Below are 88,930 nucleotides of genomic sequence, written 5' to 3' on the forward strand. Positions count from 1 at the left end.
GGTCGCCGCCCGCGACGACGCCCTTGAGGCCGAGCAGCGGCGGGACTCGCTGAACGCGAAGGCGGCGGCCCTGGAGGCCAACGCCGACGCGGACGAGGGTACGGAGGCCGCCGAGGCCTCGCGCGCCGCCGCGACCGACGCCCGGTCGGCCGCGAACACGGCGACCACGGCGGCCACCAACGCCCGCGCGTCGGCGAACGCGGCCACGGCCGCGGCCACCGACGCCCGCGAGGCGGCCACCAAGGCGCAGGGCTCCGCGTCCCGCGCGAAGGCGGCGGCCGACAGCGCCTGGGCGTCCTACTGGGTCGCGGCGGGTTCCGCCGCCGCGGCGCACGTCGCGGCGGCCGAGGCCATCGACGCCTCCGAGGCGGCGGCGGCCGATGCCAAGGGCGCCAAGGAGCAGTCGGAGAAGGCGTCCGCTGCGGCCAAGGTCGCCAAGACCGAGGCGGCAGCCGCCCGTTCCGAGGCCGCGCAGACCGCGGCCTGGGCGGCGACCACCGCGGGCAAGGCGCTCGCGGCGGTGCAGTCCTCGCTCGCGGCCCGTGACTCCGCGGCCGCGGTGAACAAGCCGGCGAACGAGGCGATCTCGCTCGGCGGCCCCTTCCAGGAGGTCGACAGCTCCGCCGCGTTCGCGGTGCTGACCGGCCAGCAGTCGCTGACGATCGCTCAGCAGCAGGCCGCCGCGGCGGCGGCCACGGCGAACCAGGCCGAAGGGTTCTCCGCCGAGGCGAAGGCCCTGGCCGAACAGGCCGCCGCGGACATGAAGCTCGCGGCGCAGGCCTCGGCGGCGGCCGCGGCCGACGCCTCCCGCGCCGCCAAGGCCTACCAGCGCGCCCAGGAATCGGCCGCCCAGGCCGCGAAGGACGCCAAGGAGGCCCAGGCGGCGGCGGGTCGTGCCGACGGCTACGCCATGGCGGCCGGCAACGACGCGTTGAAGGCGTCGTCGGCGGCGATGGACGCGCAGGCCGACGCCAACGCGGCGGCCGCCGCGGCGACCGAGGCGGAGAAGGACGCCGCCAACGCCCGTGCCGTGGCCACCAAGGCAGAGGAGGACGCCGCCAGCGCCCGTGCCACCGCCACCAAGGCGGAGGAGGACGCGACGGCGGCCGAGACGGCCGCGGCCAACGCCAGGGACGCGGCGGAGGAGGCCCAGGACGCTGCGGACCGCACCGAGAAGGGCGGCAGCAGCGAGCAGATCTCGCAGGGTGTCACCACCGGCATCAGCGATGTGTGGGCGGTTCTCGACCACATCGAGTACATCGGCGAGCCGAAGAACGTCAAGAAGGACAACTGCAACCCGATCATCCACATCGGGGACTGCAGGATCACGTCCGACGTCACGTACAAGTCGCACGTCGACGTGTACATGTGCATGGTGTCGTGGGAGTCGTACACGGACACGGGCAGCTGCCCGGCCGCGGAGACGTTCTACCTCGGCCCCGAGGTGACCGAGGCGGAGACGAAGACGCTCACGGTGACGCTGACGATGACCGAGTTCAACTCGGGCATCGATCCGGTCGACATCCTGCTCGGCGACTTCATCGGCTGCGCCAAGCTGATCACCCCGGGTGTGTCGGGCGGCAGTTGGGGCGACTGCGCCTGGGCGGCGAGCTGGTTCGTCGGCGGTGCCCTGTTCAAGGGGGCCAAGGCCGCGGTGATGGCGATGGACGCCGCCATCAAGACCGGCATTCGCTTCACCGAGGCGTGGGTGGCGCTGCGGGCCATCGGTCTGACCGAGGGCGCCATCGCCGGTATCGGTGCGAAGCTCATTCAGCGGCTGCAGAAGGCCTGCGAAAGGGTCGACAAGGTCACCCCGGCCTCCTTCTCCCTGGCCGCATTCTCCGCCTCCAGCGTCCCGCACAATCCGGGGTGCTGGGTCGAGCCCGGCGGTCCCGGCGTCTGGAACATCTCCAAGGAAGGCGGAAAGAGCGCCCGCGCCATTGCCTACGAGTTCCAGATCACCGGAGTTCCCGAAGGGTTCGGGTATCTCCTCAGGAACACGCCGAACCCCAAGGGGGTGCTGAAGCTCGACGGCTACAAGGACGGTGTTCTCCTTGAGGCCAAGGGGCCCGGCTACTCCAATATGATGAACTCCTACAAGCCGAAGGTGGTGGAGGAGGACTTCGTCAAGCAGGCGAGGTACCAGGTCGAGGCGGCGCCGAACACGCCCATCACCTGGCACATCGCCGAGGAGGACGTCTACCTGGAGGCCAAGCGGATCTTCGGCGCGACGGACGATCTCAAGCGGATCACCGTCGTCCACACGCCGCCGACCACTCCCTAGCCGGTGCGCCGGCGCCCCCGGATCCCCGGGGGCGCCGGCCCCGTGACCCTTCGTCTGGAGAGACGCGTGAGTTACGACATCTTCGTGATGCGCTTCGAAGGCGGTGAGACGGCTCCGCTGGACATGGCCGTCGCGTACGAGGTCCTCGACCCCTTCGCGGTGGCGCGGGAGGCGGACTTCCTGTCGGTGAGGACGACGGACGGCGAGGAGGCGGACGTGTACTTCAACCCCCCGGCCGGCATCACCCTCAACCGCTTCGGGGGCGGCGGGATCATGGACCTCCTGGCCGTCCTGCTGCGACGTCTGGACGCCGTGCTCGTCGCTCCGGGAGGGCCGGTCGTGGTGCCGCGCGCCGAGGTCGGTCGGCTGCTGCCGGATGCCCTGACGGACGGCTGCCCCGTGGTCGTCGCCGGCACCGGCGCGGAGATCGACCAGGCGATCAGAGCCGCCTGAACAGGCCTTACGCGAAGGGGGGCCTCCCCGGTGCACCCGCACCGGGGAGGCCCCCCTTCCGTGTCGTCGTCAGCCCGTCGCGTCCGCGATCCGCTCCAGCTGGGCCTTGATCACCGGCTCCGGGATCGCCGCCTTCTTCGGGTCCAGCATGTTCACCCCGTAGAACGCGGCGACGATGCCCCCGCTGCGGACGACCGTGTACGTCATCGGCACCTTCTGCTTGCCGATGTCGCCGGTGATCCGGTAGCCGACCGCCTCGTCGCCGAGCTTCGGCGCCGGGAGGCTCTCGACCCTGCCGTAGGTGAGGCCGAGGGTCTTGAAGCCCTTGGGGCAATCGGTGACGGCCGTGCGGAGTTCCTTCATGACCCGGGTGGCGTCGGCCTCCGAGTGCGAGGCGAGCCACATGGAGCCGACGGTCGCGTTGGTCGCCTCGCCGGGCTGGAGGGAGCGGTGGACCGTACTCACCGCGGGGAGGTGAGTGAACCCGCCGATGAGGCTGGCGAGGGGCTGACAGGCCTTCTGGTCGGCCTGCATGCCGCGGCCGGCCTCGACCTCCGCCTTGGCTATCTTCTTGGCGTCGAATCCGGCGGTCATTCCGGTGATGGCGACCTTTTCGAGGGCCTTCCCGTCGAATGCCCCGAGACGCTTCGCCTCGGCGGCCTCCTTTTCGTCGGCGCTCTGCGTCGCGCTCGCCTTCGGCTTTTCGGCGGGGGATTCCTTGGATTCGCCACTGCACGCGGTCGCCGCGAGCAGGGCCGGCAGTACGGCGAGGATCGGGAGGGCCCTGCGCAGCTTCATGTTCTTTTCTTTCCTGGCGCCTGTTTCACGTGCAGATCAAAACGAAATGATCTTACCGGCGGCAGGAGGGATTCCGCGTTACGGTTTGGCCTCGCCTCATGCCGTACCGGACATGTCCGTCAGTTCGGCGAGTTCGCGTTCCAGGTTCTCCCGCGCCTTCTCCTCCCAGACCGCCGCCCCGTAGGGCGTACGGAAAAGGCGGGGCAGTCCGAGGAGTTGGCGGAGGACGGCGGCGCGGCCCGTGCGGAAGGCGTCGTCGGGGACGAAGCCGTACTCCTCGCGGACCGCCGCCGTATACCCCCCGTACGTATCGGGACCTGTCGCCAGGATCGCGAGGTCCGCGTCGCAGAGGGTCTCGCCGTTCAGGTCGCCAGGGGCCGGGTCGTGAGTGATCGTCAGGCGGACCAGGCGGGCGACCTCCGCGACCTCGTGCGGGGTGAGTCCGGCCTCGGTGAGCGCCTTCTCGGCGAGGACGGCCGAGCGTTCCTCGTTCTCGGAGCGGTCGGGGCGGTAGACCGCGTCGTGGAACCAGGCGGCGAGCCGTACGAGCTCCAACTCCCCGCCCTCGCCGCCCTGATCGGCGAGTTCGTCGATGCGGGCGAGGACCGCCCGGAGGTGGTCGACCGTGTGGTAGCGGCGCTGCGGCTCGGCCCAGCGGGTCAGCAGGTTGCGGCCGTACGGGGTGGGGTCGGGGCCCTCCCGGCCGGCGCGGGCGGCGTGCAGGGTGGAGTTCCAGCGCTGGAGCAGCTCGGGGTGTTCCTCGGCGGTCATGAGGGCATTCTGCCCGGCGTGCGGGCCGGAAGGCTCGCTTCCCCCGCGTCCTCGGCAGCGCTTTCCCCTCACTCTTACATACCCCCCATGGGTATGCTACGGTGCTGCGCACAGGTACCCCCTAGGGGTATGCCCCGAGTCCCGGTCGGGACCGCTCGGGGGTCGCAGCGAGTGAAGGGTCAGGGCAATGTCAACCGTCAATCCCCGGCGCTGGTGGGCACTTGTCGTGCTCGCCGCCGCACAGTTCATGGTCATCATGGACACGTCGATCATCGGGGTCGCGCTCCCCGAGATGCAGAAGGACCTGGGCTTCTCGCAGAGCGAGCTCCAGTGGATCTTCAACGCCTACGTGATCGTCTTCGGCGGGCTCCTGCTCCTCGGCGGACGCCTCTCCGACCTCGTCGGAGCCCGCAAGATCTTCGTGGCCGGCTGGGTGGTCATGATCGCCGGCTCGGTCCTGGCCGCCGCCGCGCAGACCGCCTGGGTCGAGATCGCGGGCCGTGCCGTCCAGGGCGTCGGCGGTGCGCTCATCGCGCCCTCCGCCATGACCCTGCTGATGATCCTCTTCATGCACGACCCGAAGGAGCTCGGCAAGGCGATGGCGCTCTACGGCGCCGCCGCTCCGGCCGGCGGTACCGCGGGCGTCTTCCTCGGCGGTGTCTTCACCGAGTGGATGAGCTGGCAGTGGGTCTTCATCATCTACATCCCGATCGGCCTCGCGACCCTCGCCGCCACCAAGCTCCTCCCGAACGTCGAGTCCCGCCGCGGCTCCGTCGACATCCTCGGCGCCGTCGCCGTCACCGCCGGTCTCGCGCTCGCCGTCTTCGCCGTGGTCCGCGCCCCCGAGGTCGGCTGGGGCTCCACCGGCACGATCCTCCAGCTGGTCGGCGCCGCCGCCCTCCTGATCCTCTTCTTCGTGATCCAGAAGAGCATCAGCGAGCCGCTCATGCCGCTCAGCGTCTGGCGCGTGCCGCGCCTCGGCTCGGCCAACCTGGCCATGACGCTGCTCGGCGCCGCCTGGATCCCGATGTGGTACTTCCTCAACCTGTACCTCCAGCAGGTCCTGGGCTTCGGGGCCTTCGAGTCCGGTGCCGCCCTGCTCCCGATGACCGTGCTCCTCATGATCTTCATGACGGCCATCACGGCCCGGCTCATGATGAAGGTCGGTGCCAAGCCGCTCATCGCCGGCGGTCTGCTGGTCCTCGCCGCGGGTCTGGTCTGGCTCGCCGCCGTCCCGCCCACCGGCTCCTTCCTCGTCGACGTCCTCCCGGCCTCGCTGGTCGCCGCGCTCGGCATGTCCCTCGCCTACATCCCGACGATGATGACCGCCATGTCCGGCGCCCCGCAGGAGCAGGCCGGTCTCGCCTCCGGCATCGTCAACACCACCTACAACGTCGGCTCCGCGCTCGGTCTCGCCGCGCTGACCGCCGTCGCCATGTCCCAGGGCGCCGACCAGCTCGGCAACCTGCCGAAGCTGACGGACGGCTTCTCGTCCGCCTTCATCGGCGCCGCGATCATCGCCGCCGTCGGCGGTGTGATCACCCTCCTCGTCATGAAGAGCGACAAGACGGTCGCGGCCGCCGCCCCCGCGCCGCAGGGCGAGAAGGTCTCCGCCTGACCCCCGCCCCGAAGGGGCCGCCCGATGTCCACCCCCGGACGTCGGGCGGCCCCTTCGCGCATCCCGTTCCCGCGACCCGCGCAGCATCCGGAAAGGAACTTCCGTGGAACTCGGCACCCGCGCCGTCCATGTCGTCAACGAGCCGCTCCCGCCCGGCAGCCGGCCGCTCTCCGTGCCCCTCGTGCAGTCCTCCGCCTTCGCCTTCGAGTCCGCCGCCGAACTCGCCGACGCCATGGCAGGACCCGACGGGCCGTACGTCTACAGCCGCCGCGGCAACCCGACCGTACGGGCCCTGGAGCAGACCCTCGCCGGGCTCGAGGGCGGCGCAGGGGCCATCGCCTTCGCCTCCGGGATGGGCGCCGTCAGCGGGGTCCTGCTCGCCCTCCTGCGGCCCGGCGACCGCGTGGTGGCCCAGCGCTGCCTGTACGGCGGGACCCATTCCGTCCTCGCCGACCTGGCCGAGCGGTACGGGATCGAGGTCGTACGGATCTCCGGCGATGATCCGGCCGAGTTCGAGGCCGCCGCCACGCACCCCGCCGCCCGGCTGCTCGTCCTGGAGACCATCGCCAACCCCACCGGCCAGGTCCCCGACCTGCCGGGGCTGCTCGCCGCCGCCCGCGCCCTCGGGGTCACCGGCCTCGTCGACAACTCCCTCGCCTCGCCCGTCCTGTGCCGCCCCCTGGAGCACGGCGCCGACATCGTCGTCCACTCCACCACCAAGTACCTCTCCGGGCACTCGGACGTCCTCGGCGGCGCCGCCGTCTTCGCCGACGACGAGCTGCGCCGCCGGATCTGGCCCCGCACGGTCGAACTCGGCGCCTGCGCCGACCCGTTCGCCTCCTGGCTGACCCTGCGCGGGATACCCACCCTGCCGCTGCGGATGCGCGAGCACTGCGCCAACGCCGCCGTCCTCGCCGAGCGGCTCGCCGACCACCCCGGGGTCTCGGCGGTCCACTACCCCGGGCTCCCCGGCCACCCCTCGTACGAGCGCGCCCGCAAGGTGCTCGACGGCGGCGGCGGGCTGCTGTCGTTCGAGCTCGCGGGGGGCCGGGAGGCCGGTCGGGCCTTCATCGAGCGCGTACGGGTGGCCCGGCTCGCGCTCTCCCTCGGCGGCGTGGAGACCCTCGTGACCCATCCGGCGTCCACGTCCCACCGGGAGCTCGACGGGGCCGCCCTGGAGGCCGCCGGGATAGCCCCGGGGCTCGTACGGATGTCGGTCGGCATCGAGGACGCGGAAGACCTGTGGGCCGACGTCGAACGGGCCCTCGAACAGCATCTCTTGAGTGCTTCTTTTGGGTTGACAAAATAAATGACTGATTCGTAGATTGGTGTGTGCCAGGGAAAGACCACTCCTAGGTCAAGGGGGGCGCACGATGCGCTACTTCGAGGACTTCCGGCCCGGCGACGTCCACGAGCTGGGCGCCGTCACCGTCACGGCGGAGGAGGTGCTGGAGTTCGGCAGGCGCTTCGATCCGCAGCCCTTCCACACGGACCCCGAGCGCGCGGAGCAGTCGCAGTTCCGCGGACTGATCGCGAGCGGATTCCACACCCAGGCGATGTTCATGCGCCGCTACGTCGACGGACTGCTCGCCTACAGCGCCTGTATGGGCTCGCCCGGCATCGACGAGGTCCGCTACCTGCGGCCCGTCCGCCCGGGCGACGTCCTCACCGCGCGCGTCGAGATCCTCGGTTCCACCCCGTCGCCGTTCAATCCCGCCACCGGCACCGTCAAACCGCGGTGCACCCTGGTGGCCTCCGACGGGACGGCCGTGTTCAGCATGATCCTGCACAGCATCTTCCGCCGGCGCCCCGCCGACTCCGAGGCCGACCATCTGTCGTCGATGCCCGCGGCCGAGGACCCCGTCGCCTGTGGGCGACCGGCCAAGACCTGTGTCCCGGTCATGAGCGCCTGACGAACCGTCCTTCGTCGGGCTCCTGAACACGGCCGTCCGTACATCCGGACCCGTCCGAAGCCCCGTACACCCGGACCCGTCCGTACATCCGGACCTGTCCGAAGCCCCGTACACCCGGACCCGTCCGTACATCCGGACCTGTCCGAAGCCCCGTACATCCACCGAAGTGAAGGGGGACCTCCTGTGGAGGCCGTATCCCGCACCGCCCAGTGGACCGCCGCCGCGCGCGCCCTGGAGACCGAGCGCGAGGACCGGCTGTTCGCCGATCCCTACGCGCGCACCGTCGCCGACCAGATCGGCTTCGAACTGCTCGAGCGCTACGCGGGCGGCGGCACCGTGCCGTTCCTCGCCATCCGCACCACCTACCTCGACCGCGCCATCGTCCGGGCGGTGGAGGAGCGGGGCATCCGCCAGGTCGTCTTCCTCGCCGCCGGCATGGACACCCGCTTCTTCCGACTGCCCTGGCCCGACGGCGTCACCGTCTACGAGCTCGACCGCCCGGCCCTCCTGGAGGCCAAGGCCGAGATGCTGGCGAAGGAGCCGAAGCCGGCCGGCCGCGACCGGATCACCGTCCCCGTCGACCTCACCCAGGACTGGACCGGCCCCCTCAAGGAGGCGGGCTGGAAGAGCGAGGAGCCCGTCCTGTGGGTGGTGGAGGGCCTGCTGTTCTTCCTCCCGGAGCAGGCCGTACGGACCCTCATATCGACGCTCTCCGCGCACGCCGCCCCCGGCTCCGTGCTGCTCGGCGACGTCATCTCCAAGGCCGCCCTGGAGAACCCGCTCGCCCGCGGGTTCATGAAGGCCCTGGACGAGGACGGCAACCCGTGGCTCTTCGGCACCGAGGAGCCCGAGGCGCTGCTCGCCGACTGCGGCTGGGCCGTACGCGAGGTCAGGCAGCCCGGCGAGGCCGGCGCCGACTTCGGACGCTGGCCCTACCCGGTGCCGGCCCGCTCGGTCCCGCGGGTGCCCCGCTCCTTCCTGTTCTCGTGCGACCTGCCGGGCGCGAACGGCTACGAGGAGGTGGCCGCGTGAGCGCCCACGACTTCCACCAGAGGGTCATCACCGACGCCGGAGCGGCCGTCCGCGGTCTGACCGTCTCCCTCGGGCAGCGCCTCGGTCTCTACCGGGCGCTGGCCGAGCGGGGCCCGCTCACCTCCGCCGCGCTCGCGGAGGCGACCGGCACCGACGAGCGGTACATCGAGGAGTGGCTGCACGCCCAGCTCTCCGCCGGGTACGTCGAGCGGCACCCCAGCTCCCTCACGTACACGCTCCCCGCCGACCACGTCGAGGTGCTCGCGGACCCGAAGGCCGTCACGTACGCCGCCGGGTTCTTCACCGCCCTCAAGGCGCTGTACGCCACGGAGGACCTGCTCGTGGAGGCGTACCGCACCGGTGACGGTGTCGGCTGGGCCGAGCACGACGCGGCCCTCGACACCGGCATGGGCTCCTTCTTCCAGCCGACGTACGAGCACAAGCTCGTCGCCGACTGGCTGCCCGCCCTCGACCAGGTCACCGGCAAGCTCGCCGGCGGCGGCACCGTCGCCGACGTGGGCTGCGGCGTCGGCCACACCACGCTGCTCATCGCGAAGGCCTTCCCGAACGCCACCGTGCACGGCTTCGACTACTCGGAGGAGGCCATCTCGATCGCCCGGGAGCTCGCCGAGGAGGCCGGTCTCTCCGAGCGCGTCGTCTTCGAGGTCGCGTCGGCCGACGACTACCCGGGCTCCGGCTACGACCTGGTCTGCTTCTTCAACGCCCTGCACGACATGGGCGACCCGGTCGCCGCCGCCCAGCACGTCCACAAGTCCCTGGACGCGGACGGTACGTGGATGCTCGTCGAGTCGAACGTCTCCCCGCAGGACATCGACGCGCAGACGCCCGCCGCCCGCATGTTCATGGCCCTGTCCGCCGTCATGTGCCTGCCCGTCGCGGTCGCCCAGCGCGGCCCGCACGCGCTCGGCAACCACTCCGGCGAGAAGGCCTTCCGGGCCATCGCGGAGGAGGCCGGCTTCACCCGCTGGCGGCGTGCCACCGAGACCCCGGTGAACGCGGTCTACGAAGTCCGGCCCTGAACCCCCGAAGCCTGGAGGAACCATCATGGGCGCCACCGCCCCCCTGCCCGTCACCGACCGGTTCATGGAGGTCCTCGAGCGGCTCAGCGAGCGCTCCGTCGAGGACTACTACAACCCGTACCAGACCTTCCAGTGGCCCGAGACGCTGGAGGAGAACCGCTTCTGGATGACCCCGGAGCTGCTCACCGTCTACGGCACCCGGCACTACGACGCCCTCGACGAGGAAACGCTTCAGCGCCTGTCGAAGTGGGAGTCGATCAACTTCTACAGCCTCAACGTGCACGGCATCCGCGAGCTCCTCATCGAGGTCGTCGGCCGCATCCACATGCCCGGCTTCGAGGTGCCCTCGGACTTCTTCCACCACTTCATCGGTGAGGAGAACGAACACATGTGGTTCTTCTCCGAGTTCTGCCGCCGCTACGGCCACAAGATCTACGGCTCCACCGCCATGCGCGCCGACGCCGCCTGGGAGCCCGAGGTCGAGAACTTCCTCGTCTTCACCCGCATCCTCTTCTTCGAGGAGCTCGTCGACCACTACAACTCCCGGATGGCGAAGGACGCTTCGCTCTGCCACACCATCCGCGAGGTCAACCGCATCCACCACCAGGACGAGTCCCGCCACATCGCCTTCGGGCGGGAGCTGGTGTCCCTCCTGTACGGCCGGATGTGCCAGGCGGTGAGTGCCGAGCGGGTCCGCGAGGTGGAGGCGTACCTCAAGCGGTACGTCGTCTACAGCGTCAACTCCCTCTACAACCCCCACGTGTACCGCGACGCCGGCATCCCCGACCCGCTGGCCCTGCGCAACGCGCTGGTCGCCGACGAGAGCCGCCGCCCCCACGAGCGCAAGGCGATCCGCAAGCCGCTCGCCTTCTTCCTGAAGACCGGGATCTTCTCCGACGACACCCTGCCCGTCGTCTGAGCGACGCCCTCACCCGAGAGGTGCACCGACCATGACCGTGACGACCCCCGGAACCGTCGGGGACACGAGGGGCCTTCCCTCGCTCGGACCGGAGGGGACCCGCCTGCTGCGGCTCCTCGACGACACCTTCGAGAACTGGGGTGTGACCGCGGGCGCCCGCCCGATGACCATGCCCCCGCTCCTGCCGGCCGCCGACCTGGCGAAGCTGGACTACTACGACAACTTCCCGCACCAGGCCGTCCTCGCCGCCCCGCTCGACCTGGAGGGGCGCCTCACCACCCCCTTCGACGGCGAGCACGGGCAGTGGCCCGCCGCCGCCCTCGAACCGGCCGGCCTCGGACTGCCCTCGGCGTCCTGCTATGCCGTCTACCTCGACCACCAGGGCACCCGGGTCGCCGACGACACCCTCGTCACGATCTGCTCCTGGTGCTTCCGCAAGGAGACCCACTACGAGGGCATGCGGCGCCAACTCGGGTTCCGCATGAGGGAGATCGTCGCCATCGGCGCGCGCGAGCACGCCGAGACGCACCTCGCCGACTTCACCACCCGGATCCGGTCCTTCGCCGCGGCGCTCGACCTGCCGCTGCGCAGGGAGGCCGCCTGCGACCCCTTCTTCGACAAGGGCGGGTCCAAGGCGCTCCTCCAGCGGCTCACCCCGGTGAAGTACGAGTTCCTGTACGAGGACCTGGCGATCGCCTCGGTCAACACGCACCGGAACTTCTTCGGCGACCGCTGCGACATCACCCTGGAGTCGACCGGCGGACCGGCCTTCACCAGCTGTGTCGCCTTCGGCCTCGAACGCTGGTTGTCCGCGCTGACCCGCCGCCACGGCGGCTGGCAGGCGGCGACCGAGGCGGTGCTCGACGCGAACGCCCGCATGCGGGCCGGTGCGAGTGGCGCGGCCGGGCCGGTGATCTGACGTGCCGGCCCGTCCCGCCGCCCCGCCGGCGGGCGGCCTGGGGTGGGCGAACCTCGGCATGGACATCGTGTCCGTCAACCGTGTCCGCAGGCTCCTCGCCCAGTACGGGGAGCGGTTCTTCGAGCGGATGCTCACCCCCGGCGAGCTCGCCGACTGCCGTACCTCCTCCGGGCTCGACGTACTGAGCCTGTGCGGGCGGATCGCGGCCAAGGAAGCGGCCTTCAAGACCTTACGCGTCAGGGGCAGGTTCCTGCCCTGGCCGGACATCGTGGTGCGGCGTTCCGAGGGCGGCTGGCCGCTCGTGGAACTGCACCGGGCGGCCGCCGAGATGGCCGCGGAGTCCGGCATCACCGAGATCACCGTGTCCATCAGCCACGACGTGGACTACGCGGTGGCGGTGGCCGCACCGATCATCGCGCCCGCCACACCCATCCATTAGCAGCTTAAGGAGAGCAACCATGGCCGACGGCCTGCAGACGGTGAAGAACTGGATCCTCGAGCGTCACCCCGAGCGCGACGACATCGCGTCCGACCTGGACCTGATCGAGAACCGGCTCATCGACTCGCTGTCCTTCGTCGAGTTCGTCTTCCTCCTGGAGCAGGAGAGCGGCACGGCGATCCAGATGGAGACCCTCGAGGTCGAGTCCATCCGCACCCTCGGTGCCATCGAGCAGCACTTCTTCAAGACCCCGGTGGAGGCCCAGGCATGAGCCGCCGCCTCTTCACCTCGGAGTCGGTGACCGAGGGACACCCCGACAAGATCGCCGACCGGATCAGCGACACCATCCTCGACGCGCTGCTCGCCGAGGACCCGTCCTCGCGGGTCGCGGTGGAGACCCTGATCACCACGGGTCTCGTGCACATCGCCGGCGAGGTGACCACGACGGCGTACGCGCCGATAGCGAAGCTGGTGCGCGAGGCCGTCCTCGACATCGGCTACGACTCCTCCGCGAAGGGCTTCGACGGCGCCTCCTGCGGCGTCTCGGTGTCCATCGGCGCCCAGTCGCCGGACATCGCGCAGGGCGTGGACACGGCGTACGAGTCCCGGGTGGAAGGCGCCGGGGACGAACTGGCGGCGCAGGGAGCCGGCGACCAGGGCCTGATGTTCGGCTACGCCTGCGACGACACGGCCGAGCTGATGCCGCTGCCGATCGCGCTCGCCCACCGGCTCTCCCGCCGCCTCACCGAGGTCCGCAAGAACGGCACCGTGCCCTACCTGCGCCCGGACGGGAAGACCCAGGTCACCATCGAGTACGACGGGGACCGCCCGGTCCGCCTCGACACGGTCGTCGTCTCCTCGCAGCACGCGGCCGACATCTCCGTCGAGGGCCTGCTCACCCCGGACGTGCGCGAGTACGTCGTCGAGCACGTCCTCAAGGAGCTGGTCGAGGAGGGCGTCAGCCTGGAGTCCGACGGCTACCGCCTCCTGGTCAACCCGACCGGGCGCTTCGAGGTCGGCGGCCCGATGGGCGACGCCGGACTCACCGGCCGGAAGATCATCATCGACACGTACGGCGGGATGGCCCGGCACGGCGGCGGCGCCTTCTCCGGCAAGGACCCGTCGAAGGTCGACAGGTCGGCGGCGTACGCGATGCGCTGGGTCGCGAAGAACGTCGTCGCGGCCGGCCTCGCCCGCCGCTGCGAGGTACAGGTGGCGTACGCCATCGGCAAGGCCGAGCCGGTCGGTCTCTTCGTGGAGACCTTCGGCACGGGCACCCTGCCGGACGAGCGGATCCAGGAGGCCGTCAGCGCGGTCTTCGACCTGCGGCCCGCGGCGATCATCCGCGACCTGGACCTCAAGCGGCCGATCTACGCGAAGACGGCGGCCTACGGCCACTTCGGGCGCGAGCTCCCGGAGTTCACCTGGGAGCGCACGGACCGCGTGGAGGCCCTGAAGAAGGCGGCTCATCCGGGACAGGAGGGCTGAGGGCCATGCGTATCGCTGTCACGGGATCCATCGCGACCGACCATCTGATGACCTTCCCCGGCTGGTTCAGCGAGCAGCTGCTCGCCGACCGGCTCGACCGGGTCTCCCTGTCGTTCCTCGCCGACAACCTGGAGGTCAGGCGTGGCGGAGTGGCAGCGAACATCGCCTTCGGACTCGGTGTCCTCGGCCTCCGCCCCGCCCTCGTGGGCGCGGTCGGCGCCGACTTCGAGCCGTACCGGGTCTGGCTGAAGGACCACGGTGTGGACACCGACTCGGTGCGCGTCAGCGAGTCGCTCCACACCGCCCGGTTCGTCTGTACGACCGACCGGGCCCAGAACCAGATCGCCACCTTCTACGCGGGGGCGATGGCCGAGGCGCGCGAGATCGACCTGCGGGAGGTCGTGGCGCGCACCGGCCGACTGGAGCTGGTCCTGGTCTCCCCGGACGACCCCGAGGCCATGCTGCGGCACACCCGCACCTGCCGTGACCTGGGGATTCCCTTCGCCGCCGATCCGTCGCAGCAGCTGGCGCGGCTCGACGGCGGGCAGGTGCGGGAGCTGGTGGACGGGGCGCGGTTCCTGTTCACCAACGAGTACGAGACGGCGCTCCTCCTGGAGAAGGCCGGCTGGACCGAGGCGGACGTGCTGCGCCGGGTCGGCACCTGGGTCACCACCCACGGCGAGGCCGGCGTCCGCATCCGGGGCGAGGGCCGCGAGCCGCTCGCCGTGCCGGCCGTGGAGGTCGCGGCGGTCGTCGACCCGACCGGGGTCGGGGACGCCTTCCGGTCCGGTTTCCTCGCCGGCCGGCTCTGGGGCGTCCCGGAGCGGTGCGCGGCGCAGCTGGGCTGCGCGGTGGCCGCGACCGTCCTCGACTACGTGGGGACGCAGGAGTACCGCCTGCACCGGGAATCGCTCCTGGACCGGATCAGGACGACGTACGGCGTCGGGTGCACCGCCACGCTCGTCACCCATCTGAGGGGGCTCACGTGACCGTCGTACGGAGCTCCCTGCGGGAGGAGTTCGCGAAGCGGGTCGTGGTGGCCGACGGGGCGATGGGCACGATGCTCCAGGCCGCCGACCCGACGATGGACGACTTCCAGAACCTCGAAGGCTGCAACGAGATCCTCAACCTCACGCGCCCCGACATCGTCGCCTCCGTCCACGACGCCTACTTCTCGGTGGGCGTGGACTGCGTCGAGACCAACACCTTCGGGGCGAACCTGGCCGCGCTCGCCGAGTACGGCATCGAGCACCAGGTGTACGAGCTGTCCGAGGCCGGCGCCCGGATCGCCCGCGCCGCGGCGGACGCGCACACCGCCGCCGACGGGCGCCCCCGCTGGGTCCTCGGCTCCATGGGCCCCGGTACGAAGCTGCCGACCCTGGGCCACGTCACGTACGAGCCGCTGCGCGAGGCCTTCCGGCAGAACGCGGAGGGCCTGATCCGGGGCGGCGCGGACGCCCTGCTCATCGAGACCTCGCAGGACCTCCTCCAGACGAAGGCGGCCGTCATCGGCGCCCGCCGGGCCCTGGACTGGGTGGGCGTGGACCTGCCGGTCATCGTGCAGGTCACCGTGGAGACGACGGGCACGATGCTGCTCGGCTCCGAGATCGGTGCGGCGCTGACCGCCCTGGAGCCGCTCGGCATCGACATGATCGGTCTGAACTGCGCCACGGGCCCGGCCGAGATGGCCGAGCACCTGCGGCACCTGTCCCGGCACGCCCGTATCCCGATCTCGGTCATGCCCAACGCCGGCCTGCCCGTCCTCACCTCCGACGGCGCCCACTACCCGCTGTCGCCGGCCGAACTGGCCGACGCGCAGGAGGCGTTCGTCCGCGACTACGGTCCCGCGCTGGTCGGCGGCTGCTGCGGTACGACCCCGGAGCACCTGCGGGAGATCGTGGAGCGGGTGCGGGGCGCGGCCGTCCTCGACCGCCGGCCCGAACCGGAGCCGGGCGCGTCCTCGCTCTACAGCCATGTGCCGTTCCGCCAGGACACCGCGTACATGGCGATCGGCGAGCGCACCAACGCCAACGGCTCGAAGAAGTTCCGTGACGCGATGCTCGACGGCCGCTGGGACGACTGTGTCGAGATGGCGCGGGACCAGATCCGCGAGGGCGCGCACATGCTCGACCTGTGCGTGGACTACGTGGGCCGCGACGGCACCGCGGACATGGCGGAGCTGGCCGGCCGGTTCGCGACGGCCTCGACGCTGCCGATCGTCCTCGACTCGACGGAGACCGGGGTGCTGCGGGCAGGCCTGGAGAAGCTCGGCGGCCGGGCGGTCGTCAACTCCGTCAACTACGAGGACGGCGACGGCCCCGAGTCACGGTTCGCGCAGGTCACGACCCTGGCGAAGGAGCACGGCGCGGCCCTCATGGCGCTGACCATCGACGAGGAGGGCCAGGCCCGCAGCGTCGCGCACAAGGTGGCCGTCGCCGAGCGGCTCATCGAGGACCTGACGGTGAACTGGGGGATCAGGGAGTCGGACATCCTGATCGACACCCTCACGTTCACCATCTGCACCGGTCAGGAGGAGTCCCGCAGGGACGGCATCCACACGATCGAGGCGATCAGGGAGCTCAAGCGGCTCCACCCGGACGTGCAGACCACCCTCGGTCTGTCCAACATCTCGTTCGGCCTGAACCCGGCCGCGCGGATCGTCCTCAACTCGGTCTTCCTCGACGAGTGCGTGAAGGCGGGCCTGGACTCGGCGATCGTCCACGCGTCGAAGATCCTGCCGATCGCCCGCCTGGAGCCGGAGCAGGTGGAGGTCGCGCTCGACCTGATCCACGACCGCCGCCGGGACGGTTATGACCCGCTCCAGCGCTTTCTGCAGATGTTCGAGGGCGCGACGGCGAAGTCCCTGAAGGCCGGCAAGACCGAGGAACTCCTCGCCCTGCCCCTCGAAGAGCGCCTCAAGCGGCGGATCATCGACGGCGAGAAGAACGGCCTGGAGGCCGACCTCGACGAGGCCCTGACCTCCCGTCCGGCGCTGGAGATCGTCAACGAGATCCTGCTCGACGGCATGAAGACGGTCGGCGAGCTGTTCGGCTCGGGCCAGATGCAGCTGCCGTTCGTGCTCCAGTCCGCCGAGGTCATGAAGACCGCGGTGGCCCATCTCGAACCGCACATGGAGAAGACGGACGCCGACGGAAAGGGCACCATCGTCCTCGCCACCGTCCGCGGCGACGTCCACGACATCGGCAAGAACCTCGTCGACATCATCCTCTCCAACAACGGCTACAACGTCGTCAACATCGGCATCAAGCAGCCCGTCTCCGCGATCCTGGAAGCCGCCGAGGAGCACCGGGCAGACGTCATCGGCATGTCCGGCCTCCTCGTGAAATCCACCGTGATCATGAAGGAGAACCTCCAGGAGCTGAACGGCCGCGGTCTGGCCGAGCGCTTCCCCGTGATCCTCGGCGGCGCCGCCCTCACCAGGGCCTACGTCGAACAGGACCTCCACGAGATCTACCAGGGCGAGGTCCGCTACGCCCGCGACGCCTTCGAGGGCCTGCGTCTCATGGACGCGCTCATGGGCGTCAAGCGCGGCGTCCCCGGAGCCGTACTCCCCCCGCTCAAGCAGCGCCGCGTGCCGAAACGCGAGACCCCGCTGCTCGCGGCCGAGGCCCGGGAGCCCGAGCCGGCCGGCCGCTCCGACGTCGCCGCCGACAACTCCGTACCCGAGCCCCCCTTCCTCGGGACCAGGGTCGTCAAGGGCATCCAGCTCGCCGAGTACGCCTCCTGGCTCGACGAGACCGCCCTCTTCAAGGGCCAGTGGGGCCTCAAGGACACCGAGACCGTCGAGACGGAGGGCCGGCCGCGGCTGCGCGCCTGGCTCGACCGCCTCCAGACGGACCACCTCCTCGAAGCAGCCGTCGTCTACGGCTGGTTCCCCTGTGTGTCCAAGGGCGACGACCTGATCGTCCTGGACGAGGACGGAGGCGAGCGGACCCGCTTCTCCTTCCCCCGCCAGCAGCGGGGCCGCCGCCTCTGCCTGGCCGACTTCCACCGTGCGGAGGACTCCGGCGAGATCGACGCCGTCGCGATGCAGGTGGTCACCGTCGGCTCCCGGATCGGCGAGGAGACGGCGAAGCTCTTCGCCGCCGACGCCTACCGGGACTACCTCGAACTCCACGGCCTCTCCGTCCAGTTGGCGGAGGCCCTGGCCGAGTACTGGCACGCGCGGGTACGCGCCGAGTGGGGCATCGCGGGCTCCTCGGAGCCCGCGTCCCTGGACGGCATGCTCCGCACCGAGTACCAGGGCTGCCGCTACTCGCTCGGCTACCCGGCCTGCCCCGACCTGGAGGACCGGGCGAAGATCGCCGCGCTCCTGCGCCCGGAGCGGATCGGGGTGGAGCTGTCGGAGGAGTACCAGCTGCACCCCGAGCAGTCGACGGACGCGATCGTCGTCCACCACCCGGAGGCGAGCTACTTCAACGCGGGAGGCCGCAGATGAGCCCCACGTACTCGTTCGAGTTCTTCCCGCCGAAGAGCGAGCGCGGCGAACGGACGCTGTGGGAGGCGATCCGCCGGGTCGAGGCCCTGTCCCCTGACTTCGTCTCGGTGACGTACGGCGCCGGCGGCTCGTCCCGCGACCGGACCATCGAGGTGACCAAGCGGATCGCGACCGAGACGACCCTGCGACCCGTCGCCCATCTGACGGCCGTCGGACACTCGGTCGCCGAACTCCGGGCGATCATCGGTGCCTACGCGGACGCCGGGGTACGGGACGTCCTGGTCCTGCGCGGAGACCCGCCCGGCGACCCGCGCGGTCCGTGGACACCGCACCCGCGGGGATTCACGTACGCCCATGAACTGGTCGAACTGGTGCGGTCGTTGGGCGACTTCCGGATCGGCGTGGCGGCCTTCCCCGAGGGCCACCCGAGGTCGGCGCGTCCGGCCGACGACCTGGCGCACTTCGTGGCCAAGTGCCGGGCGGGCGCCGACTACGCCATCACGCAGATGTTCTTCGACCCGGAGGACTATCTGCGGCTGCGGGACCGGGTCGCGGCCGCCGGCTGCGACACCCCGATCATCCCGGAGATCATGCCGGCCACCGACGTACGCCAGATCCGGCGCTTCGCGGAGCTCAGCGACGCCGCGTTCCCCGAGGACCTGGCGCACCGCCTGGAGGCGGCGAAGGACGACCCGGCGGCGGCGTACCGCATCGGCGTCGAGCACGCGACGCGGATGGGCCTGCGGCTGCTCGACGAGGGTGCGCCGGGCCTGCACTACATCACGCTGAACAAGTCGACGGCGGCCCTGGAAATCCACCGAACCATCATGAGCGCGAGGAGCGTTGTCCATGTCTGACACTTTCACGGACCACAAGGTCGCCGACATCTCCCTGGCCGCCTTCGGCCGCAAGGAGATCACGCTCGCCGAGCACGAGATGCCGGGCCTGATGTCCATCCGCCGGGAGCACGCGGAGACGCAGCCCCTGGCGGGGGCGCGGATCACCGGCTCCCTCCACATGACCGTACAGACGGCCGTCCTGATCGAGACCCTCGTCGCGCTCGGCGCCGAGGTCCGCTGGGTGTCCTGCAACATCTACTCGACACAGGACCACGCGGCCGCCGCGATCGCCGCCGCCGGCATCCCGGTCTTCGCCTGGAAGGGCGAGACCCTGGAGGAGTACTGGTGGTGCACGGAGCAGGCGCTGACCTGGCCGGACGCCGACGGCGGGGCCTCGTACGCCGGGCCGAACATGATCCTCGACGACGGCGGTGACGCCACGGTCCTGGTCCACCTGGGCGTCGAGTACCAGAAGACCGGCAGGCTTCCCGAGGCCGCCAACGAGGAACTGGCCGTCATGCGCGCCCTGTTGGAGAACAGTGCACTCGACTGGTCGACCATCGCCACCGGCATCCGCGGTGTGACGGAGGAGACCACGACGGGCGTGCACCGCCTGTACGAGATGCACCGCGAGGGCGCGCTCCTCTTCCCCGCGATCAACGTGAACGACGCCGTGACGAAGTCGAAGTTCGACAACAAGTACGGCTGCCGGCACTCGCTCATCGACGGCATCAACCGCGCGACGGACGTCCTCATCGGCGGCAAGACGGCGGTGGTCTGCGGCTACGGCGACGTCGGCAAGGGCTCGGCGGAGTCGCTGCGCGGCCAGGGCGCCCGGGTGATCGTCACCGAGATCGACCCGATCTGCGCGCTCCAGGCGGCGATGGACGGCTACCAGGTCGCCACCCTGGAGGACGTCGTGGAGACGGCCGACATCTTCATCACGACCACCGGCAACAAGGACATCATCATGGCGTCCGACATCGCCCGCATGAAGCACCAGGCGATCGTCGGCAACATCGGCCACTTCGACAACGAGATCGACATGGCCGGCCTGGCGAAGATCCCCGGAATCGTGAAGGACGAGGTCAAACCGCAGGTCCACACCTGGACCTTCGAGGACGGCAAGGTCGTCATCGTCCTGTCGGAGGGCCGTCTGCTGAACCTCGGCAACGCGACCGGCCACCCGTCCTTCGTGATGTCGAACTCCTTCGCCGACCAGACCCTCGCGCAGATCGAACTCTTCACGAAGACGTCCGACTACCCCGTCGGCGTGTACACCCTCCCCAAGCACCTGGACGAGAAGGTCGCGCGCCTGCACCTGGACGCGCTCGGCGTGCGCCTGACGACGCTCCGCCCTGAGCAGGCGTCGTACCTCGGGGTCCCGGTGGAGGGCCCGTACAAGCCGGACCACTACCGCTACTGATGATGTGTACGAACGATGACGGGCGCGACCCGTGGCTCCCGGACCGCCTCCTCAGGACGGAACGGGACCTGCTGATGCCGCTCCTGCGCCGGACACCCGAGGAGGCGTACGAGCTCCGCACCGCGTGCCCCGGGTGGACGGCGAGGCAGGTCCTCGCCCATTGCGGCGCGGCCCTGGTCAGGATCGTCGAGGACCGCCTGGAGGAGGGCGTGTTCCTGCCCGAGGCGAACGCCTGCGACGTCGCCGAGCGCGAGGACTGGCCGCTGGGCCGCATCCTCGACGAACTGGAACGCGGCCTGACGGAGGCGGGCCCGGTGATCGCCGGACGCGAGGACGGCCGGCTCGACGCGGTGGCGCTCGGCGAATGGGTCCACGCGGGCGACGTCCGGGAGGCCTTCGGCGAACCGGGCGCGTACTGCGGCAAGGCGCTGGAGCTGGCGCTCCCGCTCCTGACCGTGACGAGCCGCACACGCGAAACCCCACGCCTGATGGGAGTCCTGGACGACGGCACGACGTCCCGGGTCTCCCTGGGCAACGAGATAGAGGGCCGCCCTCCGGCCACCTTCAAGGGCGACGCGTCGACCCTGATCCGCATCTACGCGGGCCGCCCGCTGGTGCGCACCCGCTACGAACTCAGGGGCGCGACAGAACAGGAACTCCTGATCTACCGCTGACCCCCACCACCCACCACGCGTGCCCACATCCCGCGCGCCGCTCGCGCCGTGTGGGCGATCGTCCCGCAGGGCGGGACGGGTGGGCACACGGGACGGCGCGCTCCGGCGGCGCGTCCGCCCCTTGTGCCCTGGCCCGCACCCGACTGTGCACCGCACATGGGGTGCGGGTTCAGGCGCGGAAGCCTAGGCCCACAACGGGGCGCGGGTGGCACACAGAAGGGATCACCATGCGCACGCTCGACCGTCTCCTCTACGCCGAGACCCTGCACCACCCCGACGCCACCGCCGTGGCATACGAGCACGAGACCCTCACCTTCCGGGAGCTCTCGGAGGGCGCCCTGGTCCTCGCCCAGTACCTCCGCTCCCTGGGAGCGGCCGCGGACACCCGGGTCGGTATCCACACCGATCCGTCCCTCGAACTGGTCACGGCGACCTGGGGCACCGTCTGCTCCGGCGCCGCCTACGTCCCCCTCTCCCCGGAGTACCCCGAAGAACGCGTCCGCTACATGATCGAGGACAGCGCCGCCCGCATCGTCGTCACCCAGGAGCACCTCCGCGCCCGGGTCACCGACCTCGCCCCGCCCGGCACGACCGTCGTCACCCTCGCCGACGCCGTCCAGCACGCCTGGCGCACCGCGGGTGAGGTGCCGGAGCCGTACGACATCCGGGAGACGGACCTCGCGTACGTCATCTACACCTCGGGCTCCACGGGCAAGCCGAAGGGCGTCATGGTCGAGCACCGCTCGATCGCGGCCCAGATGCGCTGGATGGCGGCGGAACACCGCCTCGCCCCGGGCGCGGTCGTCCTCCAGAAGACCCCGATGAGCTTCGACGCGGCGCAGTGGGAGATCCTCGCCCCGGCCGTCGGCGCCCGCGTCGCCGTGGGCCCCCCGGGCGTCTACCGCGACCCCGAGGCCCTCGTCGACACGGTCCGCACCCACGGCGCGACGATGCTCCAGGGCGTCCCCACCCTCCTCCAGGCCCTCGTGGACACCGAGCGCCTCGCCACCTGCACGACCCTGCGCCGGGTGTACTCGGGCGGCGAGATCCTCTCCCGCAACCTCGCGGCGCAGCTCCTCGCCGAGCTCCCGTCCGCCGAGCTGATCAACCTCTACGGCCCCACCGAGTGCACGATCAACGCCTCCTCGCACATGGTCGACCGCGCCACCGTCACCGATCCGGCCGCCCCCACCGCGATACCGATCGGCAGACCGGCGTACGGGACGACCTTCCACATACGCGACGGCGAGCTGTGCATAGGCGGGGTCCAGGTGGCGCGGGGGTACCTGGACCGCCCCGAGCTCACGGCGGAGCGTTTCCTCACCACCGACGGCGGCGAGCGCCTCTACCGCACCGGTGACCTGGCCCACTGGAACGAGGACGGCACCGTCCAGTTCGCCGGTCGCGCCGACAACCAGATCAAGCTCCGCGGCTTCCGTGTCGAGCTGGACGAGATCGCGCTGGCGATCGAGAACCACGACTGGGTGAGGAACGCGGCGGTCATCGTCAAGGACGAGCCCCGTACGGGCTTCCAGAACCTCGTCGCCTGCGTCGAGCTGTCGCCCAAGGAAGCCGCCCTGATGGACCAGGGCAACCACGGCGCCCACCACCAGTCCAAGGAGTCGAAGCTCCAGGTCAAGGCGCAGCTGTCGAACGCCGGCAGCCGACCCGACGCCGACCTGGCCGGCCGCCCCACCGTCGTGCTCCCCGGCAGCACCCCCACGGACCGGATGCGCCGCACGGTCTTCGCCCGCAAGACGTACCGCTTCTACGAGGGCGGGGAGGTCACCCGCGCGGACGTCCTGGCGGCCCTGGCCCGCCGCCCGGAGGGCATCGGTTCGCGGGCGGTCGGCAGTCTGACGGCGGCGGACCTGGGCGAGATCCTGCGCTGGTTCGGCCAGTTCACGAGCGAGGAGCGACTGCTCCCGAAGTACGGCTACGCGTCACCGGGCGCGCTGTACGCGACTCAGCTGTACGTGGAGGTGCGCGGCATCGCGGGCCTGGAACCGGGCACGTACTACTACCACCCGGTCCGCCACCAGCTGTACCTGACGGAGGCGGGAACGCCCGGGAGCGGGAGCGACCCGATCCTCAGGCTGGACTTCCGCGGACGGCGCGCGGCGATCGAACCGGTCTACAGGAACAACATCCAGGAGGTCCTGGAGATCGAGACGGGCCACATGGTGGGCCTGTTCGAGGAGATCCTGCCGGGCCACGGCCTGGACATCAGGCCGCGCGAGGACGGCACCTGGGAGGTGATCCCGTACGACGAGGAGTCGCGTACGCCCCCGGAGATCGACGTCTACGTCCAGGCGCACGGAACCGGGGTGACCGGCCTTCCCGAGGCCCAGTACGCGTACGAGAACGATGACTTACGGCAGATCTCCGCCGCGCTGATCGAGAAGAGGCACGTGATCGCGATCAACCAGGCGGTGTACGAGCGGGCCCGTCTCGGCATCACGGTGATCAGCCGGACCCCCCACTCCGGCCGCGCGTACGTCGACCTGGGCAGGGCCCTCCAGCGGCTCCAACTCGGCGACCACGGACTCGGGTTCATGTCCTCCGGCTACAGCTCGAAGTCCGGCCACCCGCTTCCCGCGGCCCGCCGGGCGGACGAGATCCTGACGGCGGCGGGCCGCCCGACCGGCCCCTCGTACTTCTTCGTGGGCGGCCGGGTCGGCGAGGAGCAGCGGCTGAGCGAGGGCATGCACGAGGACACCGTCCACATGAAGGGCCCGGCGGAGATGATCCGCGACGATCTGGCCCACCACCTGCCGGACTACATGATCCCGAACCGGGTGGTCGTCCTGGACCGGCTGCCGCTGTCGGCGAACGGCAAGGTGGACACGAAGGCGCTGGCCGACCTGGCCGTGGTCAACGCCGGCCTGCACGGTCGCCCCCACGTCCTGCCGCGCACCCGCACGGAGGGCCGCCTCGCGGAGATCTGGGCGACGGCGCTGAAGTACGAGGACGTCGAGGCGGTCTCGGTCCTGGACGACTTCTTCGAGTCGGGCGGCAACTCGCTCGTCGCCGTCGCGCTGGTCACGAGGATCAACCGCGAGTTCGGCGCACGGCTCCCGCTGCAGATCCTCTTCGACCGCCCCACGATCGAGAAGCTCGCCCACCGGCTGGACGGCGCGGCCGCGACCCCCGCCTCCCGTCTGGTCCGGCTCCACGCGGCGGGCGCACGGCCGCCGGTCTACTGCTGGCCGGGTCTCGGCGGCTACACGATGAACCTGCGGCACCTGGCGGAGGAGATCGGCATCGACCGCCCGTTCTACGGGGTGCAGGCGTACGGCATCAACCGGGGCGAGGAGCCGTACGCGACGATCCGCGAGATGGCGGCGGCGGACGTGGAGGCGATACGGCGCCGCCGGCCGGCGGGCCCGTACACGCTGTGGGGCTACTCGTTCGGTGCGAGGGTCGCCTTCGAGTCGGCGCATCTCCTGGAGGCGGCTGGGGAGCAGGTGGAGAACCTGTTCCTGATCGCGCCGGGTTCGCCGAAGGTCCGCTCGTCGGAGACGGGGGGAGCGAACTACGGGAACCCGGCGTTCGTGACGATCCTGTACTCGGTGTTCGCGGGCACGATCGACCCGACGGTGAGGGCGGACGACCGGGAGGGCTTCGTGAAGCTGGTGGCGACCGACTTCCCGGCCCTGGACCCGGATCTGATCGGCCGGATCGTGGCGATCGTGGAGGAGACGTTCGAGTTCACGTACACCTTCCGCGAACTGGCGGAACGTCAAGTGTCGTGCCCGGTCACGCTCTTCAAGGCGGCGGGCGACGACTACTCGTTCCTGGAGCACGCGGAGGGCTGGTCGACGCGCCCGCCGACGGTGGTGGAGCTGGACGCGGACCACTACAGCCTGCTGCGGCAGCCGGATCTGAACGAACTGATCAAGAAGATCAGGTACCGGCTGGGGCAGTAGGAACGCCGAGACGCTCTCGGGTCCCGTCGAGCCGCGAAGGCGGCCGCGGGGCCCGTGGTCAGCTCGTGAGGGTGCGGGTGAGGAGGGGCAGCAGACGGTCCCAGTGGCGCTGCGTCCCGTCCGGGCTGTAGGCGCTCGTGTCGGCCATGGTGAAGCCGTGCTCGGTGCCGGGGTAGATCTCGTTGCCGTGGCGGACGCCGGCGGCTTCCAGCACCTCGTTGAGCCGGCCGAACTCCTCGGGCGTCATGTCGCCCTCGGCGATCCCGAAGTGCACCTCGGCGGTCACCTTCGGGGCGAGGAGGTGCGGACTGTCGGCCTCGTCCGTGATCAGGGCGCCGGGGTGGAAACCGGCGACGGCGGCGACCCGGTCGGGATGGGCCGCGGCGGTACGCATCGCCAGAACGCCGCCCAGGCAGTACCCGACGACGGCGACGGGCCCGTCGCCGACCTCGGGCCGGTCGGTGAGGAAGGAGAGGTAGGCGTCGGCGTCGATCAGGACGCGCTCGGTGGTGTGCGCGAGGTAGAACGGCATGAGCTGCTCGAAGAGCGCGGGCCGCTCCTCCTCCCCGATGTGCTCGGGAAGCTCGATGAGGGGCGCCGGCCCCTCCCGGTAGTAGACGTGGGGCACAAGCACGAAGTACCCGTGCCCGGCGAGCTCGCGCGCCATCTCCTCCAGCCGCGGCCGCGGCCCGAACACATCCATGTAGAGCAGCACGCCCGGGTGCTGCCGACCGTCGTCGGGGAAGGCGGCGAAGGCGTCGGCCTGGCCGTCGGGGGTGGGTATCCGCAGTGTCGTGGTGGCCATGGGAACGACCGTAACAGTCATGATCACCGGCCTCTTATTGGTTTGCCGTCGGCGAGTCGGGTCGGGTAGGAAGCTCGCATGCTTAGGGGTAGCAAGGTCGGGCTCAGGGCTCGACACGAGGAAGACATCCCGATCCTGCGGGCCGAGCTCTACGACGACGTGGTCAACTCCTCGCGTGCCGAAGCCGGGCCGTGGCGGCCGGTCACGCCCGGTTCGAAGGACCCGCGGCTCGTCGTGGACGACACGGCGGAGGGCCATGTCCCGTTCTCCGTGATCGAGTTGGAGGGCGGCACCCTGATCGGTGGCGCCAACCTGTGGGGCATCGACAGCCACAACCGGGCCGCGCACATCGGGTTGGGGCTGCTGCCGTCCGCCCGCGGCAAGGGCTACGGCACCGACGTGGTCGCGACGCTGTGCCACTACGGCTTCGTCGTGCGCAGCCTCCAGCGGCTGCAGATCGAGACGCTGGCGGACAACACCGCGATGCTCCGCTCCGCCGAGAGCAACGGCTTCGTCCGCGAGGGTGTGCTGCGCTCCTCGGCCTGGGTGATGGGCGAGTTCCTCGACGAGGTCATCCTCGGACTCCTCGTCCAGGAGTGGAAGCCGAACGCGGGCGTCTAGACGCCGTCTTGGCGGCAGTACGGGGGAGCCGGCTGCCGCCCCGGACGGAACGGCCGAGAGGGACCGCCCGTCAGCGGATCCACCGTTCCAGCCGGTCGGTTCACCACGCCGCTATCACCGGCGCCCCCGGATCGTGCTGCCGCCAGGCCTCGTTGAGCCGCGCGAGCCGGTCCGCGGTCGCGATGCCGTGCAGGGACGTGACCCTGCCGTCGCCGACCGCGAACGCCACCGCGCCCACGACCCGGCCGTCGACCACGGCGAGCACCGCCGGGGCGCCGTTGACCACCGCGATGTGCATCGAGGGCGTGCCGCCGGCCAGTCGCCGCTTCGCCGGCGTGGGCCTGAAGCCGGCCCGCGCGTAGGCGGCGACCCGCTCGCGCGTCGTGACCCGCAGCAGCCGCCTGGCCAGTCCGGCGCCGTCCGAGACCGCCGTCACGTCATCGGTGAGCAGTGCCACCAGCCGTTCGGTGCGCCCCGACACGGCGGCGGCCAGGAACTCCTCGACGACCCGGCGCGCGGACGCGGGGTCGGCCTGGACGCCACCGCGGCGGCGCTCGGCGGCGACCCGGGTCCGGGCCCGGTGGACGTGCTGCTGGCTCGCGGACTCGGTGATGTCGAGGATCCCGGCGATCTCGGCGTGGCCGTACGAGAAGGCCTCGCGCAGGACGTAGACGGCCCGCTCGACCGGCGAGAGGCGCTCCAGGAGGGTCAGTACGGCCAGCGACACCGATTCGCGCTGCTCGAAGGTGTCGGCGGGGCCGAGCATCGGGTCGCCTTCGAGGAGCGGCTCGGGCAGCCAGGCGCCGGCCGCGCGCTCGTGGCGCGCGTGCGCCGAACGGAGCCGGTCGAGGCAGAGGTTGGTGAGGACCTTGGTCAGCCACGCCTCCGGGACGTCGATCCGCTCGTGGTCCGCGGCCTGCCAGCGCAGGAAGGTGTCCTGTACGGCGTCCTCGGCGTCGGCGGCCGAGCCCAGCAGGCGGTACGCGAGCGAGGCCAGCCGGCCACGGCCGGCCTCGAACCGATCGACGGCTGCGCTGTCCATGCGGAACACCCTAGGGGGTGACCTTCACGTCGGTCCTCGCGTCGGTCCTCGCGTCGGTCCTCGCGTCGGTCCTCGCGTCGGTCCTCGCGCCGGTCCTCACGTCGGTCCTCGCGCCGCTCCGGTCGGGCATCGGCGCGGTGGTCAGGCGGCGCCTGCGCTTCGGCATGCCGGAGGTCGGGTGGGCGATGTTCCACCCGGCCCCCGCGAGCACGCCCGCCTTGAGCCGCGCGGCGGTCCGGCCGCCCAGGTACCAGGCCTTCGGCCGGACGTCCCCGCCCACCATCTGGAAGATGGCGTCCCGCCGTCCGAGGCTGATGTGGTTGCCGTAGTACTTCAGTCCGGTGGTCGGGACCTCGCCGCCCGTCAGGCGCGCGATGATCGCGGCGGTCGCCTGCATGGTGGTGAAGCCGGCCGAGGCGCAGGACATCGGCAGCGGCAGGCCGTTGTCGCCGATCGCGTGGGCGGAGTCACCGGCGGCGTAGACGTCCGGATGCGAGACCGAGCGCATGGTGCGGTCGACGACGATCCGGCCGGTCTCGGCGACCTCCAGACCGGCGGCGGCCGCGAGGGGGTGCACGGCGAACCCGGCCGACCACACGGTCACGTCCGCCGGGAGGGGCGTACCGCCGGCGGCGATCGCCCGGGTCGGCTCGACGGCCTCGACTTCGGTGTGCTCGTGGACGGTGATGCCGAGGCGGTCGAAGGCCTGGCGCAGGTGCCGGCGGGCCTTCGGGGAGAGCCAGGCGCCCAGCTCGCCGCGGGCGGCGAGGGCGATCGTGAGGTCGGGCCGGGACTCGGCGAGCTCGGTGGCGGTCTCGATGCCGGTCAGCCCCTCGCCGACGACCAGCACGGTGCCGCCCGCGCCGAGGGCGGCGAGGCGCTCGCGCAGCCGCAGCGCGGAGGAACGGCCGGCCACGTCGAAGGCGTACTCGGCCGCGCCGGGGACGCCGTGGTGGGCCACGGAGCTGCCGAGGGCGTAGAGAAGGGTGTCGTACGCGAGCTCTTCGGTGCCGGTGCCGGTGCCGGTGCCGGTGCCGGTGCCGGTCTCGGTCTCGGTGCCGCTGCCGTCCTCGCCGGTCGTGGCGGCTGCCGGGGTCACGGCGACCGTCCTGCGCTCCGGGTCGATGCCGGTGACGTGGGCCAGGCGTACCCGCACCCCGGTGCCCGCGAAGACGTCGGTGAGCTTGCGGACCGCGAGGTCCCGGCCGCTCGCGAGCTGGTGGAGCCGCATCCGCTCGACGAAGTCGGGGGCGGCGTTGACGACGGTGATCTCGGTGTCGGCGGGGGAGAGCCGGCGCGCCAGGTTTCCGGCGGCGTAGGCCCCGGCGTATCCGGCGCCGAGTACGACGATGCGGTGCTTCATGGCGATGCTCCTGTCTCGTTCGGGCGCCCCTTGAACGAGACGGAGCATCGATTGCTGACAGGAAGGAGATGTGACGCCGGTCACGCCGGTGCGTGCCTGTCGTGGGCCGCGTTCCGGGCGATTGACATCGGTGCCGCGTCAATCGTCGCGATCTTGGTGTTGGCTCTCGCTCGCCGGGTGATGCGAGGCTCCCGGCATGGACATCTTCAAGACGGACAACGGCCTGGCCCAGGGCTTTCGGGCTTCCGCCGACGTCGTCGCCGCGCTCGGGATCCCGTACGCCGCCCCGCCCTTCGGCGCCGACCGGTTCCGCGCGCCACGCCCGGCACCCGCGTGGAGCGGAGTGCGGGACTGTACGAAGTTCGGTCCGATCGCGCCGCAGTCGGCAGAGCTCCCGGGGGCGCCCGTCTGGTCCCCCGGTGACGAGGACATCCTCACCCTCAACATCTGGACCCCCGCCTCGGCCCCCGCCCCCGCCCCCGCCTCGACCCCCGCACTCGCCCCTGACGGCGGCCGACTCCCCGTCCTGGTCTGGATCCACGGCGGTGCGTACACCTTCGGCTCCTCGGCGCAGCCCGACTTCGACGGCACCGTGCTCGCCCGCGCCGGTCTGGTCGTGGTCACCCTCAACCACCGCATCGGCTTCGAGGGCTTCGGCCACGTCCCGGGCGGTGCGGCGGGCGGCCACCCGGACAACCGGGGTCTGCTCGACCAGGTCGAGGCGCTGCGGTGGGTCCGCGAGAACATCGCCGTCTTCGGCGGCGACCCCGGCAACGTCACGATCGCCGGCCAGTCCTCCGGCGCCGCGTCCGTCGCCTGTCTGATGGTGATGGACCGCGCCCGCGGACTGTTCCGCCGTGCGATCGCCCACAGCCCCGCCAGCCCCTGCTACCCGCCCGAGATCGCCGAGGCGACCACCCGCGAGATCGCCGCGGCCGCGGGCTGCCCCGCCACGCCCGAGGGCCTGACCTCCATGACTCCGCAGGCCCTGGTCGCCGCCACCGACCAGGTGGTCGACGACTACCGCCGGGACCCCGCCTCCGGCTCCCGCCACTACGACCCCTCGCTCTACGCCCCGGTCCTCGACGGCGACGTCCTCCCCACCGACCCCCTCGAAGGGATGTCCGCCGGCGCGGCCCGGGGAGTGGACCTGCTGGTCTGCCACACCACCGAGGAGTACTGGCTGCTCGACGCCGTCGGCAGCTGCGCGAAGGTCACCACCGACGAACAACTCGCCCTCTTCGCGCAGGACTTCGGCCTCCCCGACGGTCTCGTCGCCGGCTATCGCGCCGCGATGCCCGATGCCCCCGTGTCCGATGTCCACCTCGCCGTCTTCAGCGACCTGCTGTTCGGCGAGTACAGCAACCGGCTCGCCGAGGCGCACGCCCGGGCGGGCGGCCGGACGTTCCTCTCGCGCTTCGACCGTCGGCGCACCGGGCCCGACGGGACCGTGCGGGCCTGGCACTGCGCGGACATCCCCTTCGCCTTCGGCACCCTGGACGACGAGGCCGTGGCCTTCCTCGTCGGGGGTACGCCCACCCCTGCCGACCACGAGCTGTCGCGCCGCATGGTGCGCGCCTGGGCCGACTTCGCCGCCGACGGGAACCCCGGCTGGCCGTCGCTCGACGGCAACTCGACGTCGCAGGCCAGGATGTGGGTCGCCGACGGCGATGCGACGGACGGTCGGAGGGCCTCTCTCCGCGCTCCGTGGGCCGGGGCCGACTTCCCGGTCCTGCGTCCGTGACCCGGAGAGCTACCCCGAGATCGTGATCAGGGGTCCGGCCGGGGACGGGTCAGGGGCCGGTCGGGGTCCGGTCGGGGTGATCACCGATGGGCTACGAGCCCTGTGCGCAGCAGAGTCGGGGGTGTCAGAACGACTCGTCCCCACCGCCCCGGAGCACCCCATGCGCCTTCGCCTCGTCGCCACCAGCCTCGCCCTGGCCACCGCCGTCACCGCTGTCGCGGCCGTCACCGCCGGGTCCGCCGGTGCCGCTCAGCCGGGCGCCGGTGCCACGCACACCACCAGTGCCCCGGCAGCGGCGCCGAAGGGCACCGCCGCCCTGAACCCCGCCCTCCAGGAGGTCATGGGCCGCCTGCCCGACCTCGTCGTCGCGGGCGCGCTCGTCAGACGGGACGGAACGGGGGCCGCCGTCGGCCCGGTCACCGCCGACGCGCATTTCCGGATCGGCAGTGTCACCAAGACGTTCACCAACACCGTCGTGCTCCAACTCGTCGCCGAGCGCCGGATCGCACTCGACGCACCCGCGCGGCGGTACGTCCCCGAGCTGCTCCCCGAGGCGTACGACCCGGTCACCGTCCGCCAGCTCCTCGACCACACGAGCGGGCTGCCCATGCCCGCCCCGACTCCGGGGCCGAAGGACGGGCCGGGATGGCAGTTCGACTCCGTGCAGCCCGCGGACTCGTTGCGCGAGTCGTTCGCCGCGGCGGCGGCCGGGACCCAGCCGCCGCCCGCGCCCGGCTCCGAGCAGCAGTACAACGGGCTCAACTCCCTCGTCCTCGGTCTGCTCGTCGAGAAGGTCACCGGCCGTTCCTTCGCCGACGAGCTGGAGCGGCGGATCATCCGGCCTCTCCACCTCCGCCACACCAGCCTGCCCGCCGCCGACGACCTGGGCATCCCCTCGCCCCACGCGACGGTGTACGTCGCCGGGCACGACGTCACGGAGCAGAGCCCCTACCCGTGGGCGGAGGGCGGCATGATCTCCGACGCCGCCGACCTGGACCGGTTCTTCACCGCGCTGTTCCGGGGCCGTCTGCTCCCGCCCGCCCAGCAGAAGCTGGTCTTCGACGTGCCGCAGGTGAAGAGCGCCGCCGGCAACACGAACTGCTTCGGCGGACCGGCCTGCTTCAGCGTCGGCGGCCTCATGAGCCACCGGCTCGCCGACCAGGAGGTCGTCTGGGGCAAGACGGGGTCCCGGCCGGGCTGGGACAACGGCTTCTTCGCCACCAAGGACCTCCGGCACCGTGTCGCGTACTCGCTGAACTCGACGGGGGCGGCCAGTCCTCTCAAGCACATCCAGCAGGTGGTCGGCGCGGCGCTCGTCGACTGACCCCGGCCACGACCGTCCCGGATCAGGTGGACCGGGCGGTGGCGAACGGGCCGTCCAACGCCGCCCACTGCAGCAGCAGGATGGTCTTGCCGTCGGCGATCCGGCCGTCGCGGACCATCGCGAGGGCGTCGGTGAAGGGCAGTTCGAGGACCTCGATGTCCTCGCCGTCCTCCTCCAGGCCGCCGCCGCTCCCGGTGCGGTCGGCCGGGGTGTAGGGGGCGGCGAAGAAGTGGAGGCGCTCGGTGACGGACCCGGGGCTCATGTACGCGTCGAGGACGTGGGTGAGGGGGCCGAGGGTCACGCCGAGCTCCTCGGCGCTCTCGCGGCGGACCGCGGTCAGCGGGTCGTCGGCGTCGAGCAGTCCCGCCGCGGCCTCGACGAGCATGCCGTCGGGATGGTCGTTGACGTAGGCCGGGTAGCGGAACTGCCGGGTGAGCAGGACGGTGCGGCGTTCGGTGTCGTACGGCAGGACGACGGCGCCGTTCCCCCGGTCGTACGTCTCGCGCTGCTCGGTGACCCAACGCCCGTCGCGACGGCGGTAGTCGAAGGTGGTCCGCCGCAGGACGTGCCAGCCCCGGGAGGTGAGCTCGACGTCGCGGATCACGACACCGGGGTTCCGGTCGAGGTCGCGCCCGGCGCGGTCGAGGCGGGTCCGGCCCCGGTGATCGGGGACGTCGACGCCGGGCAGCTGCTCGCGGGGCAGTCGGCCGTCGGCCGGCCGCTCGTCGGGCAGTCGGCCGTCGGCCGGCCGCTCGTCGGCCCGCCCCGGCGCGCGGCCGGTGCTCACGCGTCACCCCGCACCGTACGGCCGGGGATCTCGGTCACGTCGTAGTAGACCGGCAGGCCGCGGCGGCGGGCGGTGGCGACGTCCTGGTCGGCGCCGGTGGAGTCGCCGGGCAGCCGAAGTACGGCGTCGCAGTGGGCGAGCAGGCGGTCGGCGGCCGGGTACAGCACCTGCTCGGCGAGGGGGTCCGTGGGGCCCGCGCCGGCCGAGTGCAGGACGGGCAGGGCGATCCACTCCCCGATCACGGGGAGATGGCCCGCGGCGAAGACCGGCCACGCCGCGGCTTCGAGGCGGGCGAGGTTGGCGGCCATGGCCTCCGGGTCGCCGTCGGTGCCGGAGCGGTAGGGCCCGGCGATGAGGATGAGCATGGGCTTGTCGAGCGTCTGCTTGGCGTCCATGGCGCGCTACGATACATGCAGAAACGTGCAAGAACAGGAGAGAATACGGATGCTGGCTGCCGAGCGGCGTGACCACCTGCTGGAACTGCTCGCCCGCGAGGGCAAGATCGTCGCCAAGGACGTCGCCGCCGAACTGGGCATCTCCGAGGACAGCGTGCGGCGCGACCTGCGCGATCTCGCGAGCGAGGGACTGTGCCAGCGGGTGTACGGCGGGGCGCTGCCCGTGTCGCCGGCCGTGGCGGACTACGGGGCCCGGCAGTCCGTCGCCCCGGACGGCAAGCGGAAGGTCGCCGTGGTGGCCGCCGGTCTCGTACGGCCGGGCGGCGCGGTGATCCTCGACGGCGGCACCACCGCGCTCGCCGTCGTCCACGCCCTTCCGCAGGACCTGGCCTGCACCGTGATCACCCACAGTCCGACGATCGCCGCCGCCCTGATCGACCACCCGCGGGTGGAGGTCTTCCTCATCGGCGGCCGCGTCTACAAGCACTCCGCGGTCGCCTGCGGCGCCGCCGCCGTCGAGGCCGCGCAGAACGTCTCCGCCGACCTCTGCTTCCTCGGCGTCACCGGCGTGCACCCCGACGCGGGACTGACCACCGGCGACGCGGAGGAGGCCGCGATGAAGCGCGCCCTCGCGGCGCGGGCCGCGGACACGTACGTGCTCGCGTCCTCCGAGAAGGTCGGCACCGCCTCGCGCTTCCGGGTCCTGCCGTGGGGTGGGATCAGCGGACTGATCACCGACGCGGACCCCCGCGACCCGGTGATCGAGCAGCTCACGACGAGGGGCGTCGAGATCCTCCCCGCCGGCTGACGGGCCGGGGCCGGCGTCGTCGCTCGTTCGGGGTGCGCTGCCGTGCGGGGTGTCCTGCCCGCTGGTGTGCTGGTCGGGATTCCCCGCACCCGCGCCCGAATCCCCCACGTACAGGAGCAGCGCATGGCTGTCATCGTCACCGTCGAGATCCCCGGCGGCACGCAGGAGCAGTACGAGGAGACCACCCGGCTCCTCGAGGCCACCGACTGGTTTCCGCCGCAGGGGTTCCTCGCGCACGCCGCCGGGCCCGACGGGAGCGGGGGATGGCGGGTCGTCGACTTCTGGGACTCCGAGGACGCCTTCCTCGCCTTCGTGGAGAAGGCCCGGCCGATCTTCGACCGGGGCGGCGTCCGGACGATCCTGCCCACGGTGCAGGAGGCCGTGAACGTCATCCTGAAGTGACCGGGCGGGTACGGGAGGGGCGGGAGGGCCGAAAACCCTTTGCGGGACGGGCCGGTGGCCGTCAGGCTTCTCCGCCATGACCAGTCATCCCTCCCGTCCTTCCGACGCGGCCCGTCCTGCCCGCCCGGTCGCGGACCTGTTCTCCGTCGACGGGCGCCTCAAGGCGATCCCGCGCAGGCCGGCCCGCCGTGAGGCCCTCCTCGCGCATCTCACCGAGAGCCTCTTCGCTCCCGACCGGGACTACCGCGAGCCCGAGGTCAACCAGGCCCTGCTCACCGTCCACGAGGACTTCTCCGCCCTGCGTCGGTATCTCGTGATCGGCGGCTTCCTCGCCCGGACCAAGGACGGCTCGGCGTACCGCCGACAGCAGCAGCCCGGCTCCCCCGGAGGCGCGATCCCCGCCGTCGCGTGACCGCCGCGGTGATGGCCGGCCTGCTCGCCGGCTACGGCATCGCGATCCCGGTCGGCGCGGTCGGGGCGTACCTGGTGGCCGTGACGGCCCGTACCGGCTGGCGTACGGGCGCGGGCGCGGCGCTCGGGGTCGCCACGGCGGACGGCGTGTACGCCGTGCTCGCGGTGGCGGGCGGCTCGGCGCTCGTTCCCCTGCTGACGCCCGTGATGACCCCGCTGCGGTGGGCCTCGGCCGTGGTGCTCGTGGTGCTCGCGCTGCGGGCGGCGTACGTGGCCCTCTCCACGTACCGGACGGGCGGGCTCGCCTCCCGCGACGACGGGACGGACCTCGGCCCGGGTCGCGCGTACCTCACCTTCCTGGGGATCACGATCCTCAACCCGATGACGGTGATCTACTTCGCCGCGCTCATCCTGGCGACGGGCCCCTCGGCGCCCGCGACCCTCCCCGACCGGACGGCCTTCGTCCTCGCGGCCCTGGTCGCCTCGGCGAGCTGGCAGCTGCTCCTCGCGCTGGGCGGGACGCTGCTCGGCCGGACCCTGACGGGGGCCCGGGGCCGGCTGACCACGGTGCTCGCGTCGAGCACGCTGATCGTCGTCCTGGCGGTACGGCTCGTGGCGCGCTCCTGAGCGATCGCGCGAGTGAGCGTGCGAGCGCCGGCGCATGCGCACGAGTCGAGTCGAGTCGCGGCTTGACTCTCAGGTGACCGGAGACGGCACAGTCTCTTCTCGTGGACAGGACGAACCTGCTGCCGATCGGGCAGTTCGCGCAGGCCAGTGGCCTTTCGGTGACGGCGCTGCGGCACTACGACGCGAGCGGTGTGCTCACACCGGCCTTCGTCGATCCGGCCAGCGGCTACCGCTACTTCCGGCGGGACCAGCTCCGCAGCGCGCAGCTCGTACGCGCGCTGCGGCAGCTGGACATGCCGATCGAACGGGTACGGGAGCTGCTCGCGAGCGGCGCGGGCGGTACGGGAAGCGCGGACGGCACCGAGGCCGGTGCCGCGGCCGGTACCGAGGACCGTGGCGCTGCCACCGCCGAGCTGGCCTCGGCACTGCGCGCCCAGATCGAGGCGGCCGAGCGGAAGCTCGACGTCCAGCGGTCCGTCGTCCACAGCCTGTTGACGAGACCGACCGAAGGAGCCGAGATGAACCGCCGCGTCACCCTCCGCCAGGGCACCCCCGAACGCGTCCTCGTGCGCGGCGCGACGGTGAACCACCACGGCCTGGACCCGTTCCTGCGCACCGCGTACGAGGAGATGTACGCGGTCGCGGGCCGGGGGCCGCTCACCTTCACCGGGCCCGCGTTCGTCCGGTACCACGGGCTCTGCGACGAGGAGAACGAGACGCTGGTCGAGGCGTGCCTGCCGTTCTGGGAGTCGGGCGCGCAGCCGGGGGAGTTGGGCGAGGGGATGTCCGTACGGGACGACCCGGAGTGCACGTACGCCTGCATGGTGCTGGAGGGCGGGGCGACCGCCTTCCCCGCGGTCCTCACCGCGTACGACACCGTGGCGAACTGGATCGCCGAGCACGGCTTCGCCTTCGCGGGCCCGGTCCGCACCACGTTCCTCCGCTGGACCGGCGCACCGGACCACCCGGACAACCGCCTGGAAATAGCCTGGCCGGTGACGGACCCGTCCACCGAGCTGCCCGCCTGACCGATCGGCGGTCCGGTCGGTGGTCCGGTCGGCGGGCCGTGTCCGGAACCGGCTTACCCTTCCCGGGGATCGGCGGCGAATCTCCTCCGCCGACCGTCCGTAATTCGGGGGGAAACATGACAGGGCGGGTACTCGGCGCCGGTCTGCGGCAGCGGCATCTAGCCATGATCGCGCTGGGCGGTGCGATCGGCGCCGGGCTCTTCGTCGGTTCGGGGTTCGGGATCGCCGCCGCCGGGCCCGGCATCCTCGTCTCGTACGTGTGCGCCGGCGCCCTGACCGTCCTGGTGATGCGGATGCTCGGCGAGATGTCGGCGGCCCACCCGGTCACCGGCTCGTTCGCCGAGCACGCCCGCCGGGCCTTCGGGCCGTGGGCCGGGCTGCTCACCGGGTGGATGTACTGGGCGCTCCTCGTCGTGAGCGTCGCCGCCGAGGCCGTCGGGGCCGCGCACATCGTCGGCGGCTGGGTGCCGGCCGTGCCCGGCTGGGTGTGGGTGGCCGTCTTCATAAGCGTCTTCACCGCGAGCAACCTGGCGGGCGTACGGAACTTCGGCGAGCTGGAGTTCTGGTTCGCCGGCCTCAAGATCGCCGCGATCGTCGGCTTCCTCGTGCTCGGAGCCGTCGTCCTCGCCGGCCTGCTGCCCGGTCATCCGTCCCCCGGCACCGCCCATCTCACGGGCGACGGCGGGTTCCTGCCGCACGGCTGGCACGGCGTCGCCGTCGGCATGGTGGCGGCCGTCTTCGCGTTCGGCGGCCTGGAGACGGTCACCATCGCCGCGGCCGAGTGCGACGACCCGGTCCGGGCCGTCCGCAACGGCGTTCGGGCCGTCATGTGGCGGGTCGCGGTCTGCTACCTCGGCTCGATGGCCGTCATCGTCACCCTCGTCCCGTGGAACGCCCCGGGCGTGGTCGAGGGCCCGTACGCCGCCGTGGTCGCGAGCACCGGTGTCCCCGGCGCCGCCGACCTGATGAAGGCGGTCGTCCTCGTCGCGCTCCTGTCGGCGATGAACGCCAACATCTACGGCTCCTCACGCATGCTGTTCGCCCTGGTCGGACGTGGTGACGCACCCCGCGCCCTCGGCCGGGTGAGCACCGGCGCCGGTGTCCCGTACGCGGCCGTCCTCGCCTCCGCCGCGTTCGGCTTCGCCTCGGTCGTCCTCAGCCTGCTCTGGCCGCGTACGGTCTTCCCGTTCCTGCTCAACTCCATCGGCGCCGCGATCCTGCTGGTCTGGGCCCTGATCGCCGCCTCCCACCTGCGCCTGCACGGCCCCTCCGGACGCGCCGTGCTCGCGCTCGCGGGGATCGGCGGGGTGCTGCTCTTCATGCTGGGCGACCCGACGAGCCGCACCCAGCTCCTCACGACGGGGGGCTGGGCGGCGGCGCTGCTGGTGTGGGCGTGGTCGAGGAGGCGCGTCAGGGACGGCCGGCGTACCGGGCCAGGAACAGATCCACTCCCGAGCCGATCACCCGCGTCAGCTCCGCGTCGCTGATCTCGGCGTCGGGCGAGAAGGTACGGACGAGCTGCGGCACCCCCACCGTGGCCGCGACCAACTGCTGCACGGCGAGCGCCGGATCGGGCGCGTCGAGGGTGCCGCGGGCGTTGAGCTCGGTGAAGGCCTCGACGAGCGGGCCGTTGTTCATGTCATAGCTGACCCGGTACCAGAGCTGCCCGAGCTGCGGGAAGCGGTCTATCTCGCCGATCACCAGCCGGCGCAGCGACATGATGTCGGGGCGCAGCAGGATGCGGGCCCAGTCGGTGGTGAGCCGGACGAGGGCGGCGCGCAGGTCGGGGGCGTCGGCGAGGGTGGAGTTGGAGGGCTCCAGATCCGCGTACGTCTTCGGGAGCACGCCGCCGATGACGGCGAGGAACAGCCGCTCCTTGCTGCCGAAGTGCTTGTAGATCGTCGCCTTGGAGACGCCCGAGCCGCGGGTGATCGCGTCCATCGAGGCCGCGGAGTAACCCTCGGCGAGGAACTCGGCGAGGGCGGCGTCGATGATCGCCTGACGCTTGCGCGAGGCGGCGTCGGCGGGGTCCGGGATGATCGGGATGCCGTACTCGTCGGTCGCGTCGTCCTGGATCTCGGCTCCGGCTCCCATGGGTGTTCCTTAGCTGTGGTGGCGGGACCGTCAGTATATGAACTGAACGGTTTGGTCTGTAAAGCGCGCCGCCAGGGCCGGTCCGGCCGCGACGCCGATCAGGAAGGCCAGGTTGAACAGGCCGATGGCGAGGCCGTGCCGGGCAGCCGGCAGCCCGTCGGTCGCGGCACCCGTGAGCAGCCCCTGAGCTCCGGCCGTGACCAGCGCGCTCGTCCCCGAGGCGCACAGGACGACCGCCGGCCAGGGCGCGGCCACCGCGAGGACGGCCGCGGCGAGCGACCCGAGGGCGAGGACGGCGCGGACGCGGCGGGGCCCGAGCGCCGGGGCCGCGCGGACCAGCGGCCAGGACAGCAGGGCCCCGGCGAGCGCGGCCGACGAGGCGACGGCCCCGGTCTCCACGGAACTCCAGCCGGTGAGCGCGGCGACGCGACGCGGAGCCGCGTACAGGAGACCGAAGTTGACGGTGGCGACGGCGAGCATGAGTCCGGCGGCGCTACGGAAGGCCGGGGCGCGGAGGATGTCGAGGGGGAGGGCGGACCGGCGTCCCTCTGTACCGGTACCGGTACCGGTACCGGCACGGGCTCGGGCTCGGTCTTCGCCCGTCCCGCCACCCGCCGACCTCCGCGCAGGCAGCACGACGAGCAGGCTCAGGAGCGGAAGCACCAGGGCCCCGCGCCAGCCGACCACCCCCGCCAGGGCCGCCCCGGCGAACAGGCCCACCGTGCCGCCGGCCGCGCTGCCGATCGCGACCACGCCGGCGGTGCGGCCCGAGCGGTCGCGGCCGGCGATCTGGAAGGCCGCGACGTTGAGTCCGGCCGCGCCCGCCGCCTCGAGCACGCGCCCGGCGACGGCCAGGGGCAGGCCCGGGGCGAGGAGGACGAGGGCCGCGCCGAGGGCCACGAGGGCGGCGCCCGCCCCGATGACCCCGGCGGGGCCGCGCCGCGGCCCGGCGACGGCGGAGAGCAGCGGGGTGCCGGCCGCCATGCCGAGCCCGAAGGCCGTCATCAGCCAGGCGGCCGACGCGGGGGAGACGGCCAGCTCACGGGCGGCCTCCGGGAGGGCGAGGCTCGGCCCCGACACCCCCATCGCAGCGGGCGCGGCGAGAGCGGCCAGCAGGAGGCCGGTCCGGGTCCGCGTCCGGGGCCGAGTCGGGGTCCGAGAACGGGTCCGCGTCCGAGTCCGGGGCCGAGTCGGGGTCCGAGAACGGGTCCGCGTCCGAGTCCGGGGCCGAGTCGGGGTCCGCGTCCGGGTCCTGGCCGGGCTCGCGGCCGTCTGGCCGCGCCCGGAGTCCTGGTCGGTACTGGTGGTGGCCATGGAGGGAATGAACTACACCATCCAGTTCAGTGTCAAGACTGAACCGTTCCGTTGACAGACTGAACCGATCGGTTTAGCTTTCTGGTCGTCGGGCCGCGGCAGCAGCCGGCCGGCCGGATCCATTCACTGACACACAGGGGGCATTCCATGACCGAGTCCAAGATCTTCGCCATCTCCGGCTCGCTCCGCGCCGACTCGCACAACACCCAACTGCTGCGCGCCGCCCAGAAGTTCAACCCCGGCGGTCTGGAGATCGAGATCTACGAGGGCCTGCGTGACATCCCGCCGTACGACTTCGACATCGACACCCCCGACCGCCGCCCCGCCGCCGTCGAGGAGCTCCGCCGCCGGGTGACGGAGGCGGACGGCGTGCTCATCGCCACCCCGGAGTTCAACTACTCCATCCCCGGCGTCCTCAAGAACGCGATCGACTGGCTCAGCACCGACTGGACCCGTACCGAGGGCGTGCCCCTGCGCCGCAAGCCCGCCGCGATCCTCGGTGCCGGACCGGGCGCGTTCGGCACGGTCCGCGCGCAGCTGGCGCTCCGGCAGATCTTCGTCTGCGTCGACGCCGATGTCGTCGCGAAGCCCGAGGTGCACGTCTTCCAGTCGAACGACCGCTTCGACGCCGACGGCAACCTCGTCGACGAGGCGACGATCGGACTCGTGCAGGGACTGCTGACCGCACTCAAGGACAAGATCGACGCGACGGCCTGAGCGGGCCCGGAACCGGCGCCGACGTCGAGGCCGACACCGCCACGGCTCCCGCGACCGCGACCGTGACCGCGAGGGCCGCGCCCGCCGCGAGCACGCCCCGGCGCGAGCGCCAGGAGAGCACCGACCAGCACGACTGGGCGGAGAGCAGGGAACCGACGCTCGCCCAGGAGCCCACGGAGCCGGCCGACATCGCGGAACCGACGGAGCCGACGGACAGGAACGACCCGACCGAGCCGATCGAGAGCGTCGATCCGACCGAGGCGACGGACAGGAACGAGTCCCGCGACCAGAGCGACAGCGACGAACCGTGGCGAGAGGTCATACCTCGATCGTAGGGTCGTTCCGGGGAGTGTGCGCGGGAGATGCGTGGGCGCGTAAGAGCGGCCCTAACCCGCGCAGGCCGGCAGGAACTCCAGGCCCTCCGGGGCCCCGAAGCGCACCACCGCGAGGTACGCCTCCGGGTAGTCGCAGCCGACGTCCGTCCACTGGAGCGCGAAGACCGTCCAGACGACGAACACGGCAAGGAGGAACCAACGCCAGCCCTTTGACATGCGCGCCACATACCCGCCGGTCACCCGGAGGAACCGCTTCCCTCGGCTGCCGTCGGGGCCGGGTCTCCCGCACGGGGGAGGGGAGACCCGGCCCCGCGCCGGACCGCGGGACGCCCGACCGCCGCCCTCAGTCCAGCTGCGCCATGCGCTGCCTGTTGCCGTCGTCCGTGTCCTGCTGGCTGCTCGACACCAGCAGGATCGCGTCGGGCAGCGCACCGCTCAGGTGGTGGCCGATGGCGGCGGTGGCCGTGCTGAGCCGGTCGAGGACCAGGTCGACGACCTGGGCCAGGTCGGTGGCGAGGGAGCCGCTGCTCTTGACGGTGCCGTGGTCGCCGACCGCCGCGTTCAGCTTGGCGGTGGTTTCTCCCCGGACCTTGAGGCCGACCTCGGCGATCTTGCCGGCCGCGAGCCGGTGTTCCTCGTGATTCACGCGTAGGAAGCCACCGATCGCTCGGCCGGGGGCCGCGCCGCCCGTGGCGCCGGCACCGATGCCGCTGCCGACCCCCTTCTCGGCCCCGCTCCCCGCTTGGTCGAAGGCGTCCTTCCAGCGGGACCCGCCACCACCCCCGGACGTGCCCGCGAGATCGGCCGGGACATTCTCCAGGGCGATCACGGACGGGTCCTTGAGTACGGATTGGAGTGACGTCCAGAGGTTCTCGACGACCGATCGGTACGTGGAGTCGGTCGCCTGCGCCGTCTTCGCGTTCGCCTGCGCGACCGCCGCCGGGGCGGCCGGGCTGCCGGCTGCCTGGGCCAACGCGAAGGTCTCTTGTGCGGCCATCCGGGCGGCCACCGACACGATGGACGACTTGAGTTCGGCGATCACGGTCGGCAGCGGGCTCACTGCCGATGCCAGCACTCGGGCCGCTCCGGCGATGGGGGTCATGTCCTGCCCCTTGATCCGATCCCAGTGCTCCTTCAGCGCGTTCATCGCCTCGCCTTCCCCGGAGGAGAGCAGGCGCTGCATGTGCTGGTTGGCGGCCCAGGTGTCGTCGTCGACGAGCTCGGCGAATGCCTGCAGGCCGGCCGCGAGCAGCGCGTATCCGTCCTCGTCGACCTCCGGCCAGGAAAGGTCGTACTTCTGGATCGCGGCCCACGCGACGCTGCCGACCTCTGCCGCCATGTCCTCAACTCCACCTCGTCGCATGCGTGTTGGTCGCGCGCGCCCCCACTTCGAGCGTCACGGTCTCACGCGCCCCGAGTGGCCACAAGGCCGACCGGCGCCGTCCCGCACCGCCCCGCGCTCAGTCGATGTGCACGATCTGGAACGCCTCCGCCATCCGCCCCGCCGGCAGCCCGCCCGCCGTCGCGTGTTCGCCGAGCCAGGTGCGCAGGAGGCCTGCGAGGTCGTCGAAGTGGGCCGTCTGGGAGGTGTGGATGCGCAGTGCCTCGACCTTGCGGTCGAAGACCGGGGTGACGTCCACGTACTGGTTCGGGGTGGGGCCGGTCATCAGCCACAGTTCATGGACGATCCACGGCTCCAGGCCCTCCTCCTTCAGCAGCGAGGGGTGGGCGAAGGGGTTGCGCGCCTCGGGGTAGACCGCGCGCAGACAGGCGTCGCCGACGGCCCGGTGGTCGGGGTGGAGGTCGGCGACCCGCGCCCAGTTGATCTCGGGGGAGGGGATGATCGCGCGCTGCGGCCGCACCTCCCTTATCACCCGGCACAGGTCGCGGCGGAGTTCCACGGAGGCCTCCACGAAGCTGTCGGGGTAGCCGAGGAAGCGGACGTCCGCGACGCCGCTGAGCTTGGCGGAGTGGACCTGTTCGGCGCGGCGCAGATCCGCCATCGCCTGGCGGGGGAGCATGTCGTCGTATCCGCCGGCGCCGCCGTCCGTGACGATGCAGTACGTGACGCGGGTGCCGCGCTCGATCCACTGCATGACGGTGCCGCTGACGCAGAACTCGATGTCGTCGGGGTGCGCGGCCACGACGAGCAGCGATTCGGGCGCGGCGCGAGCGGTGTGGTCGTAGTCCTCCATGTCCCTCATGTGGCCAGCCTGTTGGGGCGGCGGGGGCGTCGCAAGGCCAAGCCGTGGCGTGAACAGGACATGGCACTTACGCGCCATTCAAAAACTTGGTAGATTCAAATCATTGGGTTGTACGGGTGAGTGATGTGCTTGGAGGGTGACCGCTGTGTGCAGGATTCTCGGCTCCTTCGCCGCCGGAGCGGCGGCCCACGCCGACCGCCCCGACCCGGCGCAACTCGCCGCCGTGTCGGCCCGCCAGCGCCACGGCGGACCCGACGAGCACGCCGTGCTCACCGGACCCGGCTGGTCCCTCGGCTGCGACCGGCTCGCCGTCACCGACCCCTGCGGCGGGCAGCAGCCCTACCGGCTGCCGCACCTCCCCGGCGTCCTCGCCGTCCTCAACGGCGAGATCTACAACCACGCCGAACTGCGCCGCACCCTCGCCGCCCGCGGCCACCGGTTCCCCGACCACTGCGACGGGACGCTGCTGCCCGCGCTCTACGCCGAGTACGGGCCCGCGTTCGCCGAACACCTCGACGGCATGTTCGCCGTCGCGATCCTCGACCTGCGCCCCGGAAGCACCCGACTCGTCCTCGCCGTCGACGACATGGGCATGAAGCCGATCCATCTCCACCACGACCCGTACGACGGCTCCACCCGGTTCGCCTCCGAGATCCCCGCACTCCTCGCCTTCGAAGGGGTGCGCATCTCCCCGCGCGAGGACTCCCTCGACACGGTCCTCGCCACCCGTACGTCCTTCTCCACGCACACCGCGCTCGACGGCGTCAGCGTCCTGCCGCCCGGGGCCACCGCCTTCGTACGGCCCGGTGCCGCGCCCGTCGTCCGCCGCCGGGGGCCGCACCGGATCACACCCGCCGGCGACACCCAGGACGTCCTGCGGCACGAGGTGCGGCGGCTCGCCGAGGCCGAGGTGCCCGTCTGCGCCATCACCAGCGGCGGGCTCGACTCCGGGCTCGTCACCGCGCTCGCCGCCGAACACGCCCGCGAGACCGACGCGCCGCCGCTGCACACCTTCCACCTCACCTACCGGGGGCGCTGGCCCGACTCCGAGGCGGCGTACGCCCGTTCCGTCGCGCGCCGGACCCGGACCGTGCACCACGAGGTCGCCGTCGATCCCGACGAGATCGGCTCCCTCCTCACCCGGACCGTCCGCCACCTCGGCCAGCCCAACGCCGACCCCATCACCCTCTCCACGTACGCGCTGTTCCGCGCCGTCCGCGAGAGCGGCTTCACCGTCGCGCTCACCGGCGACGGCGCCGACGAACTCTTCGGCGGGTACGACCGGATGCGGGCGGCGCTCGCGGCGCCGGCGGGCACGGACTGGGCGGGGACGTACGCGGACGCGCTCTCGGCGGCGCCGCGGCTGCTCCGCGAGCACCTGTACACCGCCAACTACCGTGCGCACATCGCCGATCAGGGGTCCGCGGCCGATCGCATCGAGCAGGAGCTGCGCTCGGCCGAGGCGGTCGGCGAGGACCGGCTCACCGCGATGACGGCCTTCGAGACGCGCTGGCGGCTGCCCGCGTACCACCTGCGGCGCGTGGACCACCTGTCGATGGCGTGGGCGGTCGAGGCGCGGATGCCGTTCTGCCAGCCGGCGGTGGTGACGCACGCGCGCGGCCTGCCGACGGCGGCGCGGACGGGGAAGCGGGCGCTGTACGAGGCGGGGGCGGAGCTGCTCCCCTCGGCGGTCCTGCGCCGCCCCAAACAACCCTTCACCCTGCCGCTCTCGGCGATGCTCGCACCGGGCAGCCCGCTCCTGGAGACGGTCCGGGAACTGCTGTCACCGGCCCGCCTGGTCCTGGGCGGCAAGGTCCGCGCGGACCGCGTGCAGAAACTCCTGACCCGCCACCAGGAACGCCCCTCGCACCACGACGCCCAGGCGCTCTGGGCCCTGGCGGTCCACGAACTGTGGTCGGAGGTGGTCCAGGGCATGCGCATCCCCACCGGCTGTGCGGCCTGACCCTCCGGGACCTCCCCGTCCCGAACCCGCCCCGTCATCCCCGCCTCTCGCCACCCCCGCGCCCGCGCCCGCAGGCCCGGCTCTTGGCGCACCCGCACCCGCGCCCGCGCCCGCCGCGCCGACCGGCGGCGCCCCGCTTCCGGTGCGGGTTCAGGCACAAGGAGCGGAGGCACCCGCAAGGGCGCCGTCCGTTGTGCCCACCCGTTCCGCCCCAGCGGAACGATTGCCCACAACGGGGGCGGGCGGTGGCGCCGGCGTCGTGCGGCCCACAACGGGGGCGGGGGGTGGCGCCGGCGGCGTGCGGCCCACAACGGGGGCGGGGGGTGGCGCCGGCGTCGTGCGGCCCACAACGGGGGCGGGGGGTGGCGCCGGCGGCGTGCGGCCCACAACGGGGACGGGCGGTGGCGCCGGCGGCGTGCGGCCCACAACGGGGGCGGGGGGTGGCGCCTGCGGCGTGCGGCCCGCAACAGGGACGGGCGGTGGTGCCGGCGGCGTGGGGTCCGCGACAGGCGCGGCGCGCGGGGCCCGCACCGCAAAGGCCACGACCGCCTTCCTCGTCCGCGCTCACGACGCCCCCGGCCCCACCCTCGTCCTCCGCCTCGACCACCTCCCCCTCGGGGCGCTCGCGCTCGGTGGGGAGTTGGCCGGGTTGCGTCAGGCGCTCGCCGGCACACCCTACGCCGGGATCGGCAAGATCGCGCTGTACGGGTCCGCAGGCGGCGACCGGCTCGACTACCGATTCGTCCAGGCCCTCCCCGACGGCGGTTTCGACTTCCGTGCCGGCTGCGGGCACTCCCTCCTCGCCTGTGTCGTCGCCGACGGACGCCCCGGGCCCGTCACCGTCCGCGCCGTGACCACCGGCGACACCGTCCTGTGCGAGCACGAGCGCGAGCCGGACGAGGGCGCGTACACCCTCAGCTTCCTCCGCGCCCCCACCGCCCCCGGCACCTTCCCCACCGGCCACCCCGTCGACGTCCTCGACGGCATCCCCGTGTCGCTCGTCCGGTACGGCAATCCGTACGTCTTCGTCGATGTCCGGCACCTTCCCGAGGAGAAGCTCCGGGAGCGGCTCGAAGGGCTCCGCGCCCACGCCGCCCGGCTCCTCGGTCATCCGCCCCACTCCGCCCTCCCCAAGATCGCCGCGTTCACCGCAGGACCCGGCGGGATCGCCGTCCGGGCGCTCACCGTCGGCGGCTGGCACCCCCGGCTCGCGCTCACCGGCGCCGCCGCCCTGGCCGCCGCCGGTGCGCTCGACGGGACCGTCGTTCCGCCCGTGGACGGCGAGGTCCGTACCCCGGGCGGTACCGTCACCGTCTCCACCGGGCCCGACCGCGTCCGCGTCCACCACAAGCGCGCCGAGCTGCTCGAAAGGCTCGTGCTGCCGTGGCGTATCCACGCAACGGCGTGAACGCGCACCCCTCTCACCAGGCCCGGAGTCCGCTTCCTCTGCCACGCTGAAATGGACCGGCAATCGGTATCGGTATCCGTTCCGTGGGGAGAGCAGGCGCACATGAAATTCGAGAATCTGCGTGTCGTCGTGACCGGAGCGTCCCGCTATTTCGGTCGCGCGCTCGCCGTCGGATTCGCGCATCTCGGCGCCGAGGTCTATGTCTCGGCGCGGACCGTCGAGGCCGCCGAACGCACCCGCACCGAAGTCATGGGCTCGGCCCGTGACCGTATCCACGCCTTCGGCTGCGACCTCAGCAGGCCCGCCGAGATCCGGGAGTTCGCCGCCCGGGTCGGCGAACGCACCGACCGGGTCGACCTGTTGGTCAACAACGGCGCCCGCTGGCTCGACGGCATGGACCTGGAGGCGGCCAGCGACGCCGAGATCGTCGAGACGATCGAGTCGACGGCCGGCGGCACGGTCCTCATGGTGAAGCACTTCCTGCCCCTGCTGCGCGGCTCGCTGCGGCCCGACATCGTCAACATGGTCGCCGTCCGCGACGCCGAGGGCGCCTCCGCCGCGGCCGCCGGCGCCGCCCACGAGGCCTTCTGGGCGGCGAAGAGCGCCCAGGCCGGATTCGCCGACATCCTCTCGCGCCGCCTCCGCCCCTCCGGCGTCCGGGTGTTCTCCCTCTTCCCGCCGGACTTCTCGACCTCCGACCCGCGCTTCGCGGAATGGGACGGCTCGAATCCGGACGGAATCGCACCCGACGAGAAACTGACGACACAGGCGCTCTTCGAATGCATCGTCTACGCGGTCGAGCAGCCCCGCGACTGCTTCATCCGCTCCTTCCACTTCGAGCCCCGCTGACCCCGCCACCCCTTCGAGCCCGAGCCCGCTGACCCGCCCTGCGCCGACAGCGCTCCGCCGCACGCGACCGCTGAAGCCCACCGCACCACAGCGTCAAGGAGGTCCCATGAGCACCCCTGTCTGGATCACCGCGACCCCTCCCGCCACCCACGGCGAACTCCACATCGGCCACCTCGCCGGGCCGTACGTCGCCGCCGACGTCCTCACCCGCTATCTGCGGGCCGAGGGCGAGGCCGTCCGGTTCACCACCGGGACCGCCGACCACGCCAGCTCCGTCGAGGTCCGGGCGCTGCGCCACAACCGCAAGCCCGAGGAGGTCGCGGAGGGCTACCGGGCCGCGATCACCGCGGACTGGCTGCGGTCGGGCGTGGAGTTCGACCACATCGTGCGTCCGCGCCGCGACAAGGGATACGGACGCTGGGTGCAGGACCTCTTCGGGCGGCTCTTCGCGCAGGGCGTCATCGCCCCGCGCACCCGCCTCCTGCCGTACTGCGAGCCGTGCGACCGCTGGCTGTACGGGGCGCACGCCACCGGCACCTGCCCGCACTGCGGCGCGGTCAGCGACGGCGGCATGTGCCACGAGTGCGCGCGGCCGAACGACGGCGGCGACCTCATCGGCGCCCGCTGCGCGCTCTGCGACACCCCGGCGGTGGCCCGCCGCTGCCGCCGGCTCTACGTACCCCTGGAGCCGTTCCGGGAGACGCTCGCCGACTACTGGGCGACGGCCGGGCTGCCGCCGCGGCTGGCCGCGCTCTGCGAGTCGCTCGTCGAGGACGGGCTGCCGGACATCGCGGTCGGCCACCCCGCCGAGTGGGGCCTCCAGGTGCCCGTCGAGGGCTTCCCCGACCACCGGATCGACGGCTGCTTCGAGGCGGCCGCGATGCACCTCTTCGGCTACGACGTGAAGGGCCCGCTGCCCCGCCGCGCGATCCACTTCTGCGGTTTCGGGCACGCCTTCTGCCACGCCGTGCTGCTGCCGGTGCTGCTCCTCGCGCAGGACATCAAGCTGCCGCAGGACTTCAACGTCAACGAGTCGTACGTCATCGAGGAGGGCGTCCAGGAGGGCAACGTCTGGGCGCTCGACCTGCTCACCGAGTACGGCTCCGACACCCTGCGCCGTCATGTCCTCCAGGCCCGCCCGCTGGGCCGCCGCACCGTCTTCCACCGGGAGCGCCTCGCCACCGCCCGCCGCGAGCTGGACGAGAACTGGAACAGCTGGCTGTCCCGGCTCTTCGCCGCCGTACGGGAGGAGTGCGGCGGCCTCGCCCCGCAGGCGCTGCCCGGCGGCACCGGCTGGGAGATCCTGGAGCGGCGGCTGCACCGGGGCGTCGACGATCTGCGTGAGGCGTACGGCCCCGATGCCTTCGACCCGCGCCGGGCGGTCGCCGTCCTGGACGAGATGGTCCGCTCGGCCGCCGACTTCGGTCACGTCAACGCCCACGAACGCTGCCGGCCAAGCACCTCCTGCCGTCATCTCCCGGCGCTCGCCGCCCAGTTGGCGGTGGCCTCGGCCCTGTCGGCGTGGTCGCGGCCGGTGATGCCGGAGGGTGCGGACCGGCTGGCGGCGGCGCTCCAGGCGGCGCCGGGCCGCCCGGTCGACTGGCACGCCCTGACGGCGCCCCTCCCGGGGACCCGGCTGGCACCGCCGTCGGGTCCGGTCTTCGGCTTCTGACCCCGCCTCTTACTACTAAGCAACTAAGTAGTCCAGTACCTCGGCAACTCAGCAACCCGGCACCTCCGTGTCCGATCCCCCACCCTGCCGCGTGACCGTGCGCGCGAGCGACGCGCAGGGGCACGTGGCTTCCCTCCCCTCAGGAGCCCCTCGTGTCCCTGCGCGTCGCCATGCTCAGCGTCCACACCTCCCCGCTCCACCAGCCCGGGACGGGGGACGCCGGCGGCATGAACGTCTACATGGTCGAGCTCTCCCGCGCCCTGGCCGAACAGGGCGTGGAGGTCGATCTGTTCACCCGCTGCCGGGGCGAGGGCCTGCCCCCGCTCGTCGAGCTCGCCCCCGGGGTGCGGGTCCGGCATCTGCACGCGGGGCCGCGCCGGGCGCTGCCCAAGGAGGCCATGCCCGATCTGGTGGTGCCGTTCTCGCTGGCCCTGCTCAAGGAGGAGCGGCGGTACGACCTGGTCCACTCGCACTACTGGCTCTCCGGGCAGGCGGGCCGGATCGCCTCGGTGGGCTGGCGGATCCCGCTGGTGCACACCGCGCACACCCTGGCCCGGGTGAAGAACGCCTCGCTGGCGGATGGTGACGCCCCCGAGCCGGAGCTGCGGGTCAGGGGCGAGCACCAGGTGGCGGGCGCCGCCGACCGGCTGATCGCGAACACGGCGGACGAGGCGGAGGCGCTGCGGTCGCTGTACGGGGCGGCGGGGGAGCGGACCGAGGTGGTGCGTCCGGGGGTCGATCTGCGGACCTTCCACCCGGGGGACGGGCGGGCGGCGGCGCGGGCCAGGCTCGGGCTGCCGGCCGAGGCGTTCGTGCCGCTGTACGCGGGCCGCATACAGCCGTTGAAGGGTCCGGACGTGCTCGTACGGGCGGTCGCCGAGCTGCTGCGGGAGTCCCCGGACCTGCGCCGCCGGCTCCTGGTGCCGGTGGTCGGCGGGCATTCGGGCGCGACCCGCGAGGGGTCGGCGTGGCAGCTCGCCGCGGATCTGGGGGTGACGGATGTGCTGCGGTCCTGCCCGCCCGTACCGCAGGCGCGGCTCGCGGACTGGTACCGGGCGGCGGACGTCCTGGTGGTGCCCTCGCGCAGCGAGTCCTTCGGTCTGGTGGCCCTGGAGGCGCAGGCCTGTGGGACTCCGGTGCTCGCGGCCGCGGTGGGCGGGCTGCCGACGGCGGTGTGGGACGGGGTGACGGGGTTGCTGGTGCAGGGTCACGACCCGGCGGAGTACGCGCGCCGGCTGGGTTGGCTCGCGGTGCACCCGGAGGTGGTGGCGACGATGGGGGAGGCGGCGGTGCGGCATGCGCACGGGATGAGCTGGCGGGCGTCGGCCGCGCGCACCGTCGAGGTGTACCGGGAGGCGCTGGCGGAGACGCGCCGGCCGGTGTTCCCGGGCGGGGAGCGGGTGGTGGGGCAGGGGCGGCGGCACGCCCCTGCCCCGACGGCCCCTCTCTCCTGGAGGAACGAGAAGGCCGTAGCACAAGTCTAGCATCTCTTTTGGTTCGACCAAAGATATGGAGAGCTCCGGATGCGCCAATTCCGTTGTGTGGATGGCGGATTGACGCATCCACGCCATGGCGAGTCCACGCAGAGACGAGCTATGGATTCGATTCGAGGGCCGGGACAGAATGGAGATGTCTTCAGGGAACGCCCGGCGGCACGGGCCCCCGGAAGGCGGAATTCACATTCCAAGTCCTGGAGGAATCATGTCCGTTGCGCAGAACGCCGGAATCCGCAAGGCCGTCCGTCAGCTCCTGGTCGCGGTGGCCGCCTGTACCGCCGTCGCGGGCGGCGCCACCTTCGCCGTCGGCTCCGACATCGACCACCCGGTCACCCCGCAGACCGTCGCCGGCGTCGCCGAGGACAACGGCTGGCCGGTCGTTCCGCCGAAGCCGACCCCGACCAACTGACGTCACCCCTTGGGGAATTCACCCGTACATATTCTTGCGCCGCCGGGCCCCGCAATCGCTGCCACGATTGCGGGGCCCCGGTATTTCCGCCGCCTGGTTCACGACGTGCCCCTGCGCGTAATTCCGCGCCCGTGCTCGTAGCCGTAGCCGTACGTCCGCCAATTCCCCCATTCCGGCGGTCAGTCCAGCCAGCCGAGCCGCACCGCCCGCGCCCCCGCCTCGAAGCGGCTCGTCGCGCCCAGCTCCTGCATCAGCTCCGAGATCATCCGGCTGACCGTCCGCAGCGACACCCCGAGCGTGCGCGCGATCCGCTCGTCCTTCATCCCCGAGGCGAGCATGTGCAGCGCCGCCCGCTGCTGCTCCGAAAGGCCGTCGCCGCCCGCCTCCGCCGTCGCCTCGTTGCCGTACGGCGTCGCCGTGTGCCAGCAGTGCTCGTACAGGCTCAGATACGGCCGCACGAGCGCGCTGCCCCGCGCCAGGATCGCGCCCTCGCCCGGCTCCTCGGGCCGGATCGGCACCAGGGCGAACTGCTGGTCGGCGATGATCAGGTTCATCGGGACGACGGGGGCCAGGCGGATCTCCACACCCAGCTCCGCCCGCTGCCCCAGGAACTTCTCCATGTGCGGGTCCGTGGCCTCCTGGCGGCCGTAGATGGCCCGCACCCGCACCCCGTTGGCGATCTGCCGCCGGTCCCGGTCGAGCATCCGGTCCGGGTTCTGCCGCCCCGGCATCCCCGGGTGCAGCGCCGCCGAACTCTCCTGCATCACATCGGTGATGTCCTCGATGGCCTGCTGGATCCTGCGGTAGTCGGTCAGCGCCTCGACGTGCGCCTCCGCCTTCGTCAGCGCCTCGGCCCGCAGATAGGAACCCGCGAGGATCTCCAGCGTGCTGTACGCCTCGTCCGCCTCCGCCAGGTGCTCCCGCAGCCGCTCACGCTCCCGCTCCAGGAGCCGGAGCAGCGCGATCTCCGGGTCGATCGCCGCCACCGTGTCCGTCTCGGAACGCCAACTGCCGTCCTGCACGGCCGTGATGGTGGCATGCGCCTGGCCCGTCGGCACGATCAGGCCCAGGGTGAGGAGTTCGCCGCGACATCGCTCGTACTCCTCCGGCGCGAGCCCGAGTTCCCTGCGGACCTCCTCGAAGTCCGAGACGCCCCGACGGCGCAGCTCCTGGTACACGGCAAGCAGGACCTCGGTCGTGCCGTCCCCGATGCCGTCGCCCGCAGTGACCATGGCGAAGTGACCCCCTCATCCTCCGAGTCGCCCCGCCCTCACCTTGTCATACGGCTCGGCGGGAGTCCGTCCTGCAATGCCCGTACCCGTACCTGCACCTACCGTCTCGCACCGGAACTCCTCGTACTAGGCCCCCTGTTCGGACCCCTCGCCGTCGAGCAGGCCGAGCCGCGCCGCCTTCACCCCGGCCTCGAAGCGGCTCGCCGCGCCCAGTTCCTGCATGACCTCCGAGAGCAGCCGGCTGACGGTCCTGAGCGACACCCCGAGACTCCGCGCGATCTGCTCGTCCTTGATGCCCGAGGCCAGCATGTGCAGCGCGGCCCGCTGCTGGTCGGACAGTCCGTCGCCGTCACCGCCGCTCCCGCCGGGCTCCTCGCCGTACCGGGAGGCCGCCTGCCAGCAGTACTCGTACAGGGCGAGGTAGGAGCGGACGAGGCCGGGGCCGCGGGCCAGGATCGTGGGCGAGTCCAGGTCGTGCGGGTCCGTCGGCAGCAGGGCGAAGTTCTCGTCGGCGAGGACCATGTTCATCGGGACGACGGGCGAGAGCCGCAGCTCGACGCCGAGCGCGGCCCGGTCGGCCAGGTGCTGCGTCATCTCGGGCACGGTGCCGACCCGCCGGCTGTACATGGCGCGGACCCGTACCCCGCGGGCGGCCCGGCAGCGGTCCCGGTCCAGCTCGGCGGCCATGTCCTCACGGCGTACGGACCCGGTGTGCATGACGTGGACGGCGGTGCGGACGGACTCGGTGAGTTCGGTCAGCTCGCGCAGCACCCGCTGCGGGTCGGTGACGATCTCCACCTCGACCTCGGAGCGGGGCGTGGCCCCGGCGCGCAGGAACGGTCCGGCGAGGGATTCGAGGGCGGTGTGCGCGCGGCTGGTCGCGGCGAGGCGCTCCTGGAGCCGGTCACGCTCCCGGCGGAGCAGCCGCAGCAGGGCGACGTCGGGGTCGACGACGGTCCGGTCGCCGGAGCGGTCCGAGGTGGTGAGTCCTAAGGAGGCGAGTTCCTCGCGACATCGCTCCCGCTCCTCGGCGGAGAGCTGGAGGCCGTCCGCCGCCTGGTCGAAGGTGGTGCCGGGGCGGGTGCGGAGCTCCTGGTAGACGGCGAGAGCCTGCTCGCTGCCCGCGCGGGACACGGCGGCGTTTCTGGACACGGCGCAGCAGACTCCCCTCGGATCCACGCGGATCCTGTTGAATCGCCCCGCTAGACCCTGCCACAAAATCGAACGACACGCACGGAGTTGACCACCGGCGCGCGTCCGGCGACCGGCGACCCGCCCGGTGCCGGCCACCGCCCCGACCGGCGATCCGCGTACGGACCGCCTGCCGCTCCCGTGCACCCGGCTGCGGCTCAGGCGGCGGGGGCGCTCGCCCGGCAGTCGGGGCACAGGCCCTTGAAGACGACCTCCGCGTCGTCCACGCGCCACTCCGGAAGGGCGCCCTCGGGCGCCTCCGGCGCGGCCGCCGCGACGTTCTCCACGCGGCCGCACACGGTGCACAGCGCGTGCTGGTGCGCGGGACCCGAGATCTCGAAGACCGCGGGCAGGCCGGGCCGGTCGAACTTGCTGACCAGGCCCGTCTCCTGGAAGTGCCGCAGCATCTCGTACACGGCCTGGCTGGTCAGCGTGCCGAGCCGCTCGCGGGCGGTCGTGGTGATCGCCTCGACGTCGAGATGGCCGCCGGCGGCGAGCACCGTGAGCACCTCCAGGCGCGGGCCCGTGACCCGAAGCCCGACGTCGCGCAGGCGCTGGATCACCGCCTCGCGGCCCGTCAGCTCTTCCACGACTGCCATCTTCTCCGCCCGCCCGCCCGCCATCTGGTCGGCTCAAACTTTTGTGGGCATCGTACCTCTTGCTCGTCAACCTCGTCAGGGCTCTTCGTTCGTCCGTTCAGCCGTCCGTCCGTTCAGCCTTCGCCGTTCCGCCGTCCGCCGGTCAGCTTCCGCCGTCCTGCTCGTGTGCCGGTCAGTCGTCCGTCCGGCACACGAGCAGGACGGACTCGGTCCGCTCGTCGATGCGGTGCCGCCGCCGGCCCTCGATGTGCAGGCCCGCCGAGTGCAGTTCCGCCGCGAGCCGCTCGGGGTCGACGATCCACTTGTCGGTGGTCAGCACGACCCGCTCGGTGGACAGCTTCCCGGTCCTCGCCGCGTAGTACGTGATCCGCTCGCTCATCGACGGCAGGTCGAAGACCTGCCGGGCCACCACCCACTCGTCGATGCCGTCGAAGCGGGGCACCTGGAACGCCCAGGTCCGCTGCGGCTCCGCGACCAGCCCCGGCAGCTGGTGCGCCGTGTAGTCGAGGGCGAGCGCCCCGCCCGTCTGCAGATGGGACGCCACCTCCCGCAGCAGCTCGGGCCGCCGTGCCGGGGGTACGGCGGTGACCATCGCGCCCGCGAGCAGCGCGAGCCGGTAGCTGCCGGCGAGCCGCAGCTCGGTGAGGTCCGTCCGGTGGGTGACGACGAGACCGGCCACCTGCGGACCGATCCGGCGGGCCCAGCCGTCGAGGCGCTCGAGGGCCGAGGCGTCCCGGTCCACGGCTTCCACGGCGAAGCCGTGCCGGGCGAACGGGACGGCGAGCCGCCCGGCGCCGGAGCCGAGGTCCAGAACGGGTCCGCCGGTGGAGCGGGCGAGGCTGAGGTACCGGACGATGTCCGCGCTGTGCGGGCCGAGCAGGGCGTCGTGCAGCCAGACGGAGTTCTCGTCGGCGGGGGAGACGGATTCGAGCCCGGGCAGGGTGTCCGAGGTGACCCGGACGCCGGCCCCGGGGGCGGGCTCCGGCTCCCGGCCGTATCGGGACGGCAGGACCGGAGCGAACGCTGCGGGCCCGATGGGCAGGGAAGTGCCGCTCGGTGTGTGCATCGCTCCTCCAGGGGCTCGCTCGGTCCATGCCGTCCGGACGAGGTACCCGTGCCGCCGGGGCCCGCGTCGCTGGACCCATCCTGACCTGGGGGAGGAACCCCGATCCACCGGATCGGGCTGCGTGAACACGCGATGGCGTGGATCTGCCACGCCCGGGAGTGCGGCTGTCGCTACAGCGTTCTGCTCCAGCGTCTGGCGGAGAGGGCGGCGAAGCCCAGGTGGGTGTAGAAGGGCAGGGCCGGGTCCGCCTCCGCGGGGAGCTCCACCCGCTGGTCCCCTGCCCCGAAGTTCCGCATCCGGTCCGTGGCCGCCGCCAGCAGGGCCGTACCCACACCCCGGCGACGGGAGCCGGACGCCACCGCGAGGGCGTAGACCTCGCCCTCGCCCGGCACCGGGACACCGCCCGCGGCGACACCCACGACCGCGCCCTCCGTGTCGGTCGCGACGAGCCAGCCGAGCCAGCCGGGCGCGCCGCCGGGAATTTCAATTTCCGCGCGTATGCGGGGGAGTGCGCATTGTGCGGAGATCAGTCGCCGCATCGGGATTTCGTCCAGGATTCCCGCGTAGCTGCTCCGAATGACGTCGGCGAGCAGCCTGGATATCGTCGTCGCATCGCCGGCCGCGGCCGTCCGAACGCCAGCCAGCTGCATCGGTTTTGTACCCTTCGACGTGCCGAGCCCGAGCCCCAACATACCCACAATAGCGGGGAATTCAGTTGTTCGTGACCGATGCGAAATCTACGAATTCGCTTAGTAAATAGCGCGGTTCGGCAGGTCGGACGTACTGATCGGACGTACTGAAGCGAGTCGATTAACCGGGGAAGGAACAGCAGGCGACGATCAAGGGCGTCATCGCGAGACCCGCGGCCGCGATGGTCATCAGACCGCGCAGGACGGGATGCCCGGCGCTGTGCGGGGTGAGGATGCGCCGCATCCGCAGCGCCGCCGACGGCCCGCCCGCCGCGAACGCGGACCGCGGCGCCCGTCCCGACGCGAGCGCGTACAGCGCCGTGGCCAGCGCGTCCCGCGTGCACCGGCGCAACGCCCGGTCGTCCGCCGCCATTTCGAGCAGCAGCCGTACGGAGCCCTCCCCGTGCCGGGCGAGCGGCAGGCGCGAGAACACGGCCGCGAACGCCTCCGCCGCGGCGACGAGCAGATGGTGCCGCCCCGCGATGTGGGCCCGCTCGTGCGCGAGCGCCGCCGCGAGCTGGGCGGGGGTGAGGGCGTCCACCGCGCCCGAGGAGACGACGACCCGGCGCGAGCGGCCCGGCAGGCAGTACACGGCGGGGCGCTCGTCGTCGAGGACGGTGGCCCGCAGCGCGGGGTCGTACCGTCCGACGAGCCGCAGCACCCCCGCGTGCCGCACCCGCATCCGGCGGGCCCTGACCAGCCGGCGGACGAACGCGGCGGCGGGCATCGAGAGCACGGCGAGGGAGAGCGTGAAGGCGAACCGCTCGCGCCCGTCGAGGCCCAGGAGCTGCTCGACCGTGGGCGGTTGGAACGCGAACATCATGTCCGCGAGACGGTGGCTGCCGGCGCTCGACAGGACCAGCTGGGCCGCCAGCAGGGCGGTCGCGGCGGCGAAGGCGGCGCCGCACGCGGCCCACACGCCGAGGGCGAGCCGGGGCGCCTGCTGGGCCCAGCGCGCCCGGACGAGCAGCCAGGGGACGAGGAAGCCGGTGAGGACGACGAGGCCGAGCGGGACGAGGACGTGATGGTTCACGTTCACGCGCCGCTCCCGCCGCCGAGGTGCGGGTCGTGGTCGCCGCGGGCGGCGCGGAGGGCCGCGTCGAGGGCGTCCATGTCCTCGTCCGAGATGACCTCGACGAACCGGAGGAGGGCGGCCGGGCGGTCCTGGCTGTCTCCGAGCGCGTCCCGCATCAGACCGGCGGTGTACTCCTCGCGGCTGCGGACGGGCTCGTACAGCCAGGCCCGGCCGGCCTTCTCGCGGCGGAGCCAGCCCTTGCGGTGCAGGATGTCCGCGACGGTCATGACGGTCGTGTAGGCGACCCGTCGGCCGCGGTTGATGTCGTCGACGATCTCGCGGACCGTGGCGGGCCGCTGCCAGGCCCACAGTCGGTCCATGATCTCGGCCTCCAGCTCTCCCAGCCGGCGCACGTGCATCCCCTCCCCCTACGGGCGGCTCATCGTACGGGCCGGTCCCCTCGCTCAGGTATACCCCCCAGGGGTACGCTGGCAGGATGTCGACCCTCCTGAAGATCCCTACGCGGAACCGCCCCTGCGTGAAGGTCTGCGGCTCCGGTCTGCCCGGAACGGTGGAGCTGGTGCTCCTCCGGCAGCTGCTCGGCCTCTGCCTCCGGCTGAGTCTCACGCTGTCCGCCGACTGTCCCTCACGCAAGGGCGGTTGATACCGCCTAGTCCGTCATGTCACCCGGTCACGTCCGGATCAGCCGGGCGATCGCCTTCGACGCCTCGCCCACCTTCACCTTCGCCTGGTCCCCGCCCTGTGCGATGGCCTCCGTGACGCAGCAGCTCAGGTGCTCGTCGAGCAGGGCCACCGCGCAGGACTGGAGGGCCGCGTTGATCGCGGAGACCTGGGTGAGGACGTCGATGCAGTAGACGTCCTCGTCGACCATCCGCTGCACCCCCCTGACCTGGCCCTCGATCCGGCGCAGGCGTCTGATGATGTCTTCCTTGTGCTGTCCGTAACCGGCCATGGCAGTCTCCCCGTCACCTCGCTAGTCGGCGTCACATCACTTGTCGGCGGCCTGGAAGCCCCGCAGGCGGAGGCTGTTGCCGACCACGAAGACCGAGGAGAAGGCCATGGCCGCGCCCGCGATCATCGGGTTGAGCAGTCCGGCCGCGGCGAGCGGCAGGGCCGCCACGTTGTAGGCGAAGGCCCAGAAGAGGTTCGAGCGGATCGTGCCGAGCGTCTTGCGGGAGAGCCGGATCGCGTCGGCCGCGGCCCGCAGGTCTCCCCGTACGAGGGTCAGGTCGCCGGCCTCGATGGCGGCGTCCGTCCCGGTGCCCATGGCCAGACCGAGGTCGGCCTGGGCGAGGGCGGCCGCGTCGTTGACGCCGTCGCCGACCATGGCGACCGAACGGCCCTCCGCCTGGAGCCTCTTGACGACGTCGACCTTGTCCTGCGGCATGACCTCGGCGATGACCTCGTCGATGCCGACCTCGGCGGCGACGGCCTCGGCGACCGCCTTGTTGTCACCGGTGAGCAGGATCGGGGTGAGGCCGAGGGCGCGCAGCCGCCGGATGGCCTCGGGGCTGGTCTCCTTGACGGCGTCGGCGACTTCCAGGACCGCGCGGGCCTCGCCGTCCCAGGCCACCGCGATCGCGGTCCTGCCGGCCTTCTCGGCCGTGTCCTTGGCGGCCTTGAGATCCGCCGGGAGGGCCATGGCCCACTCTTCGAGGAGCTTCTCGCGGCCGACGAGGACGGCGTGGCCGTCGACGACGCCCTGGACGCCGAGTCCGGGGATGTTGGCGAAGTCCTCGGGGGTGGGCAGGGTGCCGACCTTGGCGGCGGCGCCGGTGGCGACGGCCTGGGCGATCGGGTGCTCGGAGGCGTGCTCCAGGGCGCCCGCGAGGCGCAGGACGTCCATCTCGCCGACACCACCGCCGCCCCCGGCGGTGTGGACCTTGAGGAGGGTCATCCGGCCGGTGGTGACGGTGCCGGTCTTGTCGAGGACGATCGTGTCGACCTTGCGGGTGGTCTCCAGGACCTCGGGTCCCTTGATGAGGATGCCGAGCTGCGCGCCGCGGCCGGTGCCGACCATGAGGGCGGTCGGGGTGGCCAGGCCGAGGGCGCAGGGGCAGGCGATGATCAGGACGGCGACGGCGGCGGTGAAGGCCGCGGTCAGTCCCTGTCCCGTGCCCAGCCAGAAGCCGAGGGTGCCGAGCGCGAGCGCGATGACGATGGGGACGAAGACGGCCGAGATCCGGTCGGCGAGGCGCTGGGCGGCGGCCTTGCCGTTCTGCGCGTCCTCGACGAGCTTGGCCATCCGGGCGAGCTGGGTGTCGGCGCCGACGCGGGTGGCCTCGACGACGAGACGGCCGCCGGCGTTCAGGGTGGCGCCGGTGACGGAGTCGCCGACGGAGACCTCGACCGGGACGGACTCGCCGGTGAGCATGGAGGCGTCGACGGCGGATGAGCCCTCGACGACGGTGCCGTCGGTGGCGATCTTCTCGCCGGGGCGGACCAGGAAGCGGTCGCCGACCTGGAGTTCGGCGGTGGGTACGGTGACCTCGCGGCCGCCGCGCAGGACGGTGACCTCCTTGGCGCCCAGCTGCATCAGCGCCTTGAGCGCGGCGCCCGCCTTGCGCTTCGACCGGGCCTCGAAGTAGCGGCCGGCGAGGATGAAGGCGGTGACGCCGGCGGCGGCCTCCAGGTAGATGTTCCCGGCGCCGTCGGTGCGGGCGATCGTGAACTCGAACGGGTGGGTCATCCCCGGCGTGCCGGCGGTCCCGAAGAACAGCGCCCACAGGGACCACAGGAAGGCGGCGATCGTGCCGACCGAGATCAGCGTGTCCATGGTGGCGGCGCCGTGCCTGGCGTTCGTCCAGGCGGCGCGGTGGAACGGCCAGGCGGCGTAGACGACGACCGGCGCGGCGAGCGTGAGGCTCAGCCACTGCCAGTACTCGATCTGGAGCGCCGGGACCATCGCCATGGCGATGACGGGCACGGCGAGGGCGACGGCGGTGATCAGCCGCTGCTTGAGGGGCCGCAGCTCCTCGTCGGCCCTCTCCTCGTCGGAGGGGCCGTCGGGGGCGCCGGGGGTCTCGGACCGCGGGGGCGCGGGCTCGGCCGCGGTGTAGCCGGTGGCCTCGACGGTGGCGATGAGGTCGGCGACGTCGATGTCGGCGTCGAAGGTGACCTTCGCCTTCTCGGTGGCGTAGTTGACGGTGGCCTCGACCCCGTCCATCCGGTTGAGCTTCTTCTCGATGCGGGCCGCACACGAGGCGCAGGTCATGCCGCCGATGGCGAGCTCGACCTGGGCGGTGCCCGGTGTCGTCGTTGTCATGACTGTTCCTGCTCCTCTTTTTCGGGGCTCGGTTCTCCCCCTCGCTTCGCCGGGGGGACCCCCACCGGGGCGCTGGAGCCGGGCTCACGGACCCGACCGTGCTCGCCTCCCTCGTTCCTCGGGAGGCTCCGCGCGCTCGGGTCCGTTCCCCCGGCGCGCCCCTTCGGCTCGCTCGCCGGCCCCGGGGGTGGAGGCGCTGGTAGGCGGTGCGGCGGATTTCGAGCCCGGCGGCCGAGGGGGCTGTCGGTCAGGCGCGGCCGGTGAGCTCGTAGCCCGCGTCGTCGACCGCCGCGGTGATCGCCGCGTCGTCGGGCTCGCCGCCGGTGGTCACGGTGACGAGGCCGCCGTCGACGTCGACGTCGACGGAGATGACGCCGTCGAGCGCGCTGACGGACTTGGTGATCGCGGTCTTGCAGTGGCCGCAGGTCATGCCGGAGACGGCGTAGACGGTGACGGTGCTGTCGGCGACCGCGACGGCGGTGGCCTCCGTGGTGGTCGAGCAGCTGTTGTCGGGGGTGCAGCAGGAGCCCATGGCTTCTCCTCGGTCGGTTCCGGTGCGGGATACCCTCGGGGGGTATCGGCTTCGATTCCATGTATACCCCCCTCCCGTATCTGACGCAAGCAGTTCCCCGACTTGACTTGATACCCCCCAGGGGTATGGTGAAGTGCATTGAACGGCTACCGACGCCGCCACCGCCCACGTACGGGAGAGCAGCCATGAACACCGGAGTGAAGATCACTGCCTATGCCGCCGCACTCGCCGCGACCTTCGGGGCCGCATACGGGTTGGGCACGGGCGTCGGCCCCGTCGAGGAGCCGAAGAAGGCCGGGCACGGGGAGCACGCGGCCGCGCCCGCGCCGTCGAAGAGTGCGGCGGCGGACGGCCACGCCGGGCACGAGGAGGGCGCCCCCGCGAGCGACCCCGGCACCGCCGCCGCGAACACCCCCGGCGGCCTCCAGGTCTCCGAGGGCGGCTACACCCTGGCCATGGAGACCCCCGTCACCGCCGCGGGCAGGAGCACCCTGAAGTTCTCCGTCAAGGACTCGGCCGGCAGGAAGGTCACCGCGTTCACCACCGAGCACGGCAAGGAGCTGCACTTCATCGTCGCCTCGCGCGACCTCAACACCTTCCGCCATCTGCACCCCGTGAAGGCGGCCGACGGCACCTGGTCGGTGACCGCGGACCTGCCCCGCGCCGGCGGCTACAAGGCCTTCGCCGACTTCAAGCCCGCCGCGCCCGGCGCCCGGGGCATCACGCTCGGCGCCGACCTCTCCGTACCGGGGGCGTACGCGCCGAAGCCGCTGCCCGCCGTCGCCCCGACCGCCACCGTCGACGGCTACCAGGTTCGCCTCGGCGGCACCCTGAACCCCGGCAAGGCCGGCGAGCTCCGGCTCACCGTCACCAAGGCCGGAAAGCCGGTCACCGACCTGGAGCCGTACCTCGGGGCGTACGGACACCTCGTCGCCCTGCGCGACGGCGACCTCGCCTACCTCCACGTGCACCCGAACGAGGGCGGCCCCGGCCCGGACGTCTCCTTCACGGCGACGGCGCCCAGCGCGGGCACGTACCGCCTGTTCCTCGACTTCCAGCACGGGGGCAAGGTGCGGACGGCGGCCTTCACGGTGACGGCGGGCGGGGCCGGGGCCGGGTCCACGGCGGGTGGCAAGGCACCCGTCCCCGCAGCCGGTGAGGCCACGCACGATGCGGGAGGCCACGCGCACGGCTAGGCTGGTCATTGGACTAGACCTGTAGAGATGCATTCGTGGAGGAATGGGCTCGATGAGCAACCGTGCAGTCCTTGAGGTGATCGCCCTCGACGAGGGAGACGCGGTCGCTGCCCAGACCGGTGGAGCCGACAGGCTCGAACTCGTCACCGACATGGCGGCGGACGGACTCACCCCGTCCCGGACCGGCTTCGCCGCCATCCGCGCCGCCGTCGACATCCCGCTGCGCGTGATGCTCCGCCTCGCCGACGGCTTCGCGGCCGGCGGTCCCGAGGGCGTCGACGCCCTGGTCGCCCGGGCCCTCGAACTGCGCGAGGCGGGCGCAGACGAGTTCGTCCTCGGCTTCCTCACCCCCGACGGCGAGCCCGACCTCGTGGCCGTCGAGCGCCTCATCGCCGTCCTCGACGGCTGCCGCTGGACCTTCCACCGGGCGATCGACCGCACCGCCGACCGCGACGGACTGCGCAAGCGCCTCGCCGACCTGCCCGGCCTCGACACCTACCTGACGGCAGGCGCCGCCACCGGCGTCGACGACGGCCTGGCCACCCTCAAGGCCGAGGCCGCCCGCGCGGGCGAGCCCGGCTACGAGGCCCGGATCCTCGTCGGCGGCGGCCTCCGCCTCGACCACCTCCCCGAACTGCGCGCGGCGGGCCTCGACGCCTTCCACATCGGCGGCGCGGCCCGCCCCCAGGGCTGGGCGGCCCCGGTCTCGGCGGACGCGGTACGGACGTGGCGCGAGGCGCTGGACGCGTAGGGGTTCCGGCGGCGCGACCGGAGCGACCCCCCCCCGCCGGGGAGGCCGGAGCACTCACGGCCGTCAGGGAGGCCGGAGCGACACCGCCGGGGAGGCCGGAGTCCTGCCCGCCCGGGAAAACGCCTGGCCCCGGGCATGGTCCGGTCGTTAGCCTCCCCGGCATGGCAGCCACCACCCCCACGCACCCCGACGAGCCGCCCGCCGTCGACACCGAGCTCGTCGCACGGCTCGTCGCCGGGCGGTTCCCCGAGTGGGCCGGCCTCCCGGTCAGGGCCGTACGGTCGGCCGGCACGGACAACGTCATGTTCCGGCTCGGCGACGACCTCGTCGTACGGCTGCCCCGGGTCCCGTACGCCGCGCGCCACGTCGAGAAGGAACAGCGCTGGCTGCCCCTGCTCGCCCCGCACCTGCCGCTGGACGTCCCGGTCCCGGTGGGGCGGGCCGGGGCGAGCGCGGAGTTCCCGTGGCCCTGGTCGGTCTACCGCTGGCTCGACGGCGACGACACGTACGACGTCCCGCTCACCGACCTCGCCCACGCGGCCGTCGCGCTGGGCCGCTTCGGCGCCGCCCTGCGCGACGTCGACGCGAGCGGCGGGCCCGCGTCCTTCCGGGGCGGTCACGTCACCAGCTGGGAGGAAGGCCATCTGCCGGGCGTGATCCGCGACTTCGGCGCCGAGGGCCTGATCGACGCGGACCTTGCCACCGCCTCCTGGGAGGCCGTCCTGCGGCTCCCGCAGTGGGACGGCGCGCCCGTCTGGGTCCACGGCGACCTGCTGCCGGGCAATCTGCTCGGCCGCGAGGGCCGCCTGAGCGCCGTCATCGACTTCGGCGGCGTCGGTACGGGCGACCCGGCCTGCGACACGATGCCCGCCTGGACCCTGTTCTCCGCCGACACCCGCCCGCTCTTCCGCGACGCGGCCCGCGTCGACGACGCGACCTGGGCGCGGGGACGCGGCTGGGCCCTGGCCTGGGGCCTGGTCACCGAGCACTACTACCGGGAGAAGAACCCGGTGCTCGCGGCGGTCGCCCGCCGCACCCGCACCGAGGCGCTCGCGGAGTACGCGGAGTCGACCACCCCCTAGCGGACGACGTCGAAGACGTTCTTCTGGATGCCGTTGGAGTACGCCTCGTACTCGACGAGCTTCAGCTTCTGCGTGTCCTTGTCCGTCTCGCTGAACAGCCGCTTCCCCGCGCCGAGCAGCAGCGGGAAGACGAGCAGGTGGTACCGGTCGATCAGGCCGGCGTCCGAGAGCGCACGGCCCAGCGAAGCGCTGCCGTGCATGATGATCGGGCGGCCCTCGGTCTCCTTCAGCGCGGCGACCTCGTCGAGCGAGCGCAGGATCGTGGTCTCGCCCCAGTTGTCGACCAGGTCGTCCTCGGTGAGGGTCGTGGACACGACGTACTTCGGCATCGCCTTGTAGCCGGCGAAGTCCTCCATGTCGGGCCACACGGCGCTGAAGGCCTCGTAGCTGGCCCGGCCGAGCAGCATCGCGCCGGCCTCCCCCTGCTCCCGGCCCTTGAGCGCGTACGCCTCCGGAACGAACTCCACGTCCTTGAAGGTCCAGCCCGAGTTCCGGTAGCCGGGCTCGCCGCCGGGGGCCTCCACGACACCGTCGAGCGAGACGAAGACGGAGCTGATCAGGGTGCGCATCTGGGGTCTCCCGTGGGGTTCATGACGGCCGCTCAGCCCTGGCGCTCAGCAGCGAATACAACCTATAGACCGGCGCTCCCGAAGAAACTCATCGGCCGCCGCCCGGTTCGTCCGCGTCGCCCTCCGGAGCGGCGACGGGCGGCGACGGGCGGCGACGGGCGGCGCGCCGAGTCGGCTCACACCTGCGCCAACTGCTCCGGAATCGGGGCGGAGTGAAGGACGGTCAGCCCGGACACGGCACGGGTCAGCGCCACGTACAGCCGGCGCAGACCGGTCCGCTCGTCCGGCTCGCCGTCGACGACGGCCGCGGGCTCGTCCAGGACCACGTAGTCGTACTCCAGGCCCTTCGCGAGCGAGGCCGGGACCAGCGTCAGCCGGGACTCGGCCGTGGTCTCCTCACCGGGGGAGAGGTACGCGAGCCCGGCGGCCGTCAGCGCCTCCGCGAGCGGGGCGATCCGCGCGTCGGCGGCGATCAGCCCGATGGAGCCGTCGTGGCCCAGCGCCTCGACGCAGGCCGCGACGACGTCCTGGTCGAGCGCGTCCGTGTGCCGCACGTCCAGCGAACCCGGATTCTCACGCACCGACTCCACGGCCGCGAGCCCCGGCGACATGTGCGGAAGGAGCCGCGAGGCGTACGCGATGACCTCACGCGGCACACGGAAACCGGCGGTCAGCTCCTCCACCACGGCCTCCGGCTTCCCCAGGTGTCCGAGGGCCTCCGCCCAGCTCGCGGTCGCCCATGGCGTCGTGCCCTGCGCGAGGTCGCCGAGGATGGTCGCCGAGCCGGTCGTGCAGCGCCGTCCCACCGCCCGGTACTGCATCGGGGACAGGTCCTGCGCCTCGTCGAGGACGACGTGGCCGAGCGAGTGCGTCCGCTCCACCAGGTCCCGCGCCTCGTCGATGAGGACCGCGTCCGCCGCCGACCACTTCGCCGTCTTCACGCTCCGGGCGGGCTTCGCCCAGAGCAGCAGCTTCTGCTCGTCCTCGGTGAACAGCCCCTGGGCGTGCTCCGCCAGGAACTCCGCGTCGCCGAGCAGCCGGAGCACCAGCTTCGCGGGCTCCACCAGCGGCCAGCACTCCTTCACGACGGCCTTCACGGCCGTGTTGCGCGCGACGGCGTTCTGCACCCGGTCGTCGGGCGCCTCACCGGCCTCCTCCATCCGCACCAGGACCGAGTGCGCGATGCGCTGCGGCAGCGCCTCGCGGGCGGCCCCGTACCGGATGTCGCGGTCCAGCAACTCCCGGACGATCTCCTCCAGTTCGTACGCGGGCACCCGCCAGCGGCGCGACCCGCGCACCACCATGAGGGACTCCTTGGGCAGCGCCACGTGCGCACGCACCGCGCGCCGCAGCAGCTCCGCCATCCGGGCGTCGCCCTTGACGACGGCGGTGGCGGCCTCGTCCGTGCCCCGCACCTCGACCTGCCCGCCGACGAGATCGTCGACGGTGGCCTGCTTGACCTCCAACTCGCCCAGTGCGGGGAGGACTTGCTCGATGTAGTGCAGGAAGGACCGGTTGGGCCCGATGACCAGCGTCCCGGTCCGGGCCAGCCGCTCCCGGTGCGCGTACAGCAGATAGGCGACACGGTGCAGACCGACGGCGGTCTTACCGGTCCCGGGCCCTCCCTGCACGCACACGGTCCCGGAGAGATCGGACCGGACGATCCCGTCCTGCTCGGGCTGGATGGTCGCGACGATGTCCCGCATGGGGCCGACGCGGGGCCGCTCGATCTCGGCCTGGAGCAGCCGGCTGGTCTGTTCGAGCTCCTCGGGGTCGGAGAGGTGCTCGTCCTCGTACGCGGTGAGCTCGCCGCCCGTGTAGCCGAAGCGCCGGCGCAGCCCGACGTCCTGCGGGTCCTTCTTCGATGCCTGGTAGTACGGCTGTGAGACCGGCGCACGCCAGTCGATCACCATCGGGTCGCCGTCGGCGTCGTGCACGTGGCGCCGCCCGATGTAGAAGCGCTGCCCCTCCTGCGTGGTGTGCAGGTAGTCGAGCCGCCCGAAGAACAGCGGGGTGTGGGACAGATCCGCGAGTGCCTTGATCCGGTCCTCGATCTGCCGCCCGAGCACCAGCGAGTTCACCCAGTTCGCGGTGACGTCCTTGATGTCGAGCGCCTCCACGTCCTCGCGCATCGCGCGCAGGGCGGCGCGGGAGGAGGTCAGATGGGCACGCTCACGCGCGAGGGGATCGTCGGACACGGGCACGGCGGAGCCTCCGGGGAGAAGTACGCGGACACGTCGAGGTGGCCGCCGGTTACCGACCGGGCGGCGGCTCTCCACGGAGGGAGGCGGGGAAGCTGGCGAGTGTAACTCCTGAGCGGGGCCGGGGGCGAACGGTTTCCCCCCTCTCCACCCCGTAGGGGACGGGGTCCGTCTCACGTCGGACACCGCCCCCGGCCCGGTTCACCCCCCAGGCCGATGTGTCATGAATGTCCGAATTCCATCATGGAGACATGACCGCGACGACCTTCACCCTCGTGACCAGCGTGACCCGCCCGCGGGTCCGCCCCCTCGACACGGCCCTGCGCGCGATACGCGCCTTCGGCGGCGCCGCGGCCGGCGTCGTCCTCCTGGGCGACTACGGGCCGCCGGAGGCCGGCATCAGGAACCCGCGCCCTGAGTACGCCCCCGGCCCCGACTGAGTACGAGAACGTCTGCCGCGGCGGGACGGCCCCTGATGTGATCGACCCATGACGACGCCGCCGACCGACCTCACCGACCGCCCCCACGCCACCGACCCCAACGCCCCGAGCCCCGGCGCCCTGCGCGTCGTCGCCGGCTGTGGATTCCTCCTGCTGGCGGCATGCTTCGTCGCCACCGTCGTGGTGGTGCTCGGCGACGCCGTCGAGGGGGACGGCGCCGCCAAGGGGTTCGTCACGGCGGCGTTCTGGACCCTGTTCCTGGGAGCCCTCACGGGAGTGGCGGCCCTGATCGCGCCCCGCAAGGGCCTGGTGATCGCCGAGTACGCCCTGGCGGTGACGGCCCCCGTGCTGGCGCTCATGGACTAGGGGGCGTCCGGCGGATCATGACCGGGGCCGCGCAGGCCCCAGCCGACCGCTCCACGGGACCGCTCCACGGGATCGCTCTACGGCGCGAGCAGCTCGTCCGCGTCGACGATCCGGTACGCGTACCCCTGCTCGGCGAGGAACCGCTGCCGGTGGGCGGCGAAGTCCTGGTCGATGGTGTCGCGGGCGACCACCGAGTAGAAGTGCGCCTGGTGGCCGTCGGCCTTCGGCCGGAGTACCCGGCCGAGGCGCTGTGCCTCCTCCTGGCGGGAGCCGAACGTGCCGGACACCTGGATGGCGACGGTCGCCTCGGGCAGGTCGATGGAGAAGTTCGCGACCTTCGACACGACGAGCACGCTGATCTCGCCGGTCCGGAAGGCGTCGAAGAGCTTCTCGCGCTGGGCGTTCGGGGTCTCGCCCTTGATGACGGGCGCGTCCAGGTGCTCGCCGAGCTCGTCGAGCTGGTCGATGTACTGCCCGATGACGAGGATCTGCTGCCCCTCGAACTTCTTCACGAGGGCCTCGGTCACCTTCCGCTTCGTCGCGGTCGTGGCGCAGAAGCGGTACTTCTCCTCGGCCTCGGCGGTGGCGTAGGCGAGCCGCTCGGAGTCGGTCAGGTTCACGCGGACCTCGACGCAGTCGGCCGGCGCGATGTAGCCCTGCGCCTCGATCTCCTTCCAGGGCGCGTCGAACCGCTTGGGCCCGATGAGCGAGAAGACGTCGGACTCGCGGCCGTCCTCGCGGACGAGGGTGGCGGTGAGCCCGAGACGGCGGCGGGCCTGCAGATCGGCGGTGAACTTGAAGACGGGCGCGGGAAGCAGGTGCACCTCGTCGTAGACGATCAGACCCCAGTCCCGGGAGTCGAACAGCTCCAGGTGGGGGTAGATCCCCTTCCGCTTGGTGGTGAGCACCTGGTACGTGGCGATGGTGACCGGCCGGATCTCCTTCTTCGTACCGCTGTACTCGCCGATCTCGTCCTCGGTGAGCGAGGTCCGCTTGACCAGCTCGTGCTTCCACTGGCGGGCGGAGACGGTGTTGGTGACGAGAATGAGCGTGGTCGCCTTGGCCTGAGCCATCGCACCGGCCCCGACCAGCGTCTTTCCGGCACCGCAGGGCAGGACGACGACGCCGGACCCACCGTGCCAGAAGCCCTCGACGGCCTGCTTCTGATACGGCCGCAGGGCCCATCCGTCCTCGGCGAGGTCGATCCGGTGGGCCTCGCCGTCGACGTACCCGGCGAGGTCCTCGGCGGGCCATCCCAGCTTCAGCAGCGTCTGCTTGATCTGCCCGCGCTCGGAGGGGTGCACGACGACGGTGTCGGGGTCGATCCGCTCGCCGACGAGCGGCTGCACCTTCCGCGACCGCAGGATCTCCTCGAGCACGGGCCGGTCGGTGCTGGTCAGCACGAGCCCGTGCGTCGGATGCTTGGACAGCGTGAGACGCCCGTAGCGGGCCATGGTCTCGGCGATGTCGACGAGCAGCGCGTGCGGGACGGGATAGCGCGAGTACTCGACGAGCGCGTCGACGACCTGCTCGGCGTCGTGGCCTGCGGCCCGCGCGTTCCACAGCCCGAGCGGCGTCAGCCGGTACGTGTGAATGTGCTCGGGCGCCCGCTCCAGCTCGGCGAACGGCGCGATGGCCCGCCGACAGGCATCGGCGAGCTCGTGGTCGACCTCCAGAAGCAGCGTCTTGTCACTCTGGACGATGAGCGGTCCGTTCACGTACGTACATCCCTTCGCACGGGCCAAACATCCAGTGTGCCTGACGCCCGGCGGTCGCCGGTGGGGCCTGCCACACTGAAGGCGACCGGTTCCACGAGAGGGAGGTGGCGAGGTGAGCGTCGCGCACGATCCGCACTACGGGCCCTGGACCACTGAACTGGAGCCCGTCCCGACGCTGGTCGTCTGCGAGCTGCAGGACGGCCGCTACGTGGAGCGGACCGTCGCCGAGGCGGGGCGGACGACACTCGTCGAGAAGCCGTTCCCGCTGGAGGTCGACCCCGCGGCTCTCGTCAGCCCGAGGACCTGAGACCCGTCCTCCGGATCGGTCCGGCCTCGCGGGACCGATCCTGAGGGCACGCCCTACACCTGGTCGTCCGCCAGTTCCGCCACGCCCGTGATCCGGTGCAGCGGGTAGGTGCGGACCTCGTCCGCCGTGTGGTCGTAGGCCGTCACGAAGCCGCCCTCCACCCGCACCGGGGCGATCACCCGCTGGCTCGCGCCGCCCTCCGCGTTCACGTAACCGATCCAGACCGCCGAGCCCGTCATCGCCGCCGCCTGGACCGTCGCCAGGGTCTCCGCCGCCGATGTGCGCGGCAGGGCGCCCGCCGCCGTCGGGGCCGCCGGTTCCTTGCGGACCGCCGTCGCCGCCCGGTCGCCCGCGCGGATCGCCCTGACCGCCGCGCCGAGCAGCGTCGTGTCGGGGGCCGGCGGGCCGTCCGGCACCGGCACCGGGGCCGTACGCGCGCCCGTGCGGTACGCGTCCGCCCGCGTGATCAGGACGTCGCCCGTCGTCGACTCGGCCGCCGGCGCGTACCCCATCGACCGCAGCCCGTCGAGCAGCGACGTCGGGTCCGTCTGCGCCGCGAGGACCGTCGGCGCGAGGCGGCGCAGGCCGAGGGACGACGAGCGGCGGTCCGCCAGGATCTCGCCCAGCACCGTGTCGTCGTCGCAGCGCACGTACGCCGACGCCGCCCCGACCCGCAGATGGCCGTGGCGTCTCGCCACGTCGTCGATCAGATACGCGAGCGGCTGCGGGACCGGCGTCCGGGAGTGCGACTTGAGGAACTCGTGCAGGTCAGTGGCGGTCTGCCCGGAGTCGAGCGCGCGCCGTACGGACCCGGGCGTGAACCGGTAGACCGTCGCTCCACCCTTCGATTCCACGTCCGCGAGCACCGCGAGCGCATCGGCCAGCGGCCGGCTCAGCGGCCCCGGCGCCACCGCCGTCAGGTCCGCCTGGAGGAGTACGTGGTCGACGGCCTCCGGCAGGAGCGGGGCCAGGAGCGTCGCCGCCCGCCCCGCCGCCACCGACAGTTCCACGCCCCCGCCCAGCGCCCCGGCGGACGCCGCCTCCGCCAGCGGAAGGTTCAGCAGCGCACGGGCCGGCCCCGACAGGGCACCCCGCCCCGTAAGGCCGAGGAGCTCCGCCTCCGCCAGCGCCCAGCGGGCCAGCCGCGACCGCAGGTCGCCGCTCTCCTCCGCTGCGGACGCCCCGCGGAGCGGCCGCTCCCACCGCAGCCGCGCGAACAGCGACTCCGGCTCCGCCGACGAACCCGGCGGCAGCGTCGCGAGCAGCCCGAGCACCCGGTGCCGGACCTCCGGCGCGGGCGACCGGTCCAGATCCGGGCCGAGCACCGACAGCGTCCGGCCCTTCGTGTCCTGACCGCCGGCCAGACCCGGCGTACGGGTCGCCGTCAGCCACGGCGTGACGAGCAGCGCCCAGCGTTCCGCCGGCGGCAGATCGAGCCAGTCGTCGTACGCGGGCGTCGGCGCGTACCGCTCGTCCGCCTCACCGTCCGACGCGAGCAGCCCCGCCCCGTAACAGAGCTCCAGCCAGAACGCCGCCGTCTCCTCCGAGACGTCGAGCGCCACCGCAGTCCGCTTGAGATCCCGCACGGACAGACCGCCCGCCCGCAGCACCGGCGGCCCGCCCCGGTCCCAGGACTTCAGCAGCTCCTCGACCGTCGCGAGCGCCAGCTGCGCCTGCCCGGCCGCCGCACTGTCCACCACCTGTGGGCGGTACTCCCGCAACACCCCCGGCACCGGCGCCAGCGGCTCCGGCGCCCGGTGCGCCCGCCCGCCCCGCAGATGCAGCGCCACCTCACGCGGCAGCACCATCGTCCGCGCCGACACGGGAAGCAGCAGGCCGTGGTCGCGCAGCCACTGCACCGGAGCCGCCGGCTTCGCCGTCACCTCGCCGTACGGCGGACCCCACACCAGCCGGTCGAGCACGGACAACGCGTCCGGCGACGCCGTGTCGAGCAGCGAGCCCATCCGGTCCCGGTCCGTGAACAGCCCCGTCAGCGCCGCCACCGCCGACACCGGATCGTGCGTCGTCGGCAGCCCCGCCGCCGCGATGATCTCCTGCACCCGGCCCGGCGACATCCCCGACGTCGCCTCCGCGACCGTCGGCCCGAGACCCGTCGGCGACGGATGCTGCGCCGACGGCGCGAGCAGCTCCCGCGCCGTCCGCACCAGCCGCAGCCGGTCGTCCTCGCCCCACACGAGCGCCTGCTCGCGCAGCAGCGCCACCGCGCCCGGCAGCGCCGCCTCGATCTCCGCATCACCCTCGTCGCCGGTGAGCAGAGCCAGGAGTACGGGGTACGGCGCCGGGTCCTGAGCCACCGCGAGCGCTTCGGCCGTCTGGAGGGCGAACCGGTCGAGCCGCTCCAGGGCCCGCACCACCGAACCCCGCGTCCCGGCGCGCGTCGCCAGCTGCGTCAGATCGTTCGGCACGGGACTCAACAGATCGGGCCGGGCCCGCAACAGCGTGGCGAGCCCCTCGTCGCCCCGCGCGCGCAGCGCCTCAGCGAGTGTGCGGGGCGCCGCGGCGACGCCAGTTACCTCGGGCACGTGCGCCTCCCGGTCGAGCTCACCGATCCCCATCCGCACCACGTTAGCCGCTGCGCAGGCGCTAACGTCGGGCCGTACCGGGCGAACCGGCTGTGGAGGGGCATCGTGGGGATCGAGAGCGACCAGTTGGTCTACGACTATCTGAGCCGGGTCGGCGATCTGGCCCAGCAGCGCCAGCTGCCGGCGAGCGACCGGATGCGGCTGGTGTCCACCCTCCGCAACGAGATCGACCGCCGTCGCGCCACGCACGGCGAGGAGAGCCCGGCGGCGGTACGGGGCATCCTCGGCGCGCTGGGAACCCCGGACGAGGTGGTGGAACGGGCGGAGGGCCCGGGCGCGGCGCCGCCGTCGACGACGGCACCGACAGCGGCGAAGAAGCCGGTGAGGAAGCCGGTGAGCAAGCCCGTGCCGAAGCCTCGCGCGGCGGAGCGGACGGAGAAGCGCGAGGGCAAGCGCGAGGGCAAGCGCCTCGGGTGGGTGCCGGGCAGCCGCCGGTCCCGCGAGGGAGCGGCCCCGCCGGCGGGGCCGAAGCCGACTCCGGCCCCGGACGCCACGGTCACCGCCACCACCGGCACCACCGACACCCTGGGCCTCGCCAGAGCCGGTGCCGACACGGACTGGTGGCAGGCCGACGCCGCCGACGGCCTCCCCGGCTTCGTGGGCGGGGTCGAGCGACCGGACCTCTTCAAGGAACCCGTCGCCGAGGACGACGAGGACGACGACGAGGGCGAGGACCGGGAGGGCGCCGACGACGAACCGGACCCGTCTCCCGGGAAGCGCCGCCGCCTCGCCCGTATCCTCCTCCGCCGCAAGCGGTCGGCCCCCGAGGCCGAGCCGGACGCCGACGTGGACGCGGAGCCCGAGGCGGCCCCGGCCTCCCGTCTCCGCCTCGCCAGCCCCTTCGTCCTGCTCGCCGCGCTCCTCCTGCTCGGCGGCGCGCTCTTCGGCTCACTCGTCGCCCTGGCCGCCGGATGGCTCATCGCGTACGCCTCCCGCCGGCTGACCCCCGGCGAGGTCAAGGGCGCCGTCCTGGTGATCCCGGGCCTCGCCGCCGCGTCCGGCACGGCCTGGCTGTGGGGCCGCGTGGAGGGCCGCTGGGGCGAGCCGGTGGCCGCGGGCGGCGAGGCGATGGGCGCGGCGGTCTCGGAGACCTGGCCCTGGGTCCTCCGGGGCGCGGCGGTCGCGTCGGCCCTGTTCCTGCTGTGGCGCGCCCGGAGGCACTGAGGAAGAAGGCACGGAGGGGCGGAGGCACTGAGGAACGGGAGGCACGGAGGGGCGGAGGCACTGAGGGGATGGGCTCGGCCCACCCCTCAAGAGCCCCCGCCGGCCCCCCGCCCGGCCCGGTGACTCACCCCGCAGAAACCTCCGCGTCCACGTCCGCATCCGCATGCCACGGCGCCCCCGGCACCACCAGCGGCGACCCCGTCACCGGGTCCGGGACCACCACCGACGCAAGCCCGAAGACGTCCCGTACGAGCTCCTCCGTCACGATCTCCCCCGGCGGCCCCTCCGCCACCACCCGGCCCGCCTTCATGGCGATCAGATGGTCGGCGTACCGGGCCGCCTGGTTCAGGTCGTGGAGGACGAGGACGACCGTGCGGCCGCGCAGCCGGTTGAGGCGGCGGACCAGGTCGAGGACCTCCACCTGATGGGAGATGTCCAGGTAGGTGGTGGGCTCGTCGAGGAGCAGCAGGTCCGTCTCCTGGGCGAGGGCCATCGCGATCCACACCCGCTGCCGCTGCCCGCCCGACAGCTCGTCCACGGACCGGTCGGCGAGCGCGGCCACGTCCGTGCGGTCCATCGCCTCGACGACCGCCCGCTCGTCCTCCTCCGACCACTGCTTCCACCAGGCCTGGTGCGGCTGGCGGCCGCGCGAGACCAGGTCGGCGACGGTGATCGCCTCCGGCGCGACCGGCGTCTGCGGGAGCAGCCCGATCGAGCGGGCGATCCGCTTCGTCGGGAGCTTCGCCAGCTCCTCCCCGTCGAGGAGGACCGCGCCGCCCGCCGGCCTGAGGAGCCGGCCGAGCGCCCGGAGGGTGGTCGACTTGCCGCAGGCGTTGGGACCGACGATCACGGTCACCTTGCCGTCGGGGATCGCCAGGTCCAGCTCGTGGACGACGGTGCGGTCCTCGTAGGCGAGCGTCAGCTCGCGCGCGGTCAGCCTGCTCACGCCTTGCCTCCTGCGGATGCTGCGGTACGGCTCCGGACGATGAGCCAGATCAGATACGGGGCGCCGACGGCCGCCGTGAGGACGCCCACCGGAAGTTCGACGGGCGACAGGATCCGCCGGCCGAGCAGGTCGGCGAGGACGACGACCGCGGCGCCGGTCAGGGCCGAGGCGAGCAGCGGGATCTGCGCGGTACGGGTCATGCGGCGGGCGATCTGCGGCGCGAGCAGCGCCACGAAGTCGACCGGGCCCGCGACGCCCGTCGCCACGGACGCGAGCACGACCCCCACCGCGACGAGCCCGAGCCGGACCCGCCCGAGGCGTACGCCGAGCGCCGTCGCCGTGTCGTCGTCGAGGGAGACGGTCCGCTGCGCGCGGGCCGCCCACAGCACGGCGGGCAGCATGAGCAGCAGCGTCCAGCGGATCGGCGCGGACTCGTCCCAGCCGCGCCCGTTGAGCGAGCCCGTCATCCAGATCTGGGCCTGCTGGGCGACGAGGAAGTCGCCCTTGGTCATGAAGAGGGTGGTGAGCGACCGCAGCGCGATCGCGAACCCGATGCCGATGAGGACGAACCGCGTCGCGTGCAGCCCGCCGCGCCACGCGAACACGTACACGAGCGCCGCGGCGACGACACCGCCGGCGATCGAGAGGTACGGCAGCACGGTGTACGAGCTGAGCCCGAAGGTCATCGCGGCGACGGTGACCGCCCCCGCGCCCTGGCTGATGCCGATGATGTCGGGGCTGGCCAGCGGGTTGCGGGCCACGGTCTGGATCAGCGCGCCCGCGACCCCGAACGCCGCGCCGACGGCGAGGGCGACGACGAGCCGCGGCTCCCGCAGCTCCGCCACGACGAACGTCGAAGGCGACGACTCCCCGAGGAGGATGCGTACGACCTCGGAGGGGGCGACGAACCGCTCACCGACGCAGAGGTACGCGACGGAGGCCGCGGCCAGGAGCAGCAGCAGGCCCACGGTGACGAAGGCGGACCGCCGGTGCACCAGGAACGAGGCGCCGCCGGCGCGCACGAGCCCGTACCCGGCGGGCCGCAGCGTGCCCTTCGCGGGCCGGACGGGGGAGAGGGCGCTCATGCCGCCACCGCCTTCCGCCGGACGAGCGTCACCAGGAACGGCACCCCGATCAGCGCCGTCATCACCCCGGCCGGCACCTCGCCCGGCGGGAACACGATCCGCCCGGCGACGTCCGCCACAAGGAGCATCACCGGTCCGATGACCGCGGCCATCGGCAGCACCCACCGGTGGTCGGAGCCGACGACGGCCCGCGCGATGTGCGGGACGGCGAGGCCGACGAACGCGACCGGCCCGGCGGCGGCGACCGCCGCGCCGGTGAGGACGGTCGCGCCGATCCCGCCGACGATCCGCACGGTCGCGACCCGCTGCCCGAGCCCCTTGGCGACGTCCTCGCCGAGCGCGAGCGCGTCGAGCCCGCGCGCCACGGAGACGACGAGGAGCGCGCCGAGCAGCAGGAAGGGCCAGATCTGGCCGACCATCTGGGCGTCGCGCCCGTCGAGGGAGCCGATCTGCCAGAACCGGAACTCGTCGAGCGCGGAGGCCTTGGTGGTGAGGATGCCGGTGGTGACGGAGAGCAGCAGCGCGTTGATCGCGGCCCCGCCGAGCGCCAGCTTCACCGGCGTCGCCCCGCCGCGCCCGCTGGACGCGATGGCGTGGACGGCGACCGCGGCGAGCGCGGCGCCGACGAAGGCGAACCACACGTATCCGGTGAGCGAGTGCACCCCGAAGAAGGCGATCGCGAGGACGACGCCGACCGAGGAGCCCTGGCTGATGCCGAGGATGCCGGGGTCGGCGATCGGGTTGCGGGTGATGCCCTGCAGGGCGGTACCGGCGAGCGCGAGCGCCGCGCCGACCATCAGGCCGATGAGGGTCCTCGGCACCCGGAGCTGCCGTACGACCTCGGCGTCGGGACTCGTACCGCCGTGCAGGAGGGCGTCGAACACCGTGGAAGGGGCGATGGCCCGGGCACCGACGGCGAGGCTCAGGAGCACGGCGAGGAGCAGGGCGACGAGAGCCGCCGAGGTCGCGAGGACCCGTCTGGAACGGAAAGCGGCTGGCATCAGGACCCATCGGGTGGTGCGGGGATCGGGCGGTGCGGGTTTGGTAAGGCTTGGCTCAGTGTAAGCAGCAGCCATATTCGAACACCCGGGCCGTAGGTCCCCCGGAAGGGTCCCCGAGAATGGCGGTATGACGACCTCCACGGACAAGGCTTCCGCCCCGCTCACCGTCGGCTTCGACCTCGACCTGACGCTGATCGACACCCGCCCCGGCATCAAGGCCGCCTGGGAGGCGTTCTCGGCCGAGTCCGGCGTCCCCGTCGACGCGGACCTCGTCGTCAACCGCCTCGGCCCGCCCCTGGAGCACGAGATGGCCCACTGGGTCCCCGCGGACCAGGTCACCGAGATGGTGGCCCGCTACCGCGCGCTCTACCCGGCGTACGCGATCGAGCCCTCGGCACCGATGCCGGGCGCGAGGGACGCGCTCCAGGCCGTACGCGAAGCGGGCGGCCGCACCATCGTCGTCACCGCGAAGAACGGCCCGCACGCCGAGCTGCACCTCGCGCACCTCGGCATCGAGCCCGACGCGCTCGTCGGCGGCCTGTGGGCCGAGGGCAAGGCCGAGGCGCTGCGCGCCCACGGCGCCCAGGTGTACGTCGGCGACCACATCGGCGACGTCCGCGGCGCCGCCACGGCCGGCGCCCTCTCGGTGGCCGTCGCCACCGGCCCCTGCGCCCCCGAGGAACTGGCGGAGGCCGGCGCCGACGTCGTCCTCACCGACCTGACGGACTTCCGCGCCTGGTGGCAGGGGTACCTGGCCTGAACGGGGGCGCTATCCGGCCTGAACCGGCGTGGCCGCACCCTCCCGCGCCTGCCGCCGCTGAGCCGCGATCGAGCGCAGCACCCCGGCTGCGGCGACGGCGAATCCGACGCCCATGAGCATGGAGACGGTGTACGCGACCGTGGGGAACGGGTCCGTACCCAGGAACAGCGGAGCCACGGTGACCAGCGTCGCCACCGCGCCGATGGCGAAGAGGATGACACCGGCCTTGACGAGCCCGTCACCCGGAGCGCTGTCGTTCGCCTGTGCGGCAGAAGTGTTCAACGGTGGCTCTTTTCCGCGTAATGCTGCGTATGCGTATGAGGGTGTGATGCGGGCGTCGCTGCGTTGGTGGTTGGCGAGAAGACTGTAGCGATTAGGTGTTCAAAGTAGGAACACGTGACCTTTTCCGGCATGGTTCGTTGACCTCTACGGCTGACGCATTTTTGGGTCGGGGGAGGCAGGATGGGGTCGGTTTCGGGTCTGCGCGTGCCTGCTGCGCCGTTCGTCGTGCCTGGTCCCACCGGTGTCACCGTGCGGGACCGGTTGAAGGATCTCGCAGACCGGGATGCAGAGGTCCTGCGTCTGGTGGGCGCGCATCTGGGTGCGCTGGCCTCGCGGGACCTGAAGGCGCGTTGCGCGAATGGCCTGGGGCATTCCGCCCGGTCGTGGGCGGGACGCAAGCGAGTGCTGACGCCGGAGTCGTCGTCGCGGTGGGCGGGTGCGGTGACGAAGGCATCTCATGATCAGTGGGCGCTCGGGCGGCGTTGTCAGGCGGCGCATGTCCAGGAGCTTGAGGCGGGGATGCGAATGCTCCGGCACCGGCTGTCGCTGCCTGTGAGGGCCAAGGGCAGCAAGCGGGCGCCGGGTGGCTACCGGTCGCGGCGGGAGTGGCATGCGAAGTCCCGGCGACTGGCTCTGTTGGAAGCCCGGCATGCCGCTGCTGTGGCGGACTGGCGGGCAGGACGTGTGCGGGTGGTCCGAGGCGGAAGGCGCCTGCTGAATACCCGCCATCACCTCGCTGATGCCCAGCTCACCGAGGCCGAGTGGCGGGAGCGGTGGGAGGCGGAGCGCTGCTTCCTTTCGGCGGACGGGGAGTCGGGGAAGCGGTACGGCAACGAGACCATCCGCGTCACCCCCGACGGCGAGGTCAGTATCAAGCTTCCCGCGCCGCTGGCTGGGCTGGCGAACGCCCCGCACGGCCGGTACGCCCTCTCCTCACGGGTGCGGTTCGCGCACCGGGGCAGCGAGTGGGCCGATCGTGTGGAGACGAACCGGGCGATCGCGTACCGCATCCATCACGACCCGACGCGGGGCCGCTGGTACCTGACTGCCTCATGGCAGATTTCACTCACCCCGACGGTTCCGTTGGAGGTGGCGCTCGCCCAGGGGGTGATCGGTGTCGACACCAACGCCGACCACCTCGCCGCCTGGCGCCTCGACGCCCACGGCAACCCCGTCGGAAACCCACGCCGTTTCTTCTACGACCTGTCAGGCGCCGCCGATCACTGTGACGCGCAGGTCCGCCACGCCCTGTCCCGGCTGCTGAACTGGGCCAAGACGTGCGGCGTGGCCGCGATCGCGGTGGAAGACCTGAACTTCCAGGCGGAGAAGACCAGGGAGAAACACGGCCGCAAGCGACGGTTCCGGCAGCTGATCTCCGGCATGCCCACCGGCAAGCTCCGCGCCCGACTCGCTTCCATGGCAGACCGGACCGGCATCAGTGTCATTGCTGTTGACCCCGCCTACACCAGCAAGTGGGGCGCCCAACACTGGCAGAAACCGCTCACCAGCACCACTCGCAGATCCACTCGCCACGATGCTGCCGCCGTGGCGATCGGAAGACGCGCCCAAGGACACCCGATCCGGCGACGGACGGCACCGCCCCCGCAGCACCAGAGTGATGCTGCGGGGCATCGGACCGCCCAGGCCCGACCGGATGCTCTCGGGCGTGAGGGACCCCGCCCCCGCGTTCCCGGACCACGCACACGATGCGTGCCGCCCGGACGCGAAGCGAAAGCGGGCGACCAGCGTGCCCAACACCGTTCGGGATACGCGGCCGAGCTCGAGATCTGGCAACAGGACTCACTCCCGCTCAGCCTTCAGGAATGGTTTCACTACGCATCCGGCTAGGGTGGCCCGATCACCCGGCTAGCGGGTCTGGCGCGATGCGCGTATTCCGCGTTCCTCCCGCCCCGATCACACAACCGGCCATGTCGGGCACTCCTGGTGACAGACATGGATGGAGTGGCTTGACGGGGGGTACAGAGCCGGGGAGGCTTCCAGGCGACACGGCAGGCACGAGCAAGCGCTAGATAGCCTGACCTGCGAAGACAGTGGTTTGGCTAACTGGTGGAATGGGGTGCGTGCTTTGCCTACCGGCAAGGTCAAATGGTTCAACAGCGAGAAGGGCTTCGGCTTTCTCTCCCGCGACGACGGCGGCGACGTCTTCGTCCACTCGTCGGTGCTCCCTGCCGGAGTCGACGCACTGAAGCCGGGGCAGCGGGTCGAGTTCGGGGTCGTCGCAGGCCAGCGCGGCGACCAGGCACTGTCCGTCACGATCCTCGACCCGACGCCTTCCGTCGCCGCGGCACAGCGCCGTAAGCCCGACGAACTGGCGTCCATCGTGCAGGACCTGACGACGCTCCTGGAGAACATCACGCCGATGCTGGAGCGCGGCCGCTACCCCGACAAGACGCAGGGCGCCAAGATCGCGGGCCTGCTGCGCGCGGTCGCGGACCAGCTGGACGTCTGAGTTCCTTTGGCCGCCCTCGCACTGCTTCGCAGGCTTCGGGCGGCTGCCGGACTCCGTCCGGCGGTCCCGGGCTACGGGAAGGCGAGCGCGTCCGGGCCGAGGGGCGGTACGAGTCCCTCGGCCGCGGCGCGGGTGAGCAGCCCGCGGACCGCCGCGTACCCGTGCTCGCCGAGGTCGGCCGTGAACTCGTTCACGTAGAGCCCGATGTGCTGGTCGGCGACCTTCGGGTCCATCTCCTGCGCGTGCTCCATGACGTACGGGCGGGAGGCCGCCGGGTCGTCCCAGGCCATCCGCACCGACGTACGGGCCGAGTCGGCGAGCCGCCGCAGGGTCTCCGCACCGAGGGAGCGGCGGGCGACGATCGCGCCGAGCGGGATCGGCAGACCGGTCGTGGACTCCCAGTGCTCGCCCATGTCGGCGAGGCAGTGCAGCCCGTAGTTCTTGTACGTGAAGCGGGCCTCGTGGATGACGAGCCCGGCGTCGACCTTGCCGTCGCGCACGGCGGGCATGATCTCGTGGAACGGCATCACGACGACGTTCCCGACCCCGCCCGGCACCTTCTCGGCCGCCCAGAGCCGGAACAGCAGATACGCGGTGGAGCGCTCGCTCGGCACCGCGACCGTCTTCCCGGCGAGATCCGCGCCGGTCGCGTCCTCCCGGGTGAGGACGAGCGGCCCGCAGCCGCGGCCGAGGGCGCCGCCGCAGGGCAGCAGCGCGTACTCGTCGAGGATCCAGGGCAGCACGGCGTACGACACCTTGAGGACGTCGTGGCCGTCGGTGCCGCTCTCGGCCCAGCCGTTGGTGACGTCGATGTCGGCGAAGGTGACGTCGAGCCGCGGGGCGTCCGGGACGCGGCCGTGGGCCCAGGCGTCGAAGACGAAGGTGTCGTTCGGGCAGGGCGAGTAGGCGATCTTCAGCTTGGTCACGACGGCTCCAGCTCCAGGAAGACGGTCTTGCTGAGCAGCTCGGACGTGCGCCGGAGCGCGTGCAGGGCCTCGCCGATGCGCCAGGCCGCGCGGTCACGGGGGCCGACGGCGTTCGACACGGCCCGGATCTCGACCACGGGCACGCCGTACGCGGCGGCGGCCTCGGCGACGCCGAAGCCCTCCATCGCCTCGGCGGCGGCTCCGGGATGGCGTCCGGCCAGTTCGGCGGCGCGGTCGGCGGTGCCGGTGACGGTGGAGACGGTGAGCACGGGCCCGACGGTGTGCGGCCGGCCGGCCGCGTCCAGGGCGGCGGCGATCCGGCCGGTCAGGGCCTCCGGCACGGGGTGGAGGGACCGCCCGAAGCCGAGCTCGTCGACGGTGAGGTACCCGTCGGGGGTCTGGGCGCCGAGGTCGGCGGCGACGACGGCCGACGAGACGACGACGGACCCGAGGGGTGCGAGGGGCTGGAACCCGCCGGCGATCCCGGCGGAGACGACGAGGCCGTAGGGGGTGTCGGTGCCGGTGAGCGCCGCGTACGCCAGCGCGGTCCCGGTCGAGGCGGCGACGGCGGCGGGTCCGACCCCGCCGACGAGGACGTCGATCAGTACGCGATCGTCCGGCGCGTTCGTGTGCCGACGCAGGACGAGCCCCCCCGGCAGCGGGAGCAGCTCGGGGGCGCCGGGGCCGAGGCCGGCGGAGACGGAGTCCGCCTCCGCCGCAACGGCCGTCACGATCAGGATCCGGTGGACCACCGGAGGATCAGGATTCCTTCTTCAGCTGGAAGTGCCAGATACCGGTCAGCTTCTTGCCGGTGTTCTCGACGATGGTCACCTGGGTGTTGTCGGTGGCCTCGCCGGTCTGGCTGGAGAAGAAGGCGCTGGCCGGAATGGTCCGGTACGTCTTCTTGTACGGCTCGGGCTCGGCCTGCTGGCCGCCGAGGAAGATGGTCCAGCCGTTGTCCGCGATCTCGGGGTCGACCCCGAAGCGGATCTTGTCGTCCATCGCCACGGTGATGGACTTCTCGGCCTTCTTGTTGAGGCACTGCTGGATCTGCGACTCCTTGATGGCGTCGCCGTCGTTGTAGCAGGCGGCCTCGGAGTGGATCGAGTCGGACCCGACCGTGACGGTCGCGATCGGAGTCGGCTTGTCGCAGGCGGAGAGAACGAGGAGCCCGGCGGAGACGGCCCCGAGGGCGACGGCGGCCCGGCGGCGCGAGCCGGAGAAGAACGCAACGGTCATGAGCCGAAGGCTATCGGGCCGCCGCGCCCGCGCCACGCGGGGGTACGGCGTGCCGCTGTCCGGTACCGGAACGAGGGCGGCGAACGAGCGCGCAGGTGAGCGGGGACGAAGCGGCGCGGGAGCGGTCGGTGCACGCGATCCCTACGCCACCCGCGTCTTCGACCGCCCCTTCGGTCCCGGCCGCCGCCGGGCCTCCGCGAGCAGCCCCCGTACGGCGAGGAGCGCGCCCGTGGCCAGGATTCCGGCCGCGACGGCCATGCCCAGGGTTCCGTTCAGAGGCAGGGCGATGCCGATCCCGCCGCCCACCACCCACGCCATCTGCAGCGCCGTCTCGGAGCGTGCGAACGCAGACGTCCGTACGACCTCCGGCACGTCCCGCTGGATCAGCGCGTCCAGGGACAGCTTCGACAGGGCCTGGGTGAGGCCCGCGACCGCGCCCAGGACGGCCACCATCAGCCCGCCGAAGAAGATCGCCGTACAGATCGCCGTGGCGCAGACCACGCTGATCATCGTGGCGATGATCACTTCCGGCCCGTGCCCCCGGTCCCGCAGGAGCGAGCCCATCGCCGTACCGCAGGCGTTGCCCACGCCCGCCGCCACGCCCACGATCCCCAGCGAGACGGCGGCGCTCTGCCCCGACAGCGGATGTTCGCGCAGCAGGAACGCGAGGAAGAAGATCAGGAAACCCGACAGCATCCGCTGCGCCGCGTTCGCCTGCAGACCATGGAGGACCGAGGGCCCCACCGTCCGCAGGCTCGGCTTCCGCTCGCCGTGCGTCAGCAGATGCGCCCGCCGCTCACCCTTGGCCGAGTCCACCTTGGGCGGCATCCGCAGCGCCCAGAACGTCCCGAGGAGGAACAGCGCGCACGCGCCGTACAGCGGATAGCGGGGCCCGAGCACCTGGAGCCCCGCGCCGATGGGCGCGGCGATACCGGTCGCGAGCAGCCCGGCCAGGGTGACCCGGGAGTTCGCCTTCACCAGCGAGAAGTTCGGTGGCAGGAGCCGGGGCACGACGGCACTGCGCACCACCCCGTACGCCTTCGAGGCCACCAGGACCCCGAGCGCCGCCGGGTACATCTCGATGCCGCCGGTGGCGACCGCCGCCGACATCATGATCGCGAGGACCGCCCGGGTCAGCATCGCGCCGGCCATCGCGGCGCGCCGCCCGTGCGGGATGCGGTCGAGGAGCGGGCCGATCACCGGGGCGAGCAGGGTGAAGGGGGCCATGGTGACGGCGAGGTACAGGGCGACGCGGCCGCGGGCCTCGTCGGTGGGGACGGAGAAGAAGACGGTGGAGGCGAGGGCGACGGTGATCATGACGTCGCCGGCGCCGTTCACCGCGTGCAGCTCGATCAGTTTCCCGAGCCCCGACTCGCCCGCGCCGTGGGCGTGGGTGGCCTTGCGGATGCCCTTCGCGGTCCCCGTGAAGGGCAGGTGCAGGGCGCGGCCGACCTTCCGGCCCGCTCGGCGGAGCGGCCCGGCATGATCTTCGGATCGTGCGGGGGACCGTGCGGCTGCCACTCCGTCATAGTGCCCCACCGGCGCGCCGGACGAACCGTGGCGCGGCGGTGGAGGGCCACTTCGGACGATGTCGCCGGCCGCATCGGAGGGGGTCGGAGCGGTGCGTGAGTCGCTCTCGGACCCTCCCGTTCACCCCCGGGACAGCGCTCCGACCGCTCCCCGGGCGTCCGCGATCCGGGCCACTTGGGGCGGGCAGGTGGGCTGAGGCCCGGGAACGGGGTAGCGTGCGTAGCGCGTCACCGGCGGAAGCTCTCGGCCGCGCGCCTCTTCGGCATCCCGCAGAATGGATGGCGATAGGTGTGCCCGAGACACGCGAGACAGGTCGGGTGCGCGGACGTCGATGCGGCCCACAGGTCCGCTCCGCCCGCCGCCCGTGGCTTCGCTCCCGCCCCTCGGCCGGCGCACCCGTGAGACGGCGTAGGAGAGAAGCGAGACCTGTGAGTGCTGCGACGACGCGAAGCGGTACCCCGCGTACCCCGCGAGCCACGCGTATCCCCGACCGCCTGTGTGCCGAGGCCGTAGAACTCGCGCGGGAGGCCGCCGAGGAGGCGGCCGCCCCCGGGATCGTCGGCGCACATGTCGAAGTGGTCGCCGAGGGTGACCGGGTCGTCACCCACTACTTCGAGTCCAAGGAGCCCGGCTACCGGGGCTGGCGCTGGGCGGTGACGGTCACGCGGGCCTCCCGCGCCAAGAACGTCACGCTTGACGAAACCGTCCTGCTGCCTGGCTCCGACGCGCTCCTCGCCCCCGAGTGGGTGCCATGGAGCGAGCGGCTGCGGCCCGGCGACATGGGCCCCGGCGACCTGCTGCCGACCGAGGCGGACGACCTGCGCCTGGAGCCCGGCTACTCGGGCGAGGACGCGCCGCCGCCGAACTCCGTGGTGTCGGAGGAGCTGGCGGACCACCTCGACGTCGAGGACGCCGAGATCGTCGCCCGTACCCCTTCGCGGGGCGCGATCGCCGCGGTCGCCGAGGAGCTCGGCATGCGCCGGGCCAGGGTCCTCTCCCGGTACGGGCTCCACCTGGCCGCGGACCGCTGGGAGGAGTCCTTCGGCGCCCGCACCCCGATGGCCCAGGCGGCTCCGGCCACCTGTGAGTCCTGTGCGTTCCTGGTGCCGCTGGCGGGCTCCCTGAAGCAGACGTTCGGCATCTGCGCCAACGAGTTCGCCCCGGCCGACGGGCGGGTCGTGTCCCTCTCGTACGGCTGCGGGGGCCACTCGGAGGCCGCGATCATGCCGAAGCCGCCGCGGCCCGCGCCGCCGGTCCTGGACTCGATGGGCGCGGACGCGTTCCCCCTCCGCCCGGCAAAGGACTCCGGCTCGACGACGGAACCGGACGCGATGTCGGAAGACCTGGGCCACTCGTAACCCCGGGGGCCACGCGGCCCGGGGCTTGGCGAGGGCGGCGCTGCCCGGGCCCGGTATGACCGCCCCCAACCGGGCGGCCCCGCCACCCGAACCCCACGACCGCCCGGGGGCCGCGCCCCCGGGGGGGCCCACCCGTACGGGATGCAGCGGACCCACCCCCGGCGGCCTGCCGCGCGGGTGGGGCGGTCCTGCGCGGCGGCGCACCTCGCCGAGCTTCGCCCACCCCGTCCCCTGCCGGACCCGCGCCCCGCTGGGCGATGCCCTCCCGCCACCCGCCGTGTGGGCTGCGCCCGCACCCTCGCCGCCCCGCCGTGCGGGCAATCGTCCCGCTGGGGCGGGACGGGTGGGCACACGGGACGGCGCCCTCTGGCGGCGCCTCCGCCCCTTGTGCCTGAACCCGCACCACTGGCTCGATGCACAAGGGGTGCGGGTCAGGGCTCGGAAGCCTGGGCCCTGGCACGGGGCGCCGCCCGGGAGCGTACGCGCGGCCCCGGCGGGACGACAGCCCGCAACGAGGAGCGACCCCGACGGCGGCGCGCGAGCCCAGCCCACCCCGATGCACCCTGGACGTAAGGACACGCCCCCGCACGCCCCCGCCCCCAACCGCGCCCCGGCAAAAGCCCCGCCCCCGAGCGCGGTACCTTCGGGCCCCGGGTCCAAAGGCTCACACCCTGGCCCCCCGGCCCGGGTCCCCGCACCATCACCGCCCCGCAGAGTGGAGTCAGACGTGAGCGTCAGCGTCCGGACGACGACCGACGGAACCGATCCCTTCGGCACCGCCCGGCTGCGGCGGGGTGTGCTCGACGCCTGGGGCGCGTCCCCCGCCCGGTTCCGGGAGGACGCCAACGCCGAGGAGGACCTCGCCCTCGGCGGCTACCGCGACCGCCTCGTCGTGGAACTCGCCCAGAACGCCGCCGACGCCGCCCACCGCGCCGGCGTCCCCGGCCGCCTCAGGCTCACCCTGCACCCCGCGGACCACGAGGGCCCCGCCCTCCTCGCCGCCGCCAACACCGGCGCCCCGCTGGACGCCACCGGCGTCGAGTCCCTGTCGACCCTCCGCGCCTCCGCCAAGCGCGAGCAGCAGACCCACGGCGCGGTCGGCAGGTTCGGCGTCGGTTTCGCCGCCGTCCTCGCCGTCACCGACGAGCCCGCCGTCCTCGGCCGCCACGGCGGCGTCCGCTGGTCCCTCGCCGAGGCCCGCGAACTCGCCGCCGATTCCGCCCGGTACAGCCCCGGCCTCGGCGACGAACTGCGCCGCCGCGACGGCCACGTACCCCTCCTCCGGCTCCCGCTGCCCGCCGAGGGCACCGCCCCCGACGGCTACGACACCGTCGTCGTCCTCCCGCTCCGCGACACCGCCGCCCGTGACCTCGCCGAGCGGCTCCTCGCCTCCGTCGACGACGCCCTCCTCCTCACCCTTCCGGGGCTCGCGGAGATCGTCGTGGAGACCCCGGAAGGGGTACGGACCCTCCGCCGCTCCGAGGACGACGGATACGTACAGATCGTCGACTCCGCCACCGGCACCCACCGCTGGCGGACCGTCTCCCACGGCGGGCCCCTCGACGCCGAACTCCTCAAGGACCGACCGGTCGAGGAGCGCCTGCGCCCCCACTGGTCCGTCACCTGGGCCGTACCCGTGGACCCGGAGGGAGCCCCGCGCTACCCCCGTACGACCCCGGTCGTGCACGCCCCCACACCCACCGACGAACCCCTCGGCATCCCCGCGCTCCTCATCGCCTCCCTGCCCCTGGACACCGCGCGGCGGCACCCCGCGCCCGGCCGGCTCACCGACTTCCTGGTGCAGCGCGCGGCCGACGCGTACGCCGAACTCCTCGCCGAGTGGCAGCCGGTGACGACCGCCACGCTCGACCTCGTCCCCGGCCCGCTCGGCAAGGGCCCCCTCGACGGGGCCCTGCGCGAGGCGATCCTGGACCGGCTGCCGAGGGTCGCGTTCCTGGCGCCCGCCGCCCCCACCGAGGAACTCCCCGCACTCCGCCCGATCGAGGCCGAGGTCGCGGAGGGCGCGGGCGCCGACACGGTCGAGGTCCTCGCCGAAGTGTTCCCGACCCTGCTCCCCGCCGGCCTGGAGCGCCGCCCGGAACTCCGGACCCTCGGCGTCGGCCGCGTACCCCTGACCGAGGCGATCGACCGCCTCGCCGGCGTGGACCGCCCCCCGACGTGGTGGTGGCGCCTGTACGACTCCCTCGCCGGCGTCGACCCGGACCGCCTGTCCGGCCTCCCGGTGCCGCTCGCGGAGGCCGCCGAAGGGGCCCGTATCCGTACGGCGATCGGCCCCCGCCAGGTCCTCCTGCCCCAGGACAGGACCCCCGCCGAGCTGACCCGGCTCGGCCTGAAGGTCGCCCACCCCGAGGCCGCCCACCCGCTCCTGGAGAAGCTGGGCGCCCTGCCCGCCACGCCCCGCGCGGTCCTGACGACCCCACAGGTACGGGCGGCGGTCGCGGCCTCCCTCGACGCGGGCGAGATCTGGGACGAGGACGCGGACACCCTGGACGCGGACGAACTCGTCGAGACCGTCCTCGCCCTGGTCCGGGACGCGGAACTCGACCCGGGCGACGAGCCCTGGCTGGGCGCACTGGCGCTGCCCGACGAGGACGGCGAACTCTCCCCGGCGGGCGAGCTGGTGATGCCGGGCTCGGCGTTCGCCGCCGTCATGCGCGAGGACGAACTGGCCTACGTCGACGGCGAACTGGCCGCCCGCTGGGGCGAACAGCCCCTCGCCGCCTGTGGAGTGCTGGCCGCCTTCGCCCTGGTCCGCGCCACCGACCTCCTCCTCGACCCGGACGAGGTCGAGCCGCGCGAGGGCGACTACCCGGAGCCGGACGACGCGGGGCTCCTGGACGCGGTCGACGTGTGGTGCGAGGACGTCCTGGACCGGCTGCCGGAGACGCCGGTGCCGCCGGTGGCGACGGAGATCGTGGCCGTACGGGACCTGGACCTGGTCGACGACGACGCCTGGCCGCAGGCGCTGGCCCTCCTGGCGCAGCCCCCTCTCCGCGACGCCCTCACCCAGCCCGTACGGATCCTGCTGCCGGACGGCACGACGGAGACGGTCCGCTCGTACACGGCGTGGTGGCTCCGCGACCACCCGGTCCTGGACGGCCGCCGCCCGGCGGGCCTGCGGGCGGCGGGCACGGACCCGCTCCTGATCGGTCTGTACGACTCCGCCGACGCGACCGGCTTCGAGGACGAGCAGGTCCTGAGGGCGCTGGGAGTCCGCACGTCGGTGGCGGCGCTGCTCGACGAGCCGGGCGGGGCGGCGGAACTCCTGACACGCCTCGCGGACCCCTCGCGAGAGGTCACGGACGCCCAACTCCACGCGCTGTACACGGCCCTCGCGGACCTCGACCCGGAGCAGGTGACGCTGCCGGACGAGCTGCGCGCGGTGGTGGACGGCGAGGTGGTCGTGGTGGACGCGGCGGAGGCGATGGTGGCGGACGCGCCGGACCTGCTGCCGCTGACGGGCGGGGTGCCGCTGCTGCCGGTGTCGCCGGCGCGGGCGGCGGACCTGGCGGAGCTGTTCCAGGTGAGGCGGCTGAGCGAGGCGGTGGAGGCGGAGGTGGTGACGGTGGGCGAGGAGCACGAGGTGCCGGACTCGGTCCGGACCCTCCTGGGCCCGACGACCCCCACGACGTACATCGAGCACGAGGAACTCCGCGCGGCGGACACGGAACTCGACTGGCGCCGCACGGCGGACGGCGTGGTGCACGCCTCGACCCTGGAGGGCGTGGCGGCGGGCCTGGCCTGGTCGGCGGGCCAGTGGCCGCGCCGCTTCGAGGTGGCGGCCCTGCTGGAGGACCCGTCGAGGACGGCGGAACTGGCGAGGGACCGCTGGTTCGACTGAGACCGGCGGAGGGCGGGGTCGGCGTCGCGGGCGGGGTCAGCGGAGGGCGGGGTCGGCGAGGTCGAGGGTGAGCAGATTGCGCCAGTCGTTGGTGAAGACGGCCAGGGTGCCGTCGTGGCGCACGCCGAGGAACGGATTGGAGCTCTCCATGAGGGCGACCCACCGCAAGGAGCGGTCGCCGTCGAGACGGGCGAGGTGACCGACGTTGCCCATCCCGCCGCCTCCGCCGAGAACCCACCCCGACCCGTCGGGCAAGGGACTCTCGAACCAGACGTCCACCTCGCAAATGCCGTACTCCGCGACGACCTCGGCCACGTCGAAGGGCTCACCGACCCGGAAGGGAATCGGCTGCCCGGCGTCGGGGTGATACGCGCCGGGCCCGTCGACGCACAACTCCCAGCCGGCGCCGTCCGCCCGGTAGAGCCCGTCGCAGTACGGCACCTCGCCACGATTCCAGAGCTGCTCGACGATTCGCATGGGCCCAGGGTGCCGGACGGAGCCTGGGGTGATCCGACTTTGCGGGGCTCGGGTGCGGCCGCCCTCTTTCCGAGTGTGGCGTCCTCCACCGCCGGGTCAAGGGCGCTCCTGCGTCGCGTCGGCTTCGCCGATGGGCTGCGCCCACCCTTGACCCGGCGGCGGAGGCCG

82 protein-coding genes and 1 pseudogene (1 of these 83 running past the window's edge) are annotated in these 88,930 nt (G+C 72.6%); 47 read left to right on the forward strand and 36 right to left on the reverse strand.

The window, feature by feature from the left end:
- Together E0F75_RS33275 and E0F75_RS33280 are read left to right on the forward strand one after the other, a co-directional pair.
- Positions 1-2,284: the 3' portion of a Tox-REase-5 domain-containing protein gene (locus E0F75_RS33275; RefSeq protein WP_229314688.1), read on the forward strand. The gene continues 5,066 nt to the left of window position 1, outside the view; the window shows 2,284 of its 7,350 coding nt (coding positions 5,067-7,350); the start codon falls outside the window, past its left edge; its stop codon occupies positions 2,282-2,284.
- Positions 2,285-2,350: 66 nt separating this feature from the next.
- Complete coding sequence (locus E0F75_RS33280; RefSeq protein ID WP_229314689.1) at positions 2,351-2,737, forward strand: hypothetical protein; 387 nt, start codon at positions 2,351-2,353, stop codon at positions 2,735-2,737.
- Positions 2,738-2,806: 69 nt separating this feature from the next.
- Here the strand turns inward: E0F75_RS33280 and E0F75_RS33285 are convergent, their stop codons facing one another.
- A complete protein-coding gene (locus E0F75_RS33285; RefSeq protein WP_229314690.1) occupies positions 2,807-3,535 on the reverse strand; it encodes a hypothetical protein in 729 nt (242 codons plus the stop codon).
- 96 nt (positions 3,536-3,631) lie between these two features.
- The gene (locus tag E0F75_RS33290; RefSeq protein WP_229314691.1) at positions 3,632-4,306 is read right to left on the reverse strand and encodes a hypothetical protein; all 675 of its coding nucleotides are present in this window, start codon (positions 4,304-4,306) and stop codon (positions 3,632-3,634) included.
- A 187-nt stretch (positions 4,307-4,493) separates the two neighbouring features.
- Here E0F75_RS33290 and E0F75_RS33295 point away from each other — a divergent pair, with 187 nt between their 5' ends.
- The 16 genes from E0F75_RS33295 to E0F75_RS33370 all read left to right on the forward strand — a co-directional run bounded on the left by E0F75_RS33295 (position 4,494) and on the right by E0F75_RS33370 (position 25,001).
- Positions 4,494-5,924: an MFS transporter gene (locus tag E0F75_RS33295; RefSeq protein ID WP_229314692.1), complete on the forward strand. Its 1,431-nt coding sequence runs from the start codon at positions 4,494-4,496 to the stop codon at positions 5,922-5,924.
- 103 nt (positions 5,925-6,027) lie between these two features.
- Positions 6,028-7,233 (forward strand): PLP-dependent aspartate aminotransferase family protein, encoded by a 1,206-nt coding sequence (locus tag E0F75_RS33300; RefSeq protein WP_229314693.1) that lies wholly within the window; start codon positions 6,028-6,030, stop codon positions 7,231-7,233.
- Between the two features lie 64 nt (positions 7,234-7,297).
- Positions 7,298-7,837 (forward strand): MaoC family dehydratase, encoded by a 540-nt coding sequence (locus tag E0F75_RS33305; protein ID WP_229314694.1) that lies wholly within the window; start codon positions 7,298-7,300, stop codon positions 7,835-7,837.
- 183 nt (positions 7,838-8,020) lie between these two features.
- Entirely contained in the window at positions 8,021-8,869 is an 849-nt protein-coding gene (locus E0F75_RS33310; protein WP_229314695.1) for an SAM-dependent methyltransferase, read from the forward strand.
- Positions 8,866-9,909, forward strand: coding sequence for a class I SAM-dependent methyltransferase (locus E0F75_RS33315; protein WP_229314696.1), 1,044 nt, complete (start codon positions 8,866-8,868; stop codon positions 9,907-9,909). Before E0F75_RS33310 ends, E0F75_RS33315 begins: the two co-directional genes overlap by 4 nt.
- A gap of 25 nt (positions 9,910-9,934) precedes the next feature.
- Positions 9,935-10,828 carry a diiron oxygenase gene (locus E0F75_RS33320; protein WP_229314697.1) on the forward strand — a complete coding sequence of 298 codons (894 nt, stop codon included), beginning with the start codon at positions 9,935-9,937 and terminating at the stop codon, positions 10,826-10,828.
- 31 nt (positions 10,829-10,859) lie between these two features.
- Positions 10,860-11,747: a hypothetical protein gene (locus tag E0F75_RS33325; RefSeq protein WP_229314698.1), complete on the forward strand. Its 888-nt coding sequence runs from the start codon at positions 10,860-10,862 to the stop codon at positions 11,745-11,747.
- A gap of 1 nt (position 11,748) precedes the next feature.
- Positions 11,749-12,186 carry a holo-ACP synthase gene (acpS, locus tag E0F75_RS33330; protein ID WP_051820623.1) on the forward strand — a complete coding sequence of 146 codons (438 nt, stop codon included), beginning with the start codon at positions 11,749-11,751 and terminating at the stop codon, positions 12,184-12,186.
- A 19-nt stretch (positions 12,187-12,205) separates the two neighbouring features.
- Positions 12,206-12,457 (forward strand): phosphopantetheine-binding protein, encoded by a 252-nt coding sequence (locus E0F75_RS33335; RefSeq protein WP_030322008.1) that lies wholly within the window; start codon positions 12,206-12,208, stop codon positions 12,455-12,457.
- Positions 12,454-13,674, forward strand: a complete 1,221-nt coding sequence (gene metK / locus E0F75_RS33340; RefSeq protein WP_229314699.1) for a methionine adenosyltransferase — start codon at positions 12,454-12,456, stop codon at positions 13,672-13,674. Before E0F75_RS33335 ends, metK begins: the two co-directional genes overlap by 4 nt.
- A gap of 5 nt (positions 13,675-13,679) precedes the next feature.
- A complete protein-coding gene (locus E0F75_RS33345) occupies positions 13,680-14,663 on the forward strand; it encodes a carbohydrate kinase family protein (protein WP_229314700.1) in 984 nt (327 codons plus the stop codon).
- Positions 14,660-18,133, forward strand: a complete 3,474-nt coding sequence (gene metH / locus E0F75_RS33350) for a methionine synthase (RefSeq protein WP_308189625.1) — start codon at positions 14,660-14,662, stop codon at positions 18,131-18,133. The genes E0F75_RS33345 and metH overlap by 4 nt, the downstream gene beginning before the upstream one ends.
- Entirely contained in the window at positions 18,130-18,990 is an 861-nt protein-coding gene (metF, locus tag E0F75_RS33355; RefSeq protein ID WP_229314701.1) for a methylenetetrahydrofolate reductase [NAD(P)H], read from the forward strand. Before metH ends, metF begins: the two co-directional genes overlap by 4 nt.
- The gene (ahcY, locus tag E0F75_RS33360) at positions 18,983-20,398 is read left to right on the forward strand and encodes an adenosylhomocysteinase (RefSeq protein WP_229314702.1); all 1,416 of its coding nucleotides are present in this window, start codon (positions 18,983-18,985) and stop codon (positions 20,396-20,398) included. The genes metF and ahcY overlap by 8 nt, the downstream gene beginning before the upstream one ends.
- Before the next feature lie 2 nt (positions 20,399-20,400).
- Positions 20,401-21,072, forward strand: coding sequence for a maleylpyruvate isomerase family mycothiol-dependent enzyme (locus tag E0F75_RS33365; RefSeq protein WP_229314703.1), 672 nt, complete (start codon positions 20,401-20,403; stop codon positions 21,070-21,072).
- A gap of 227 nt (positions 21,073-21,299) precedes the next feature.
- Complete coding sequence (locus E0F75_RS33370) at positions 21,300-25,001, forward strand: amino acid adenylation domain-containing protein (RefSeq protein ID WP_229314704.1); 3,702 nt, start codon at positions 21,300-21,302, stop codon at positions 24,999-25,001.
- A gap of 58 nt (positions 25,002-25,059) precedes the next feature.
- Here E0F75_RS33370 and E0F75_RS33375 read toward each other — a convergent pair whose 3' ends face one another.
- Positions 25,060-25,806 (reverse strand): dienelactone hydrolase family protein, encoded by a 747-nt coding sequence (locus E0F75_RS33375; RefSeq protein WP_229314705.1) that lies wholly within the window; start codon positions 25,804-25,806, stop codon positions 25,060-25,062.
- A 78-nt stretch (positions 25,807-25,884) separates the two neighbouring features.
- Between E0F75_RS33375 and E0F75_RS33380 the strand changes: the two genes are divergently transcribed.
- Complete coding sequence (locus E0F75_RS33380; protein WP_229314706.1) at positions 25,885-26,427, forward strand: GNAT family N-acetyltransferase; 543 nt, start codon at positions 25,885-25,887, stop codon at positions 26,425-26,427.
- Positions 26,428-26,527: 100 nt separating this feature from the next.
- Here E0F75_RS33380 and E0F75_RS33385 read toward each other — a convergent pair whose 3' ends face one another.
- Together E0F75_RS33385 and E0F75_RS33390 are read right to left on the reverse strand one after the other, a co-directional pair.
- Entirely contained in the window at positions 26,528-27,469 is a 942-nt protein-coding gene (locus E0F75_RS33385; protein WP_229314707.1) for a sigma-70 family RNA polymerase sigma factor, read from the reverse strand.
- Between the two features lie 10 nt (positions 27,470-27,479).
- Complete coding sequence (locus E0F75_RS33390) at positions 27,480-28,832, reverse strand: NAD(P)/FAD-dependent oxidoreductase (RefSeq protein ID WP_229314708.1); 1,353 nt, start codon at positions 28,830-28,832, stop codon at positions 27,480-27,482.
- Positions 28,833-29,028: 196 nt separating this feature from the next.
- Between E0F75_RS33390 and E0F75_RS33395 the strand changes: the two genes are divergently transcribed.
- Positions 29,029-30,576 carry a carboxylesterase/lipase family protein gene (locus E0F75_RS33395; protein WP_229314709.1) on the forward strand — a complete coding sequence of 516 codons (1,548 nt, stop codon included), beginning with the start codon at positions 29,029-29,031 and terminating at the stop codon, positions 30,574-30,576.
- Positions 30,577-30,736: 160 nt separating this feature from the next.
- Positions 30,737-31,900, forward strand: a complete 1,164-nt coding sequence (locus tag E0F75_RS33400) for a serine hydrolase (RefSeq protein WP_267499863.1) — start codon at positions 30,737-30,739, stop codon at positions 31,898-31,900.
- 22 nt (positions 31,901-31,922) lie between these two features.
- Here the strand turns inward: E0F75_RS33400 and E0F75_RS33405 are convergent, their stop codons facing one another.
- Together E0F75_RS33405 and E0F75_RS33410 are read right to left on the reverse strand one after the other, a co-directional pair.
- Complete coding sequence (locus E0F75_RS33405; protein WP_374115477.1) at positions 31,923-32,603, reverse strand: NUDIX domain-containing protein; 681 nt, start codon at positions 32,601-32,603, stop codon at positions 31,923-31,925.
- 80 nt (positions 32,604-32,683) lie between these two features.
- Positions 32,684-33,052, reverse strand: a complete 369-nt coding sequence (locus E0F75_RS33410) for a DUF4406 domain-containing protein (protein WP_374115478.1) — start codon at positions 33,050-33,052, stop codon at positions 32,684-32,686.
- 79 nt (positions 33,053-33,131) lie between these two features.
- Here E0F75_RS33410 and E0F75_RS33415 point away from each other — a divergent pair, with 79 nt between their 5' ends.
- The 6 genes from E0F75_RS33415 to E0F75_RS33440 all read left to right on the forward strand — a co-directional run bounded on the left by E0F75_RS33415 (position 33,132) and on the right by E0F75_RS33440 (position 37,845).
- Complete coding sequence (locus E0F75_RS33415; RefSeq protein WP_229314712.1) at positions 33,132-33,890, forward strand: DeoR/GlpR family DNA-binding transcription regulator; 759 nt, start codon at positions 33,132-33,134, stop codon at positions 33,888-33,890.
- Between the two features lie 123 nt (positions 33,891-34,013).
- Complete coding sequence (locus tag E0F75_RS33420) at positions 34,014-34,292, forward strand: antibiotic biosynthesis monooxygenase (protein ID WP_229314713.1); 279 nt, start codon at positions 34,014-34,016, stop codon at positions 34,290-34,292.
- A 76-nt stretch (positions 34,293-34,368) separates the two neighbouring features.
- Complete coding sequence (locus E0F75_RS33425) at positions 34,369-34,704, forward strand: DUF2087 domain-containing protein (RefSeq protein ID WP_229314714.1); 336 nt, start codon at positions 34,369-34,371, stop codon at positions 34,702-34,704.
- On the forward strand, positions 34,701-35,330 hold the full coding sequence (locus E0F75_RS33430; protein WP_229314715.1) for a LysE family transporter: 630 nt from the start codon (positions 34,701-34,703) through the stop codon (positions 35,328-35,330). The genes E0F75_RS33425 and E0F75_RS33430 overlap by 4 nt, the downstream gene beginning before the upstream one ends.
- Positions 35,331-35,431: 101 nt before the next feature.
- Positions 35,432-36,358, forward strand: a complete 927-nt coding sequence (locus E0F75_RS33435) for a MerR family transcriptional regulator (RefSeq protein ID WP_229314716.1) — start codon at positions 35,432-35,434, stop codon at positions 36,356-36,358.
- 116 nt (positions 36,359-36,474) lie between these two features.
- The gene (locus E0F75_RS33440; RefSeq protein WP_229314717.1) at positions 36,475-37,845 is read left to right on the forward strand and encodes an amino acid permease; all 1,371 of its coding nucleotides are present in this window, start codon (positions 36,475-36,477) and stop codon (positions 37,843-37,845) included.
- Here the strand turns inward: E0F75_RS33440 and E0F75_RS33445 are convergent.
- A complete protein-coding gene (locus E0F75_RS33445) occupies positions 37,769-38,452 on the reverse strand; it encodes a TetR/AcrR family transcriptional regulator (RefSeq protein WP_229314718.1) in 684 nt (227 codons plus the stop codon). The two genes, E0F75_RS33440 and E0F75_RS33445, sit on opposite strands and share 77 nt — an antisense overlap.
- 30 nt (positions 38,453-38,482) lie before the next feature.
- The gene (locus tag E0F75_RS33450) at positions 38,483-39,766 is read right to left on the reverse strand and encodes an MFS transporter (protein WP_267499864.1); all 1,284 of its coding nucleotides are present in this window, start codon (positions 39,764-39,766) and stop codon (positions 38,483-38,485) included.
- A 147-nt stretch (positions 39,767-39,913) separates the two neighbouring features.
- Between E0F75_RS33450 and E0F75_RS33455 the strand changes: the two genes are divergently transcribed.
- The gene (locus tag E0F75_RS33455; RefSeq protein ID WP_229314720.1) at positions 39,914-40,483 is read left to right on the forward strand and encodes an NADPH-dependent FMN reductase; all 570 of its coding nucleotides are present in this window, start codon (positions 39,914-39,916) and stop codon (positions 40,481-40,483) included.
- On the opposite strand, the gene E0F75_RS33460 is transcribed toward E0F75_RS33455, so the two are convergent.
- The 4 genes from E0F75_RS33460 to E0F75_RS33475 form a co-directional block, all read right to left on the reverse strand.
- Positions 40,455-40,805 carry a hypothetical protein gene (locus E0F75_RS33460; protein ID WP_229314721.1) on the reverse strand — a complete coding sequence of 117 codons (351 nt, stop codon included), beginning with the start codon at positions 40,803-40,805 and terminating at the stop codon, positions 40,455-40,457. The two genes, E0F75_RS33455 and E0F75_RS33460, sit on opposite strands and share 29 nt — an antisense overlap.
- A 64-nt stretch (positions 40,806-40,869) precedes the next feature.
- Positions 40,870-41,034, reverse strand: a complete 165-nt coding sequence (locus E0F75_RS33465) for a hypothetical protein (protein WP_229314722.1) — start codon at positions 41,032-41,034, stop codon at positions 40,870-40,872.
- A 127-nt stretch (positions 41,035-41,161) separates the two neighbouring features.
- Positions 41,162-42,157: a hypothetical protein gene (locus E0F75_RS33470; RefSeq protein ID WP_229314723.1), complete on the reverse strand. Its 996-nt coding sequence runs from the start codon at positions 42,155-42,157 to the stop codon at positions 41,162-41,164.
- A 121-nt stretch (positions 42,158-42,278) separates the two neighbouring features.
- Complete coding sequence (locus tag E0F75_RS33475; RefSeq protein WP_229314724.1) at positions 42,279-43,022, reverse strand: PIG-L deacetylase family protein; 744 nt, start codon at positions 43,020-43,022, stop codon at positions 42,279-42,281.
- Positions 43,023-43,167: 145 nt separating this feature from the next.
- Here E0F75_RS33475 and asnB point away from each other — a divergent pair, with 145 nt between their 5' ends.
- The 6 genes from asnB to E0F75_RS33505 all read left to right on the forward strand — a co-directional run bounded on the left by asnB (position 43,168) and on the right by E0F75_RS33505 (position 50,819).
- On the forward strand, positions 43,168-44,985 hold the full coding sequence (gene asnB / locus E0F75_RS33480) for an asparagine synthase (glutamine-hydrolyzing) (protein WP_229314725.1): 1,818 nt from the start codon (positions 43,168-43,170) through the stop codon (positions 44,983-44,985).
- A 493-nt stretch (positions 44,986-45,478) separates the two neighbouring features.
- On the forward strand, positions 45,479-46,393 hold the full coding sequence (locus tag E0F75_RS33485; protein WP_229314726.1) for a 2-methylaconitate cis-trans isomerase PrpF family protein: 915 nt from the start codon (positions 45,479-45,481) through the stop codon (positions 46,391-46,393).
- Positions 46,394-46,495: 102 nt separating this feature from the next.
- Positions 46,496-47,242, forward strand: coding sequence for an SDR family oxidoreductase (locus tag E0F75_RS33490; RefSeq protein WP_229314727.1), 747 nt, complete (start codon positions 46,496-46,498; stop codon positions 47,240-47,242).
- Positions 47,243-47,348: 106 nt separating this feature from the next.
- Entirely contained in the window at positions 47,349-48,914 is a 1,566-nt protein-coding gene (locus E0F75_RS33495) for a class I tRNA ligase family protein (RefSeq protein ID WP_229314728.1), read from the forward strand.
- A gap of 170 nt (positions 48,915-49,084) precedes the next feature.
- Complete coding sequence (mshA, locus tag E0F75_RS33500) at positions 49,085-50,398, forward strand: D-inositol-3-phosphate glycosyltransferase (RefSeq protein ID WP_229314768.1); 1,314 nt, start codon at positions 49,085-49,087, stop codon at positions 50,396-50,398.
- A gap of 217 nt (positions 50,399-50,615) precedes the next feature.
- On the forward strand, positions 50,616-50,819 hold the full coding sequence (locus E0F75_RS33505) for a hypothetical protein (protein ID WP_229314729.1): 204 nt from the start codon (positions 50,616-50,618) through the stop codon (positions 50,817-50,819).
- A 179-nt stretch (positions 50,820-50,998) separates the two neighbouring features.
- Here E0F75_RS33505 and E0F75_RS33510 read toward each other — a convergent pair whose 3' ends face one another.
- From E0F75_RS33510 to E0F75_RS33540, 7 genes are all read right to left on the reverse strand, one after another.
- Positions 50,999-52,051, reverse strand: a complete 1,053-nt coding sequence (locus E0F75_RS33510) for a helix-turn-helix transcriptional regulator (protein WP_229314730.1) — start codon at positions 52,049-52,051, stop codon at positions 50,999-51,001.
- A 126-nt stretch (positions 52,052-52,177) separates the two neighbouring features.
- Positions 52,178-53,203 carry a helix-turn-helix domain-containing protein gene (locus E0F75_RS40480; RefSeq protein ID WP_229314731.1) on the reverse strand — a complete coding sequence of 342 codons (1,026 nt, stop codon included), beginning with the start codon at positions 53,201-53,203 and terminating at the stop codon, positions 52,178-52,180.
- Positions 53,204-53,400: 197 nt separating this feature from the next.
- Positions 53,401-53,832: a Fur family transcriptional regulator gene (locus tag E0F75_RS33520; RefSeq protein ID WP_229314732.1), complete on the reverse strand. Its 432-nt coding sequence runs from the start codon at positions 53,830-53,832 to the stop codon at positions 53,401-53,403.
- A 181-nt stretch (positions 53,833-54,013) separates the two neighbouring features.
- Complete coding sequence (locus E0F75_RS33525) at positions 54,014-54,907, reverse strand: cyclopropane-fatty-acyl-phospholipid synthase family protein (protein WP_229314733.1); 894 nt, start codon at positions 54,905-54,907, stop codon at positions 54,014-54,016.
- Positions 54,908-55,077: 170 nt separating this feature from the next.
- The gene (locus E0F75_RS33530) at positions 55,078-55,557 is read right to left on the reverse strand and encodes a GNAT family N-acetyltransferase (RefSeq protein ID WP_229314734.1); all 480 of its coding nucleotides are present in this window, start codon (positions 55,555-55,557) and stop codon (positions 55,078-55,080) included.
- A gap of 160 nt (positions 55,558-55,717) precedes the next feature.
- Positions 55,718-56,635, reverse strand: a complete 918-nt coding sequence (locus tag E0F75_RS33535; protein WP_229314735.1) for a M56 family metallopeptidase — start codon at positions 56,633-56,635, stop codon at positions 55,718-55,720.
- Complete coding sequence (locus E0F75_RS33540; protein ID WP_055598815.1) at positions 56,632-57,024, reverse strand: BlaI/MecI/CopY family transcriptional regulator; 393 nt, start codon at positions 57,022-57,024, stop codon at positions 56,632-56,634. Before E0F75_RS33540 ends, E0F75_RS33535 begins: the two co-directional genes overlap by 4 nt.
- Before the next feature lie 83 nt (positions 57,025-57,107).
- Between E0F75_RS33540 and E0F75_RS33545 the strand changes: the two genes are divergently transcribed.
- Positions 57,108-57,275 carry a hypothetical protein gene (locus E0F75_RS33545; RefSeq protein ID WP_229314736.1) on the forward strand — a complete coding sequence of 56 codons (168 nt, stop codon included), beginning with the start codon at positions 57,108-57,110 and terminating at the stop codon, positions 57,273-57,275.
- Between the two features lie 27 nt (positions 57,276-57,302).
- Here the strand turns inward: E0F75_RS33545 and E0F75_RS33550 are convergent, their stop codons facing one another.
- From E0F75_RS33550 to E0F75_RS33560, 3 genes are all read right to left on the reverse strand, one after another.
- Positions 57,303-57,584: a metal-sensitive transcriptional regulator gene (locus E0F75_RS33550; RefSeq protein WP_015035316.1), complete on the reverse strand. Its 282-nt coding sequence runs from the start codon at positions 57,582-57,584 to the stop codon at positions 57,303-57,305.
- Positions 57,585-57,620: 36 nt separating this feature from the next.
- The gene (locus E0F75_RS33555) at positions 57,621-59,897 is read right to left on the reverse strand and encodes a cation-translocating P-type ATPase (protein ID WP_229314737.1); all 2,277 of its coding nucleotides are present in this window, start codon (positions 59,895-59,897) and stop codon (positions 57,621-57,623) included.
- Between the two features lie 247 nt (positions 59,898-60,144).
- Positions 60,145-60,429 carry a heavy-metal-associated domain-containing protein gene (locus E0F75_RS33560; protein ID WP_229314738.1) on the reverse strand — a complete coding sequence of 95 codons (285 nt, stop codon included), beginning with the start codon at positions 60,427-60,429 and terminating at the stop codon, positions 60,145-60,147.
- A gap of 185 nt (positions 60,430-60,614) precedes the next feature.
- On the opposite strand from E0F75_RS33560, the gene E0F75_RS33565 reads away from it, so the two are divergent.
- From E0F75_RS33565 to E0F75_RS33575, 3 genes are all read left to right on the forward strand, one after another.
- Positions 60,615-61,625 (forward strand): DUF748 domain-containing protein, encoded by a 1,011-nt coding sequence (locus E0F75_RS33565; protein WP_229314739.1) that lies wholly within the window; start codon positions 60,615-60,617, stop codon positions 61,623-61,625.
- Between the two features lie 52 nt (positions 61,626-61,677).
- Positions 61,678-62,376, forward strand: coding sequence for a copper homeostasis protein CutC (locus E0F75_RS33570; protein ID WP_229314740.1), 699 nt, complete (start codon positions 61,678-61,680; stop codon positions 62,374-62,376).
- 161 nt (positions 62,377-62,537) lie between these two features.
- Entirely contained in the window at positions 62,538-63,458 is a 921-nt protein-coding gene (locus E0F75_RS33575) for an aminoglycoside phosphotransferase family protein (protein ID WP_229314741.1), read from the forward strand.
- Here E0F75_RS33575 and E0F75_RS33580 read toward each other — a convergent pair.
- Together E0F75_RS33580 and E0F75_RS33585 are read right to left on the reverse strand one after the other, a co-directional pair.
- The gene (locus tag E0F75_RS33580; protein ID WP_229314742.1) at positions 63,455-64,027 is read right to left on the reverse strand and encodes a dihydrofolate reductase family protein; all 573 of its coding nucleotides are present in this window, start codon (positions 64,025-64,027) and stop codon (positions 63,455-63,457) included. The two genes, E0F75_RS33575 and E0F75_RS33580, sit on opposite strands and share 4 nt — an antisense overlap.
- Positions 64,028-64,203: 176 nt before the next feature.
- The gene (locus tag E0F75_RS33585; protein ID WP_229314743.1) at positions 64,204-66,231 is read right to left on the reverse strand and encodes an ATP-binding domain-containing protein; all 2,028 of its coding nucleotides are present in this window, start codon (positions 66,229-66,231) and stop codon (positions 64,204-64,206) included.
- 248 nt (positions 66,232-66,479) lie between these two features.
- Here E0F75_RS33585 and E0F75_RS33590 point away from each other — a divergent pair, with 248 nt between their 5' ends.
- Positions 66,480-66,668 (forward strand): hypothetical protein, encoded by a 189-nt coding sequence (locus E0F75_RS33590; RefSeq protein ID WP_229314744.1) that lies wholly within the window; start codon positions 66,480-66,482, stop codon positions 66,666-66,668.
- A 48-nt stretch (positions 66,669-66,716) separates the two neighbouring features.
- Positions 66,717-67,034, forward strand: coding sequence for a hypothetical protein (locus E0F75_RS33595; RefSeq protein WP_229314745.1), 318 nt, complete (start codon positions 66,717-66,719; stop codon positions 67,032-67,034).
- Positions 67,035-67,111: 77 nt separating this feature from the next.
- On the opposite strand, the gene E0F75_RS33600 is transcribed toward E0F75_RS33595, so the two are convergent.
- Positions 67,112-68,752: a DNA repair helicase XPB gene (locus E0F75_RS33600; protein WP_229314746.1), complete on the reverse strand. Its 1,641-nt coding sequence runs from the start codon at positions 68,750-68,752 to the stop codon at positions 67,112-67,114.
- Positions 68,753-68,864: 112 nt separating this feature from the next.
- Here E0F75_RS33600 and E0F75_RS33605 point away from each other — a divergent pair, with 112 nt between their 5' ends.
- Complete coding sequence (locus E0F75_RS33605; RefSeq protein ID WP_229314747.1) at positions 68,865-69,059, forward strand: hypothetical protein; 195 nt, start codon at positions 68,865-68,867, stop codon at positions 69,057-69,059.
- Between the two features lie 53 nt (positions 69,060-69,112).
- On the opposite strand, the gene E0F75_RS33610 is transcribed toward E0F75_RS33605, so the two are convergent.
- On the reverse strand, positions 69,113-71,635 hold the full coding sequence (locus E0F75_RS33610) for a helicase C-terminal domain-containing protein (RefSeq protein WP_229314748.1): 2,523 nt from the start codon (positions 71,633-71,635) through the stop codon (positions 69,113-69,115).
- A 72-nt stretch (positions 71,636-71,707) separates the two neighbouring features.
- Between E0F75_RS33610 and E0F75_RS33615 the strand changes: the two genes are divergently transcribed.
- Positions 71,708-72,826 (forward strand): hypothetical protein, encoded by a 1,119-nt coding sequence (locus tag E0F75_RS33615; RefSeq protein WP_229314749.1) that lies wholly within the window; start codon positions 71,708-71,710, stop codon positions 72,824-72,826.
- Between the two features lie 124 nt (positions 72,827-72,950).
- Here E0F75_RS33615 and E0F75_RS33620 read toward each other — a convergent pair whose 3' ends face one another.
- Genes E0F75_RS33620 through E0F75_RS33630 form a run of 3 tightly spaced genes read right to left on the reverse strand, consistent with a single transcriptional unit; the run spans position 72,951 to position 75,858 of the window.
- A complete protein-coding gene (locus E0F75_RS33620) occupies positions 72,951-73,772 on the reverse strand; it encodes an ABC transporter ATP-binding protein (RefSeq protein ID WP_229314750.1) in 822 nt (273 codons plus the stop codon).
- The gene (locus E0F75_RS33625) at positions 73,769-74,857 is read right to left on the reverse strand and encodes an iron chelate uptake ABC transporter family permease subunit (protein ID WP_229314751.1); all 1,089 of its coding nucleotides are present in this window, start codon (positions 74,855-74,857) and stop codon (positions 73,769-73,771) included. Before E0F75_RS33625 ends, E0F75_RS33620 begins: the two co-directional genes overlap by 4 nt.
- Complete coding sequence (locus E0F75_RS33630) at positions 74,854-75,858, reverse strand: iron ABC transporter permease (protein WP_229314752.1); 1,005 nt, start codon at positions 75,856-75,858, stop codon at positions 74,854-74,856. Before E0F75_RS33630 ends, E0F75_RS33625 begins: the two co-directional genes overlap by 4 nt.
- Positions 75,859-75,985: 127 nt before the next feature.
- On the opposite strand from E0F75_RS33630, the gene E0F75_RS33635 reads away from it, so the two are divergent.
- On the forward strand, positions 75,986-76,618 hold the full coding sequence (locus E0F75_RS33635; protein ID WP_229314753.1) for an HAD family hydrolase: 633 nt from the start codon (positions 75,986-75,988) through the stop codon (positions 76,616-76,618).
- 9 nt (positions 76,619-76,627) lie between these two features.
- Here E0F75_RS33635 and E0F75_RS33640 read toward each other — a convergent pair whose 3' ends face one another.
- Positions 76,628-76,900, reverse strand: a complete 273-nt coding sequence (locus E0F75_RS33640) for a hypothetical protein (RefSeq protein ID WP_229314754.1) — start codon at positions 76,898-76,900, stop codon at positions 76,628-76,630.
- Between the two features lie 180 nt (positions 76,901-77,080).
- On the opposite strand from E0F75_RS33640, the pseudogene E0F75_RS33645 reads away from it, so the two are divergent.
- Positions 77,081-78,748, forward strand: a pseudogene (locus tag E0F75_RS33645) (IS200/IS605 family accessory protein TnpB-related protein).
- Positions 78,749-78,986: 238 nt separating this feature from the next.
- A complete protein-coding gene (locus E0F75_RS40485) occupies positions 78,987-79,370 on the forward strand; it encodes a cold-shock protein (protein ID WP_030322122.1) in 384 nt (127 codons plus the stop codon).
- A 71-nt stretch (positions 79,371-79,441) separates the two neighbouring features.
- Here E0F75_RS40485 and E0F75_RS33655 read toward each other — a convergent pair whose 3' ends face one another.
- The 4 genes from E0F75_RS33655 to E0F75_RS33670 all read right to left on the reverse strand — a co-directional run bounded on the left by E0F75_RS33655 (position 79,442) and on the right by E0F75_RS33670 (position 83,056).
- Entirely contained in the window at positions 79,442-80,296 is an 855-nt protein-coding gene (locus E0F75_RS33655; RefSeq protein ID WP_229314756.1) for a 1,4-dihydroxy-6-naphthoate synthase, read from the reverse strand.
- Positions 80,293-81,048 carry a futalosine hydrolase gene (locus tag E0F75_RS33660; protein WP_229314757.1) on the reverse strand — a complete coding sequence of 252 codons (756 nt, stop codon included), beginning with the start codon at positions 81,046-81,048 and terminating at the stop codon, positions 80,293-80,295. Before E0F75_RS33660 ends, E0F75_RS33655 begins: the two co-directional genes overlap by 4 nt.
- Before the next feature lie 7 nt (positions 81,049-81,055).
- Positions 81,056-81,535: a DUF2771 domain-containing protein gene (locus tag E0F75_RS33665; RefSeq protein WP_141297222.1), complete on the reverse strand. Its 480-nt coding sequence runs from the start codon at positions 81,533-81,535 to the stop codon at positions 81,056-81,058.
- Between the two features lie 141 nt (positions 81,536-81,676).
- Positions 81,677-83,056, reverse strand: a complete 1,380-nt coding sequence (locus E0F75_RS33670) for an MFS transporter (protein WP_229314758.1) — start codon at positions 83,054-83,056, stop codon at positions 81,677-81,679.
- Between the two features lie 437 nt (positions 83,057-83,493).
- Between E0F75_RS33670 and E0F75_RS33675 the strand changes: the two genes are divergently transcribed.
- Both E0F75_RS33675 and E0F75_RS33680 read left to right on the forward strand, forming a co-directional pair.
- On the forward strand, positions 83,494-84,423 hold the full coding sequence (locus E0F75_RS33675) for a DUF3027 domain-containing protein (protein ID WP_229314759.1): 930 nt from the start codon (positions 83,494-83,496) through the stop codon (positions 84,421-84,423).
- Between the two features lie 715 nt (positions 84,424-85,138).
- The gene (locus E0F75_RS33680) at positions 85,139-88,285 is read left to right on the forward strand and encodes a sacsin N-terminal ATP-binding-like domain-containing protein (protein ID WP_229314760.1); all 3,147 of its coding nucleotides are present in this window, start codon (positions 85,139-85,141) and stop codon (positions 88,283-88,285) included.
- 36 nt (positions 88,286-88,321) lie between these two features.
- Here E0F75_RS33680 and E0F75_RS33685 read toward each other — a convergent pair whose 3' ends face one another.
- The gene (locus E0F75_RS33685) at positions 88,322-88,762 is read right to left on the reverse strand and encodes a hypothetical protein (RefSeq protein ID WP_229314761.1); all 441 of its coding nucleotides are present in this window, start codon (positions 88,760-88,762) and stop codon (positions 88,322-88,324) included.
- Positions 88,763-88,930 lie beyond the last annotated feature (168 nt).

The sequence above is a fragment of the Streptomyces sp. CB02980 genome (genome assembly GCF_014451325.2).
Taxonomy (GTDB): Bacteria; Actinomycetota; Actinomycetes; order Streptomycetales; family Streptomycetaceae; genus Streptomyces.

What these genes read in the sequence shown, in the direction of transcription:
- E0F75_RS33635 (WP_229314753.1), top strand. Translation starts at nt 75,986, where the DNA reads ATGACGACCTCCACGGACAAGGCTTCCGCCCCGCTCACCGTCGGCTTC.
- E0F75_RS33555 (WP_229314737.1), bottom strand. Translation starts at nt 59,897, where the DNA reads ATGACAACGACGACACCGGGCACCGCCCAGGTCGAGCTCGCCATCGGC.
- metK (WP_229314699.1), top strand. Translation starts at nt 12,454, where the DNA reads ATGAGCCGCCGCCTCTTCACCTCGGAGTCGGTGACCGAGGGACACCCC.
- E0F75_RS33425 (WP_229314714.1), top strand. Translation starts at nt 34,369, where the DNA reads ATGACCAGTCATCCCTCCCGTCCTTCCGACGCGGCCCGTCCTGCCCGC.
- E0F75_RS33285 (WP_229314690.1), bottom strand. Translation starts at nt 3,535, where the DNA reads ATGAAGCTGCGCAGGGCCCTCCCGATCCTCGCCGTACTGCCGGCCCTG.
- E0F75_RS33475 (WP_229314724.1), bottom strand. Translation starts at nt 43,022, where the DNA reads ATGAGGGACATGGAGGACTACGACCACACCGCTCGCGCCGCGCCCGAA.
- E0F75_RS33550 (WP_015035316.1), bottom strand. Translation starts at nt 57,584, where the DNA reads ATGGCCGGTTACGGACAGCACAAGGAAGACATCATCAGACGCCTGCGC.
- E0F75_RS33390 (WP_229314708.1), bottom strand. Translation starts at nt 28,832, where the DNA reads ATGAAGCACCGCATCGTCGTACTCGGCGCCGGATACGCCGGGGCCTAC.
- E0F75_RS33370 (WP_229314704.1), top strand. Translation starts at nt 21,300, where the DNA reads ATGCGCACGCTCGACCGTCTCCTCTACGCCGAGACCCTGCACCACCCC.
- E0F75_RS33380 (WP_229314706.1), top strand. Translation starts at nt 25,885, where the DNA reads ATGCTTAGGGGTAGCAAGGTCGGGCTCAGGGCTCGACACGAGGAAGAC.
- E0F75_RS33440 (WP_229314717.1), top strand. Translation starts at nt 36,475, where the DNA reads ATGACAGGGCGGGTACTCGGCGCCGGTCTGCGGCAGCGGCATCTAGCC.
- ahcY (WP_229314702.1), top strand. Translation starts at nt 18,983, where the DNA reads ATGTCTGACACTTTCACGGACCACAAGGTCGCCGACATCTCCCTGGCC.
- E0F75_RS33470 (WP_229314723.1), bottom strand. Translation starts at nt 42,157, where the DNA reads ATGGCGGCAGAGGTCGGCAGCGTCGCGTGGGCCGCGATCCAGAAGTAC.
- E0F75_RS33450 (WP_267499864.1), bottom strand. Translation starts at nt 39,766, where the DNA reads ATGGCCACCACCAGTACCGACCAGGACTCCGGGCGCGGCCAGACGGCC.
- E0F75_RS33420 (WP_229314713.1), top strand. Translation starts at nt 34,014, where the DNA reads ATGGCTGTCATCGTCACCGTCGAGATCCCCGGCGGCACGCAGGAGCAG.
- E0F75_RS33630 (WP_229314752.1), bottom strand. Translation starts at nt 75,858, where the DNA reads ATGCCAGCCGCTTTCCGTTCCAGACGGGTCCTCGCGACCTCGGCGGCT.
- metF (WP_229314701.1), top strand. Translation starts at nt 18,130, where the DNA reads ATGAGCCCCACGTACTCGTTCGAGTTCTTCCCGCCGAAGAGCGAGCGC.
- E0F75_RS33290 (WP_229314691.1), bottom strand. Translation starts at nt 4,306, where the DNA reads ATGACCGCCGAGGAACACCCCGAGCTGCTCCAGCGCTGGAACTCCACC.
- E0F75_RS33335 (WP_030322008.1), top strand. Translation starts at nt 12,206, where the DNA reads ATGGCCGACGGCCTGCAGACGGTGAAGAACTGGATCCTCGAGCGTCAC.
- mshA (WP_229314768.1), top strand. Translation starts at nt 49,085, where the DNA reads ATGCTCAGCGTCCACACCTCCCCGCTCCACCAGCCCGGGACGGGGGAC.
- E0F75_RS33575 (WP_229314741.1), top strand. Translation starts at nt 62,538, where the DNA reads ATGGCAGCCACCACCCCCACGCACCCCGACGAGCCGCCCGCCGTCGAC.
- E0F75_RS33510 (WP_229314730.1), bottom strand. Translation starts at nt 52,051, where the DNA reads ATGGTCACTGCGGGCGACGGCATCGGGGACGGCACGACCGAGGTCCTG.
- E0F75_RS33375 (WP_229314705.1), bottom strand. Translation starts at nt 25,806, where the DNA reads ATGGCCACCACGACACTGCGGATACCCACCCCCGACGGCCAGGCCGAC.
- E0F75_RS33320 (WP_229314697.1), top strand. Translation starts at nt 9,935, where the DNA reads ATGGGCGCCACCGCCCCCCTGCCCGTCACCGACCGGTTCATGGAGGTC.
- E0F75_RS33365 (WP_229314703.1), top strand. Translation starts at nt 20,401, where the DNA reads ATGTGTACGAACGATGACGGGCGCGACCCGTGGCTCCCGGACCGCCTC.
- E0F75_RS33455 (WP_229314720.1), top strand. Translation starts at nt 39,914, where the DNA reads ATGACCGAGTCCAAGATCTTCGCCATCTCCGGCTCGCTCCGCGCCGAC.
- E0F75_RS33385 (WP_229314707.1), bottom strand. Translation starts at nt 27,469, where the DNA reads ATGGACAGCGCAGCCGTCGATCGGTTCGAGGCCGGCCGTGGCCGGCTG.
- E0F75_RS33545 (WP_229314736.1), top strand. Translation starts at nt 57,108, where the DNA reads ATGTCGACCCTCCTGAAGATCCCTACGCGGAACCGCCCCTGCGTGAAG.
- E0F75_RS33490 (WP_229314727.1), top strand. Translation starts at nt 46,496, where the DNA reads ATGAAATTCGAGAATCTGCGTGTCGTCGTGACCGGAGCGTCCCGCTAT.
- E0F75_RS33325 (WP_229314698.1), top strand. Translation starts at nt 10,860, where the DNA reads ATGACCGTGACGACCCCCGGAACCGTCGGGGACACGAGGGGCCTTCCC.
- E0F75_RS33445 (WP_229314718.1), bottom strand. Translation starts at nt 38,452, where the DNA reads ATGGGAGCCGGAGCCGAGATCCAGGACGACGCGACCGACGAGTACGGC.
- E0F75_RS33625 (WP_229314751.1), bottom strand. Translation starts at nt 74,857, where the DNA reads ATGAGCGCCCTCTCCCCCGTCCGGCCCGCGAAGGGCACGCTGCGGCCC.
- E0F75_RS33505 (WP_229314729.1), top strand. Translation starts at nt 50,616, where the DNA reads ATGTCCGTTGCGCAGAACGCCGGAATCCGCAAGGCCGTCCGTCAGCTC.
- E0F75_RS33595 (WP_229314745.1), top strand. Translation starts at nt 66,717, where the DNA reads ATGACGACGCCGCCGACCGACCTCACCGACCGCCCCCACGCCACCGAC.
- E0F75_RS33560 (WP_229314738.1), bottom strand. Translation starts at nt 60,429, where the DNA reads ATGGGCTCCTGCTGCACCCCCGACAACAGCTGCTCGACCACCACGGAG.
- E0F75_RS33395 (WP_229314709.1), top strand. Translation starts at nt 29,029, where the DNA reads ATGGACATCTTCAAGACGGACAACGGCCTGGCCCAGGGCTTTCGGGCT.
- E0F75_RS33590 (WP_229314744.1), top strand. Translation starts at nt 66,480, where the DNA reads ATGACCGCGACGACCTTCACCCTCGTGACCAGCGTGACCCGCCCGCGG.
- E0F75_RS33580 (WP_229314742.1), bottom strand. Translation starts at nt 64,027, where the DNA reads ATGCGCACCCTGATCAGCTCCGTCTTCGTCTCGCTCGACGGTGTCGTG.
- E0F75_RS33465 (WP_229314722.1), bottom strand. Translation starts at nt 41,034, where the DNA reads ATGTCAAAGGGCTGGCGTTGGTTCCTCCTTGCCGTGTTCGTCGTCTGG.
- E0F75_RS33525 (WP_229314733.1), bottom strand. Translation starts at nt 54,907, where the DNA reads ATGCACACACCGAGCGGCACTTCCCTGCCCATCGGGCCCGCAGCGTTC.
- E0F75_RS33565 (WP_229314739.1), top strand. Translation starts at nt 60,615, where the DNA reads ATGAACACCGGAGTGAAGATCACTGCCTATGCCGCCGCACTCGCCGCG.
- E0F75_RS33410 (WP_374115478.1), bottom strand. Translation starts at nt 33,052, where the DNA reads ATGCTCATCCTCATCGCCGGGCCCTACCGCTCCGGCACCGACGGCGAC.
- E0F75_RS33570 (WP_229314740.1), top strand. Translation starts at nt 61,678, where the DNA reads ATGAGCAACCGTGCAGTCCTTGAGGTGATCGCCCTCGACGAGGGAGAC.
- E0F75_RS33415 (WP_229314712.1), top strand. Translation starts at nt 33,132, where the DNA reads ATGCTGGCTGCCGAGCGGCGTGACCACCTGCTGGAACTGCTCGCCCGC.
- E0F75_RS33305 (WP_229314694.1), top strand. Translation starts at nt 7,298, where the DNA reads ATGCGCTACTTCGAGGACTTCCGGCCCGGCGACGTCCACGAGCTGGGC.
- E0F75_RS33685 (WP_229314761.1), bottom strand. Translation starts at nt 88,762, where the DNA reads ATGCGAATCGTCGAGCAGCTCTGGAATCGTGGCGAGGTGCCGTACTGC.
- E0F75_RS33495 (WP_229314728.1), top strand. Translation starts at nt 47,349, where the DNA reads ATGAGCACCCCTGTCTGGATCACCGCGACCCCTCCCGCCACCCACGGC.
- E0F75_RS33345 (WP_229314700.1), top strand. Translation starts at nt 13,680, where the DNA reads ATGCGTATCGCTGTCACGGGATCCATCGCGACCGACCATCTGATGACC.
- E0F75_RS33400 (WP_267499863.1), top strand. Translation starts at nt 30,737, where the DNA reads ATGCGCCTTCGCCTCGTCGCCACCAGCCTCGCCCTGGCCACCGCCGTC.
- E0F75_RS33665 (WP_141297222.1), bottom strand. Translation starts at nt 81,535, where the DNA reads ATGACCGTTGCGTTCTTCTCCGGCTCGCGCCGCCGGGCCGCCGTCGCC.
- E0F75_RS33295 (WP_229314692.1), top strand. Translation starts at nt 4,494, where the DNA reads ATGTCAACCGTCAATCCCCGGCGCTGGTGGGCACTTGTCGTGCTCGCC.
- E0F75_RS33460 (WP_229314721.1), bottom strand. Translation starts at nt 40,805, where the DNA reads ATGACCTCTCGCCACGGTTCGTCGCTGTCGCTCTGGTCGCGGGACTCG.
- E0F75_RS33530 (WP_229314734.1), bottom strand. Translation starts at nt 55,557, where the DNA reads ATGCAGCTGGCTGGCGTTCGGACGGCCGCGGCCGGCGATGCGACGACG.
- E0F75_RS33610 (WP_229314748.1), bottom strand. Translation starts at nt 71,635, where the DNA reads ATGGGGATCGGTGAGCTCGACCGGGAGGCGCACGTGCCCGAGGTAACT.